This window comes from Streptomyces sp. NPDC031365 (assembly GCF_055569765.1).
Genome location: NZ_JBVIIM010000014.1, coordinates 1 through 110,655, shown reverse-complemented (window position 1 = coordinate 110,655; position 110,655 = coordinate 1). Strand labels below are relative to the sequence as shown.

Annotated in this window: 117 protein-coding genes, 3 pseudogenes and 1 riboswitch (1 of these 121 only partly in view); of the genes and pseudogenes, 40 read left to right on the top strand and 80 right to left on the bottom strand. The window is 70.6% G+C overall.

Annotation, left to right across the window (positions count from 1 at the left end; genetic code table 11):
* From ACZ5C2_RS21480 to ACZ5C2_RS21380, 21 genes and pseudogenes are all read right to left on the bottom strand, one after another.
* On the bottom strand, window positions 1-500 hold the 5' portion of the coding sequence (locus tag ACZ5C2_RS21480) for an SPDY domain-containing protein (RefSeq protein ID WP_189909678.1). The gene continues 322 nt to the left of window position 1, outside the view; the window shows 500 of its 822 coding nt (coding positions 1-500); the start codon lies at window positions 498-500; the stop codon falls past the left edge of the window.
* Window positions 491-847, bottom strand: coding sequence for a hypothetical protein (locus ACZ5C2_RS21475; RefSeq protein WP_189909677.1), 357 nt, complete (start codon window positions 845-847; stop codon window positions 491-493). Before ACZ5C2_RS21475 ends, ACZ5C2_RS21480 begins: the two co-directional genes overlap by 10 nt.
* A gap of 26 nt (window positions 848-873) precedes the next feature.
* The gene (locus ACZ5C2_RS21470) at window positions 874-1,677 is read right to left on the bottom strand and encodes an SPDY domain-containing protein (protein WP_468793224.1); all 804 of its coding nucleotides are present in this window, start codon (window positions 1,675-1,677) and stop codon (window positions 874-876) included.
* Window positions 1,674-2,057: a hypothetical protein gene (locus tag ACZ5C2_RS21465; RefSeq protein WP_189909675.1), complete on the bottom strand. Its 384-nt coding sequence runs from the start codon at window positions 2,055-2,057 to the stop codon at window positions 1,674-1,676. The genes ACZ5C2_RS21470 and ACZ5C2_RS21465 overlap by 4 nt, the downstream gene beginning before the upstream one ends.
* Window positions 2,058-2,333: 276 nt before the next feature.
* Entirely contained in the window at window positions 2,334-2,561 is a 228-nt protein-coding gene (locus ACZ5C2_RS21460) for a hypothetical protein (RefSeq protein WP_466408787.1), read from the bottom strand.
* Window positions 2,562-2,757: 196 nt separating this feature from the next.
* On the bottom strand, window positions 2,758-3,405 hold the full coding sequence (locus tag ACZ5C2_RS21455; protein WP_189909674.1) for a hypothetical protein: 648 nt from the start codon (window positions 3,403-3,405) through the stop codon (window positions 2,758-2,760).
* Complete coding sequence (locus tag ACZ5C2_RS21450; RefSeq protein WP_189909730.1) at window positions 3,402-4,160, bottom strand: hypothetical protein; 759 nt, start codon at window positions 4,158-4,160, stop codon at window positions 3,402-3,404. The genes ACZ5C2_RS21455 and ACZ5C2_RS21450 overlap by 4 nt, the downstream gene beginning before the upstream one ends.
* A 731-nt stretch (window positions 4,161-4,891) precedes the next feature.
* Entirely contained in the window at window positions 4,892-5,737 is an 846-nt protein-coding gene (locus tag ACZ5C2_RS21445) for a relaxase/mobilization nuclease (RefSeq protein ID WP_189909673.1), read from the bottom strand.
* Window positions 5,734-6,159 carry a hypothetical protein gene (locus ACZ5C2_RS21440; protein ID WP_189909672.1) on the bottom strand — a complete coding sequence of 142 codons (426 nt, stop codon included), beginning with the start codon at window positions 6,157-6,159 and terminating at the stop codon, window positions 5,734-5,736. Before ACZ5C2_RS21440 ends, ACZ5C2_RS21445 begins: the two co-directional genes overlap by 4 nt.
* A 105-nt stretch (window positions 6,160-6,264) precedes the next feature.
* The gene (locus ACZ5C2_RS21435; RefSeq protein ID WP_189909671.1) at window positions 6,265-6,762 is read right to left on the bottom strand and encodes a hypothetical protein; all 498 of its coding nucleotides are present in this window, start codon (window positions 6,760-6,762) and stop codon (window positions 6,265-6,267) included.
* Between the two features lie 48 nt (window positions 6,763-6,810).
* A complete protein-coding gene (locus tag ACZ5C2_RS21430) occupies window positions 6,811-8,079 on the bottom strand; it encodes an MFS transporter (protein ID WP_189909670.1) in 1,269 nt (422 codons plus the stop codon).
* An 18-nt stretch (window positions 8,080-8,097) separates the two neighbouring features.
* The gene (locus ACZ5C2_RS21425; protein WP_189909669.1) at window positions 8,098-9,288 is read right to left on the bottom strand and encodes a hypothetical protein; all 1,191 of its coding nucleotides are present in this window, start codon (window positions 9,286-9,288) and stop codon (window positions 8,098-8,100) included.
* Complete coding sequence (locus tag ACZ5C2_RS21420) at window positions 9,285-9,743, bottom strand: hypothetical protein (protein ID WP_189909668.1); 459 nt, start codon at window positions 9,741-9,743, stop codon at window positions 9,285-9,287. The genes ACZ5C2_RS21425 and ACZ5C2_RS21420 overlap by 4 nt, the downstream gene beginning before the upstream one ends.
* Before the next feature lie 38 nt (window positions 9,744-9,781).
* Window positions 9,782-10,867 carry a hypothetical protein gene (locus tag ACZ5C2_RS21415; protein WP_189909667.1) on the bottom strand — a complete coding sequence of 362 codons (1,086 nt, stop codon included), beginning with the start codon at window positions 10,865-10,867 and terminating at the stop codon, window positions 9,782-9,784.
* Window positions 10,860-11,603, bottom strand: coding sequence for a glycosyltransferase family 2 protein (locus ACZ5C2_RS21410; RefSeq protein ID WP_189909729.1), 744 nt, complete (start codon window positions 11,601-11,603; stop codon window positions 10,860-10,862). Before ACZ5C2_RS21410 ends, ACZ5C2_RS21415 begins: the two co-directional genes overlap by 8 nt.
* Before the next feature lie 50 nt (window positions 11,604-11,653).
* Window positions 11,654-12,226, bottom strand: coding sequence for a hypothetical protein (locus tag ACZ5C2_RS21405; protein WP_266404472.1), 573 nt, complete (start codon window positions 12,224-12,226; stop codon window positions 11,654-11,656).
* 98 nt (window positions 12,227-12,324) lie between these two features.
* A pseudogene (locus ACZ5C2_RS21400) lies at window positions 12,325-13,346 on the bottom strand (DUF8094 domain-containing protein).
* Between the two features lie 77 nt (window positions 13,347-13,423).
* Entirely contained in the window at window positions 13,424-13,933 is a 510-nt protein-coding gene (locus tag ACZ5C2_RS21395; protein ID WP_189909666.1) for a hypothetical protein, read from the bottom strand.
* Window positions 13,934-13,983: 50 nt separating this feature from the next.
* Window positions 13,984-14,277: a hypothetical protein gene (locus tag ACZ5C2_RS21390; RefSeq protein WP_189909665.1), complete on the bottom strand. Its 294-nt coding sequence runs from the start codon at window positions 14,275-14,277 to the stop codon at window positions 13,984-13,986.
* A 17-nt stretch (window positions 14,278-14,294) separates the two neighbouring features.
* On the bottom strand, window positions 14,295-14,777 hold the full coding sequence (locus tag ACZ5C2_RS21385) for a hypothetical protein (RefSeq protein WP_189909664.1): 483 nt from the start codon (window positions 14,775-14,777) through the stop codon (window positions 14,295-14,297).
* A gap of 17 nt (window positions 14,778-14,794) precedes the next feature.
* Complete coding sequence (locus ACZ5C2_RS21380; RefSeq protein WP_189909663.1) at window positions 14,795-15,769, bottom strand: hypothetical protein; 975 nt, start codon at window positions 15,767-15,769, stop codon at window positions 14,795-14,797.
* Window positions 15,770-15,884: 115 nt separating this feature from the next.
* Here ACZ5C2_RS21380 and ACZ5C2_RS21375 point away from each other — a divergent pair, with 115 nt between their 5' ends.
* Window positions 15,885-16,010, top strand: a complete 126-nt coding sequence (locus ACZ5C2_RS21375; protein ID WP_468793215.1) for a hypothetical protein — start codon at window positions 15,885-15,887, stop codon at window positions 16,008-16,010.
* 34 nt (window positions 16,011-16,044) lie between these two features.
* Here the strand turns inward: ACZ5C2_RS21375 and ACZ5C2_RS21370 are convergent, their stop codons facing one another.
* From ACZ5C2_RS21370 to ACZ5C2_RS21330, 9 genes are all read right to left on the bottom strand, one after another.
* A complete protein-coding gene (locus ACZ5C2_RS21370) occupies window positions 16,045-16,614 on the bottom strand; it encodes a hypothetical protein (protein ID WP_189909662.1) in 570 nt (189 codons plus the stop codon).
* A gap of 14 nt (window positions 16,615-16,628) precedes the next feature.
* Window positions 16,629-18,143 carry a VirB4 family type IV secretion system protein gene (locus ACZ5C2_RS21365; protein WP_468793212.1) on the bottom strand — a complete coding sequence of 505 codons (1,515 nt, stop codon included), beginning with the start codon at window positions 18,141-18,143 and terminating at the stop codon, window positions 16,629-16,631.
* Between the two features lie 28 nt (window positions 18,144-18,171).
* On the bottom strand, window positions 18,172-18,633 hold the full coding sequence (locus ACZ5C2_RS21360; RefSeq protein ID WP_189909660.1) for a DUF6238 family protein: 462 nt from the start codon (window positions 18,631-18,633) through the stop codon (window positions 18,172-18,174).
* A gap of 100 nt (window positions 18,634-18,733) precedes the next feature.
* Window positions 18,734-20,206, bottom strand: a complete 1,473-nt coding sequence (locus ACZ5C2_RS21355; RefSeq protein WP_189909659.1) for an SCO6880 family protein — start codon at window positions 20,204-20,206, stop codon at window positions 18,734-18,736.
* An 81-nt stretch (window positions 20,207-20,287) separates the two neighbouring features.
* Window positions 20,288-21,664: an SCO6881 family protein gene (locus ACZ5C2_RS21350; RefSeq protein WP_189909658.1), complete on the bottom strand. Its 1,377-nt coding sequence runs from the start codon at window positions 21,662-21,664 to the stop codon at window positions 20,288-20,290.
* A 36-nt stretch (window positions 21,665-21,700) separates the two neighbouring features.
* Window positions 21,701-22,393 (bottom strand): hypothetical protein, encoded by a 693-nt coding sequence (locus tag ACZ5C2_RS21345; protein ID WP_189909657.1) that lies wholly within the window; start codon window positions 22,391-22,393, stop codon window positions 21,701-21,703.
* Window positions 22,393-22,707: a DUF6112 family protein gene (locus tag ACZ5C2_RS21340; RefSeq protein ID WP_011031268.1), complete on the bottom strand. Its 315-nt coding sequence runs from the start codon at window positions 22,705-22,707 to the stop codon at window positions 22,393-22,395. Before ACZ5C2_RS21340 ends, ACZ5C2_RS21345 begins: the two co-directional genes overlap by 1 nt.
* 219 nt (window positions 22,708-22,926) lie before the next feature.
* The gene (locus tag ACZ5C2_RS21335) at window positions 22,927-23,292 is read right to left on the bottom strand and encodes an SH3 domain-containing protein (protein WP_189909656.1); all 366 of its coding nucleotides are present in this window, start codon (window positions 23,290-23,292) and stop codon (window positions 22,927-22,929) included.
* A 173-nt stretch (window positions 23,293-23,465) separates the two neighbouring features.
* Window positions 23,466-24,584, bottom strand: coding sequence for a C40 family peptidase (locus ACZ5C2_RS21330; RefSeq protein WP_189909655.1), 1,119 nt, complete (start codon window positions 24,582-24,584; stop codon window positions 23,466-23,468).
* A gap of 512 nt (window positions 24,585-25,096) precedes the next feature.
* Between ACZ5C2_RS21330 and ACZ5C2_RS21325 the strand changes: the two genes are divergently transcribed.
* From ACZ5C2_RS21325 to ACZ5C2_RS21230, 20 genes are all read left to right on the top strand, one after another.
* Entirely contained in the window at window positions 25,097-25,852 is a 756-nt protein-coding gene (locus ACZ5C2_RS21325) for a DNA-methyltransferase (protein ID WP_189909654.1), read from the top strand.
* Window positions 25,853-26,092: 240 nt separating this feature from the next.
* Window positions 26,093-26,638: a DUF4913 domain-containing protein gene (locus tag ACZ5C2_RS21320; protein ID WP_468793400.1), complete on the top strand. Its 546-nt coding sequence runs from the start codon at window positions 26,093-26,095 to the stop codon at window positions 26,636-26,638.
* The gene (locus ACZ5C2_RS21315; RefSeq protein WP_189909653.1) at window positions 26,635-27,117 is read left to right on the top strand and encodes a hypothetical protein; all 483 of its coding nucleotides are present in this window, start codon (window positions 26,635-26,637) and stop codon (window positions 27,115-27,117) included. The genes ACZ5C2_RS21320 and ACZ5C2_RS21315 overlap by 4 nt, the downstream gene beginning before the upstream one ends.
* An 18-nt stretch (window positions 27,118-27,135) precedes the next feature.
* Window positions 27,136-27,834, top strand: a complete 699-nt coding sequence (locus ACZ5C2_RS21310; RefSeq protein WP_189909652.1) for a helix-turn-helix domain-containing protein — start codon at window positions 27,136-27,138, stop codon at window positions 27,832-27,834.
* 17 nt (window positions 27,835-27,851) lie between these two features.
* The gene (locus ACZ5C2_RS21305) at window positions 27,852-28,601 is read left to right on the top strand and encodes a hypothetical protein (protein ID WP_266402912.1); all 750 of its coding nucleotides are present in this window, start codon (window positions 27,852-27,854) and stop codon (window positions 28,599-28,601) included.
* Between the two features lie 181 nt (window positions 28,602-28,782).
* Window positions 28,783-29,103 (top strand): SH3 domain-containing protein, encoded by a 321-nt coding sequence (locus ACZ5C2_RS21300; RefSeq protein WP_189909726.1) that lies wholly within the window; start codon window positions 28,783-28,785, stop codon window positions 29,101-29,103.
* 98 nt (window positions 29,104-29,201) lie between these two features.
* The gene (locus ACZ5C2_RS21295; protein WP_189909650.1) at window positions 29,202-29,684 is read left to right on the top strand and encodes a hypothetical protein; all 483 of its coding nucleotides are present in this window, start codon (window positions 29,202-29,204) and stop codon (window positions 29,682-29,684) included.
* On the top strand, window positions 29,681-30,124 hold the full coding sequence (locus ACZ5C2_RS21290) for a hypothetical protein (RefSeq protein ID WP_189909649.1): 444 nt from the start codon (window positions 29,681-29,683) through the stop codon (window positions 30,122-30,124). The genes ACZ5C2_RS21295 and ACZ5C2_RS21290 overlap by 4 nt, the downstream gene beginning before the upstream one ends.
* 10 nt (window positions 30,125-30,134) lie before the next feature.
* Window positions 30,135-30,548 carry a hypothetical protein gene (locus tag ACZ5C2_RS21285; RefSeq protein ID WP_189909648.1) on the top strand — a complete coding sequence of 138 codons (414 nt, stop codon included), beginning with the start codon at window positions 30,135-30,137 and terminating at the stop codon, window positions 30,546-30,548.
* Between the two features lie 41 nt (window positions 30,549-30,589).
* Window positions 30,590-31,432: a winged helix-turn-helix transcriptional regulator gene (locus ACZ5C2_RS21280; RefSeq protein ID WP_189909647.1), complete on the top strand. Its 843-nt coding sequence runs from the start codon at window positions 30,590-30,592 to the stop codon at window positions 31,430-31,432.
* Window positions 31,429-31,947, top strand: a complete 519-nt coding sequence (locus tag ACZ5C2_RS21275) for a regulator (protein ID WP_189909646.1) — start codon at window positions 31,429-31,431, stop codon at window positions 31,945-31,947. Before ACZ5C2_RS21280 ends, ACZ5C2_RS21275 begins: the two co-directional genes overlap by 4 nt.
* Window positions 31,944-33,179 carry an MFS transporter gene (locus ACZ5C2_RS21270; protein ID WP_189909645.1) on the top strand — a complete coding sequence of 412 codons (1,236 nt, stop codon included), beginning with the start codon at window positions 31,944-31,946 and terminating at the stop codon, window positions 33,177-33,179. The genes ACZ5C2_RS21275 and ACZ5C2_RS21270 overlap by 4 nt, the downstream gene beginning before the upstream one ends.
* Window positions 33,180-33,211: 32 nt before the next feature.
* On the top strand, window positions 33,212-33,514 hold the full coding sequence (locus tag ACZ5C2_RS21265) for a hypothetical protein (RefSeq protein WP_189909644.1): 303 nt from the start codon (window positions 33,212-33,214) through the stop codon (window positions 33,512-33,514).
* 55 nt (window positions 33,515-33,569) lie between these two features.
* Window positions 33,570-34,823, top strand: a complete 1,254-nt coding sequence (locus ACZ5C2_RS21260) for an ATP-grasp domain-containing protein (protein WP_189909643.1) — start codon at window positions 33,570-33,572, stop codon at window positions 34,821-34,823.
* Entirely contained in the window at window positions 34,820-35,983 is a 1,164-nt protein-coding gene (locus tag ACZ5C2_RS21255; protein ID WP_189909642.1) for an MFS transporter, read from the top strand. The genes ACZ5C2_RS21260 and ACZ5C2_RS21255 overlap by 4 nt, the downstream gene beginning before the upstream one ends.
* Window positions 35,980-36,633, top strand: a complete 654-nt coding sequence (locus ACZ5C2_RS21250) for an HAD family hydrolase (protein WP_189909641.1) — start codon at window positions 35,980-35,982, stop codon at window positions 36,631-36,633. The genes ACZ5C2_RS21255 and ACZ5C2_RS21250 overlap by 4 nt, the downstream gene beginning before the upstream one ends.
* Window positions 36,634-36,679: 46 nt before the next feature.
* Window positions 36,680-37,540 (top strand): SPDY domain-containing protein, encoded by an 861-nt coding sequence (locus ACZ5C2_RS21245; protein WP_189909640.1) that lies wholly within the window; start codon window positions 36,680-36,682, stop codon window positions 37,538-37,540.
* Between the two features lie 29 nt (window positions 37,541-37,569).
* Window positions 37,570-38,058, top strand: coding sequence for a hypothetical protein (locus tag ACZ5C2_RS21240; RefSeq protein WP_189909639.1), 489 nt, complete (start codon window positions 37,570-37,572; stop codon window positions 38,056-38,058).
* A 59-nt stretch (window positions 38,059-38,117) separates the two neighbouring features.
* The gene (locus ACZ5C2_RS21235; protein WP_246531984.1) at window positions 38,118-38,663 is read left to right on the top strand and encodes an SPDY domain-containing protein; all 546 of its coding nucleotides are present in this window, start codon (window positions 38,118-38,120) and stop codon (window positions 38,661-38,663) included.
* Window positions 38,664-38,940: 277 nt separating this feature from the next.
* The gene (locus tag ACZ5C2_RS21230; RefSeq protein ID WP_189909638.1) at window positions 38,941-39,942 is read left to right on the top strand and encodes a SpaA isopeptide-forming pilin-related protein; all 1,002 of its coding nucleotides are present in this window, start codon (window positions 38,941-38,943) and stop codon (window positions 39,940-39,942) included.
* Between the two features lie 111 nt (window positions 39,943-40,053).
* Here ACZ5C2_RS21230 and ACZ5C2_RS21225 read toward each other — a convergent pair whose 3' ends face one another.
* Both ACZ5C2_RS21225 and ACZ5C2_RS21220 read right to left on the bottom strand, forming a co-directional pair.
* Window positions 40,054-40,557, bottom strand: a complete 504-nt coding sequence (locus ACZ5C2_RS21225; protein ID WP_466408779.1) for a DUF6233 domain-containing protein — start codon at window positions 40,555-40,557, stop codon at window positions 40,054-40,056.
* Window positions 40,554-40,787 carry a hypothetical protein gene (locus ACZ5C2_RS21220; RefSeq protein WP_468793196.1) on the bottom strand — a complete coding sequence of 78 codons (234 nt, stop codon included), beginning with the start codon at window positions 40,785-40,787 and terminating at the stop codon, window positions 40,554-40,556. Before ACZ5C2_RS21220 ends, ACZ5C2_RS21225 begins: the two co-directional genes overlap by 4 nt.
* Window positions 40,788-41,236: 449 nt before the next feature.
* On the opposite strand from ACZ5C2_RS21220, the gene ACZ5C2_RS21215 reads away from it, so the two are divergent.
* The 3 genes from ACZ5C2_RS21215 to ACZ5C2_RS21205 all read left to right on the top strand — a co-directional run bounded on the left by ACZ5C2_RS21215 (window position 41,237) and on the right by ACZ5C2_RS21205 (window position 42,821).
* Window positions 41,237-41,611: an SPDY domain-containing protein gene (locus ACZ5C2_RS21215; protein ID WP_189909636.1), complete on the top strand. Its 375-nt coding sequence runs from the start codon at window positions 41,237-41,239 to the stop codon at window positions 41,609-41,611.
* An 85-nt stretch (window positions 41,612-41,696) separates the two neighbouring features.
* Entirely contained in the window at window positions 41,697-41,987 is a 291-nt protein-coding gene (locus ACZ5C2_RS21210) for a hypothetical protein (protein WP_189909635.1), read from the top strand.
* A gap of 15 nt (window positions 41,988-42,002) precedes the next feature.
* A complete protein-coding gene (locus ACZ5C2_RS21205; RefSeq protein WP_189909634.1) occupies window positions 42,003-42,821 on the top strand; it encodes an SPDY domain-containing protein in 819 nt (272 codons plus the stop codon).
* Between the two features lie 614 nt (window positions 42,822-43,435).
* Here the strand turns inward: ACZ5C2_RS21205 and ACZ5C2_RS21200 are convergent.
* The 10 genes from ACZ5C2_RS21200 to ACZ5C2_RS21155 all read right to left on the bottom strand — a co-directional run bounded on the left by ACZ5C2_RS21200 (window position 43,436) and on the right by ACZ5C2_RS21155 (window position 52,048).
* The gene (locus ACZ5C2_RS21200; protein WP_189909633.1) at window positions 43,436-44,134 is read right to left on the bottom strand and encodes a hypothetical protein; all 699 of its coding nucleotides are present in this window, start codon (window positions 44,132-44,134) and stop codon (window positions 43,436-43,438) included.
* 79 nt (window positions 44,135-44,213) lie between these two features.
* The gene (locus tag ACZ5C2_RS21195; RefSeq protein WP_189909632.1) at window positions 44,214-44,657 is read right to left on the bottom strand and encodes a hypothetical protein; all 444 of its coding nucleotides are present in this window, start codon (window positions 44,655-44,657) and stop codon (window positions 44,214-44,216) included.
* A gap of 428 nt (window positions 44,658-45,085) precedes the next feature.
* Window positions 45,086-46,828: a relaxase/mobilization nuclease domain-containing protein gene (locus ACZ5C2_RS21190; protein WP_189909631.1), complete on the bottom strand. Its 1,743-nt coding sequence runs from the start codon at window positions 46,826-46,828 to the stop codon at window positions 45,086-45,088.
* Window positions 46,825-47,442: a plasmid mobilization protein gene (locus tag ACZ5C2_RS21185; RefSeq protein WP_373312368.1), complete on the bottom strand. Its 618-nt coding sequence runs from the start codon at window positions 47,440-47,442 to the stop codon at window positions 46,825-46,827. Before ACZ5C2_RS21185 ends, ACZ5C2_RS21190 begins: the two co-directional genes overlap by 4 nt.
* A complete protein-coding gene (locus tag ACZ5C2_RS21180; RefSeq protein ID WP_189909630.1) occupies window positions 47,439-47,675 on the bottom strand; it encodes a hypothetical protein in 237 nt (78 codons plus the stop codon). Before ACZ5C2_RS21180 ends, ACZ5C2_RS21185 begins: the two co-directional genes overlap by 4 nt.
* 87 nt (window positions 47,676-47,762) lie before the next feature.
* Window positions 47,763-47,954, bottom strand: a complete 192-nt coding sequence (locus ACZ5C2_RS21175; RefSeq protein WP_189909629.1) for a hypothetical protein — start codon at window positions 47,952-47,954, stop codon at window positions 47,763-47,765.
* A complete protein-coding gene (locus ACZ5C2_RS21170) occupies window positions 47,951-49,642 on the bottom strand; it encodes a collagen-like domain-containing protein (protein ID WP_266402932.1) in 1,692 nt (563 codons plus the stop codon). Before ACZ5C2_RS21170 ends, ACZ5C2_RS21175 begins: the two co-directional genes overlap by 4 nt.
* The gene (locus ACZ5C2_RS21165; RefSeq protein ID WP_189909627.1) at window positions 49,639-50,280 is read right to left on the bottom strand and encodes a WhiB family transcriptional regulator; all 642 of its coding nucleotides are present in this window, start codon (window positions 50,278-50,280) and stop codon (window positions 49,639-49,641) included. Before ACZ5C2_RS21165 ends, ACZ5C2_RS21170 begins: the two co-directional genes overlap by 4 nt.
* Before the next feature lie 161 nt (window positions 50,281-50,441).
* Window positions 50,442-51,158, bottom strand: coding sequence for a zinc finger domain-containing protein (locus ACZ5C2_RS21160; RefSeq protein ID WP_189909626.1), 717 nt, complete (start codon window positions 51,156-51,158; stop codon window positions 50,442-50,444).
* A gap of 2 nt (window positions 51,159-51,160) precedes the next feature.
* Window positions 51,161-52,048: a helix-turn-helix domain-containing protein gene (locus tag ACZ5C2_RS21155; protein WP_189909625.1), complete on the bottom strand. Its 888-nt coding sequence runs from the start codon at window positions 52,046-52,048 to the stop codon at window positions 51,161-51,163.
* Window positions 52,049-52,901: 853 nt separating this feature from the next.
* Between ACZ5C2_RS21155 and ACZ5C2_RS21150 the strand changes: the two genes are divergently transcribed.
* Genes ACZ5C2_RS21150 through ACZ5C2_RS21135 form a run of 4 tightly spaced genes read left to right on the top strand, consistent with a single transcriptional unit; the run spans window position 52,902 to window position 56,550 of the window.
* On the top strand, window positions 52,902-53,372 hold the full coding sequence (locus tag ACZ5C2_RS21150) for an XRE family transcriptional regulator (protein ID WP_246531983.1): 471 nt from the start codon (window positions 52,902-52,904) through the stop codon (window positions 53,370-53,372).
* Between the two features lie 36 nt (window positions 53,373-53,408).
* Window positions 53,409-53,921, top strand: a complete 513-nt coding sequence (locus ACZ5C2_RS21145; protein WP_246531982.1) for a hypothetical protein — start codon at window positions 53,409-53,411, stop codon at window positions 53,919-53,921.
* Window positions 53,918-55,123, top strand: a complete 1,206-nt coding sequence (locus tag ACZ5C2_RS21140; protein WP_189909624.1) for an MAB_1171c family putative transporter — start codon at window positions 53,918-53,920, stop codon at window positions 55,121-55,123. The genes ACZ5C2_RS21145 and ACZ5C2_RS21140 overlap by 4 nt, the downstream gene beginning before the upstream one ends.
* Complete coding sequence (locus tag ACZ5C2_RS21135) at window positions 55,120-56,550, top strand: amidase family protein (RefSeq protein ID WP_189909623.1); 1,431 nt, start codon at window positions 55,120-55,122, stop codon at window positions 56,548-56,550. The genes ACZ5C2_RS21140 and ACZ5C2_RS21135 overlap by 4 nt, the downstream gene beginning before the upstream one ends.
* 278 nt (window positions 56,551-56,828) lie before the next feature.
* On the opposite strand, the gene ACZ5C2_RS21130 is transcribed toward ACZ5C2_RS21135, so the two are convergent.
* The 5 genes from ACZ5C2_RS21130 to ACZ5C2_RS21110 all read right to left on the bottom strand — a co-directional run bounded on the left by ACZ5C2_RS21130 (window position 56,829) and on the right by ACZ5C2_RS21110 (window position 60,920).
* Window positions 56,829-57,320 (bottom strand): P-loop NTPase family protein, encoded by a 492-nt coding sequence (locus tag ACZ5C2_RS21130; RefSeq protein ID WP_220451494.1) that lies wholly within the window; start codon window positions 57,318-57,320, stop codon window positions 56,829-56,831.
* 240 nt (window positions 57,321-57,560) lie between these two features.
* A complete protein-coding gene (locus tag ACZ5C2_RS21125; RefSeq protein WP_466408048.1) occupies window positions 57,561-58,154 on the bottom strand; it encodes a hypothetical protein in 594 nt (197 codons plus the stop codon).
* A 342-nt stretch (window positions 58,155-58,496) separates the two neighbouring features.
* Window positions 58,497-59,273, bottom strand: coding sequence for a methyltransferase domain-containing protein (locus ACZ5C2_RS21120; protein ID WP_189909622.1), 777 nt, complete (start codon window positions 59,271-59,273; stop codon window positions 58,497-58,499).
* A gap of 71 nt (window positions 59,274-59,344) precedes the next feature.
* Window positions 59,345-59,641, bottom strand: a complete 297-nt coding sequence (locus tag ACZ5C2_RS21115) for a hypothetical protein (protein WP_468793184.1) — start codon at window positions 59,639-59,641, stop codon at window positions 59,345-59,347.
* A gap of 43 nt (window positions 59,642-59,684) precedes the next feature.
* Complete coding sequence (locus tag ACZ5C2_RS21110) at window positions 59,685-60,920, bottom strand: L,D-transpeptidase (RefSeq protein WP_266402939.1); 1,236 nt, start codon at window positions 60,918-60,920, stop codon at window positions 59,685-59,687.
* A 432-nt stretch (window positions 60,921-61,352) separates the two neighbouring features.
* Between ACZ5C2_RS21110 and ACZ5C2_RS21105 the strand changes: the two genes are divergently transcribed.
* Window positions 61,353-61,643, top strand: a complete 291-nt coding sequence (locus tag ACZ5C2_RS21105; RefSeq protein ID WP_220451492.1) for a metal-sensitive transcriptional regulator — start codon at window positions 61,353-61,355, stop codon at window positions 61,641-61,643.
* A 293-nt stretch (window positions 61,644-61,936) separates the two neighbouring features.
* Here the strand turns inward: ACZ5C2_RS21105 and ACZ5C2_RS21100 are convergent, their stop codons facing one another.
* On the bottom strand, window positions 61,937-62,584 hold the full coding sequence (locus tag ACZ5C2_RS21100; RefSeq protein WP_189909620.1) for a TetR/AcrR family transcriptional regulator: 648 nt from the start codon (window positions 62,582-62,584) through the stop codon (window positions 61,937-61,939).
* A 137-nt stretch (window positions 62,585-62,721) separates the two neighbouring features.
* Between ACZ5C2_RS21100 and ACZ5C2_RS21095 the strand changes: the two genes are divergently transcribed.
* Both ACZ5C2_RS21095 and ACZ5C2_RS21090 read left to right on the top strand, forming a co-directional pair.
* Window positions 62,722-64,314 (top strand): DHA2 family efflux MFS transporter permease subunit, encoded by a 1,593-nt coding sequence (locus ACZ5C2_RS21095; protein ID WP_189909619.1) that lies wholly within the window; start codon window positions 62,722-62,724, stop codon window positions 64,312-64,314.
* Window positions 64,311-65,750, top strand: a complete 1,440-nt coding sequence (locus ACZ5C2_RS21090) for an MFS transporter (protein ID WP_189909618.1) — start codon at window positions 64,311-64,313, stop codon at window positions 65,748-65,750. The genes ACZ5C2_RS21095 and ACZ5C2_RS21090 overlap by 4 nt, the downstream gene beginning before the upstream one ends.
* Window positions 65,751-65,868: 118 nt before the next feature.
* Here the strand turns inward: ACZ5C2_RS21090 and ACZ5C2_RS21085 are convergent, their stop codons facing one another.
* From ACZ5C2_RS21085 to ACZ5C2_RS20990, 20 genes and pseudogenes are all read right to left on the bottom strand, one after another.
* The gene (locus ACZ5C2_RS21085; RefSeq protein WP_468793178.1) at window positions 65,869-67,284 is read right to left on the bottom strand and encodes an NADH-quinone oxidoreductase subunit N; all 1,416 of its coding nucleotides are present in this window, start codon (window positions 67,282-67,284) and stop codon (window positions 65,869-65,871) included.
* Window positions 67,281-68,786 (bottom strand): complex I subunit 4 family protein, encoded by a 1,506-nt coding sequence (locus tag ACZ5C2_RS21080; RefSeq protein WP_266402945.1) that lies wholly within the window; start codon window positions 68,784-68,786, stop codon window positions 67,281-67,283. The genes ACZ5C2_RS21085 and ACZ5C2_RS21080 overlap by 4 nt, the downstream gene beginning before the upstream one ends.
* A 4-nt stretch (window positions 68,787-68,790) precedes the next feature.
* Window positions 68,791-70,638, bottom strand: a complete 1,848-nt coding sequence (locus ACZ5C2_RS21075) for an NADH-quinone oxidoreductase subunit 5 family protein (RefSeq protein WP_189909615.1) — start codon at window positions 70,636-70,638, stop codon at window positions 68,791-68,793.
* On the bottom strand, window positions 70,635-70,940 hold the full coding sequence (gene nuoK / locus ACZ5C2_RS21070; protein WP_189909614.1) for an NADH-quinone oxidoreductase subunit NuoK: 306 nt from the start codon (window positions 70,938-70,940) through the stop codon (window positions 70,635-70,637). The genes ACZ5C2_RS21075 and nuoK overlap by 4 nt, the downstream gene beginning before the upstream one ends.
* Window positions 70,937-71,497, bottom strand: coding sequence for an NADH-quinone oxidoreductase subunit J (locus ACZ5C2_RS21065; RefSeq protein WP_189909613.1), 561 nt, complete (start codon window positions 71,495-71,497; stop codon window positions 70,937-70,939). Before ACZ5C2_RS21065 ends, nuoK begins: the two co-directional genes overlap by 4 nt.
* Before the next feature lie 32 nt (window positions 71,498-71,529).
* Complete coding sequence (locus ACZ5C2_RS21060) at window positions 71,530-72,474, bottom strand: NADH-quinone oxidoreductase subunit H (protein WP_189909612.1); 945 nt, start codon at window positions 72,472-72,474, stop codon at window positions 71,530-71,532.
* Entirely contained in the window at window positions 72,467-73,930 is a 1,464-nt protein-coding gene (locus ACZ5C2_RS21055) for an ICP22 family protein (protein ID WP_266402951.1), read from the bottom strand. The genes ACZ5C2_RS21060 and ACZ5C2_RS21055 overlap by 8 nt, the downstream gene beginning before the upstream one ends.
* Window positions 73,921-74,277, bottom strand: coding sequence for an NADH-quinone oxidoreductase subunit A (locus ACZ5C2_RS21050; RefSeq protein ID WP_246531980.1), 357 nt, complete (start codon window positions 74,275-74,277; stop codon window positions 73,921-73,923). The genes ACZ5C2_RS21055 and ACZ5C2_RS21050 overlap by 10 nt, the downstream gene beginning before the upstream one ends.
* Before the next feature lie 215 nt (window positions 74,278-74,492).
* Window positions 74,493-74,651 (bottom strand): annotated as a pseudogene (locus ACZ5C2_RS21045) (ArsR family transcriptional regulator); the annotation flags it as partial.
* A gap of 467 nt (window positions 74,652-75,118) precedes the next feature.
* Window positions 75,119-75,526, bottom strand: a complete 408-nt coding sequence (locus ACZ5C2_RS21040; protein WP_220451491.1) for a four-helix bundle copper-binding protein — start codon at window positions 75,524-75,526, stop codon at window positions 75,119-75,121.
* Between the two features lie 160 nt (window positions 75,527-75,686).
* Complete coding sequence (locus tag ACZ5C2_RS21035; protein WP_246531979.1) at window positions 75,687-76,223, bottom strand: DUF4396 domain-containing protein; 537 nt, start codon at window positions 76,221-76,223, stop codon at window positions 75,687-75,689.
* Window positions 76,224-76,590: 367 nt separating this feature from the next.
* The gene (locus tag ACZ5C2_RS21030) at window positions 76,591-77,229 is read right to left on the bottom strand and encodes a peptide chain release factor 3 (protein WP_246531978.1); all 639 of its coding nucleotides are present in this window, start codon (window positions 77,227-77,229) and stop codon (window positions 76,591-76,593) included.
* Between the two features lie 14 nt (window positions 77,230-77,243).
* Window positions 77,244-78,131 (bottom strand): annotated as a pseudogene (locus tag ACZ5C2_RS21025) (GTP-binding protein); the annotation flags it as partial.
* A 396-nt stretch (window positions 78,132-78,527) separates the two neighbouring features.
* A complete protein-coding gene (locus tag ACZ5C2_RS21020; RefSeq protein ID WP_189909608.1) occupies window positions 78,528-78,812 on the bottom strand; it encodes a hypothetical protein in 285 nt (94 codons plus the stop codon).
* Between the two features lie 77 nt (window positions 78,813-78,889).
* On the bottom strand, window positions 78,890-79,138 hold the full coding sequence (locus ACZ5C2_RS21015; RefSeq protein ID WP_189909607.1) for a hypothetical protein: 249 nt from the start codon (window positions 79,136-79,138) through the stop codon (window positions 78,890-78,892).
* Window positions 79,135-79,998: a prolipoprotein diacylglyceryl transferase gene (gene lgt, locus ACZ5C2_RS21010; protein ID WP_189909606.1), complete on the bottom strand. Its 864-nt coding sequence runs from the start codon at window positions 79,996-79,998 to the stop codon at window positions 79,135-79,137. Before lgt ends, ACZ5C2_RS21015 begins: the two co-directional genes overlap by 4 nt.
* 18 nt (window positions 79,999-80,016) lie before the next feature.
* Window positions 80,017-81,591: an apolipoprotein N-acyltransferase gene (gene lnt, locus ACZ5C2_RS21005; protein ID WP_189909605.1), complete on the bottom strand. Its 1,575-nt coding sequence runs from the start codon at window positions 81,589-81,591 to the stop codon at window positions 80,017-80,019.
* 17 nt (window positions 81,592-81,608) lie between these two features.
* Window positions 81,609-82,064, bottom strand: coding sequence for a hypothetical protein (locus ACZ5C2_RS21000; protein ID WP_189909604.1), 456 nt, complete (start codon window positions 82,062-82,064; stop codon window positions 81,609-81,611).
* A gap of 130 nt (window positions 82,065-82,194) precedes the next feature.
* Window positions 82,195-82,452, bottom strand: coding sequence for a hypothetical protein (locus ACZ5C2_RS20995; protein WP_466408040.1), 258 nt, complete (start codon window positions 82,450-82,452; stop codon window positions 82,195-82,197).
* 16 nt (window positions 82,453-82,468) lie between these two features.
* Window positions 82,469-82,675, bottom strand: a complete 207-nt coding sequence (locus tag ACZ5C2_RS20990) for a hypothetical protein (RefSeq protein WP_189909603.1) — start codon at window positions 82,673-82,675, stop codon at window positions 82,469-82,471.
* 483 nt (window positions 82,676-83,158) lie between these two features.
* Between ACZ5C2_RS20990 and ACZ5C2_RS20985 the strand changes: the two genes are divergently transcribed.
* Entirely contained in the window at window positions 83,159-84,358 is a 1,200-nt protein-coding gene (locus tag ACZ5C2_RS20985; protein ID WP_189909720.1) for a DegT/DnrJ/EryC1/StrS family aminotransferase, read from the top strand.
* Between the two features lie 219 nt (window positions 84,359-84,577).
* On the opposite strand, the gene ACZ5C2_RS20980 is transcribed toward ACZ5C2_RS20985, so the two are convergent.
* Together ACZ5C2_RS20980 and ACZ5C2_RS20975 are read right to left on the bottom strand one after the other, a co-directional pair.
* On the bottom strand, window positions 84,578-85,351 hold the full coding sequence (locus tag ACZ5C2_RS20980) for a cytochrome c biogenesis CcdA family protein (protein WP_189909602.1): 774 nt from the start codon (window positions 85,349-85,351) through the stop codon (window positions 84,578-84,580).
* On the bottom strand, window positions 85,348-85,941 hold the full coding sequence (locus ACZ5C2_RS20975) for a TlpA family protein disulfide reductase (protein ID WP_246531977.1): 594 nt from the start codon (window positions 85,939-85,941) through the stop codon (window positions 85,348-85,350). Before ACZ5C2_RS20975 ends, ACZ5C2_RS20980 begins: the two co-directional genes overlap by 4 nt.
* A gap of 546 nt (window positions 85,942-86,487) precedes the next feature.
* Between ACZ5C2_RS20975 and ACZ5C2_RS20970 the strand changes: the two genes are divergently transcribed.
* Entirely contained in the window at window positions 86,488-88,875 is a 2,388-nt protein-coding gene (locus tag ACZ5C2_RS20970) for a hypothetical protein (protein ID WP_189909600.1), read from the top strand.
* Window positions 88,876-89,329: 454 nt separating this feature from the next.
* Here the strand turns inward: ACZ5C2_RS20970 and ACZ5C2_RS20965 are convergent, their stop codons facing one another.
* Complete coding sequence (locus ACZ5C2_RS20965; protein WP_189909599.1) at window positions 89,330-91,189, bottom strand: PA domain-containing protein; 1,860 nt, start codon at window positions 91,187-91,189, stop codon at window positions 89,330-89,332.
* A 297-nt stretch (window positions 91,190-91,486) separates the two neighbouring features.
* Here ACZ5C2_RS20965 and ACZ5C2_RS20960 point away from each other — a divergent pair, with 297 nt between their 5' ends.
* Complete coding sequence (locus tag ACZ5C2_RS20960) at window positions 91,487-91,804, top strand: metal-sensitive transcriptional regulator (RefSeq protein WP_189909598.1); 318 nt, start codon at window positions 91,487-91,489, stop codon at window positions 91,802-91,804.
* Window positions 91,805-92,020: 216 nt separating this feature from the next.
* Here ACZ5C2_RS20960 and ACZ5C2_RS20955 read toward each other — a convergent pair whose 3' ends face one another.
* Window positions 92,021-94,303 carry a heavy metal translocating P-type ATPase gene (locus ACZ5C2_RS20955; RefSeq protein WP_189909597.1) on the bottom strand — a complete coding sequence of 761 codons (2,283 nt, stop codon included), beginning with the start codon at window positions 94,301-94,303 and terminating at the stop codon, window positions 92,021-92,023.
* Window positions 94,304-94,417: 114 nt separating this feature from the next.
* Window positions 94,418-94,705: a heavy-metal-associated domain-containing protein gene (locus tag ACZ5C2_RS20950; RefSeq protein ID WP_189909596.1), complete on the bottom strand. Its 288-nt coding sequence runs from the start codon at window positions 94,703-94,705 to the stop codon at window positions 94,418-94,420.
* Between the two features lie 148 nt (window positions 94,706-94,853).
* Window positions 94,854-95,008: riboswitch (cobalamin riboswitch) on the top strand.
* A gap of 31 nt (window positions 95,009-95,039) precedes the next feature.
* On the opposite strand from ACZ5C2_RS20950, the gene ACZ5C2_RS20945 reads away from it, so the two are divergent.
* Both ACZ5C2_RS20945 and ACZ5C2_RS20940 read left to right on the top strand, forming a co-directional pair.
* Complete coding sequence (locus ACZ5C2_RS20945; protein ID WP_189909595.1) at window positions 95,040-95,276, top strand: CbtB-domain containing protein; 237 nt, start codon at window positions 95,040-95,042, stop codon at window positions 95,274-95,276.
* 10 nt (window positions 95,277-95,286) lie between these two features.
* The gene (locus tag ACZ5C2_RS20940; RefSeq protein WP_189909594.1) at window positions 95,287-96,036 is read left to right on the top strand and encodes a CbtA family protein; all 750 of its coding nucleotides are present in this window, start codon (window positions 95,287-95,289) and stop codon (window positions 96,034-96,036) included.
* 66 nt (window positions 96,037-96,102) lie between these two features.
* Here ACZ5C2_RS20940 and ACZ5C2_RS20935 read toward each other — a convergent pair whose 3' ends face one another.
* From ACZ5C2_RS20935 to ACZ5C2_RS20920, 4 genes are all read right to left on the bottom strand, one after another.
* Window positions 96,103-96,426, bottom strand: a complete 324-nt coding sequence (locus ACZ5C2_RS20935; RefSeq protein WP_246531976.1) for a cupredoxin domain-containing protein — start codon at window positions 96,424-96,426, stop codon at window positions 96,103-96,105.
* Between the two features lie 333 nt (window positions 96,427-96,759).
* Window positions 96,760-97,632, bottom strand: a complete 873-nt coding sequence (locus tag ACZ5C2_RS20930) for a DUF5134 domain-containing protein (RefSeq protein ID WP_189909592.1) — start codon at window positions 97,630-97,632, stop codon at window positions 96,760-96,762.
* Window positions 97,633-97,843: 211 nt separating this feature from the next.
* Window positions 97,844-98,239 carry a hypothetical protein gene (locus ACZ5C2_RS20925; protein ID WP_468793160.1) on the bottom strand — a complete coding sequence of 132 codons (396 nt, stop codon included), beginning with the start codon at window positions 98,237-98,239 and terminating at the stop codon, window positions 97,844-97,846.
* A gap of 1,097 nt (window positions 98,240-99,336) precedes the next feature.
* Window positions 99,337-100,038 carry a M23 family metallopeptidase gene (locus ACZ5C2_RS20920; protein WP_246531975.1) on the bottom strand — a complete coding sequence of 234 codons (702 nt, stop codon included), beginning with the start codon at window positions 100,036-100,038 and terminating at the stop codon, window positions 99,337-99,339.
* A gap of 1,081 nt (window positions 100,039-101,119) precedes the next feature.
* On the opposite strand from ACZ5C2_RS20920, the gene ACZ5C2_RS20915 reads away from it, so the two are divergent.
* The gene (locus ACZ5C2_RS20915) at window positions 101,120-101,824 is read left to right on the top strand and encodes a SanA/YdcF family protein (RefSeq protein WP_189909590.1); all 705 of its coding nucleotides are present in this window, start codon (window positions 101,120-101,122) and stop codon (window positions 101,822-101,824) included.
* A 261-nt stretch (window positions 101,825-102,085) separates the two neighbouring features.
* Here ACZ5C2_RS20915 and ACZ5C2_RS20910 read toward each other — a convergent pair whose 3' ends face one another.
* The gene (locus tag ACZ5C2_RS20910) at window positions 102,086-103,510 is read right to left on the bottom strand and encodes a hypothetical protein (RefSeq protein WP_189909589.1); all 1,425 of its coding nucleotides are present in this window, start codon (window positions 103,508-103,510) and stop codon (window positions 102,086-102,088) included.
* 417 nt (window positions 103,511-103,927) lie between these two features.
* Here ACZ5C2_RS20910 and resB point away from each other — a divergent pair, with 417 nt between their 5' ends.
* Window positions 103,928-105,472 (top strand): cytochrome c biogenesis protein ResB, encoded by a 1,545-nt coding sequence (resB, locus tag ACZ5C2_RS20905; protein WP_189909588.1) that lies wholly within the window; start codon window positions 103,928-103,930, stop codon window positions 105,470-105,472.
* Window positions 105,469-106,575 (top strand): c-type cytochrome biogenesis protein CcsB, encoded by a 1,107-nt coding sequence (gene ccsB / locus ACZ5C2_RS20900; RefSeq protein ID WP_246531974.1) that lies wholly within the window; start codon window positions 105,469-105,471, stop codon window positions 106,573-106,575. The genes resB and ccsB overlap by 4 nt, the downstream gene beginning before the upstream one ends.
* A gap of 112 nt (window positions 106,576-106,687) precedes the next feature.
* Here ccsB and ACZ5C2_RS20895 read toward each other — a convergent pair whose 3' ends face one another.
* Complete coding sequence (locus ACZ5C2_RS20895; protein ID WP_189909587.1) at window positions 106,688-106,834, bottom strand: hypothetical protein; 147 nt, start codon at window positions 106,832-106,834, stop codon at window positions 106,688-106,690.
* Window positions 106,835-107,208: 374 nt separating this feature from the next.
* Here ACZ5C2_RS20895 and ACZ5C2_RS20890 point away from each other — a divergent pair, with 374 nt between their 5' ends.
* Window positions 107,209-108,840, top strand: a complete 1,632-nt coding sequence (locus ACZ5C2_RS20890) for a multicopper oxidase family protein (RefSeq protein WP_189909586.1) — start codon at window positions 107,209-107,211, stop codon at window positions 108,838-108,840.
* Between the two features lie 386 nt (window positions 108,841-109,226).
* Here the strand turns inward: ACZ5C2_RS20890 and ACZ5C2_RS20885 are convergent, their stop codons facing one another.
* Window positions 109,227-110,033, bottom strand: a complete 807-nt coding sequence (locus ACZ5C2_RS20885; protein WP_189909717.1) for a C40 family peptidase — start codon at window positions 110,031-110,033, stop codon at window positions 109,227-109,229.
* Window positions 110,034-110,655 lie beyond the last annotated feature (622 nt).

Sequence of the window (110,655 nt, the reverse complement as noted above, 5' to 3'; positions counted from 1 at the left end):
GTCTCGACGTGCCAGGACGGCCGGTCGCGGAATTCGCTCAACGGGCGCAGTTCGATGTGACACATGGAGTCTGGCGAGCGCGCTGTGCCGTCTGCGTCGCGGTGCCACCCCGTCGAGGTCACTGGTTGCCACGGGTCCGGCTGCTGTGGCGGCGGGACGATGAGGGCGTCGGTGAAGCCGGCGAGGACCTCGGCGGGCACGAGTTCGCCGAACTCGGCGTACCAGCCGGGCTCGGTGTCGGTGGGATCGGCCCGCAGCCGCCACCACGCGGAGGTGGTGGACTGCGGGTCGAACTGGAGGCGGTGGCGCAGGTCGGGGCTGCACAGGACGATCTCGGCACTCAGAGGGTCGGAGACGGCGCTCCATCCGGCGGTGGCCAGGCCGTGGGTGACGTGGCGGGCGTCTCCGGGACCGGCGAGGTGGCGGGGGCTGGTGTCGAACGGGATGCGCCCGGCGTGCTTGTCTGCGAAGGCGGCGAGCTGCCGTTCGCTCAGCGGCACCGGCAGTACCCCGGCTCGCTCGCGGCGGCACTGCCGTACAGGTCGCGGAGGTCGTCCAGGACGTAGTGGAGTGTGTGCTGGTCGGTCTGCTCCCACGCGGCCGTGCGCAACTCGGTGATCAGAAGGTCGACCTGCGCGGTGCGCGGGACGTCCGGGGCCTCCTGCAGGGCACGAGCGAGGGCGCGCAGGGTGTCGGCGAGCTGAACGGGCAGGCCCGTGTACTCATCGAGAAGGGGCTCGACGAGGGCGAGGGCCTCCACGGGGTCAGGGTTCTCGCGCAGGTAGTCGGTGAGGTCCGACAGGGTCTCGGTCGCGGTGCGGATGGTGTCCGGGGTGAGTGCGGGCATCGGGCTCCTTGGGACGGGGCGTCGGGTCAGCGGCGGGTCCGGGCGCCGCCGGCGTGGATATAGGGACGGGCGGTGGTGCGAGGCCGGGTGCTTCGGGCGCTGTTGCGGGCCCATGTGGCGGCGCGGGCGGCCGTGATCCGGGCCTGCTGCCATGCGCTGAGCTGGGAGGGCTTGACGGAGACCGACCAGGTACGGATCTGCGCGCTCAGCGGCACGCGTCCGCGAGGGCGCATCACGGGATCGGGGCCGCCGAGTTCGGTTGAGAAGGCTTGTACCAGGTGCATCGGCGTGTTCGGCGTGAAATTGGCCGTCCATCCGTTGCCCTTCTGGTCCTTCGCTCCGGTCCACCACATTGCCGAGCCGTCGGCGCCCTGGTGGTACTGCATCCACGCGGTGCCGTCGGGGCTGGTCGAGGTGTAGTGCTCGCCCTCGAAACGCGTGTGCCAGTTCTGCTCCTGCAGGGGTGCCCAGACGTTGGGGGCGTGGGCGGAGCGGGGTCGGGTGAGGGCGTCGGTCAGGCCGGCGACGATCTCCACTGGGGTCTGTCGGCCCAGGTGCGCCGTCCACTCGCCGTTGGGGCCGTCCGCTCTGCCGTGGATGGTCCACCCGCTGGGAAGGACATTGGGGTCGTAGGCGACACGGACGGTGCGGTCGGGGCTCTCCATGAGCAGAGGGCCGTTCGTCTTGGACTTGTCCCGCCATCCCGAGGCGCGCAGGAACTCCGAGACGTGTCGGATGTCGCCGCCGCCGGCGAGGGCACGGGGCTGGACGAGGTAGTGCTGCTCGGCCTGTTCGCCTGGCCCCCAGCCCTGCCATTGCTTCTTCTTCACCGGTGCCGCCGGACGACGAGCGGTGCGGGTGCCGGGGGCTTCGGCGCGGTGGTGGCGGGCTGGGTGCCGACGTGCCGGAGGGTGTCTTTGTGTTCGTCCAGGTCGAGGGTGATGTCGTGAAGTTCGTTCGAGGCGCGGCCCAGGGCGAGCCATACCTCTGCGGGGAGGGCGCCTCGTTCGGCCTGGTCCTTGGCGAACATGCTGCCGGTGGCGACGAGGTGGGTGATGCTGCCGAGGACTCCGGCGTCCGGGTCGAGGACGCGGGCGATGACCTGCGCGGCCTGGGGCGGGGGAAGTTGAGAGAGGTGGTCGGCGAGCTGGCCGAGTTGTCGGGTGATCTCGTCGGCCAGTTTCACCGGGTAGGGGGCGGGGTGGGTCATGCTCCTCCGGGTCGGTGGACGGTCAGTGGTGGTGGCGGTGGCCGACGCGCTGCGTCTCGGCGAGGACGGCCTCCGGGCGGGCGCTGGCGAGTGGGGAGGCGCGGTCGGGGCCGGTCGGGATGCAGGCGCGCAGGTAGCGGCGGAACAGCGCGGTCGCGAGTCGAGGTTTGAGCCGGTGGCTGATCGGTGGGGGTGTGCGGGCTGCTACAGGTTTCTCCGGGGATCGGGCGGTGCGGTGGTCGGCCCCGGCGTGGTGCCGGGCCCGCCCGGGTGGCCTTACGGGGTGCGGCGGGCTGGAGCGGGGCGCGAGGGGGAGCTGGCCGGTGCCGGCTGCTGCGCGGCAGGGCGGGCTCCACGGGTGCGGATGTCGTGCACGGCCTGCCGGTAGGTGGCTTCGTCGAAGACGTCGGGCGTGCAGTTGACCTCGTACCCGGCCAGGAGTAGGGCGGGGATGGCGCGGGTCGCCAGGCGCTTTTGCTCGTTGGCATCGAGGTGTTCGGGCACGGTGTGCCAGATGTACAGCGGCGCGCCCGTGGGGTATTCGTGGCGTTCGAGGCCGAGCTGTTCCAGATGGTCGTGGAGCTTGGCGGGGGCGCCGGTGGGGGTGTCGGCGTGGATCGTGGTCGTCAGCGCCTTGATTTAGATCTCGACGTCCGTGCCGTATTCGTCGGCCAGGTTGGCCATGTGTTTCTCCCCGGGGTCAACGGCGGCGGGAGGCCGAAGGCTGGGCGTTGCTCGGCGGCGGTGTGGGGGCCGCCGGTTGCGGAGCGCGGGCGGCGTGGTTGCGGGCGCGGAGGATCACGTGCGCGGCCTGGCTCAGGGAGCTGGCGGTGTCCCCGAGCCGTACGAGGGGTTCGGGTTCCTCGCCGGGTGCAGCCTGCTGGAGGTCACTGGCGGCGATCCAGCCCCGGACGACCACTTCCTTGGTGAGCGGCAGCAGCCCATTGACCGGGGCGGCGATCTCGGTCAGCACCTCGGCCACCGCACTGCTGGTCCTGGCGGCCGAGGCCCGCTCGGCGAGCTGGGCGAGGTAGCGCAGGGCCGCGTCATGTTCGCTGTCCGGCGTGGCCAGCGCGTTCAGAGCGGGGTCGAGGTGGACGCTGTGACCGGCGGCGAGCAGGGCGTGCGAGGCGGCGGTCGCCTTCAGCCGCTGCTGCTCGACGGGCAGGCCGTGCGGAAGCCGGTGGTAGTCCCCGCGAGGCCCAGCCGCGGAGAGGAAGCCGCCGGTTCGCTGGAGGATGTCCGCCGCCTTCTCGGTGCCGCCGATAGCGACGACCAGGTCGGTACGCGGGTCCTTGGTGATGGTGATGTACTCCAGCACCCAGAACTCGGGCTCCGTCTGCTTCATCGAGCCCTGGCGGTCGACGTACGGCTGCTTGCCGCGGAGGGTGGCATGGAGGCTGGGGCGGAGGTGGGCGCGGTCCGGCCTGCGGGATGCTGGAGGGCGGTGCCGATGCCGAGGGCGTCGAGCTGAGGGCCGATCTCGCGCAGGGCGCGTGCCTGCGCACTGGTGTCGCCGCCGCTGAGGCGGTAGGTGCCGCTCTGCGGGTCCTGGACAAAGCCGTTGGCGACGAGGATCGCGTCGGCACGGTCGTCGACGGGGGCGGTGGCGACGCTGCCGTCTGGCTGCCAGGTCAGGACGACCCGGTCCGGCTGGGAGGGCTGGATGCCGCCCAGGGCGTTGTGCCGGACCTGGGCGAGTGCGCTGTCGTAGCGGGCGAGCAGGTCGCCGGCGACGTGCTCGGCGCTCAGGAACGGGTCGTCCGCCAGGGCGATGCCGTTGGGCTCGGGGACGGCGCGGTACGCCTCGTCGGGCAGGGCGCGAGGGGCGACGGCGGCGATGAGGAATCCGTCGCGTTCGTCGTGCCGGTCCAGAAGGACGAGCTGGGCGCCGTCGGGGCGGCTCAGGACGGCTGCCTGCCGGAGCGGGTGCTCGGCGAGGGAGGCGGCGACCAGGTCCAGGTCCCAGATGCGGTCGGCCAGTTCGGTGAGGTCGTCCTTGGCCTCCGGCGGAAGGTGAGTGCTGGTCCAGGTGTCGGGGAGTTCGCCGGCGAGGACGTCGGCGTACGAGGCGAGGCGCTCGGAGGTGTCGTAGTCGTGCATGGTGTCCTTGGGCGAGGTGGGGGTCAGCGGCGCAGTCCGGCGGCCACCGGTGGCGGCGGGGCCGGGAGCGTGCGAGGCGGGGGCGGGCAGGCGCACACGGCGGAGCGTTCGCGTTCGGTGGCGGGGACCTCTTGGGTGCAGGCGCTGCGGCCGGGGTGCGGTGCGTGCCGGTCGGCGAGGGTGTTGCGGGTGTCGGCGAGGTCGGTGCGGATGATGTGGAGGTGCTCGTCGGAGAGGTAGCGCAGCCGCCGGGCGATGTAGGGGTCGGCCGCCTGGCCGAGCCCGTCGTGGAGTCGGCGGTGGCGGTGAGGACGCCGTCCAGCGCGGCGAGGATGCCGTCGTGGGCGGCGGTCAGCTCGGTCAGGGCGTCGGCCGCCTCTTCCGTGGTGGTGGCTTCGCGTATGCGCTCGGCGATGTGGGCTACGGAGGAGCCCAGCGGCAGGTAACTGGCCGGACGGGCATCGGTGTCGAAGTCCGGGGCGCAGTCGACGTGGTACCCGGCGGCCCGGAGGCGGGCGACGGCGTCGGTGGCGAGATCGGACTCGTCGTCCTCGGTGAGGCCGGTGGGTGCGCGGTGGTAGGTCTCGTGGACGCGGACAACGGCGATGAAACCCGCGCGCTGCAGGACGCTGTGCGCCTCGGAGTCACCGCCGCGGGCGAGGAGTTCGTCGGAATGCGGGTCACGGCGGATGTCCAGGAAGCGGTCGGCAAGGGGCAAAGAAACGTTTCTCCTACGGCGATCGGTGGGCGGTGCGCCGGGCGGCGGGCGGTACGGCGGCGACCCGCAGCTGGACCAGCTGCGCGGCGGTGCTGTCCAGGTCCTGCTGGATGGCATGGAGGCGGCGGGCGATCAGCTCCAGGCGGTGCGCCGTGTCGGTTCCGGCGGCGCCGGGCTGGCGGGCGATCCGGTGCGCGGTGTGCTCGACGAGTCCGCGGACCGTGGCCAGCGGACCGGCCTGCTCGTCGGCGAGCTGCGTGAGGACGCTCGCGAGCTGGGCCGATGCCGTGGGCGCCGGCCGGATGGAGAGCCCCGCCGTGGGGCCGGTGCGGACGGGGATCAGGTGGAGGTCCTGCTCGATGTGGCGCGCCTCGTCCGAGAGCCGCCGCAGGATGTCTGCGGGCGGGGCGTGCCACGCGCCGTCGAGGTGGATCAGGTTGGCGATCAAGTCGAGGCGTCCAGGCTGCGCCTGAACGGCAATCCACCGGCAGCCGTGCTCCTTGCCGGGAATCTCGATGCCGGCGGCCCGGGCGAGCCGGTGGGCTGTTTCGGCCCACTCTGGTCCGGTCAGCTCGCGGTCGTCCGGGTGAAGCCGGATGTCGAGGTGGAGGATCGCCCGCCGGTCGTCGTCCGGGCTGGCGGCGAACGGGTGCTCCAGGTACGGGTCTTCGAGGTGCTCGGCCCACTGGACGGCGGTCCAGGTCTTCTGCTCGTCGTCCAGGGTGAAGTAATCCAGGCCAGGCCAGTGGGCGACGACCGTGTACTCCGTCAGGCCCTCGTTCGGCGAGACCGGCCGCCCCAGCGCCTCGGCGAGCGGGTCGTGCGGCGTGTGGGTCCGCTCGTGCAGGCGGGGAATCATCGGCCGCCCCGGATGTCGGCGATGTGCACCAACTGGCTGAGGGCGGTGGTGGTGTACCAGCCGCAGTCGATCAGCTCGTTGCGGCCGGCGTACCGAGGAATGAGCGCGTCCTCCATGGCCCGCAGGTAGATCAGGCAGTCCGGGCAGCGGCGCGAGAGGTGCACGAGGTAGCGGGGGTGGCCGGTGACGTAGGACTGGGCTCCGCCGGTTGCATCACGCAGCCGCCATCCGTCCTCGTCGGTCGGGGTGTGCCAGGACGGGGCGACGACGCGCATCGCGTCTCCCCACAGTTCACCGCCGGCCACCCCCTTGAGGACGACGACGGTGTCGCCGGCCTGGAAGTGCTGGTGCGTGATGTCCCGGTCGGGGGTGAGCGGGTCCGGTGTCGGCGCGAAGGCCGAGGTGGGCGGGGGCTGGGACATGCGGTTCGGTTCCTTCCACGCAATCGGTGGCGGGGTGGGAGGAACAATGGTCCGGAGGAACGCCGGTTTGGCTAACCGGCGTTTCCCGGCTATGTTCCGCCGCGATCAGCGGAACGGGTTCTCCGTACCGCGGTCGTTCTCGCCTGCAGCGTCGAGGAGTTCGAGCACGTCGGTGCCTTCGGCGTCGCGCTGGTCGATCCACCATCCGGCGCGGGTGATGGCGCGGGCCTTCTCTTCCAGCTCCGCCCAGTCCGCCTCGTCCCAGGTCCCTTCCACGACCAGCGCGGTGTGCGCGGCCGTCATCAGTTGGTGGCGGGAGCGCTCGCCCCAGTCCAGGGCCTTGGCCGGGCCTTCCAACTGCGGCATGTCGAACTGCTTCGCCCACGCGACGGCAGCCTCCTGCTCAGCGGTGCGCTTGGCCGCGAGCCACTCCTCCTTGGACTTGGTGTCGGCGTCGCGCGCCGCCTTCCAGCAGTCAGAGCAGTCCTTGGCTGCGAGCCAGCGGGCGAACCCTGCCCGCTTGTCGGCAGGACGGCCGGACAGGTCATGAACCACCTGGTGGGAGCACGCGTGCTCCACTGTCCAATGCGTACGGACGGCCATAAATGGATCTCCTCAAAAGGGTTGGAAAGTGGGGGTGTTGCGCCCGGATCAGGGCGTCTTGTGCCGGCCTCGGAGCGGGCGGCGGTGCCGGCCGCACTGCATGTGTCCGGTGGGGCCGAGACGTCGGCGAGCGGCGAGAAGGACGGTGAGAGCGAAGGCCGCGCCGGCGGCGGGGAGCGCAGCGCTGGTGAGAGGCTGCTCGGCGAGGCGTCCGGCGAGGGCGGTGCCGGCGGACTGCCCGGCGCCGATCGCGAGGATCAGCCACGCGTACGCCTCGCTGGTGCGGCCTGCGGGGGTGAGCGCGTCGGTGGTGACGTAGGCGCAGGCGACCACGATGGTCAGGAACGCACCGGGCACGGTGACCGCGGCGGTGGCCGCATACGGGGCCGGAAGGGCAAGGAGCGGGAGCCACCCGGCCAGGAACGCGGCTGTGGCGATGATCAGTCGCCTGGTGGTGGTGCCGGTCCAGGTGCGGCTTCCGTAGATGAGGCCGCCGAGGAAGGCGCCGGTGGAGAACGTGGCGGGGATGATGCCGGAGAGCATGTCCTGGTGGTGGTGCTCGGCCATGGAGATGGACCACACGTTCATGGCTTCGATCGCGAACCCGATGCCGGTGAGGGAAACGAACAGCAGCAACGCGGCAGGGGTGGCCAACTGCCGAGCCGGGGCCGCGTCCTGCCCCACGAACGGTTCGGGTCGCCAGCGTCGCGACGGCGGAGCGAGGGCGACCGCGGCGGTGCCGGCCAGGCCGAGGGCTGCGGTGACGGCGAGCGCGACGGCGGGGTTGTACGCGGAGGCGAGCGCGGCCACGAGCAGGGGGCCGACGATGTACAGCAGGCCTCGCGTGCCGGTGTCGAGCGCGAGCGCGGCGTGCCGCAGCCGAGGGTGTGGCAGCACGCTCGGCCACAGCGCCCGGAGTCCGGCCTCCAGGGGAGGCGTGGTCAGGCCGCCGGCGACGACGATGGCCGTGGCGAGGCCCGGTCCGCCGTACGATCCGGCCAGGGGCAGAGCCACCAGGAGGGCCGAGTTGAGCAGGGCGGCCGGAAGGCGCACCGCGCTCTGGCCGTGGCGGTCCATGAGGCGTCCCTTGACCGGCTGGGCCAGCGCGGAGGACAGCCCGTACAGGGCGCTGAGCAGCCCGCCGAAGGCGATGCTGCTGCCGCTCGCGGTGGCCCACAGAAGGATGGCGACGGGCGCCATGCCGTTGGGAAGTCGGCCGGTGAGGGTGCCGCCGAGGAGGCGGGCGACGTACGGGCTGCCCAGCACCGCGCCGTAGGAGATGCGCGGGGCCGGGGCCGGGGATGCGGTCAGGGACAACGGGTGCTTTCTCGGTGCTTAGCGGTGGCGGGCGGTCGTGCTGGTGCGGGCCGGCGGCGTGGGTGGTGCGGTGTCCACGGCGGGGCGCGGGCGGACGCGCAGCACGGGGGTGCGGTGCGGCGGCAGGACGGCGACGGTCGCGCCGAGGTCCTCGGCCGCCTCCTCGACTTCGCGGGTGAGGAAGTCGATCTGCCGGCCCAGCGCCGAGAGACGGGCGGCGATCTGGCGGCCCTGAACGGTCTCCAGCGCGCTGGCGAACTGGCCGCTGGTCTCCAGGAGTTCCTGGAGACGGACCATCGGGCCCGCGTCGTAGCCGCGCTGGACGGCGCCGAGGAGAGCTTCGGAGGCGTCTCCTGCGGTCTGGCCTTCGACGACGTCGCGGATGAGTTCCTGCAGCGACACCTCCGGGACCGGCGCTGGGCGGTTGAACCAGGAGACGTCCGCGCGCAGCACGCCAGGCGGGACGGGGACGGGCAGTACCTTCCCTGCCTGGTATTCGTGGGCGTAGTGCCCGATCACCTGCCAGCCCGGTGCGTCAGGGTCGCCTCGCAGCGCGACCAGCGTCGAGTCGTCGTCTTCGATGAGGTGGGCGAGGGTGATCGGCTGCCCGTCGGCGGCGTACCACGACTCGGACAGCTCCAGCTCGCCTCGCCTCTGCGCGACCAGGGCCCTCTCGGTCCACATCTGCTGTTCCTCGTCGGTCAGCGGGGCCTTGTGATGGTGGTGCTTGTTCTGGTCGGCGAGGTCGCTGGCGATGAAACTGTGATCCGCCCAGGCGACGACGTGCGGCCACAGGGCCGAGTGCTGAGCGCGTTCGGCCGGGGAGCCGGGGGCGACCGGCCGGTCGAGGGCCCGGCGGATCTCGGCGGCGGAGGCGGCCAGGCCGTCCAGCACGGCCCGCCACCCGGCCAGGTGCCGGGCGGGTGGCAGCTCGTCGAGCGCACGGCGGGCGGCGTCGAGCAGAGTGTCGGCGTGCGGGGCGAGGTGTGTGGTGTACGCCTCCACCGCCGCCCTGTTGCGGTGGGCGCGAGCGGCTGCCGCGGCGTCTGAGTGGACGGTGCGGCCGTAGCGGTCGCATGTCAGGTCGAGCGCGACCTCGCTCTCGCGGTCGATGACCGCCATCCGCAGCCGGAAGTTGCGTGCACCGTCCGTGAGTTCCGGTGTCACCGGGACGGAGCCGTCCGGGGTCGGATTGCTCGCGGGCGTCATCGGGACCGTCCACTGCCCGAGGCCGTCAGGTGGACGGTCGGTGCGTAGCTGGGCTTCGGCGGGATCGGCCGGGCCGAGGGCGGGGAAGTGGTGGGCGGTGTGGCGCGCTGCGTCGTTCGGCCGGCGGCGGCTTGGGCGAGACGGCTGCGGCGCTCCTGGAGCCCGTTCGGCCGGACCGGGCGTGGTGGGCCGGCGGAGAGGGACGGGTCGAGGCGAATGTCGGCCTGCACGGTGTAGCCCTGGCGGCGCAGATCGTGGACGGCCTGGCGGGTGCGGCGGGGGCCGTCGCGCTCGGGCTCGCCGAGCCGGTACTGCCCGGGTTCTTCGGGAACGGGCTCGAACTGCTCGCGTTCCAGGTACCAGTGGGCGAGGTGCGCGGGCATGGAGGCGGAGAAGGAGGCGACGAAGCCGTGCGTGTCGTGGTCGCCGAAGACGAAGTGGGTGCCGGGTTGCAAGGGGGCGGGGTTCTCCTCACGTTGTGGGGGTGGAGCTCTCAGTGGCTGCGGTGCGCGGGGCGGGCCGCAGCGAGGGGGAGGGCCGGTCGGCGGTGGGGTGCGCTCACCCGGGCCTGGCGCAAGAAGATCTCGCCGTCGGTGAGCCAGGTCTCGATGGCTGGCCACGCGCGGGCACGGCGCTCCTGCGGGGCGAGGGGGCTGCCCTGGACGACGTCGTCCAACAGGGTCTCGGCATCAATCACGACGTCGGCCAGGCGGGACAGCGTCGCGGCGTCGTCGGGCCACGGGCTGCTGGCGGGACGGCACCGGTCGATCAGTGTCGGGGCGTGGTCGACGACGGTGAGGAAACGGCGCCAGGCGTGGTCGAGGAACTCCTCGGTCGCGGAGCCGAGGGCGGCGGCGCTCAGCGGGGTGGCGTCGCTGTAGCGGCCGGAGGCGACCATGGTCTGCCAGGTGTCGTGCTCGGAGCGAATGCCGCTGAGTACGGCGGCGATGGCTGCGGTCCGGCGGGCGTGGACGGCCTGCTCGTAGGAGGGCAGGTACCGGTCGGCGACGGCCTGGGCCGCCCGGCTGGCGAACGGGGGCACGACGACACTGCGCGGAGCGTGGGGATCGCCGTAGCCCTCTTCGAGCCCTTCCGGAGCGAAGGCGCCAACCAGATAGTCGAGTTGACGGCCGGGGCGCTCGACGAACAGCAGCATGGTGCCTTGCACCACGTCGGTGAGCTTGGCGGCGTAGGGAATCCGCTCGCTCTGGAGGGCACGGCCGAGTTCGCCGCTGTCCCAGATCCAGGGCACCAGGTCTTCCTGCCAGGCGGGATGCGAGTAGATCTCGACCGAGGCGTGCCACTGGCCGGGCAGGTGGCGCGCGAAGTCGCGGGCGGCATCGCCGATGAAGCGCCGGCTGCTCGTATGCACGCTGGTGCGGTGCCGTTTCGCGCACTTGACCAGGTCGACCACGGTGGTCCCGGTGCCGTCCGCAGGCAGGTGGTAGACGCCCTCGTCGTCCCGCCGGAATCCGCTCTCCGCGAGGGCGGTGTGCGCCCACGGGTACTGCTCGCCCGAGGCGATGGCGACGATCCCGGACTCCCGGCTGTGCGACAGGATGATCTGCGCCTCAGCCATGGACCAGGTCCTCACCGCGGCGCACGACGGAGCGCAGGCTGCGGCCGTAGGCCCAAGCGTGCTCCCGGGCCGCCGCCTCCAGCTGGTCGTATCCGGCCTGGGCCGTCATCTGCCCGTCCCATTTGCGATACCTGTACACGGGGACCGGTAGCAGGATTCCGGGCGCGAGGGCGGTCACGCCGAGGGCCGCGCAGTAGTCCTCGCCCTGGACGAGGCCGCCCATCGGAGCGGCGCGCACGAGGTCGGTGCGGGCGAGGATCGTGGTCGGCCCGATGGGGATGGTGTCCGCCGGCGACTTCCAGTACGCCCACACGTCGCCGGCCTCGTGGCGGCCGGGCGGTGTGGGACATCGCCACAGGGTGGTCGAGCCGTCGGAGTGCTGGTCCTCGCTCCAGCCCGCACACCAGCCGACCCCGGTGGACTCCAGGGCGTTCAGCCGCACGGACATGGCGTCGTCGGTGAACTCGTCATCGTCATCAGCCCAGTTGGTGTACGGGGTGCGGACGTGGGCGAGGGCCAGATTTCGGGCGCAGGCGGCGCCGACCGGACGGGGCAGCACCAGCGTGCGGACGCGGGAATCCTGCGCGAGCGGGGCCGGCAGGCGATCAGGTGAGGCCCCGTCGAGCGCGATCACGGCCTCCCACGGCACGGACTGCCGGGTAAGGCTGGCGTGCATGGTGGTCAGGTAGTCGAGCCGGTCTTCGCGCAGGCGGCTGGCGATGACGACGGTGATCAGGGGCATGGTGTGCGGGGGCAGGGAAGGCTCCGGTGAGACGAGAGGGGAAACTATCGGCGCGTGGCGGGGTGTGGGGTGCCGGCCTTCGCCGGGGCTGCGGCGGGTGTGCTCGGGGGCGGCGTGCTGCGCGATGCCCGGAGAGCCGGTGCCGGGTCGAGGGAGGACCAGGCCGCCGGGTGGTCGTTGAAGGCGGTGCGCGGGTCGGTGGCCCAGTCCACGACGGGGCCGATGTCCTCATGGAGGAGGCTGATCACCTCGATGCCCTGCTTGTGCAGGACGTAGCCCCACTGCATGTCCTGCTCGTCCGCGGTCTCGTCGGTGACCGACATGCGCACCGGCGGAGAGCCGTCCGGGGTGATCAGGTGGTCGAGGGTATGGCTGGGCCACTGCTCGCCGCCGGTCAGCGCGGCTACGAGCGCGGGCGGGGCACCGTCGAGGAGATCGGTGCCCAGCTCGTCCCAGCCGACGGCGACGTCGTCGATGAGGTGCTGGGACATGGCCTCCACGTCGCGTTCGAACTTGTACTGGTAGGCGGCCAGGAGCAGCGGGAGATGGTGACTGGGTACGCCGTCGAGCTGTACGTGGATGCCGCTGTACCCCGTTCCGACGGTGGGGCGGGCAATGAAGGAACGTGTGGACAGGGAGTTCTCCAGATTGAGCAAGGGAGAGGGGACGTTCGGCGGCCATCAAGGTGGCGTGCGGCGCCTGGGAGGGGACACGTCTACGCGCGGTCGGACCAGGAGGCGACCGGGGGGCCGGAGGCGTCGGTGCGGGCGCAGGTGTAGCCGATCAGGCGGGACGGCTCGGCCTTCCCGGGGACGGTGGCGGCGTCGTTGCATACGAACGTGTACGTGATGGAGTGCGGGGCACGTCGTGGAGCCAGGCCCGGTCGTCCTTGCCGGGGTTGATCTGCAGGCCGGAGTGCGCGACGGCGTCGGTCTGGGTGTGCGTGTGGGAGAAGAGGATCAACGCGCCGCCGTCGGTGGTTTTGAGGGCGTAGGCGTCCTTGTATCGGTTGGCGGCGCCGGCGAAGACGGTGGTGCCCTGGTTCCCGTAGCGGGTGCCGGTTTTGTCGTGGACCTCGATCTGCCGCTTGCTCGCCTTGGTCGGGGCGAAGACCTTCGTCCCGGTGTTCGCGCCTCCGGTGGTGAAGTTGTCGAGCACGCCGGTGCGTAGGAGGTTGGCACCGGCTGCCAGCTGCTTGTTGCCGTCGGCGGCGACGGCCGTCGCGAACCCATCCCGGTCGAGGGCGATGTCGGGCAGCTTCTGCCTGTCGAGGTCGACGACGGATACCAACTCCCAGCGCTTGTGCTGGGGTCGTTCGGCAAAGACCGTCAGACGCGAGGGGGCCTTGCCCTTCTGGTCCGAAAGCGCGGCGGCGAACCAGCGGTCCTGTCCGGCGGCCAGGCGCGGGATGTACAGCTTGGCGTTCGCGGAGTTGTAGGACCACGGCTTGTACGGCTTGCGGTCTGCCGCGGGAAGCCCCTCGGCCTCTATGTAGTCAGAGATGGACATCGCGTACAGCGGGCCGTCCTCGACCGTGTCGAGCAGGGCGCGGTTCCGGTCGGCGTTGGCCTGATTGTTGATCTTGGAATAGTGGGTGATCTGGGCGAGGGCCGCCTTCTTCGTCAGGGCCGGCTCGGAGGTCGGCGTGGGGGAAGCGGTGTGCGTGGCCCGGGCGGTGGCGGGGGCGTCGGCGCTGCCGGAAGAAGCGCAGGCGGTCGCGGTCAGTGTGACGGACACGGCGGCGGAGAGCAGCAGGGCGGTGTGGCGGGCGGAGGTGTGCAAGGGAATGAGGATGCTCCGGGGAAGGGGGTGGGTCAGCGGTTACGGGATGCGGCAGAGGAAGCGGCGGGCGGGCGCGGCGCGGTCACGGCGGGCGTCACCTGGGTGTCGGCGGCAGCACGCAGGTGCTTCGCGGCGCGGGCGAGGTGTGTACGGGCGTCACCGATGCGGTCCCCTAGCCCCTGGTGTGCGGTGGCGATCGACCGGTCGCGGGCGGGGGTGGGCGGCTCGTGGGTGAGGTGGGCCAGGAGGCCGAGGTGGTGGACGGCGGCGCCGAGGACGGCGAGCGCGGCACCGACTGGCTGGGCGGCGCTGGCCAGCGCGAGGGTGGTGCGGCGGTCGGTGGCCGTGGGCTGGTGGGGGTAGCGGATGGTGGCCCGGTGGCGGAAGGCGCTCTCGCCGACCAGGTAGCCCAGCAGGCGGGCGAGTTGCCGGACTTCGTCGTCCAGGATCTCGCTCAGCCCCGGGTCGGGGTGGATCTGGTTGGTGAGCGGGAGGTGGTCGGCCACGGTGTTGAGCCGGTCGGCTACGTCGTGCAGCAGCATCCGCTGGTCAAGATCGGACAGAAGCAGCTCCAGGATGCGGGGGCGGGGCTCTACCGTCGCGCGGCTGTTGGCGAGTTCGTGGGTGGCGGCTGCGCGCCGAGTGCTGCCGTGAGCGGGCGTCCCGGCCGGGCGGGGGCGGCGGTCGGGGCGGCGTGGCGGAAGTCGACGCCGATGCCCTGGGCGGTGAGATGCCGGACGGCGGTCTGGATGAGCAGGGCGCGGTCGGTGGTGCTGTAGAAGGCGGGCAGCACGAACGCTGACTCGTGCGGGCTGTACTGGAAGTAGCAGCCGTACAGCACGGTGCGCGCTTCGGCGGGCACGCTCGCGTACGGCGCCCCGACCACGCCGTCCGGGTACCAGATCAGTGTGAGGGTCTGGGCGACCTCCGGTGCGGCAGGACGGTGCGGCGGCTCGGGCTGGAGGCGGGCGTTGTGGTGGACCGCGTCCAGGGCCTCGTGGAAGCGGGGCAGCACGCGGCGCGTGACTGCGGCGGCGGCGCGGACAGGATCGTGGGGGACGGCGATGCCGTTCGGCTGTCCACGTAGCGGAAGTGGTGTGGCTTGAAGCCCTTGGGCTCCAGCGGGGCCACCAGGAACTGGTGCGGGTACAGGGGCCGGTCGGTGACGTAGAGCTGCTCGTTGCCGGGGCCGTGGAGGACGGCGTCGTGGCCGAGGACGTACTGGCTGACGATGTAGTCGACGTGGCCGCTGTCCCAGAGCCGTTCGATGGTGGGGAACTGGTCCTCGTGGGCAGCGTGGCGGTGATACTCGCTGGTCCATGTGTCAGGCAGGCGCTCGGCGAGGGCGGTGGCGAAGGCGGACAGGTCGGTGCGGGGCTGAGGCATGGGCTCCTGAGGTGTTGTCAGCGGGTACGGCCAGAGGACGGTGCGGATGACGGGGGCGTAGGTGCCGGGCGGCTGGGCGGGGTGTGGGCCGTGCCGTAGTTGATGGCCACGGCTTCCTGCCAGCTCCGGCGCGGCGGGGTGGCCAGAGCCCGCATGTGGTCGGCGGCAACGTGCAGGTCTTCACCGAGGGCGCGCATCGTGCCGGCGGCCCGCTGGAAGCGGTTGTAGAGGTCGAAGCCGTCGTGACGTTCGGATGCCTTGGCCGTCATAGCTGCCGCTTCGAAGAGTCCTTCGATCGATGCGAGGAGTCCCTCCGTCGGCTCCAGGACCTGGTCGAGGAGCTGGGCGGCTTCGTCGTACGAGCGGGCCGCGTTGAGCCGGTCGGTGAGAGCGAGGAGCGCGTCGCCGTAGGCGGAGGTGCGGTCCGCGTTGTCGGAGACGGCCGGGGTCTTGGGCGCGCGGAGCGCAGGCGTGGCTGCGGACATGAGCGCGCTTGCGGTGGACGAGGAGACAGCGGGCAGCAGCCCGAGTTGGATGAGCCGCTGGTCGATCGCCTCGATCAGGTGCGTGGCGTTGCCGCCGTGGCGGGTTTCGGGCCGCTCAGGGGCACCGGGCTCGGCGGAGGGAGCCGAGTCGTAGATCACTTCGAACAGCGCCTGCTCGTCGGGGTGCTGGCGGGTCACGATCCACCCCTGCGGGTCCCCTGGCGGACGGTCGCAGGAGGGCTCCTGCGGCGGGCCGATGATCAGGTAACTGTCGTCGGGGAGTGATACGCGCACGATGTACGCGCTGAGGCCGAACTCGATGTCGCACTCCAGCCCGCGCTGCCGCAGCGGCGTGGTGATGTGCGCGTGGCGGCGCCACAGCTCCTGCGACCAGGCGGTGTCCACGTTGCGGTGGTCGGGGAGCGGCGTGAACGCAGACGCGTCGACGGACGTGCGGCGGGCGTCGGCGTGGGAGGCGGTCGGGGTGTTCTTGTCCTCAGCGACCACGGCTTCTCCCGCGCGAGGGTGCGTGCAGCGGCGGGGTCCGGCGAGTGGGACTGGGCTGTGGCTCCGGAAGAGGGGTGAAGTCGAATTCGTACTCGTCGTAGGCGTTGATCAAGCCGTGTTCCAACTGGGCTTCGCGCTCGGCGACCTGCGCCATGAGGTCGTCGTGCTCGGCCTGGCACTGCTGGTACTCGGCCCAGTCGGCGTCGCTGAAATGGGCGGGGCGGTTCAGGGGACTCCTTGAGAGGGTGATGCCGACGTGGATGCTTCGGTGCGCGCTACCGGTGGCGTGCGCTCGGCCGGGGCGGCGGGGGCGCCGGGCTCTCCCGCCGGGAAGGCGTGGGGAAGAAGCGGTGGAAGTCGAGGTGGGCGTCGAGTTCCTTGACCGCGTCGCGGAGCGATTGGGACGTGCGCCGCAGATAGGCGCGCGCCGTGGCGTGGTCGATGACCATGCGGTTATCCCGGTGGTGCCGGTCGGTCGGGCTGGAGGACCGGGGCAGGGAAAGGGCCCTCTCCGCTGTCTCGGCGAAGTACGGGGCCGCGTGGCTCGACGTGGTGGCCGCCGCCGCGAGGTGGGCGAGTACGGCGCTGCAGGCGCGGTTCGTGCTGTGGGCCGTCCGGGCGAATTCGGCAGTCATGCGGACGACGTCGCGGGAGAGGGCCTGCGCGTCGGCGGCATGCTGGAGCAGATTGGCGTAGGACGGCGTGGCCGGCACATGACCGGTCTCGTCCAGCAGCTGCCACTGCTCGGCGGCGTCGAGGAGTTTGGCCTTCATGTCGTCGAGCGCGCCGATAAGGTGGAGGGTGGCGTCGCGAGGTATCAGTTCGCGCTGGGCATCGGAATTCATGAGCCTCTTGCGTTTCAGTGCATGCGAGCGTCGGTGTCGAAGAGCGCCAGCTCGTGCGCGTGCAGAAGGTGCTGCACGATGAAAGATCGTCCGGCGACTTTCCACAGGCCACGCCCTCGGTTGAGGTGGGCGATGGCGTCCATTTCGACGGACGTCAGGCCGAGCAGCGAGGCTGCGGCATGGAGTTGGTCGGTTTCCTGGCGGTAAATGATGCGGGTGGAGCAGTCCGCGAGGAGTCCTTCGGCCAGAGCCCGGCCCTGCGATCCGGCGTCGCCGGCGGTGAGCAAGTCGCTGAGCCGGTGGATCACCATGAGGTTCGCGATGCCGAGGCCGCGGCTCAGCTTCCACTGGGCCTGCATGCGCTGCAGCAGGCCGACGTGCCTCATCAATCGCCACGCCTCGTCGTACACGATCCAGCGCCGGCCACCGGACGGATCGGAGAGGGCGGACTCCATCCAGGCACTCGCGCAGGTCATCGCCAGAACGAGGGCGGTGTCGTCGCCGGAGCCGCCCAGCCGGGACAGGTCGATGGTGAGCATCGGCGCGTTCGGGTCGAAGGCGACGGTGGAGGGGGCGTCGAACATGCCGGCCAAGTCACCGTGGACGAGGCGGCGCATCGCGTGGGCCAGGTCGCGGGCGGCGTCGCCGAGTTGGCCCGACATCATCCCGGCGGCCTCGTTGAGCGCACTCGGATTGTTGAGGGTGGCGGCGACGTCGCCGAGGAGCGGGGTGCGGCCGGTGTCGACGGCGCGGGTGACGACGGCGTCCAGGGCGACGTCCAGGGCGGTGTGCTCCATGGGCATCAGGTCCCGGCCCAGGACGGTCCGGGCCAGGGAACCGAGCAGGAGCAGGCGTCGTTTGCGGATCTCGCCGACCCAGTCGGCCTCGGAGACGCTCTCAGGGCGCGGGGCCGCGTCCAGAGGGTTCAGCCGGCCGGGCAGTCCGGGGCCGAGAGCGACGGACCGGCCGCCGAGGGCCTCCGCCACCGGCGTCCACTCGCCCTTCGGGTCACACGGGACGTAGACGCGGTATCCGAAGGCCACCGAACGCAGCGCGAAGCTCTTGGCGAGCGCGCTCTTGCCCTGGCCGATCACCCCGGCGAGCAAGAGGTTCGGGTTGGTGAATCCCTCGACCTTGCCGTACAGCGCGAACGGATCGAAGACAAAGGACGCTTCCGCGTGGACGTCGCGCCCAATGTAGATGCCCCGGGCGCCGAGTCCGCCTTCGGCCAGGAAGGGGTATGCGCCGGCGGCCACGGCCGTCGTCATGCGGTGGGCGGGCAGCTTCAGCCGGTTATTACGCGCGGAGGCGGGTCCGGGACGTCCGCTCGGTGGGTAGAGCGCGGCGGGCATCTCGCGCTCGGCGGATGTGCTCTCGGTCTGGTGGGCGCTGGCTTCCGCGCGGGCCTTGGCGGTGGCCTCGGCGAGTTGGCGACGGGCGGCCTTGCGGCTGGCGCGGTCGGTGCCGTGGGGGGTGAAGAGCGGGCTGGCGGACGCGCGGCGTGCGCGACGGGCGGGCCGGTGGCTCATCGGTGGCCCTCGTTTCTGCGGGTGGTGCTCATCGCACGCAGGCCGTGGTGTGCGGGCGGAGGTCGGTGGGGGTGGTCTTGCGGCGGATGATGTGTCCGGCGGCGAGGTGGCGCTGGCAGATCGTGAGCACGGGCGGTCCCTCGGGCAGCCGCTCTGGATGGCATGCGCTCGACTCGGCTTCTGCTGCTGTGTTGTTGGGCAGCAGGTGGAAGGCGGAGTGGACCTCGCTGGTGGCCTGCCAGAGGCGGGCGTGCGCGGTGGCGAAGTGGCGGCCGGCGGCGGGGTGTGGCGGACGGGTGGTTTCGGCGAGGCGGTCCAGGAGTTGGTGCAGGGCGGTGAGGTGGGCGTGGAGCACGTCAAGGTGCAGGCGGTCCGCCGGCCGGGGCGGGGTCGCGTCCGACGAGGCAAGGGCCCGGGTGTGGTGGCGGACTCCGGCGCTCGCGGCGCGGAGGTAGGGGTGCGCGTCGTCCGGAGGTGTGCGAGAGGTCAAAGGTGGTGGTCCTTCCTGCCGGGAGGCAGGGGCGGCGACGGGTGATCCGCCGCGGGTGAGCGAAGAGCAGCGGGCCGGGGTGCTGGCCGGCGGGGCCGGCTCACGGGGCTGTCCGGGCGAGCGGGAGCGCGGTGAGGGTGAAGGCGTCCGGCTGCTGGTAGTTGAGCCTGCGGAGGTCGACGCCCGAGGTGACGGCGTGGGTCTCGATCTGCGCGCAGGCGGCGTCCAGGAGGGCGTCGGTCTCGGCGGTGACGGTGACAAGGCCGGTCAGGGCCACGTCCGCGTGCCCGGCGATGAGCTGGCGCTCACGCTGCTTGACGTCGGCATACTCGACGGAGTCTTCCTCGCTGTCGACCTGCCCCCGGCGGGCCCGTTCGTTGGCGTCGGCGATGATCGCCGCCTTCTTCCTCTGGACGTCCCGCAGTGCAGACTCGAGCCCCTGCGGCACGTATATAAGGGACAGGCTGCGCCGCACTCCGGCCGTGAACATGATCCCGTGCAGGAACCCGGCCCCCATCTCGGTTCGCGGCCAGTTCTCCACCCAGTACGTCGCGTGCCGTGCGCTGTCGGTGGCGAGCCGGTCGTACTCCTCGAACTGGACGACAGGCCCGGCGGCTGCGGGGTCGGCCTCGGCGCGGCCGGTCTCGGACCACTGCTGGAGGGCCGCGAGGGCCTTGGGATCGTAGGCGGTGCGGATGACGGCGGCGATCTCCCGCGAGGTCAGCCACCCGGTGACCTGGAGTCCGGCGTTGCGGGCGGCCTGGGCGATGGAGGCGGTGGTCTGCTCCATGACGGTGAACGCCCCGGGCAAGCCTCCGCCGGCCTGGCTGATCAGGCGCCGGGCGGCTTTGAGGTCGAGAGAGATGGCGAGGTAGGTCTCGTGCGGGGCTGCGGCGGGGCCGGCCGAGGAGACCAGTTCGGAGTAGATCTGTCCGGCGACGGGGGCCTGGGGCTGCCCGTTCTGGGTCCAGTGGCGGGTGAGGGTGTCGCCGCTGTCGGGGACGGTGCGCTCCAGCACCTGCACGGTGGCGATATGACCGGTGCGGGCGATGCCTGCGAGCGCGCGTCCCCAGCTGCTCACGTTGTGGTTCTGGGTGGCGGGGTCGAGGAGGGCGAAGGCGCGGCTGCTGACGCGGGCGATGGCGGTCAGGGTCTGCTGGTGCGGGTCGTGGACGGCCGCGGCGCCGTTGGCGGAGTCGCCGGGGGTGACCACCTTGAGGGAGGCGGTGGTGCCGGGCAGGTGGAGGACGCCGTCCTGCCGGGGCCGGGTGACGGGCCGGGCGAGCCAGAGGGTCTGGCCGGTCCGGCGGCGGTGTGCGTAGCGGGTGACGATCGGTGCCCAGTCGATGAGGGAGCGGCCGTGCCGGCGGATCGCGACGAGGGCACCGGAAGCTGCCCACAGCGGGGCCAGGGCGACGGCGCCGAGCAGTCCGGTGGAGACCACCGTCATCAGCAGCACCGCCAACGTGCAGGAAACGAGAATGAGTTGAGGCAGGGAGAGGCCGAGGAGGATGCCGCGGCGGGACCGGTGCGGGAACTTCACCGTGACCGGGGCGACGGAGAGATCAGTCAAGGGGCGGGTCCTGGAGGCGCGGGTGGAACCCGGGGGCGGGAGGTGCAGTGCACGTCCCGCCCCCGGAAGGCGGGCAGGGGATCAGAGGCCGGTCGGAGGCGGCGGCGGTGAGGCCGACCCGCTCGACGTGGCGTTCTGTGAGCCGGAGGACGGGGGTGCGCCCTGCGGCGGCGGAGTCGTGGTCGGCGGAGCGGACTGCCATCCGCCGCCCTGGCCGGACGCGGCATTCGCGCCAGATCCGCCCGGCCCCGGGCTGCCGCCCACCTGGCTGCTGGTGTCGTCGGACACGCTCGTCGGCGCGGGCTGGACGGCCTTCTCCAGACCGGACTTGACGGCATCGGCACCGGGCGAGACGCCCGTTCCGCCGCTTTGCGAACCTTCGTTGCCCTCTCCGCCTCCGCCGGTCGGGTTGGCGGCGACGTCGCCGGGGAAGCCGCCCCCGCCGGCGTCGGGGCCTTGCGGCGCGGCGCCTGCTCCGGCGGCAGCGCCACCGGTTCCGGCGGTAGCTGCAGCTGCGGCGGCCTTGCGGGCGGCCTTCTCGGCATGCGCCTTGGCCATCTGCGCTCCCGCGCCGCCGGCGCGGTGGATGGACTCGCCGTCGGTGCCGTCGGCTGCCCAGTGGACGAACTTGAAGACCGCGTACGGGCAGAGCAACACCAAGACCATGATCACGATGCCGGACATGACGTCGGCCAGAGCAGCGATGCCGTCCTTGGCCTCGGTTTTGCCCATGGCGGCGATCCCAAGCACGAAGATCACGGTCATCAGCAGCTTGGAGACCACGAGGGTGGCGGTGGCTTCGATCCAGCCCTTGCGCCAGCGCCGGGCGACCTCCCAGCCGCCGCCGGCGGAAGCGAAGACGGCCAGCGTGACCATGACGAGGATGCCGACCTTGCGGACCATCATCACGCACCAGTAGAGGAAGGCGCCGATGGCTGCGCCGAGGCCGGCGACGACTGGCACGAGCCAGCCCAGGCCGGACAGGCCGCCGATCTGGTTGACCTTCACGATGCGGCGCACGGCCGACTCGATGTTCAGGTGCGCGGTCTTGAACAGGCCGTCGCTGACGGCGTCGACCACTTCGACGGCGACTGTGGTGAAGGCGATGGCACAGAAGGCGAACAGGACGCCGCTCATGGTGCCGGTGAACGCCTGTGCCAGCGCTTGTCCGTCGCGCCGGATGGCTGCCCGGACCAACTGCGCGCAGAACGTCGCGACCAGCAGGACCAGGCCCAGTGGCAGCAACATCTCGTAGTTGTCGACGAACCATCCGGCGTTCAGGTCCACCTTCGTGGTGGTGTTGACGGCCTCGGCGGCCAAATCGGCTGCGGCGGCTGCCAGTTCACCGGCGGACTTCGCCATCCAGTCACCGATGGCCTTGCCGGGGTCCGAGGCGAAATCCACCGCGTCACCGACGGCGCACAGCTTGTCCGCCAAGGGAAAATCACAGAAACCCACGAGGAGTTACTCCTCCTTTCTTGTCTCAGGCGCGGGTCACTGCGTGACGCTCGGTGCGATCGCGGCCAGGGTGCAGTCGTGGTTCGGGCGGCACTGCACAGCGAGGGTCACTGCCCTCTCCTCGGCTCCGCCGCCGCCCTTCTTCCAGCTGAGCGTCTGCTTGCCGTTGACGGTGACGACGTAGATGTACGCCTCGGTGATCGCGGACGGGTCGTCGGCCAGGGCCGCCTTGAACGCGGAGGGGTAGTGGCCCTCGGTGACGCTGGCGGTGGCGTGCTGGTCCTGGTCGGCCATCCGTGACCACAGCACCGGATCGGGCACCTGGCCGGAGACCGAGGCCCAGTCGGCGTACTTGGGCTCCGCGGTCATCCAGGCGCGCATGCCGGCGAGCTGCTGGTCGCGGCTGGTGTCGCGGGTGTCGTAGGACCACAGCATCTGGGCAGCCGCCTTGGCGTAGGCGACCGGGTCGGCGATCTGCGGGGGCTTGGGCACTGACCCGGATCCGGAGGAAGGTTTGGGGGCGGCCTCGGAGGAGGACGGGCTGCCAGTCGGGGCGGGCGCGGCGCTGTCCGGGGCCTGGTGGCTGTTGCCGCCGCCGGTGAGCAGGGCGACGATCCCGGCGATGGCGAGCAGGACGGCGACGGCGGAGGCGACGATCGCGATGCGCCGATTGGCCGACCAGCCCGTTCCGTACGAGGACAGCGAGAAGGAAGGGAATCGGTTCCGCATCAGTGGACCTGAGACCCCAGGCCGGAGAAGAAGGCCACGATTCCGTTCGCGGCACCCAGACCGAGGGCGGCGCCGGCGGCTACGACCGCGCCCTTCTTTCCGTTGGCCTCGGCCTGGTGGCCACCGGTGTGGTGCCCCCAGGCCCATACGCCGAGCGAGACGGCGAGGGCGCCGACGACGGCGATGATCCCGAACATGTTGATGCTGTTGACGACGTTCTTCAGCACACTCAGGCCGGGCAACCCGCCGCCCTTGGGTGAGATTCCTGGGTCGTAGGCGAGCTGGATGACGCGGTCTGCGAGAGGGACGGACATAGGTGTGGCGGGGCTCCTTGCATACGCGGGCCAGGCGAGGGCCGACGGGGAGGGGAGGGAAAGCGGAGGGGGAGGTGCGCTCGGGGCGCGGAAGTGGCCGCGGCGGCGCCCCGCCCGGAGCGGCGTCGGGCGAAGGCGGGGGGAGGTCACTCCTCGGGCCGGGGCGCAGCTTCGAAGCCGCTGTTTCGGCTCGGGGCCAGGGAGGGCTGCCGGGGCGTTCTACTTCGGGATCGACGGCTTCGGCGCCGGGTTCGACTCGTACGGGTTGGCGCAGTCGTAGATCATGTATCCGCGGATCTTCTTGCCGTCGGACTTCCGGGTCACCGTGCCGCGGGTGTACCAGGTCTTCTCGGCGCGCTTGTACGCGAACTGGTCATAGGCGACCTTGTCGTGCCGGTAGGCGATGCCCACGACGGTGGACTTCTTCGAAGGATCCTTGCGGACCTTGACCGCCTTGCACGAGATCGTCGTGCGGCCGGTGTCGTACGCCTGGGCTGTGGAGGCGCTGGCGAGGCCGCCGGCCGCAACTGCGAGGCCGATCAAGCTGGCCGCGAGGGCGCGCCGGACGCGGGAGTGGATTGTCACGTGGATGCTCCGGGGTGTTGGGGGACAGGGAGTGGGCCGTCGGCTCGTCCTGCTGGGCGGCCGTCGGGCGAAGCGATTGAGGGAGATGGGGAGTTGGCCACAGAGCCCAGCTATCGGGCACCACCGGCGAGGTCCTGGTGACGGCGGCTCGCGGGCCTGCGGGCTGACCGGGGTCAGATGACGCGGCGAGCGGCGAGGATCGTCCAGTCCTTGATCGGGGTGATCCGGACCGGCCTGGTGGTGCGCGGCGCCTCGATCACGAGGCCCTCGCCCATGTACATGCCGACGTGCTCGGGCCGTGCGGCGGTGCCCCGGCTGAAAATCAGGTCACCGGGCTCAAGTTGGGAGGACGAGACCGCCTTGCCCTCGTTGACCTGCGTGTACGTGGTGCGGGTGAGCGTGACGCCGGCATGCGCGTACGCCTGCTGCATCAGGCTGGAGCAGTCGCAGCGGCCCATGGGGTCAGGACCATGCGAGTTCGTGCAGGAGCCGCCCCACTGGTAGAGCGTGCCGAGCTGGTGCATCGCCCACTCGATTGCCTTGCGCGCCTTCGGATCGGCGTCCTTGGGGATCGAGTAGCCCTTCGGCACGCTTCCCTCGGGGATGCGGCCGAAGCCGGAACCGTACTGGCCCGGAGTACAGCCGCTCCTGCCAGTCGACGGTTGCTTGCCCTGGTCCGCGTCCTTGCCGCCGCCCGGGAAGGTCTTGGCAATGGCCTCCTGCAGCGCGGTGGCCAGGTTCTCCCACTGCGCGTACGCGTCCGGCAGCCCGGACTTCTGCACGGCTTGGGCGGCCTGGGTGACGGTCATCTGCTGCCAGCCGCTCACCTTGAGCAAGTGCTTGTAGAACTGCTCGCTCGCGTAGACCGGGTCGCGGATCTGCTGGGCGCTGCCCCAGCCCTGGGAGGGACGCTGCTGGAACAGGCCGAGGGAGTCGCGGTCGCCGTAGTTGAGGTTGCGCAGCCGGCTTTCCTGCATCGCCGTGGCGAGCGCGACGATCTGTCCCTTCTTGGGGACTTCGAGCGAGAGGCCGGCGGCCACGATCGTCTGGGCGTTGGGGACCTGCTCGGCCGGCAGGTCCAAGCCCTCGATGTGGACGTTCTTGCCGGACGCGCCGTCGAGGATCTTGGTGACCTGCTCGGCGATCTTGTCGGTGTCGAGGTCGGTCAGGCAGCTGCTGAAGGAGCCGCTGCTCTGCACGGCGTCGGCGGAGGTGGCCAGCATCATGCCGGTGCCGGCGATCAGGATCGGGGAGAGGAAGACGACGCCGATGCCGGCGGCGAGCCACTTCAACCGGAGCGGACCGCTCGCGGGTCAGCGTTTTCGGGCATGGGTGGGTAGCGAGACGTCATGAGCGTGTCCTTCGGGGTGCGGTGTCCGGGCTGCCGCGTGCGCGAGGCGTGGTGGAAGGGCGCGGCGGCCGGGGTGGGCGATCGGGACGGGCCGGTGCGGGCGAGTTGCCGCTCGCTCCGCGTGGCCGGGCCGTGAGCTAGGTGTGCCGGGGCAGGGGGTACCTCCGTGAGGCGTGGCGGGAAGTAGCCAGCGGCGGTGTGCGCCGGGCGGTTCAAAAACAGTAGGCGCGGATCGGCGGTTGACCAAAAAGTTGGCGTGAGGTGCCGGAATCCGGCACCTCAGCAACGCACTTCTTGGTCGTCGGCGGATTCGCCTCTACAGTTTTTGGACTCCCCCTCGCTCTCCTCGGTCTGCGGCCCTGGGCTTCTGCATGCCCACTTCCGGCCCGCGAGGATTCCTGCGCGAGGCGGTTAGTTCCCTCCGCGATTCCGTACCCGAATAGGGGTTCCTCTTTGCCTTTTTCCCTGCACCAGGGCGACGCCCTCAGCGTTCTCGCCGGCCTTCCGGATGACTGCGTCGACTCCGTCATTACCGATCCGCCGTACAACTCGGGCGGTAGGACCGCGAAGGAGCGCACCACCCGCTCCGCGAAGCAGAAGTACACCTCCGCCGACGCCCAGCACACCCTGCCGGACTTCACCGGCGAGAACATGGACCAGCGCAGCTACGGGTTCTGGCTGACGCAGATCATGACCGAAGCCCACCGCCTCACCCGCACCGGCGGCACCGTGCTGCTGTTCACCGACTGGCGTCAGCTTCCCGTCACGACGGATGCGATCCAGGCGGCCGGGTGGCTGTGGCGTGGGGTGCTGGCCTGGCACAAGCCGCAGGCCAGGCCCCAGCGCGGGAGGTTCACGCAAAACTGCGAGTTCATCGTCTGGGCCAGCAAGGGGCCGATCGACGGCTCCCGGAACCCGGTCTATCTACCGGGCATGTACTCCGCGTCGCAGCCCTCGGGGGCGAAGCGCCAGCACATCACGCAGAAGCCCGTCGAGGTGATGCGCGAGCTGGTCAAGATCAGCCCCGAGGGCGGCACGGTGCTCGACTTCTGTGCCGGCTCCGGCTCCACGGGCGTCGCCGCCCTGATGGAAGGCCGGGACTTCATCGGCGTTGAGAAGACCGAGCACTACGCGTCGATCGCGGCCGACCGGCTCACCGAAACGATCCGCGAGACCCTCACACAAGACGACGTGATTCTCACCGTCTGAGCCGCGAGCGCGCTTCCCGTCAAGGCGACCGGCACCCAAGTCGGCAATCCGACGAAGCGGACTTCTAACTCGTCGGCCGGTCCGTGCGTCGCCGCTTCCGTCTTCCTCACATTCCGCGTCTCGTAGGAGGCCAACCTTTTCATGCCCGAATCCACAAAACCATCTGACGATGGGGGGTTGGAGCCGGTACGTATTCCCGATCCGCAGCTGGAGGGAATCGAGGCGAGCGTCCGACGGCTCATGGAGCAGTCGGCGCAACAGGCGCAGCAACTCGACCACCTCGCGTCCGCCCCGGAGCCGAGCGGATCGCCGTTCGCCGCGTTCGGCATGCCGGGGCTCGGCGGGCCGCCTGCCGCCGCTCCGCCGGAGCCCCGCCCGATCCTGGAACTCGACGGGGAGGAAAGGGAAGACGAACTCGACGCTTTGTCGGACCGGGTCGACGACTTCTTCCTCCCGGTCTACGGGTCGGAGGTCACCACCGCGGCGCCCTGGTGTCTGCAGTGGCAGGAGCACGACGATGTCGTGGCCTGGCTCCACGCCCTGTGGCTTGCGTACCAGCAGCACAAGGACCCCGAAGCCGGACTCTCCGGCCTGTTCGTGTGGCACCGGGACTTCCTCACCCACGCCATGGCGGCGATCCGCGCACCGGGCGGGCCGCTGTCGGCCTGCATGACCTCTCCCGACCGGCCCGCGCACCGTCTTCTGCCCGGCCCGCCGCCGTCCGTTCGTATGGAGACGGCGGCGGACCGGGCGGAAGCCGCCGGGCCCGCCGAGCCGACGTCATGACCGTGGGACAGGGACAGCCTGCCTTCGGACTGAGCTTCGACCCCCGCGCGCTGACCGATCTCCTCCAGGCCCCCAGCGATATCCGCGACCTCACCCTCGCCTACCTGCAGGAAGTCGTGAACGCGCAGCGCTTCGGGCTACGCCTCGACGGTGACCTGGAGGGTTATCGAAAGCTGTTTGTGGACTCGCGCAAGGACTGGCGCGTCGTCTACGGCGTCCGCCCGGCGCCCGCGGAGTCCGCGCACCCGAACGAGATCCACGTCGTCGCGGTCCGGCCGCGTGCGGGCAACGACGTCTACGACGAGGTCGGCCGCCGCCTGGGGATGACCCGCCGGCCGCTGAGCGCCCGCACCCACGCGGCCCGCTCCCGCTCCCCGCAGCTGACCACCCGCGGCCCCGCGCCCCAGCCCGGTCCGCCCACCGCACTGCCGGGCCTGCCCCGTCCCGCACACAACCCCGCGCACCATCACACCCGCTGAACGCACGGAGCCTCGCCTATGCCCCCTGAACCCGCGCCGACGCCAGCCCGGCGTGCGGTCTCCCCGCTCGACCATCGCATCGAAGCCGTCACCGGCCACGACATCGACACCCTGTGGGCCTACCGTGACCGCGGCGTCCTCGACGAGCCTCACGCCCACCTGGTCGACCGGCACCGGGAGTTGGCCAAGTCCCAGACCGGCGTCGCCTTCTACCTCCGCCTCCTCAACCGCCTGTCCAGCGGCGAGTTCGACGTCGATGACGCCTTGTTCACGCGCATCGACCGCACCGTGGACCAGCTGGAGGAGGCCACCGACGCGCGGGACGCCGCCGCCGGGAAGGTGCTCGCCGCCCTGGAGCCCATCGAGGCCGCCGCAGCGGCCTTGGCACCCGACGCGAAGCCGCTCTCGACGGACGACCAGGCGGCGCTGCTCGCCATCGCCGGCGGCGCCAAGCTCTACGAACACCTGCTGACCGGCCGGATGTCCGTCACAGCCGCCTCCGGCACCCGCATCCCTCACGCCAAGCTGCAGCGGCTGGAGGACGCTGGCCTGGTCGTCCGGGATACCGACCACCCCGTGCACGCCGGCCAGCCTGTCTCGCTCACCGACGCCGGACGCGCCGCGCTGTTCGCCGCCCGACGGAAGCCCACGACCCAGGCGCCGAAGGTCCCGGCTCGACCCGGCACGTCGCCGTCCACCCCGGCGCAGCGGCGCTGAACTCCATCGAAAGGTCCTTGTTGTCTCCCTCCGAACCGGCGCCGGCTCGGAAGTCCATCCCTCAAGTCGACTTCGCATTGGACGACTTCGATGCCGACGAGGAGATGTACCTCGACTTCTACCGCCAGGTCGCCGTCCGCGAGGACATGCTCGTCCCCCTCGCCGAACACCACACCCCCAACGGCGCGCACAGCTACTACGTCCTCTTCGACCGCACCGCCACCTACGGGCACCCAGGCATGCCGCAATACGTCGCCGTTCACCTGAAGCGGGACCGGGAGAAGGAGACGTTCGACTTCGAGCAGGCCCTGCTGCCGCTGCCCGCGATGGCGCAGTCCTGGCTCATCCACCGCGGCTGCCCGCACGACGCCATCGGCCTCAACGCCGAGCTGGGCCCACCGCCGGCGGACGAGGCGACTCGTGCGCTGGAGCGACGCCTCGCGGGCGACGGCGACCACTACGCCATGGGCTACTCCTACACCGCCGACGACCCGGACGACATGGTCACCGTCGTGGCCCTGCGCGCCCTGGACGAGCGAGCCCCCAGCCCGTTCCGCGTCGTAGTCGAAGAGGTCGACACCGACGCGTGGACGCACACCCTGCGCGAGGGCGGCTTCGACACGGTGGGCGAGGCCCTGCAGTGGTGCGACGACCGGCTTACCGGCGAGGCCGGTCCTCTCCCACCGGTCCGCCCGGCAACCGCAGCCAGCCGCCCGGCCGGTGTGGCAAAAGCCCCCGCTCCGCGCCCGCCCGGCCGCTCGCGCTGACCGTCAAAGCCGACGCGGGCGGCGAAACATAGCCGACGATCGCCGGTTAGCCAAACCGGCGATTCTCCGGACTCTTATACAGCCGCCGGGACAACTCCCGCGGCGCCATTCCACGCAATCCCTATGCCTTCACGGAGGTTTCTTCCGCATGCGCTCCACCCGAATTGCCATATCCGCGGCGATGCTCGGCGCACTCGCTCTGCCGATGCTGTCCACTACGCCCGCGAGTGCGGCCCCCGTCGCTGCTGCCTCGACGGCCACGAGCATTACGCCCTGCCCGGACCTCCCGCCGCTGCCGTACAAGGTCCACACCTCGGCAGTGACCATCCGGTCCAAGGCCACCACGAAGTCCACCGCGGTCGGAGTGCTCTACAAGAGCCACAAGTTCACCGTCCACAAGAAGAGCGGCAACTGGCTTTACATCACGGACAAGTCGACCGGCGTCAAGGGCTGGGTCTCCGGCACGTACGTCTACCGCGACACCCGTATGTGCCTGGACTGACAGGTATTCAGAAGGTGCCCGCAAGCGACTGAGCCGCCGGGTACGGACGCCCCTCACATTCCCCCAGGCATCGGCCTTTCCAGAACAGGAGTCTCCCTTTGTCCGACGGCATATCCGATGACGCTGAGGATGTCGTGGGCGTGCTCACCGATCGGATCGAAGCGCGCTTCGCCATGGACATGGACCAGTTGAAGGCCGCGGTCGCCGCCGCGCCGACCGCGAATCCTGACGCCACCGACGTCGTCAGGTGGCACGGCCTTCTCGTCAAGGCCCAGGCCGTGCTCGACCGCGCGGAGGACGACCTCCTCGCCGCGCTGGAAACCCAGCCCAGCGAGGTCGACGACCCGACGACGGGCCTCGCCCGACGCCTCAACGCGGCCGTCACCGCACGCGACGGCCGGGCCATGGTCGTGCGGTGGCTCCTCGACCCGGACGCTCCGGGCAAGAAGGACCTCGCCGCCGAACGGCTCGCCCGCCTGCGCCCCCGAACCGGGCCGGCGGTGCAGACCAGCGCTCCCCAACGACCCCCGGGAACACCTGCGCCGACGTCGGCATGGCGGGCGGGAAGGCCCGTCCGTTGACCCGGGTCAAGACCAGCACCATGGACGCCGACCTGGCGAAGGTCTTCGGGAACCCGGTCCCGGAGCTGTACGAGCCGGCCGTCGGCCACGATGGATCGCCTGCCCTCGCCCGTGCCCTGGAACTGCGCTCCTTCCTGGCTCTGACCGAGGAACAGGTCGCCCGCGTCCGCGACCGCGTGCACGCGGACATGGATCCGGACCGCGACATGGGCGAGCTGTCGGCGGACAAGCTCCGCTTCGACGCGCAGTGGCTGGAGGCGGCGTTGGACGCCCGCGACGGCTACCGCGCCGCGCTCGGCGAGCTGCTGCGCACCATGCCCCCGCCCGACCAGCGGGCCCGCCCCGTCCGCATGGCACAGCTCAGGGCCACCGCAACCCTGCCCCCGTCCGCCGCCCCGGCACCCCCGCGTGCCGGGGCGGCCCGGGCCCGCCGACCGTGAAAGCCCCCGCTTGCCCCACCTCACGTCCACCGAGATAGCCGGACGGATCGAGGACTTGTACGGCGCGCCGCTCGCCGACCTCGAAGCCCACGCCCAGGGCCAGCCGTCCGGCATGCTCTCCGCCCTGCTCGGCATGCACGACGACCTCGCCGTCGCCGAGCGCAGCATCGACTTCCACCGCGCCCACCTCGCCCGGCTTATTCACCCCGATCGGCAGATCGGCCGGCCCGAGGTCTCCCATCTCCTCGACGGCTCCCGCCGGCTCGCTGAGGCGGTCGCAGTCCGCGACGTCCAGGCCAAGTCGGTCGCCGCCGTTCTGCAGAGCCTGGCCCGCGTCCCGGCCCCAGCGCCGTCCCCGCCGGCACCCTCGCCGCCCGTTCCGGCTCTGCCCCTTCCGGCCCAGAGCACGGCACCCAGCCGCTGATCCGCAGGCGATTTCCCCTTACTCACCCAGGAGTTTCTCCCTTGGCCATCACCGCGCTGCCTCCCGACACCGACGCCGACATCGCCCGGGTCACCGAGGCCCTCGCCATGATCACCCCGCGCTGGAACGTCCGGATCCTGCTGGCACTCTCCGGCCCGCCGCTGCGTTACAGCGAGCTGGCGGCCAAGGTGTCCTGGCTGCAGAACGGCCAGCTCCACCCCAAGCTCAAGTCGCTGTGCGACGCCGGTCTTGTCGAGCGCACCGAGCACACCGCACGGCATGTGAGCTACGGCCACACCGAGCGTGGTGTCGCCCTGTTGCCGGTCCTGCCGATGATCGTCACCTGGGCCGAGGAGCATCTGGAGAAGGCGGACCGCCCGCTGCCCGCGATCGAGCAGATCGAGGACAGCCTCACCCTGCTCACCCGGCGGCACGCCGCCGCCATCCTGTGGGTGCTGAAGTCCCGCGAGGAGGTCAGCGGGCGGGCCTTGGCCCGGATCGTGATGCCCAGCAGCGACTGGACCAACGTGTACCCGCCGCTGCGGCAGCTCGTCTCCGACGGCCTGGTCGACACCGAGGGCATCGGCCGGCCCTACCGGCTGTCCGCAGCGGGCGACGGCCTGGGCCCCGTTCTCGGCGCCCTGTCCGCGTGGTCCGCCGGACAGCCCCTCAACCAGGCGGCCCACCACCCGGTCTGGGGGCACCCGCAGGCGAAGCCGACGCCGCGGCCGTGGATAAGCAGCCAGTCCCGGCTGGCCCCCGCAACCCTCCCGCAGACCCGGACGGGTGAGTCCTCTCCGGCATGGCACAACCGCGATCTCTTCTCGCACGCCAGGACCGCCCGCCCGAAGGCGGCCATCCCGGCGGGAGGCCCGCGCCGATGACTACCCCCTTCACCCCTGCCGAAGTACGCAACGCTGTCGAGCTGCTGGCTTCGCGCTCCTTGATCCGACTGGTCACCGAGATCGACGACAACGGGGCAATACCGCCACGCCGACTGGCCGCCACCCTCCCCGACCTCTCCTCGCGCCAACTGCGCCGCGCTGTTGAAGCGGCCCGCGCCCACGGTCTCGTCCGGACCGCACCCGGCGCCGGACTGGAACTCACCGCCTGCGGAGGGGAGTTGGCCGACCTGTACGACGCGGCTGCGCGCTGGGCCCGACGCCACGCCTACCCGGCCACGGTCTGCGAGTTCAGCAGTCGTATCCGCCACGTCCTCGACCTCCTGGCGCCCTCGCTCGCGACCGAGCGCGCCGACGGCCTCCCGCGGCCATCCGCCGCGCGACCGCCCAGCGACGAGGCCGAGGCGGACCTTGCCCGTCCTCGCGCTCTCCTGATCCAGTGGCTGGTCGACAACCCGCAGGTCACCCGGATGTCCGAGCCCGAGCCGGTCGCGTGAGCGCTGCTGTCATGCCCCGGCATGCACGCCACACCGCCGGGCTCATGCGCAGCATCTACCTGCCGCGCACGGCGGACGCTCTCGCGTTCGCGATGTCCACCTACGGCATCCCACTGCTGGTCCTGGCCACCACGCGCTCCGCCGCGCTGACGGGCGCCGCGTTCGCCCTGGAGTGGCTCCCGCGACTGGCGGCGTTCGGGTGGGCGGGATCGATCGTCGACCGGCGCGGGGCGGCCGTCGTCTTCCACCTCGCCTCCCTGGGACGCGCGCTGGCCCTCGCCGCCGGCGCGGTCCTGCTCCACCTCCACCCGTCCGGCACCCTGGCGAGCGCGACCGTGATGGTGCTTGCGGCGACCACCGGCGTGCTCACCGAGTTCAGTTACATCGCGGCCGAGACGGCGGGCGCTGCCGCCGGCCGCCGAGCGGGAAGGCGGGCCCACCGCGTCCAGGCCGTCCTGCTCGGCATCGACCAGACCGCGACCCTGGCCGGCCCGGCGCTCGCAGGGGTACTCCTGCTCGCCGGTCCGCCGCCGATGCTCGCGGTGATCACCGTGCTCTCGCTTCTCGCCGCGCTGCTCGCCCTGCGTACACCCCCCTCGCCCGTCGCCCCGGCCCGCGCGCCGAAGGGGCAATCCGGCGCCGGACTCCTCACCGGGTGGCGCACCATCCGCTCGCTTCCCGCACTCGGCTGGCTCGTGACCGGGCTGACCCTGTCCAACCTGGCCACCGGGCTCCTTCAAGCGGCTGGTCCGGTGATCGTTGTTAAGCACTTCGGGCAGTCCACCACTGCCGTCGGCCTGGTCTGGTCCGCCGCCGCGGCGGCCACCCTCTTGGCCGTCACCATCTGCCGGTTCGCGCTCGACCGCCTGGGCCTGTGGCCGGTCGGCGCAGCCTGCGCCGCCCTCGCCTCGCTCGCCTGTCTCGCCGCCGCCCAGGCCCCCGACTACCTGTCCTACCTGGTCCTAGTCGCCATCCTCATGGCGGCCGAAGGCGGCATGACGGTCGTCCTGCGCACCCTGCGCTCCCGCCTGATCCCTCCGGAGAAGTTCGGCAGCACCCTGTCGGCGACCATCCTCATCCTCCTACTGCCCTTCCCCGTCGCCGGCGTGCTCACCGCGCTCACTCCGCCCGACGCACTAGGCCACGTCATCACCGCGTGCGCCGCCCTGCAGGCCCTCGGCCTGTTCTGCGCCTTCGCCCGCCTGCGCACCGATCCCGCCCTGCGCACCTGACCCTGCTGCGTCCGCAGCTTGTGGAGAACCTCATGCCCACCGCCATCCTCGGGACGAACCGCGCGAGCGGTCGCACCATCACCGAGCAGTTCCACGCCTTCGACGCACACAACCCGCACGTCTACCGCGCTCTGGAACGCATGGCCGCCCGCCGCCTGGCCGCCGGCGCCACACGGGTCAGCTTGAAGGACCTCTTCGAAGACCTGTGCCGCCAACTCCCGTACGGCGTCGCCGGGCTGAACAACAACTTCCCCACCCTCTACGCCCGCCGCCTGATCGACGACCACCCCCACTGGGCTGGCGTGTTCGAGCTGCGCCGCCGCCGCGCCGCCTGAGACACCCCCTTTCTCTTCCCTCGTCCTGCCGCCTACCGACTCGGAGAACCCCTTCTTGTCCGCTCGCCCCCTCGTACTCGTCGTCTCTCCGGGCGATGAGGCGGACCGCGGCTACTGCCTTGAGCAGGTCGCCGCCGCATACGACATCGTCCTGCTGACCGGCGCCGAGCCATCGTGGGAGAAGCCGCACATCGTCGACCACGCCGTAGCTGATCTGAACGACACCACTGCACTCCTCTCCGCCGGCCGGGCTCTGGCGGAACGACACGACCTCGCCGGCGTCGTCACCTGGGACGAATGGAACCTCATCCCCACGGCCCGCCTCGCCCGCGCGCTCGGTCTGGCCGCGAACTCCGTCGAGGTGATGCGGGCCTGCCGCAACAAGGCCACCGCCCGCACGCTGTTCGCCCGCCACGGAGTGCCGTCAGCCGCGTCGATGAAGACCCGGACCCTGCGGGAGGCCGAACTGGCGACGAGGACCCTCGGCTTCCCCGCCGTCATCAAGCCCGCCGCAGCGGCCGGCAGCATCGGCGTGATCCGCATCGACCGGCCCGAAGAGCTGCCCGCAGCCTTCAAGTTCGCCTCTGTCGGCGCAAGCCGGAGCCGCGAGGACAGCGGCGTCCTGGTCGAGGAGTACCTCGACGGCCCCGAAGTCTCCGTCGAATGCGTCACCCACCGCGGCACCACCACCGCCGTCGCCGTGACCCGCAAGAACCTGGGCCCCGCACCCTACTTCGACGAGACCGGGCACACCGTCGACGCCGCCGATCCGCTCCTCGTAGAGGTGGCACCGACCGCCGCTGCTGCCATCAAGGCCCTGGGAATCACCGACGGCGTGCAGCACGTCGAGATACGCCTGGTCGGCAGTCGGCCCCGGCTGATCGAGGTCAACGCACGCCTGGGCGGCGACCTGATCGGCCACCTCGTCCACCTGGCCACCGGCGTCGACCTCGCCCGTGCTGCCGCCGACATCGCCTGCGGACGTACCCCCGACCTGACGCCCACCCGCCACCAGGCCGCGGCGATCCGCTTCATCTACCCCGCCTACTCCGGCACCCTCACCGCCCGCCGTGTTACGAAGCCCACCGGGGGAGTGGAGCGCGTGCGCTTCCAGCGACAGACCGGCGACCAGCTCGTACTGCCACAGGACGGCGGCGATCTGTACACCGCCCGTATCGGCTTCCTGATCACCACCGGGCTGACCGCCGCCGGCGCCAAAGCTCGCGCCCAGGAGGTGTACCGCAACCTCGACGTCCAGGTTGCCCCGGTCCCGCCGGCGGCCCTGACTACCGGGGAGCACGCCGCGTGAGGCAGACCGCAGCGCCCGAGCTGGTGCGCAGCCGTCGCCTGCTGATCGGGTACTTCGCCGGCCTGGGTGTGGTGATGGCCGTCTGGGGCGCGCGCATGCCCGCAGTTCAGAACGCCGCCGAGGTGAGTACCGCTGGGCTTGCCCTGGTCTTGCTGGCCGCCGCCTTCGGCATGGTCGGCGGACTCCAGGCGGGCGGACGCCTCGCCCGGCCGGCCCGTCTGCCCGTGCTGCTGACCGGCGGTGCCGTTGCCCTCGCCGCCTGTCTTGCCGTCCTCGGGTTCTGCCGCAGTCTGGAGAGCCTCCTGGCGGCGGCGTTCGTCTTCGGCGTCGCGCACGGCGTCCTTGACGTCGCGGCCAATTCCGCGGCGGTCCGCTGCCAGGACGCCCACGGCCACCCCATCATGAACCGGCTGCACGCGAGTTACAGCCTCGGCGCCCTCCTCGGTGCCGCGGTGGCCGCGGCCACCGCTCACACCTCACACGCCGTTCTGTTTGCCGCGGTGGCAGTTTGCGCCGCTGCGGCGGCAGGCGCGACCACGCGGCTCACCCGCACCGTCGCCAGCCCTGCACTCGAGCCCGTCCACCACGGTGCTGCACTGGGCTCGGACGGGCAGAGGGGGTTGTCCCGGCGCCGATTGTGGCTGCTGGGGGCGCTTGCTGCTGCCACGCTGCTGGGTGAAGGAGCTGCTGCCGACTGGGCGTCTGTCCACCTGCATGATCTCGGCGCGACGGCCGCGACCAGTGCTGCGGCGTACGGCTTCTACAGCGCCGCCATGGCCGCAGGCCGTCTCGTCGGAGACCGGCTCAGCGCCCGCTTCGGCGCTCTCGCCGTCGTCCGTACTGGTGCCGCGCTGGCCGCGCTCGGCTTCGCCACCGGACTGGTCGGCTCCACCATCGCCTCCGCCCTGCTCGGCTGGACGGCCTTCGGCCTAGGGCTGTCCGTCACGATCCCCAGCCTGATCACCGCCGCCGGTCATGGCGGTCCCCGCGCGGTCGCCACCGTCGCGGTCACCGGCTACGTCGGCCTGCTCGCGGGCCCCGCCCTGATCGGTGCCCTCGCCACCGTCACTGCTCTGCCGATTGCACTGCTGCTGCCCGCCCTCCTCGCTGGCGCAGTCGCCGCCCTCGCCCCCAAAGCCCTGGAGAAACTCGCCCCTTGACCCGCACATCTGTCTCCCCGACCGGCGTGGACGCCCTCATCCTCGACTACAACGGGGTTCCGGGCCTGCAACCCAGCACCGCCATGTGGACCCGTCTCGCCGACCTCGCCGAGTGGCCCGACCGGCATCTCCCCTCTTTCCAGGACGCCTTCTGGGCTCCCCGCAACGCGTACGACGCAGGGGAACTGAGCGATCTGGCCTACTGGGCCAAGGTGCTCGGACACCACCCCGGCCCGCGGTGGCTGCGCACCCTGCGCGATGCCGACACCGCCATGTGGACCCGCACCGACCCGCGCGTCCTCGACATCCTGTACCGCGCCCGGGCCGCGGGGCTGACGATGGTGCTGCTCTCCAACGCCCCGGCCCACCTCAGCAACGTCCTGGACGCCACCGACTGGCGGCGCGAGCTGATGGACGACGCCCTGTACTCCGCCCGCATGGGCCGGTGCAAGCCCGACCCGGCCGCGTACGAACATGCCGTGGCCGCCACCGGCATCGCCGACCCAGCACGTGTGCTGTTCGTCGACGACTGCGGAGACAACTGCCGGGCTGCCGCCGAACTGGGCCTGCGCACCCTGCACTACACCGGCCAACCCACAGATCTGGAAGAGCAGTTGCTGCCCGCCCCGGTCAACAACCTCTGTGCCTGACACTCATGCCGCGCCACCCACCACCGCCCCGACCCCCTGGACTTTCGTGCCCGACACCAAAGAGATCGACGGCGACGTCTACATCTCCCCGCGCCATCTCGCCTCCACCACCGGGACCGGCGACCCCGCCCTCGTCCCGCTGCTCGACCTCGGCTGGGACCTCCGGTACGACGAGGACTCCAACGTGTACCTGAGCGCTCCCGACCGGCGCGTCCGCCTGGGCTACCTGCCCGAGGGTGAGGACGACGGGCTGTGGCGTATAAGCGCCTACAAGGATTCGTTCGGCCCGCCGGCGTGGGGCGTCTGTTTCAACGACCGCGTCCCCACCGAGTTCGTCACCGCCTTCACCACCGCACTCGCCGAGGCGTACGAGCGTGGCCCGGACGCCTACCTCGCCAGGCCGGTCGCCGGGGTCGACGAGCACGATCCCTTTCTGGCTGTCGTGCCCCTGCTGAAACAGGGCTGGGAGATCGACCGCCCGCGCTGGGGCGTCTTCGCGGTCCAGTCCCCGGACGGGCTCGCAGGCCTGGAGTTCACCACCGGCGACCTCGATCCGGAAGCCGAGCTGACCACACGCGACGCCCGGTGGCAGTTGTGGGCCGGGAACTCCATCGACCGGCCTGTCTGGTACGCCACAGCCAGCACCGACACTCCCGTCGCTCTGCTCACCGCGGTCACCCGGGGCGTTGCCGATCCGGCTCCACTGCCCCGGTGGCGCGAGGAGACCTTCAGCTACATCAAGGGCATGGCCCAGCTCACCCCGATCCTTCCGCCCGAACCGCCGGCCCCCACCCCGCTCGACGTGCAGCGGGCCGTCGCGTCCCGCCGCCCGGCCGCGCACCCCGCGGCCAGCCTCCCGCGCTGGAGCACCACCAGCCGACCGGCCCTGCCCGGTCCACGCCGGTAGGACCAGCCCGATCCCTACCGGAGCCCCTCTTGTCCCTGCAGGCACCCGAGTTCTTCGCAGAGCTGTGCCTCCCCTTCCACGACAGCACCGTCGTGGGCAACACCTACTTCGCCGCCCCCGCCCCCGGCGCACCGCTGCGGCTGCGTATCGATTTCACCCGCACCATCCACGCGGACACCTACGGCGGGTTGCGTGCGGCGATTGTCCACCCGGAACGCGGCGAGATCGACGCGGTGGCGCTCAGCTTCGTGGATCACGGAACCTTCCACCGCCGCGACGAAGCCACCAACACCCGGCCGAACAGCAAGCAGTACGGCACCTTCGACAGGTACCACCGCCCTGGTCGGCCCCCGTGGGACGGGGCCGTCACCACCGGGCTGCGCGACGCCATCGAGCAGTACACCGCCGTCTGGTTCCCCGGCGCCTGGACCGCATCCATGCCGAGCCGCGCCGCAGGCCGGACCGCGCACACGTCTCCCGCCATGCCGGTCACCCGCAGCGGCACCCGTGCCCGATGAGCCGCGCCCACACCGCCAGCCCTGGCGTCCCGCACTCTCCAGCAGGAGCCCTGCCCGTGATGACCCACCCCTTTGAAAACCTCGACCCCGCCCAGACAGTGCAGGTCCTTCCCCGCCACCTTGCCGGGCCCGGCGCCGTTGACCCCCGCACCGCTTGGGCCTTCCCCTTCGACGAGGGCTGGCCGTTCGCCCAGACCGACGACGGCACGGCCGCCGCCTTCAGCCCGTGCCTGCGCCTGCAGACGACCTACGACCCTCAACCCGACAAGCCCGGCAAGGGCACGTGGACCATCAGCGCGCACCGGGCCCCGTTCACCCCGCCGGCCTGGCGGATCACCTTCGACGCCACCACCCCCGTCGAGCTGCTCCACGACGTCCACACCGCACTGCTCGACCTCTACCTCGAAGACCGGCACAGCGACCAGGACCGGCTGTTCCAGGACGAGACGGCGCCGCACGAGGCGTACGTACCGCTGCTCACCCGCGACTGGAGCCACGACGTCAAGACCGACGGCACACAGACCTTCCTCACCCCGGAAGGACTCGGCGGTATACGCCACCGATACGCCATCAGCGGCTCCAGCGGGCCGGCCTGGCGATCCTAGGGCGGATACCCCAGCGAGCCGCACTGGACGGCACGCTTCTCGTTCGGCACGCCCACCACGCTCGTCGCGGCCTTCACCGCCTCGCTCATCTCCACCGAGCCACTGCACCGCACCGTGCAAGAGGTCCCCGTCCACACCCGCCGCGCCCTCTACATCGCCACGACTACACCCATGCAGCCTCACGGCAACACACCTGTCGCCCCGCCGGCTCCCGCCCCGGTCGCTGGCCGAACCCGATGGCCTTCCCCACCCTCTGATCCAAGGAGTCCTCCTCCTCGTGCACGCACATTTCGTCCGATCCGCCGCCGTCGCCGTCGCGGTGACCGGCACCCTCACCTGGGCGCCGGCCGCGAGCGCCCAGTCCTCCGAGCCGACCCCCTCGGCCGCCGCCACCGCCGAGACGCCGACTCTGGACGCGGGCAGCGTCGAGATCACCACCAAGGACACGGCTGGCGAGGCGCTCCCCGGCGCCGCGTTCCTGCTGCTCGACTCTGTCGGCGAAGAAGCCGGACGCGGGAAGACCGATGCACAGGGGAAGCTGACCTTCCTCGACCTCGCGCCGGGCGTCTACCGGCTCAAGGAGACGGCGTCCGGCAGTCCGCTCCACGAGGTCGTCGCCGACCAGGACGTCATCGTCACCCCGGGCGCGACCACACGGCTGACGGTCACCGACCCGTTCAAGGCAGCCAAGGTTCTCCTGCAGGCCAAGGACGACAAGACCGGCAAGCACCTGCCCGGGGCGACGGTGAACATCGGCACCGGCACCTCGACGCTGCTCACCCTGACCACCGGAGCCAAGGGCACGGCTTCCGGAGAGCTACCGGTGACGAGCCGGAAGACGCAGTTCTGGGTCAAGGAGATCAAGGCCCCAGCCGGGTACGACCTCTACAAGCCGTCCAAGACGTTCACCGCGGGCCCCGCCGCCCCAGTGACAGTGACCGTCACCAACGCGAAGACCGCGACCGACCCGTCGGACAAGACGACGCACAAGCCCACCAACTCCCCGTCCGCCCCGTCAGACAAGCCGAGCAGCGGGACCGGTGGGGCCAAGCCGTCCGCGCCGGGCACCAGCACACCGGATGCCGACTCCTCGTCCACCCCGGCCGGCGACTCCACGCCGAAGACGTCGGCGGGTTCCCTCGCCCACACCGGTGCCGACGCCACACCGTGGATCGCCGCAGGCGCTGGCCTCCTCGTCGCCGGCGGCGTCACCCTGGTCGTCGCCCGCCGTCGTACAGCGGACGGGTCCGAGCCCGACGACAGCGGCACGGCCAGCTAACCGAAGAGCAACCACCGCCATCAGGCCCCCGAGACGCACTCCCGGGGGCCTGTTCGCGTCTCTCTACGCCGATCCGCTGGTCATGCTTCGGCGTCAGCGGCAGGCCCGCTACTATCCGTGCCCCTGGCCGAGTTCGAGCGCCGGGACGAGCACAGCCGCCGCGTCGCAGTCGGTGCAGGTACGCGCCCCGTCTCGCATCAGCGCGTCCACGGCCTCCAGCGTGCCCAGTTCCGTCCCGCCGCCCGCAGCGTGACGGCACGTGGCGTCGTGCACAACGGTCCGGCCCCGGCGCTCAGGCGCGGGACGGACCACCCAACCGGGGGCAGCCCGTGGCAGAGGGCCGGGCAGACGGTGGGTCGGCACGCCGGAGAGATCCACCCCCTCGATGGGCGTCAGCTGCCGATCGGTCACCCAGACCGTGTACTCGGCCGCCTCGACCCCGTCCGGGCGCGCGACCCAGGACGGGACGCCCACGAGGTAACGCCACGGGTGCGGACCGGGTACCTCCCGCCGCTCGTGGAGCCGGACCTGCACGGTCTGCCCGTCAGGAAGCGTCAGCGCTATCTCGGCCGGAAAGGATCTGGCCGTCCGGCGGCCACCGTGCGGGCTGGTCACCTACCCGGTCCGGGTCCCAGCTCCCGCGCCGAGGAGCGCAGCGCTGCCCGCTGCCCGGTCCCGGCCTGCCGCCAGTAGGGGTGCCACCACACCTGAACCGACAGCTCCAGCAGACGCCGCCGCAGGACTGTCGTCCGCTGCCGGTTGGCCGGATCAGCAAGGCTCCGGTACGTCCGCTCCCAGGCGCACTGCGCGGCAACCAGATCCTCGGGAAAAGCAGAGCAACGCATACCAACTATTGCATCATGTGTTCGATTTATAGCGCATCCCTGCAGCTAGAGGGCGACTGCAGGAGCGGCGGGCTCCCGTCTGGCTTCGCCCTCGGCGCGGACCGGTGGCTCCGGGCAGGGCGACTAGGGGCGCGCTGGGGGCAGGTCGTAGCGGCTGACAGCCAGGTACGTCTCCGGCGTGGCCGCTTCGAGAAGCCCCTCGTCGCCCTCCAGGTCGAGTTCCGGCTCCTGGGGACGGCGCAGCAGGTCACTCCAGTCGCTCGTCGCCCCCCCCGTTCGTAGGCGTCGCGGAGCAGGGGGGCGAAGCCGTGGATGGCTGGATTCGTTGTCCAAGGACAAGTTCGCCGGGGGCAGACAGGAAAGATCGCGGAAAGACTGGCCAACGCGGGCGGAGGCATGTCAACGTAGACGACCTTGCAAGAAACGCCAGGTCAGAGAGGTGATTGCCCGTGACCGTAGCGCCCGTAGGCACCGGTTTCTCTACCACCGTCGAAGCCCTGCGGCTGCGCGAGTGGCAACTCGGCCCCGGCCAGCCCACGCTCGTCATGGACCAGTTCTCCGCAGAGGACTTCCACTTGATTGTGGACGACCGCGCGGACGTGCACGTCAGCTCGAAGGACGGTCGCTTCTACCTCGGCTGGTTCCCGCTCGGCCGCCCCGGTACAGACTGCGAGGGATGGAAGATCGCCGTCACTGGCACGGCCAAGGTGTGTGGCTACCACCTGTCGTTCGACACCGAGACGCCGGCCGACATCGTCGCCGCCGCCGTGGCGCACGTGCTGGAGTCCTCACGTCGCGTACGACAGCCAGGCGCCCACGAGTAGCCCTCGCTCTGGCGGGCGGCCGGCCGGCTGTCGGGCTTCCGCCCCTTCATCGCTCACCGTTTCCCCTCACCCCAGGAGGCTGTTCGTGACGTCCTCGGAGATGACCGTCGGTGATCTCATCGACCTGCTGTCCGCCTGCGACCGGGATGCTCCGGTCCGCCAGGCCATGAACCCCTTCTTTCCGATGGCGCATCGCCTGGCGCAGGTCGTGCAGTCCGTGGACGAGACCGGCCGGACCGTCGTCTACCTTGCCGAGGGGCGGGGCGAGGACGCACAGCTCGGCCATTTGCCGCCCGAGGTCGCCGTCGCCCTGACGTGGCACGGCCCCGTCCAGCCGCCCCCGCGCCGCCCCCGCCGCAGTGCCGGCGGCAACTAGACCCGCACCGAGCCCTTGGAGGCGCCCCTGTACCCCGACTTCCCGCTCGCCCCGTCCACTCCGCCCGGAGGCCAGCCCGCGTTCTGGGTCGGTCCCCGGCATCTGGCCGGTGACGATGGGCGCCTCTACGACACCGCCGCCGACACGCTCGGTGGCCTGGGCTGGACGAGCCTGACGATCGTCCGCGGACGGCACGAGCCCGACGAGGCGCCGGAGGACCGCCAGGTCCTGCGCAGTACCGTCCTGCACATCAGCCCCGACACCCTCCGATGGGCCCAGTGGAGCCTGGCGGACGAGCCGTTCCACCTGGGAGATTTGCCGATCGCCTGGCAGATCTCTGCCCGCGCCGAGACCAGCACCCCGCTCGCTCAATGGTCGGCCTACTTCACCCCCGATGTCCCCGGCGAGGCCGTGGCCGACTTCCTCGTTGCGCTCGACGCCCGAGACCAGCCCGCCGTGCCGCTCGCTGGCCCCGAACTGGTCCTCGACGCCGTCGCCGCACACGGCTGGCTCCGCGACATCGACCAGCCCCACGTGGCAGCGACGGACCCGACGTTCACCTCGCACATCAGCCTCGGCGAGGTACCGCCGCTCATCCAGGACGTCGACCCGCGCGCCCTGACGACCGAGGCCGACGAGGCGGGACCGGTCGGATGGCAGGCATGGGCCGAGCCTGCGCTCGGCGCACCCTGCCTATGGGCGGCCTCCTTCGGTTCCAGCGTCCCGCATGACCTCGTGGCAGCATTCGCCGCCTCCCTCAGCTCGACCGCGCCGGTCCTGCGCCGGGTGCTGCCCGAGGCCACCCGGGAGCGACTGCTGCGGGCGCCGGCCTAGCGACGGCGCCCCTCAGCCAGACGGAAGAAGCCCGGTCCTCCCGAATGAGGGCCGGGCTTCTGGTATTTCCCTCCGGCGCTCGGGCGAGCCATCGAGTCGGAGGAGGGCGATGGTGTCGGGCCTGCCCGGCATCGGTGATCGCCTCCGACTCCAAGACGGGGAAGTGGGGTGAAGTGAGGTCTGCTCGGTGTACCGGTGGGGATTTCTCACGTGGTAGCGCCAGCGTCTCGAGCGGGGCAAAGCGGCGACGCTTTGGCGTAGCGGTGCCGCTCAACATGTGGTAAACGGTGGCCAGTTGAAGTGGGGCAAGGTGGCCACGTCTTGGCGTAGTGGTGCCGCATTCCTGTGCGGCTGAATAGTCGTATGCCTCGAACCGAAGAGAAGCAGCAGCCAGCCCTTGAACTCCGTTGCGGTGGAGTGCACGTCATCGTTCAACGCATCTCGCCCTGGCTGGTGGCGGCTGTCGTCATGGCCTCCGTCACGACGCTGGGGAGTGGACTCGCAGCATGGTTCACATCCCGTTAAGAACCTCCTGGACCGTGCAGCGTGGCGAGCTGCACAGCACTGCTGCCCCCGACCATCTTGGTCGGGGGCAGCAGTGCGTCGGGGGCCGGTCAGCCGGCTGCCGTGGCCTTGGCGAGGGCCTTGCCGAGGTGGCGGTCGACGAGGGCCGGGGAGCCGGAGATCACCAGCAGCAGGCTGCCGTCGCGGATCGCGGTCTGCTTGACCACGGTGCTCCGTCCTCCGGTGGAGAACGTCAGGAGCTGGCTCCACCGCTCGTCCCCGAGGCCGTGAGGTGCGGGCAGCTTCTGCGAGGCCATGTCGATCGGGGTGCCGCCCGCGACGACCTGATAGGTCGGGCATCCGGTCATGGCGTCGAAGATCCGTCCGATGCCATCGGACAGCTTGTTCGCGCTGTCGCTGTAGAGCTCCTCGGCGACCTCGGAGCTACTGCCGCCGTAGGCGAAGGCCGTCTTTGCCTTGCGCGGGAAGGTGAGCGTGCCGCCGCCGGTTGCCGCGTCGCCGCCCAGCTCGCTCAGGGCCGGGCAGCCGAAGACGGTGACGTCGTCGTGCTGGGTGGGGCGCTCCGGCTTGCGCAGGTAGCCGCTGCCGAGGTCGCTCTGGTCGAGCAGGCGCGTCTCCAGCGCGGCCGAGGTGAGCGGGGCAGTTTGCTGGGCTGCGTCGGCGGGCTTCCCGGCACGGGCGGAGGCGGCGGTGCCGGGCTTGGTGCCGGTGGTGTCGGTGGAGCAGGCGGGCACGGCGAGGAGGACGGCGGTGATGCCGAGGGCGGTGGTGGCGACGCGAACGCGCATGACGGAACTGACCCCTTGGTGCTAGGCGACGGGTGGTCAGTGCGGGCCCGCGGGCCCGGTGGGGTCGTAGGAGTGGTGGTCAGTGCCCGAGGTGGCGCAGGCAGTCCTCGAACGTGGCGTGCGTCGCGTCCGCCGGCCCGGAGTTCCGGTTGTACCAGGCGGTGTCGAGGCGGGTCTCCTGCTGCTGGTGTCCGGCCCGGCAGCGCAGCCAGATCTGGTCGCGGGTGGAGAGGATGAGCCAGTCCCGGTACGCGCCGCACGCGGCACAGGCGACCATCTCACCGTCGAGGACGAGTGGCTGCTTCCACGGCATCATCTTGCCGTCGAGCTGGTCGTGGCTGGGCACCCGCAGCTCCGGCGGAAGGAAGTCGTTCACCACGGTGGTCGGCTCGGTGTGCTCCGCCTCGGCTGGCGGCACCCCGAACCCGGGCGGGACCTGGTTCTGCAGCCGCGCATGCAGCTCGGCGAACTGGCGTTGTGCCTCGCTGGGCTGCTTGGTCCGGCGGCGTATTCGGTGAAACACCCTGGCGGCCTCCTTTGCCTCGTCCTGCTCGCTTCATGATCGTGCTCTACGCCCCCGGCGGTTTCAATTCACAAAGTCCACAGTCGCCTTCGCGCAGGTCACAAGGCATCTCCTGGCTCGGGGCAGAGGGTAACGAGTTGGCCACGGAGCGTGTCTCCGAACGGCGGGGTGACGTTCCCAGGGTGTGCCCGAACGCACCTCGTGCTCTCCCGCCGTCCACCTTCGCGGCGCCGGCTGGCTCGACTCGGGGCACCTGCGCCACTCCCTTCCCTCCTGTGTGCGTACCCGTGCTCGCGCTCCGCAGCGTGGGCCCGCACGCCGCCGGGGGCCGTCGTGGCGTACGGCCATGCCGTGGGCCGCGAGCGCGGCGGTGGCGGTCTCCTTGCTCTCGGTGGTGCGCTGAGACTGCACTCAGGCACTCGGCATGCTCACCGGGTCTTGCCCGATGTCTCCTCCCCGCTGCGGCGCCTGCCGGGCGAGTTGGGGCGGGTCGCCGTTCTGGGCGTCGAGGACCCGCGGCGCCCTGTGGTGCCGTTCTCGGACCGGATCGAGGAGTCGGCGGGCAGATCGGCCGTCCGCCGCAGCCGCCATACCAGCACGTCGCTCACCGAGTCCGCGGTGCCGAGTTCGCGGCGCCCTGCGGCGTCGGACAGGATGGCGGCCGGGTCGTGGCCGGCGGCTTCGGCGTCCGCGATGGTCGCGGCCAGGGCGTACCAGCCGGGCTCGGCGAGGATCTGCTCGGCGAGTTGGGGCAGCGTTTCGCGCAGCAGCACGGTCTGCCGCTGGAGCACCGGCCGGCTCAGACGTCGGCCTCGCTGGTAGAGCACGCCGAGCGGCTGGGCGGCGGTGGCCTGGTAGGCGGTGCGCAGGTGCTCGGCGGCCTGGGCGGCGGCTTCCGCCTGCTGGGCGTGGCCCTTTCTCGCGTGCCAGTGGGCGGCGGCGGTGATGAGGAAGAACAGCATGTCGATCACCATCGCGGTGGTGGCACCGTCCTCACCGCGGCCGAGGGCGGGCCCTCCGTGGACGAGGTCGCGGGCGGCCTGCCGCAGCGCGCGATCGTGCCCGCGTACGGCGCGTACGTGGGAGCGTGAGGCCCGCTCGAACGCTGCTGCGGCGTCTCGCAGTTCGCGGCGAGTGTGTGCGGCGGAGGTCTTCGCGAGCGCGTCCAGGACCTCGCCGGCGGCGGCGATGTGGGCGGCGGCGACCGCGTCGTCGCCGTACTCGACGATGAGCACGGCCTGCCACGCGGCCGATGCCGTCCTGCGGCGGGCGGAGGCCGGGGTGCCGGGCGCCGTACGGACCGTGTCCTCCTGCCGTGGAGTCGGATCGGTCCCGGTGTCGCCGGACCAGCGCTCCCGGATGCGGGGCAGCGACAGGTCGGGGGCCAGGCGTGCGCCGGGGTAGAACACCGGCTCGCCGTCCTTGTTCAGGTCGTCGGGCAGAGCGACCTTGTATCCGAGGAGGTCTCCGGAGGGTGCGGCGCGTTTACGGATCAGGAGGCCGGCGGCGGCGAGCCGGTCGAAGAACTCCTCGTCACTCCTCGCACCGGACACCGCGCGCCGTACCGTCTCGCGCAGCTCCTCGCGGGCGGTGCGCTCGCGACCCTGGCGTTCGGCCTTGTGCCGTTCGGCACTGGTGGGCCGCTGTGCGGCGGTGCCGTCGCCGGGGGCGACCTGCCGGAGCCCGAGTTCCTTCTCGATGAGACGGGCTTCGGCCTGCGCCCGTTTACCGGATCGGTGGTGGTCGGGGCGGCGGCCGTCTTCGCGCACGAGGGTGGCAACGATGTGGATGTGGTCGTCAGCGTGCCGCACGGCGGCCCAGCGGCAGCCTGCGCCGTCGCGCGGGTCGATCCCTGTGGCGGCGACGATGCGACGCGCGATGTCCGCCCACTGGTCGTCGGTCAGGATCGGGTCGTCGGGCGCAGCACGCACCGAGCAGTGCCACACGTGCTTGTCGGGGCGTTGATCCGCGGCAAGGAGATGGAGGGGCTGGTCGAGCAGCTGTCCGAGATCCTTCTTGGTAGCTGTCGCATCGCGTCCGGGGTCAGGCGACATGCCGTCGAAGGAGGCGACGAGATGTGGATCGACGTGTTCCTCGTGGGTTCCCTTGCCGTAGAGGTAGTACAGCAGGCCCAGGGTGTGGCTGCCCTGCTTGTGGATCTGTGGAATCAAGGAGCCTCGTCTGCCTGCCGGTTGGCTACCTTGTCGGCAGCCATCCTCACCGCGTCGGCCGCTCGGTGGACGTCGGCCATCACCTGGGTCAGCTGGGGAACGTCACCGCCGGAGTTGAGGATCTTGGCGGCTTGATTGAGGTTGCTGCCGGCCCAGCCGAGCTGCCGCCTCATCGCGAACAGTTCGGTGAGCACGTCGCGTTCGGTGGCGATGGCGACGGCGGTACGGGACTGGTCGCGGGCCATGGCTAGCCCGGCGTAGGCGAGGAACCCTGCCACGCTCATACCGGCGGCGTCTGCTCCGGCCTGGATGAGAGCGAGTTCGGACGGGTTGAGGCGGACGCTGTGCGCGCGACGCTGCTTCTTGTCGCGCGGACGCGCTCGCCTCTTCGGCCGCCCCTTGTGGGCGGCTTTTGGCTGCGATCCGCCCTCGGTCGCAGCCTTCCCGACTGGCGCCCCCTGGTGCCAGTCGGGCCCCGTCACCCCAGGGGCGGGGACGGGTTCGGACACTGCCCCCTCGGGGGAGTGTCCGAACCTCCATCTTGCTCGCCCCGAGACCGAGTTGGAGTCGCGAGCAGGTTCCGGGGTGGTGCCGTTCCGGGTGGGGTTCGTCATCGGATTTCGGGCCTCATGGTTCGGGTGTGGTGCTGGATGGTCGCGGCCAGCGCGAGGATGTCGGCTGGTCCCAGGAGGACGCGGACGGGTCCGTCGGGCCGGTTCTGGACGAGCCACTGGCCGGTCGGCGCGAGGACGGCGGCGTGCAGGAACTGTCGGCGGACCAGGACGTCCGCCCAGGCGCTGGCCTCGGCGGCCGTGGGCTCGGAAGAGCGAGGGGGAGGCGAAATCACTACGTGTCTCCTGGAGCGGGGCGGTGGCCCGGCATGGAGCCGGGCCACCCTTTGCGGATAGGGGCGTTGAGCTGGGGCTTTGCCGGGTCAGCCGCACTCGGGGCAGCGCCCGACGTGGGTGTTGAGCGCCCGGGCCATCCGCTGCTTCGTCGAGGCAGCGTGCTTTGCGCTGGACTTCGCCGCCGGCCTGCCCTCGTGCCGCTTGGAGTGGGCGAGCATGAAGCCGATCTCCCGCTCGTACTCCGCACGGACGGTGTCGAACTGGTGGCAGGTCTTCATCGGGCGGTGCTCCTTGTCTTCGTGGTGTCGTCGCTCCGCAGTTCCTGGAGGACGAGGCTCAGCCGGTCGTTCCGGCCGCCCTTGAGGCCCTCGCGGCGGAGGATCTCCCGCAGCTGGACCCGGGTGACGGACTCGTTGCCGTCCCGTTCGAGCAGGGCGGGGACGTGGGGGCGGACCTGCTGGACGAGCTGGTCCACCGACTGCTCCAGCTCGCGTGGCGGGCGCGGTGTCTGCGGGGTGCGGGACCGGCCGCGCTTCCCCTTGTTCTTCGTCCTGGTCTTCGTGGTCGTCTTCCGCCGGAGGGGGACCTTGTGTCCCCGGTCCCCGGTGGGTTCGGTCCCCGTGTCGGTGTCGGTCGGTCCCCGGTCCCCGGTGGGTTCGGTCCCCGTGTCGGTGTTGGTCGGTCCCCGGTCCCCGGTGGGTTCGGTCCCCGTGTCGGTGTTGGTCGGTCCCCGGTCCCCGGTGGGTTCGGTCCCCGACTCGGCGGCGTTCGGTCCCCGACGCGACTCAGGGCCCCGAGCAGGAACTTCTCGCGTCAGGCGCTCGGTCCTCACGCCTCGGGCGTCTCCCTCCGAGGCTTCAGGATTGGCGGGACCGGTCCCCGGGACCGCGCCTGCTTCTGGCGCCTCGGTCCCCACCCCGGTCCCCGCGTTCTCGCCCTCGGTCCCCGCGCCTGCTGCCGTCGCCTTGGAGTCCGCAATCTCGGGGACCGGTCCCCTCGGGGTGCTCGGTCCCCGGTCCCCGTCCGACTCGTCGGGACCGGCTACGGGGACCGGCGCCTTCGAGGCCGACTGCGAGGGGACCGTGGCTGCCGTTGCGGTGCTCTGCACCGGGGACCAGGGCGAGGGCAGCGGGACCGTAGCGAGCGCGAGTGCGTGCCGGCGGGCGGCGAGCTGGTCGAGCAGCTGCGCGCGCTGGAGGGGGTCGGTGCCGACCGAGGCCCTGCCGACAGCCTTCGACAGGCGCCGAGTGAGCCGCCGGCCGCGCCAGCTCCGCTGCTGCTCGGGCGTGCGCTCGGCGAGGCGGGCGGCGAGGGCGACCGCGCGGGCGGTGGCCCGGTCCCGGGTGATCTGCGCGGCGTCGCGGTCTCGCGCGGCGATGCCGAGTCGGGACAGGAGACGCTCGCGTGCCTCCCGGCCCAGGACGGCGATCAGTCCGTGGGAGGCGGCACCCGGGGTGCGAAGGCGCAGCTCGATCCCCATCGCGAGGTGCCACAGCATCGCCGCCATGACCGGCCCGACGAAGGCCCTAACTGTGCCGCCGATAGGCCCGCTCTCGGCGTAGGCGGGGATCACCTGCACTCCGGTGATCACCCAGACCAGCGTGCCCGGCAGACCAGGAGCACCCTGAGTGGCCAGGTTCTGGCGCGCCATCAGCGCGGTCGCGAAGAGCGCCAGCTCGGCCGCGGCGAACATGCCGGCCCGCTCGGCGGTGCCAGCCATGTCGAGGAAGTCGGCTGCGAAGCGCCACGAGGTGTCGGCGCTGTAGGCGGTGCAGCCGAGGGCAGCAAAGGCAGCGACCTTGACCGCCGGACCGCCGAGACGTTTCTGCGGGCGCGTAACCCGGCGCCGGATCGTCCAAGCGACCAGCACCAGCACCAGCACCAGCACGAGGGCGGCGGCCACGCCGGCGGCGAGGAGGAGAGGGAGGTCCGGAGCGGCACTGAGGGCCAGGACGGGGTGGGTCATGCGGCCTTTCCGAGAGAGGCGTGCGCCGGAGTCGACGCTGCCGGGCGGGCTACCGGCTGCTGTATGCCGGGTGCAGTGGGCGCGGGGCTGCCTGCTGCCGCGGTGGTCTTCTTCCGCTTCTTCTTGGGCCGCGGCACGCCGTAGGTGCGGTCGCGGTCGAAGACCTTGTTGGCGGCCTGCCGGAGCAGGTCTCGGGCGTGCTTGTGGCTGATCTGCAGGGCGGCGGCGAGCCGGTCGGGCCGCCAGCCGCGCACGTAGGCGTGGTCGATGACGACCTGCCGCTCGGCCTCGGTCAGATGCACGTCGCGTCCCTGGAAGAAGGCCGTTACGCGCCGGTAGTCGAGGCGCTGGGGCAGTCCGTCGTGCAGGGGGCGCCGCTCGGCTTCGGTGAGGCCGCCCCAGACGCCCTCCTTGAGCACGTTCTCCAGGGCGAAGTCGAGGCAGTCGCGGCGTACCGGGCACCAGCCGCACAGCTCCTTCGCTTCGGCGATGTCCTCGTGGTCCCGGGGCCCGGGGAAGAAGACGGCGTCGGCGTCCTCGACGTCCATGCCGTGGCACGCTCCGCGGGTGTGCCAGCTTGTGTCTCCAATGCCGCGCAGGCCGGTGGCCGGCGCGTCGTGGGTGGTGATGTGGCGCAAGGCGATCTCCGATGTGCTGCCGCGTCGGCCGGCCGGGGCGGTGCTCGGCGGGCGCGGCGTCGGGTGCCGGCTGAGGCGCGCGGGCGTGCGCCGCAGCCGGGGCGGGACGGTGATGTTGGGAGGCGGTGCATCGGACGGGATGCACGCCCCGGATGCGCCGGTCAGGCCATGGCGGGCTGTTGAGCCTGCTGGGTCTGCTGGGTCTGCTGGGCGGCGGCGAGGTCGAGGCGGCCGGGGTGTGGGGTGGCGCGCGGGGCAGTTCCGCGTACCCCGTCGTCGGGGCCGATCCGGCGGCGGCGACACGGCTCGCCGGGCTGGGCCAGGCACCACTCGCAGCGAACGCTCAGGGCGTCGGGCAGCCCCTGCGCGACGGCGGCCTCGCGGGCTGCTCGGGCGGGCCGGTAGGGCGCGAGGGCTGCACGGGCTGCGGGCGGTATGCAGGAGCCGATCTCCCGCAGCCGCGCCTCCAGCCTCGGGTCGATCCCGTCGCGACCGCTGGTTATCGCCCGGGCCTGCGCGGGCTGCGCGGTGCCGGCGGCGACGGCACGGCGGGTGAGGACCAGCTCGGCGGTCCAGGCGGCCTGGTCGTCCGGGTCGACGGACGGCGTGGGATCGGTGTGCCGGGCCAGGCGGTCGCGCCGGTAGCTCCCCCAGGGACGGGCGACGTCGGCGGGAAGGATCTGGTATGGCGAGGTGCGGATGTGCTGGCGGGCGGCGACGCGGGCGTCCCAGCCGTGCGGGGTGGCCATCGGTACGTCGCCGAGCAGTTCGTGCCACTGGGCGAGCTGGTCGCGGGCCTCGCCCTGGTCGGTGCGGATGGTGCGGGGGTCGAGTCGGCCGATGTAGGCCAGCAGGGCGGCGGTTTCGCGGCGGTCCACGGTCAGCCCTCCGTTCCGGTCGGCTCGTCGAGGGCGGCGAGGAGGGCGGCGGTGTGGGCCTCGGCCCGCGTCATGCCGCCCGGCGCGGCGGTGGCCTTGCGGGGCACGGCGTAGAGGTTCGGGCGGCTGGGGGCGTGCTCTCGGGCGATCCAGGAGCGCCAGTCGGCAGCCCAGGCGTCCGCCGGCCGCGGCTTGAAGTCGGCCCGGTGGGCACGCCACTTCGCGTCGGCTGCCTGCAGGCCCTGCTCGCCGAGGCGGTCGAGGTGTCCCTGCTGGCGGGTCCAGGCGTGGGTGGCTGGGTCGACCTGCCACTCGGCAGCCGAGAGGACGGCAGCACCACCACTGCTGTACCTACGGTTCAAATCCGGTTCACTACGGTTCTGTGTGCCGGTTTCCGGTACATGGCTGTGCCGGTTTCCGGTACGTCGGGGTGCCGGTTTCCGTCGGGACCTGCCGGATTCCGGTACTGCCGGTTTCCGGACCCTCGCGGGGGATTCCGGCACCTCGCGGGGGCGGATTCCGTACCGCCGCAGGGCCGAGATCCGGAGCGCTGGGGTGGCCTCGGGCCCCTCCGGCGGCGCCTGGCCGGCTTCCTCGTCCTCCGCGGTCTCTGCCACGACCTTGGCGGCGAGGGGGAGGCGATAGACGGTGCTGCGCTGCGGGCCGGTGAGGTCGTCGAGTTGCTCCAGCTCACCGGCGTGGACCAGGCGGTCGATGGCCTCGCGCACCGTGGAGACGGAAGCGCGCGTGCGCTTGGCCAGGCTCGACAGCGAGGCCCAGGAGACGCACTGCTCGTCGGCCACCCGGTCGGCGATCGACAGCAGGACCAGACGCGCGGTCCCCCGGCTGGAGCTGTGCTCCCACACCCACTCGCGGGCTTCGCTGCTCATCGGCCGCTCCCGATGAGCAGGCGGGGCCGGCGGCCCGCCGGGGCCGGGATGGTGTGTTCCGGCTCGGAGTGCTGAGGCGCCGAGGCGGAGGTGGCTGCCGCGCAGGCCAGGCGGAAGGGCCTTTTGCGCAGGGCAGGAGGCATGCAAGAATCCCCTTTGCAGTGTTGCCACGCTGACGCGCCCCTTGGAAGGACTCAGCGTGGTGATGGTGGGCAACCTCCGCCCTTGCCGGGGCGGGTATGCCGCTTAGCGTTCGGCGTCCGTGAGTTACCGCTCTCGGGCGCCGTCGCTGTATTACGGGACCTTCTCGGTCCGGTGCGTGCTTGCTGGCTCCTCACGTCCGTCATCGCGGGCGGGCTGCCCGGGGACGACGAACATACGCACGGGCCCGTGTCAAGATCCAGACTTGGTTCTTAAACTCTGTACTGGTTGCAGAGAGTCACCGCACGGTCTGCCGATGGAGTCATCTGCGGGACTCGACGTGGGCCACCCTCGGGCGTCGAGGAGCACCGTTGCCGCGGTTGCCCCGAACGCCGAGAGCGTGCCATTGTGTCCGAATTGGGGCGGGTGTCTGGGATTTCCGGCAGCGGAAAAGCGATGTGAATGAGGTGCTTCCACTGTCGCCTCCGCGCTTTCCGGTCGAAGATTAAAGCCTTGTGCGCCAGACGTGATGTATGTCGCTGGGTGAATGTGGCTCGCGCCACGTCGCCCGGCGCACTCCTGCCGGTAGAAACGGACAGGCTGACCTGAAACAGGCGGTGCGCGCCACACGGAAACGTGCTGGTGAGGGAGAACTTTTCATACGCGGGATCGGCTCGTCAACTGGTGTTTATGGCGAGGTAGGGTGGTTAAAGTGGCGACGAAGTCCACCCAGGAAAGGATCATGAAAGATTCCGCCGAAGGTCAGGTGAACCCCAAGGGGCTCATGGACCGCCTAAACCGCTTGTTCGACACGGTGCACCCGCCCGATCGGGGCCCCTTCAGTAACGCTGAAGTGGCCGAACTGATGGAGAAGCGGGGGCTGGGCAAGCTGTCGGCCCAGTACCTGTGGCTCCTGCGGACGGGGCAGCGCGATAACCCGACGAAGCGTCATCTTGAAGCGCTCGCAGGGTTTTTCGGTGTGGATCCCGCCTATTGGTTCGATGATGCTGTCGCCGAAAAGACCGTGCAGGAGCTTGAGTTGCTCGCGCTGCTTCGTGACGCGAAGATCAAGAACGTTCTTCTTCGTCTGTCCGACGTGTCCGCAGACGGAAAGGATGCCGTCCTGGGGATCGTCGAGAGTGTACGAAAATCCGAGGGGCTGCCGCCCTCAACTGGCGTGTAACACGGCCCTAGTTCAGTAAGTGATCAAGGAAAATTAATGTGGTCTGCACGTAGGCTCCGCCGGCCTGACCTCCTGGCCGAGCTGAAGCTCCCGCACGTCACCAATATCCGCGATCTCAGCGACGAGATCTCTCGCCGTACGGGACGGACGGTGGTCCTAGAGCCCCGGGAGCAGGCGCCCTCGGTGTGCGGGGCCTGCGCCGTCACGGAGAGTGCCGTCCACGTGTTCTACGACCCATGGACCAGCTCCCTGCACCAAGACCACATCATCGCCCACGAGTTCAGTCACCTTCTGCTCGGCCACCACGAGAACCGACCGGTGTCCGCGCTGGCCCCGGCCTTCATCACCAGCGTGAACCCGGCCACCGTGCAGATGATGCTGGGGCGCACCAAGTACGACGAGGACGAGGAGCGGGACACCGAACTCCTCGCTTCGCTGCTCCAGCGCCGGATCATCGACCGGTGGCTGCGCAGCGACGAGCCCTCCGGAGATGAAGTGCAGGACCGGGTCACACACACGCTCCTGCGCCGGCGGGAGGCCCGGTCGTGAAGGACCTGCTCCATCCGATCAGCCTCGTCGTCGCCACGCTCGGCTTCCTCTGCCTCCTGCGGGACGTGCCGACCCGCCGCCGAGACCCCGCCTCCACCGCGCTGGCCGCCGTCTTCCTGCTGTCGGGACTGTCGTTCCTGTTCTCCATCACGCCGATGTGGAGCTACCTCGACCGCGTCCTCGGCACCGTCAACCTCTCCGTGCCCCTCGCGCAAGGCTGCGTGGTCGCCCTCCTGGCCTGCCAGCAGGTGGTCCTCACCTACTGGGGCTCCCCGCCCGAGACCGCCCGCCGACGCAGTCGCCAGTGGCTCGGGGCCGGCTTCGCGGTGATCGCCGGGCTGCTGGTGCTGTTCGCCCTGCTGACGCCCAGCGCTCCTCATCCGATCGACTTCACGCTGTACTACGCGCACGACGACTGGTACGCCGCATACCTCACCATGTACGTCACGGCCTACACCATCGGGGAGTTGTTCCTCGCCCGCGCCTGCTGGCGCCTGGCCCGCCGCAGCACCCGCGGGTCTGTCCGCTACGGCCTGCGCATCGTCGCCCTCGGCGCCACCGTCACACTCGGATACAGCGCGGTCCGCATCGGCAACGTCATCGCCGGCGCCTTCGACACCTCCCTCGCTGGCTGGGAGGGCTTCGCCTGGACCTGCGGCGATGTCGGCGCCATGCTCACGCTCATCGGCTGGCTCGTACCCACCATCAGCGACCAGGCCCAGAGCGTCCAGTACCGGATCAAGCAGTACCGCAGCTACTACGGCCTGCGCCCCCTGTGGCTGGCGTTCTACAGCGAAGCGCCCGAGATCGAGCTTCCGATCGACCGAGTCGACCCGGCCCAGAGGCGCCGCTTCCGCCGAATCTCGATCCGGCTCTACCGCCGAGCAGTCGAAATCCGGGACGGCCGGTTCGTGATCCGCCAGTACCTCGATGCCGCAGTACGCGAGGCCAGCGAAGCCCACCACCGGGCCCGAGGGCTTCACGGCCAGGAGCTGTCGGCCGCCGTCACGGCCGACCAGATCCTCGCCGGAATCGCCGCCAGGGCCGAAGGCGCCCGCCCTGCCCCCGACCAGCTCGCCGAATTCGCCGACTCCGAACGCCAGACCAGCCGGCCCATGGACGACATCGACGCTCTCCTCGATGTCGCTCGCCACCTTCGCCAGCCCGCACGAGCCCCCCACCTTGAGCGAGTCTCCGCATGACGACCGATCTCACCCACCAACCGGCTCACGTCCAGCTCCAGGCCCTGGACCGTCGCGAGATCTCCAGCCGCGAGCTGCTCGACCTCCACCTCGACCGGATCGACGCCAGCCACGTCAACGCCGTTATCACCCGCGACGACGAGGCGGCCCAGGCCGCCGCACAAGCGGCAGACGAACGCCGCGCTCGCAACGAGAGCAGGGGGGCCCTCGACGGCCTTCCCCTCACGATCAAGGACAGCTTCGAGACGGCCGGCCTGCGCACTACCAGCGGCGCCGAGGACATGGCGGATCACGTACCAGCACGTGACGCCGACGCGGTCGCTCGGCTTCGCTACCAAGGCGCCGTGATCATGGGCAAGACCAACACCCCGGCGTACTGCCAGGACCTGCACACGGACAACAGCCTGTTCGGCCCCACGCTCAACCCGCACGACCCCAAGCGCACCGCCGGCGGTTCCTCCGGCGGCCCCGCCGCCGCAGTCGCCGCCCATCTGACCCCCGCCGACCTCGGCAGCGACCTCGCCGGCTCACTTCGTCTTCCGGCTCACTACTGCGGCGTCTACGGCCTGCGCCCCACGCACGGACTCATCCCGGCCCGCGGCCACATCCCCCGCCCGCCAGGATGGATCACCAGCAGTGACATGGTCACCCCCGGCCCCCTGGCACGCCACCCCCGCGACCTCGACCTACTCCTCGACGCGCTGACAACGCCGTCACCCGCAGAGAACAGCCCCTGGAGCGTCAATCTGCCCACGACGCGGCGCACAGTCGGCCAGCTCCGCGTGGCGCTGTGGGCCGAGGATGCACGCTGCCCCGTCGACCGCGAAACGGCCGAGGCTCTCGCCACCGTCGAGCAGGTACTGGCCTCCGCCGGAACGGCCGTTCGCCGCACCGTGGGGCCGGTCGGCTTCGCCGACTCTCTCCGCCTCTTCGAGCAGCTCCTCCACGCGACTACGACGGCCGCCACTGACGACGAAGCGGGCGCGGCCGAACTCGCAGCAGCGCGTGACCTGCACGATGATGACGCGAGCCCACGGGCCACCTTCCTGCGCCACCGAACGCAAACACATCGCGCCTGGCTCCGCGCCGACGAGGAGCGCCTCCAGCTTCGAGAGGCGTGGCACCGGTTCTTCGCCGACGCAGAGCACGATGTCCTCATCACCCCCGCCGCTCCCACCGCGGCGATCCCGGCCGGCACCCGCTCTCTCATGGTCGACAGCGTCGAGCGGAGCTTCTTCGACCAGACCGGCTGGGCCAACCTCACCAGCCACGTCGGTTTGCCCAGCCTGGTCATGCCTGTTGCGCGAAACGCGGACGGCCTCCCGATCGGCGTGCAGCTCGTGGGGCCGACTTACTCGGACCGGATCTTGCTCGCACTGGCTGAAGATCTGGCGTCGCTTCTTGGAGGGACGGCCGGGGGAATCTGATGTCTGCTGGCTTCGCGAATGGTTTCGTCCACGCGTCGCGGTCGGAGCGGAGCCACAGGCGGTGGTCGAGGACGACTGATCGGCCTGCTTGGAGGTGCTGGACGAGTTGCGCGGGCACAGCTGCGACGACGGGCGCTTCTGGCCAGACCGACCGGGCCACGCACCGGGCGGGCGGCCGGCTGGTCGGTGCCGCTTGCCATGGCGCCCCGGCAGTCGGCGGACTGGGCGCGCTGCCAGGATCAGCATCAGCAGGTTGACCCGGTGGCGGGCGTAGTCGGTCAGGAAGCGGCACACCAGCAGCGGACCGGTTCCTCGTACGGCGGCGGTCTTCGGGGTTGTTTCGGTACCGTCCTGCTGTCGCGTAGGTGCAGGATGCGGTCGAAGCGCCGCTCGTCGGTGACGAAGTGACTGATGATCAGCACTGAGCGGCCCGACTGGCGGCGCTGGGCGACCAGGTCCCAGAAGCGCAGATAGGTGTCGAAGTCGAAGCCGACGTACGGCTCGTCGAGCAGCACCTCCGGGTCCGCCAACAGCGCCAGGGCGAGGTTCAGCTTGGACAGGGTGTCGCCGGACATCTGGTCGGCGCGGGTGGTGGCGTAGCCCTCGAAGCCGAGCTCCGTGTCGAGCGCGCTGCGGGAGCGCCGGGAGGCCTCGTCGCCTTCCCCCGGCGGGTCCCATGTGTCGCGGTCGGCCGCATCCCTCGCGGCAGGGCTTCGCGAGTGCGGCTGGCACGAGACCTGTACCACCGGAGCCGGGCAGTCTTCGAACATCGCGTCGCCTCCCGCGATTCCGGAAGACCTCCACGAATAGGTACTAGCCGACGGCCCGGGCGCTGACATGCGGGTACTCCTAGCCCGGTCCGACAGCCGGGTTGCCGTTCTCGCGGCCTCCATCACAGCCGCGTTCGACCAGCGCATCCGGACAGCCGTACCGATCAGTGTCTGGACCACGCGCTGCTCGGCGACGGTGCCACGGCCCGGCCGACGGATCCGGCGCGGCACTGCTGAGCATCAGGACATGCCTGGCATGCCCTCCATGTCCTCGGACGAACCGGAGCCGTCCGAGGACATCGCGGCCTTCTCACCGGCGGGCGTGACCGCGTACCATTTGCTGTCCTTGGCCTGGCCCTTCATCTCACCGGCCTTGGCATCGCCCATGTAGCGGTACAGCGGCCGACCGGCGAGGGTGAGTTGCTTCATTCCGTCCGACCGGTCCACCGAGCCGACGAGGCTCTGCTCCACGCCCATCGCCTTGACGGAGTCCTGCGCCATGACCGGCATCCAGGTCTTCGCACAGTCACCGGTACACATTGACTTGGACGGGGACGCCTGGTCCATCTCGTAGCGATAGAGGGTCATCCCCTTGTCGTCGGTGACGAAGGTGCCCATGCCCTCCATCTCCTCGGTCATCAGCATGGAGGTGGTGGCCATGCCCATGCCGTCCGCATCATCGTTGTCGGCTGGGGCGGAGGACGCGGGGACCGAGGAGGCCGCGGCGGCGGAGTCCGTACTGGAAGAACTGTCCCCGGAGCTGCCGCACGCGGTCAGGAGGAGTGCGGAGGTGACGCCTGCGGCTGCGGCCAGGACAACACGTTGCCGGATCACGGAGGTTCCCTTCACTGAGCCGTGTTTCTACTTACTCACTTAGTACGTCGGATCTCAGTGGACCGTTCAGTCACGGACGCCTCACATCACAAAGCCTTGCCCGCCGGCACACGGTCGTCGGGCAAGGCTCTCGTCGGGTGCGTGGTGGTCAGAAGGCATCCGCTTCCCGTACTTGATCGATTGATTGTGGCCGGTCCGGCATGAACTCCGTTCGTCGGCGGGAGAGTTCGGGAGTTTCGTCTTGGGCCCCTCCTTCATGCACCGACACCGCCGCGATCACCCGATCAAGAACGCTGTTGGATCACACCGGCCCGTGCTCGGAAAGCGGATGCCTTCTGAGGATCAAGCGCCCTTCCCGAAGACAAGCACCTCAGTGGAGGCGACGCCCATGGGGGCCAGGAAGCTGGCCTCCAGGCTGCAGCCGAGGGTTGCGAAGAGGTCCACGCATGTCTGGCGAGGCATGGCGGCTGGGTAGGAGTCGTGCCCCGCGCCGCCCTGAGTCGCCCAGACGCGCATCGTGGCCGGGTCCAGGCAGGTCTCTGTCATTACGTCGAAGACGATCCGACCACCGGGTCGCGTGACCCGCGCCATCTCGAAGAAGTAGCGGGCGGCGCCGAGGAAGGTCAGGGTGTTGAAGACCTTATGGGCCTGAACGAGGTCGATGCTGCCGTCGGGTGTCGGGGCGAGACTGCATCCTGCGCTCGGTCGGGCGACCACGCTGAACGCGTCCACTAGGTAGTCGGCCCAGGGCGCTGCCGTCTCGTAGATCTCGTAGCGGTCTGGTGAACACTCCTTCAGCGTCTTCTCCAGGTACCGTCCGGAGCCGGGGCCGATCTCCAACACCGTGTTCGGTTCGGCGGCGAAGACGCCGAGAGCGCGTAGTTCGTCGATGGTGGACTGGGTGGCGCCAGGCGTCCCGTTCATGACCTCGTCGATGTAGTCACCGACCGACAGACCGGCTGCCCGCGCAGCCCTCATCGTCGCCTCGAACGGGATGAAATCGTCCACTCCACCCCGGTTGTTGGTGCTGCGCACGATGTCGAATCCAGCACGCCCCAAGAGCCGCTTGACCCCCGACTTCAACACTGACGTCCCCCTCCTGGTGTCCTCATCAGGCATGCCCCCCAGTCCTCTCCACTCTCGGTGCCCGAAACGCTTAGAACCGCCGACGCAGTGGGACGGCAAATTCGCTACGCGGCTGTCGAGGGCCGGTCCACGCGCCGGGGCCATACGCCCGATATGCGCCTTCCCGGCAAGGCTGCTTGTCGATCCTCGGCGGCCGGCGCGGGAGTCTCGGCCAGCACCTCGGCCAACCGCGCCGACGCGCGCTCCGCTGCGGCCGGCGCCGCCCGCGCCCGCTCGGCCTCCTCGCGGACCTTCTTCTCCCGCGCCTCCAGCCCGGGCACCGGCGGCGCCAGCCACCACCAGCAGGTACGAGCCGACGAGGAACCCGACCCCTCCCGCAGCCAGCGGCAGTTCCTGCCCACCCGGAGCCAATCAAACGATCACGCTCGGACAGCGGAAGCCTTCTCAGGCCAGCGCGCTGCCCTTCTTCCAGGACTCCCAGTCGACGTTCCAGGCGCCGTAGCCGTTGTTCACGTCTACTGTGTCCGTGGACTTGATGACGGTCACGGGGTCGCCGTAGTTCACCCGGTCGTAGAACCACTTGGCGTTGGCGGTGCTCAGGCCGATGCAGCCGTGGCTGGCGTTGACCTTGCCGAACTTGCCCTCGTTCCACGGGGCGGCGTGGGCGTAGGTGCCCGAGGGGGTGAGCTGGACGTCCCACTTGACGGCGCCCAGGTCGTACGCCTCGGGGCCGAAGATGCCGACCGAGGCGGAGTTCATCCGGATCGTCGGGACCTTGCTCAGCACCACCATGGTGCCGTTCCAGGTCTCGAAGGTCTTCTTGCCCGTGGAGACCGGAAGAGTTTTGACGACCTTGCCGTTCTCGGCCACGGTCATCGTCTTCTTGACCACGTCCACCGTGCTGACGACCGACTTGCCGACGGTGAAGTCGATCTCGCGCTTCTGCGTGCCGACCAGGTCGCCGTTCTTCACTCCGGCCAGGTCTATCCGCAGCTTCACCTTCGTGCCGGGCTTCCAGTACTCCTTGGGCCGGTAGTCGACGCGGTCTTTGCCGTCCCGGTCCTTCATCCAGCTCCATGCGCCCTCGACGGCTGGGGAAGAGGTGACACTGAGCTTGCGCTCCACTGCCGCCTTGTCGTGGATCGCCTTGTTGAAGACGATCGACACCGGAAGGGCGACGCCGACGGTGGAGCCCTTGTTGACGTTGTAGGTGCCGACGAAGATCTCGTCCTTGCTGAGCGTCGTGAAGCTGCTGGTGCGGGTCGTCTTCTTGCCATCAGACGCGGCGAGTTGGGCCTTGAGCGTGTAGGTGGTGCCGTATCCGGTGGCATGGGACGAAGTCCAGGAGGTGCCGTCGGAGGACAGCGAGCCATCGAGTGCCGTGCCGTCGCCGGCGGTGACCGTGACCGACGCCAGCTTTCCGTCGCTCGGCTTCACCGTGAGCGGCTCACCGGGTATCACGTCCTTGCCGTCGGTGGCAGGAGAGACCGTGACGGCGGCCGCCCCGTTCTTGCCGGAACCCGCGTCCGCCTCTGACCCGGGCTTCGAATCCGAGGCCGGAGATTCCTTCGAGGCGCCATTGGCGGCCTGACTGCAGGCGGCCAGAGTTACGACCCCGGCCAGGGCGAGCGCCGCGAATCCCAGCCGCCTGCGCCGAGGCCGTCGCTCTGCGGGCTCCATGTGCCCCCGTCGGCTGTCTTGCACAGTCATCCTCCATCCAAGATGTAGCTAAGTGGTTTAGTAGACGAGTGCCGGCGGTGCTCGGTTCCCGCAGTCGGGGCTCGCGATTCAGGTGGCATCGCCGTGGGGCCCGGCTCGACCGAATGGTTGCGACCGTCGAGATCAAGAAGTTGGCGCACTACTACGAAGTATATTCGTAGCCTAAGGTTGTGTTTCATCGTCGGCCGGACGGGCGGCCATCCCCCGTGCCGCTCGTCCGGCCGACGGTCTTCGTGCTCGAAGTTCGTCCGCGTGGGCCGGGGTGCGTACCCCCGGGCCCACGCTCTCGCTCCATACCTCCTTCCCTCCTCGTCGACCACAGCCGCTTCATACGGTCGGGGGGTATATTCGGAGTGTGGTGGAGGTGCTTCCGCCATCACCAGAGGCGAGGGGATGAGACGCATGGCCGATCACAAGAAGCACAAGGACGACGTGCTCGTGCGGCTGCGCCGCATCGAGGGCCAGGTGCGTGGTCTTCAGCGTCTCGTCGAGCAGGACACCTACTGCATCGACATCCTTACCCAGGTCTCGGCCACCACCCGCGCCCTGCAGTCCTTCGCTCTTCAGATGCTCGACGAGCACATGGCGACGTGCGTGAGTGACGCTGTGGAAAAGGGCGGCGAGGACAAGGCTCTGAAGCTCAAGGAGGCGTCCGATGCCATTGCCCGGCTGGTTCGTTCCTGACGGGCGGTTGGCTCGCGGGTAGCGCTGCCATTGGCCAGCCCGTACGCGGACTCGTGGCGCGGCGGACGGTACGGCGGCGAGGTGGCGGGTCATTCATGACGGCGGGTGGATTCCTGGTGCCCGATGCGTAGCGGGCCATGCGGAGGGCGACGGTCTTTGCGGCCATCGCGACTGCGCGGTGCCCGTCTGCCGCCAGTCGGCACGCCGGCCTTGGGGTGGCGTGCCTGTGGCCTGCTGGGGATCACCCAAGCTCTCGCACTCTGCCGGAGCGGAGTGCGGGCCCGTGGTCCTGGTTATGTCTGATTCGGGCCGTAGTGGTCCAGGAACATGTCGACGCCACCGATGATGAGGCGGTTGGTGAGGTCGTCGTCGATCTGCGTGCCGTAGGAGCCGACAACCATGTGGGGGAAGACCAGCAGTGCGTAGAGCTGGATGATCGCGGTCTCCAGGTCGGGGATGACCAGCCGTCCTTGGTCGGCCAGGGTGCGCAGCGCACCCGCTACGGCGGGGTGGTGACTTGCCGGACCGTGGCTCTTCCAGGCGCGGCCGAGCTCGGGGAAGCGGTGGACTTCGGCGGCGACGAGGTTGCGCAGGGCGGCGACTTCGCGGTTGGTCCGGACGGCGTGGACCCAGGCGCGGGCGGCGTCGATGAATGCGGCGCGGAGGTCCTCGGCTTCGGTCAGACCCTCGAGTGCGGCCGGTGAGGCTCCGGCGAGGGGTTCGTCGAGCGCGCTGGTGATGACCGCGGTGAACAGTGCTTCCTTGCTGCCGAAGTGGTTGTAGACGGTCACCTTGGATACGCCCGCCTCGGCAGCAATGGTGTCCATGCCGACGCCGAATCCCTCGCGCAGGAACAGTTCACGGGCGGCCCGGACGATGGCCTGCCGCTTGGCTTCGGCGCGGGGCCCGCTCGGGGGCTGCTTGACCGTCTCGCTGCTCATGACCGAATCCTAGCAACCAACTGAACTGAACCGTTGAGTTCATATGAACTGAGCCGTACAGTTCAGTTCAAGGGGTTCGTGCGGACAAGGCCGTGCGGAGCAGCAGCCCCGGCGTGTCCTGTACGGGGAGGAATCTCGTGTCTTCGACCACCCGCCCGGTGCCCGCACTACCGCGGTCCGGCGCCGCCGCGCCCGGCGGCAGGCGATGGCTGACCCTCGCCGTGCTTGGTGTGAGCCTGTTGGTGGTCGGCCTCGACACCACCGTGCTGAACGTCGCCCTGCCCACGCTGGTGAGTGAACTGGGCGCCTCCACGAGCCAGTTGCAGTGGATTGTCGACAGCTATCTGCTGATGGCCGGCAGCCTCGTGCTGTTCTGCGGCAGCCTCGCGGACCGGCTGGGCCGCAAGTGGGTCTTCATGACCGGCCTGGCGCTGTTCACCGCGGCGTCCGTGGTCGCCGCGTACGCCGGGTCGGTGACGACGCTCGTCGTGGCGCGCGGTGTGATGGGCGTCGGCGAGGCCCTGATCATGCCCGCCACGCTCGCGATCATCGGGAACGTCTTCCCGCGCGGTGCTGAGCGGACCAAGGCGATAGGCGTCTGGTCGGCGGCGGTCGGCGTCGGCACGGTGATCGGGCCGATGGTCGGCGGCTGGCTGCTGGGCAGCTTCTGGTGGGGCTCGGTGTTCCTGATCAACCTGCCCATCGGGATCGCCGGTCTGCTCGCCGCCGCGTTCCTGGTGCCGAACTCGAAGGCGGCGGACGCCCGGAGGCTGGATCCGGCCGGTGCCCTGTTGTCGGTGGCGGCCGTCGCCGCTGTGCTGTGGGCGGTGATCGAGGGCCCGGACCGGGGCTGGACCAGTTCCGCCGTGTTGACCGCCTTCACGGCGGGAGCGGTGCTGGCCGGCGCGTTCATCGTCTGGCAGCGGCGCGGTGCGTCGCCGATGTTGCCGTTGCGGATCTTCCGGCACCGGGCCCTCGCGGTCGGCGATGTACTCATCCTGCTGGGGGCGTTCGCCCTCATCGGCACGCTGTTCGTGGTCGTGCAGTACTTCCAGTTCGTCCTGGGCTACAGCGCCGCGCAGACGGGTCTGCGGCTCGGTCCTGCGGCACTGGCGCTGCTGATCGCGGGGCCGCTGGCCGGCGTGCTGGCGCCGCGGATCGGCATGCGGGCGGTGTCGGCGGCCGGGCTCGCGCTGCTGCTCGGCTCATCTGCCGTGCTCGCCACCACCGGCACCGGGGACGGCTACGGGCGGGCACTGGTGGCGATGCTGCTCCTGGGCGCGGGCGCCGGTTTCGTCATCACCTCCACCAGCGACGCCATCGTCGGATCGCTGCCGGAGGCGGATCTCGGCGTCGGTTCGGCCACCAACAGCGCGTCCATCCAACTCGGCGCGGCGGCGGGCTTGGCGGTCGCGGGCAGCCTGCTGTCGGACCGCTACCGCTCCGGCCTCGCCGAGGCCCCGCACAGTGCGGCTCTGCCGCCCGAACTCCTGGCCTCCGCACGGGAATCGGTCGGGACCGCGCTCGCGGTCGTCGAGAAGTTGCCCGGTGAGACCGGGGCCGCCTTCGCGGACGCGGCACGCCGGGCGTTCACCGACGGCATGGGCCCGGCGATGGCTGCGGCGGTCGGCGTCACCGCGGTGGGCATCGCCGTCGCGCTCGCCTTCACTCCCTCCCGCCCTACGGACTCTGCCACCGATCGCCGTACGAACTCCGAGGAGTCGTCATGACCCACCCCGCTCCCGGCGCCCCGCACGCGCCGGAAGACCAGCACGACCATCCACCCGCCGATCCGCGCCGCTGGATCGCCCTGGCGCTGATCTGCCTGGCCCAGTTCATGCTGATCCTCGACGTCACCGTGGTGAACGTCGCGCTGCCCGACATGGCCGCCGATCTCGACCTCGGCCGGGAGACCCTGACCTGGGTGGTCACCGCGTACACGCTGTGCTTCGGCGGGCTCATGCTGCTCGGCGGACGGCTCGCCGACGCTCTCGGCGCCCGCCGCACCCTGCTCGCCGGGCTCGCCGTCTTCACCGCCGCCTCACTGGTCACCGGACTGGCCGAGAACGCCGAGACCCTGCTCGGCGGCCGGATCGCCCAGGGCATCGGCGCCGCGCTGCTCTCCCCTTCGGCGCTGTCCATCGTCACCACCACCTTCCACGGCGCCGAGCGCAACAAGGCCCTCGGCGTGTGGGCGGCCATCGGCGGCACCGGCGCGGCGGCCGGCGTACTGCTCGGCGGGGCGCTGACGGACGGGCCCGGATGGGAATGGGTCTTCTACGTCAACGTGCCGGTCGGTCTCCTCCTACTTGCCACCGTTCCCGCCTTCGTAGCGGCCCGGCCTCTGCAGCCCGCCCGGCTCGACCTCCCTGGCGCGCTGCTGGTCACGGTGGGCACCGGTGCCCTGATCTACGGGCTCGTCGAGGCGGGGGACTCGGGCTGGACGGACCCCGCCACGCTGCTGCCGCTGGCCGGTGCGGTGGTGGTGTACGCCGCCTTCGCGGTGGTCGAACGGGCAAGCCGGGCCCCGCTGATGGACCTGCGGATGTTCACTCGGCGGCCGGTGCTCGCGGGCGCCTTCTTGATGCTGATCGCCACCGCGCTGCTGATCGCCTTCTTCTTCCTCGGATCGGTCTACCTCCAGCACGTGCGCGGCTTCAGTCCGCTCAGGACCGGACTGGTCTTCCTCCCGGTCGCCGTCGCCACCGGAGTTGGCGCCCACCTCGGTTCCCGGCTCGTCGGCAGGATCGGCAGCCGCACGACAGCCGTCGGGGGCATGGTGATCGCGGCCGCCGGAACCATTCAGCTGACGCAGCTGTCGGACACCGGCAGCGTGTACGCGACTCTGCTGCCGGGCTTGGTAGTCGCGTCCGTCGGCATCGGCGCGGTCTTCGTCACCGCCACCACCACCGCGCTCGCCATGGTCGAGCACCGGGAGGCGGGACTCGCCTCCGGCGTCGTCAACACCTTCCACGAGGTGGGCGGCTCCATAGGCGTCGCCGTCGTGTCCACCGTCGCTGCGGCAGGCTTCGAGCGCGGCACGGTCGCCGGCTTCGCGGACGCGTTCACTGTATGCGCGGTGGCGGCCGCCGTGAGCGCGGCCGTGTCCCTGGGGCTCGTACCGCGCGGCAAGCCGCAGCTGACCGGCGGCCCTCACGTGCACTGACGACGACGGGACCCGTCACGGCCACAATCACCATCAAGAGGTGCCGCGTCCGGTCTCTGGTGTACGGGCGTGGCAGGACGGAGGGGAGGGCGCTGCTCCGTGGCACCCCCCGCGCCCCTCAGTTGAGAGCGCCGGTCAGCACTGCCAGTACCGGTCCACCCGCCAGGCCGAGCCCAAGCGAGGCGGCGGTGGCCGTGTACGCGACGGTGCGTGCGGTGCGGTCGCCGTGGTGGAGTGCTGCTCCCTCGCCCCGGGAGAGGGCCGGGACGATCCAGCGCAGGTAGTAGAAGAGTGAGGCGACCGTGTTGACCGCGGCCAGGACGGCGAGCCAGGCGTAGCCTCCGTCGATGGCGGCGGTGAACACCTCCAGCTTGCCGAGGAAGACTGCGGTGGGCGGGGTGCCGACGAGGCCCAGCAGGCAGACGACGAGACTCAGGGCCAGCAGGGGCCGTTGGCGGGCCAGCCCGCGGTAATCGTCCAGATTCATAGCCCGGGGGAGGGCGCAGACCACGGCGAAGGCGCCGAGGTTGGTGACGGCGTATGCGGCCAGGTAGTACAGCAGAGCCTGCTGGGCCTCGTCCGAGCGGCCGGCGACCGCCACGGGCATCAGCAGGTAGCCGACCTGACTGATGGTGGAGTACGCGAGCAATCGTTTGACGTCACTCTGGAAGAAGGCGGCGAGATTGCCGAGGGTCATGGAGGCCGCGGCGAGTACGGCGATCAGGGCGGCCCAGGGGAGTGGGCTGTCGGCCAGGGGCACCGCTCCAAGGCGGAAGAGCGCGGCGAGTGCGCCGATCTTCGGGATGGTGGTGAGGAGCGCCGCCACCGGGGGGCTGCTGCCCTGCACGGCGTCGGGGACCCAGAAGTGTGCGGGTACACCTCCGGCCTTGAACAGCATGCCTGCCAGAAGCCCTATCGTGCCGGTGGCGATCAGTGCCTCGGGCGCGTCGCGGAACGCCTCGGCGAGCATCGGGTACCCGGTGCCGCGTCCCGTCGCGTACAGAACCGTGATGCCGGTGAGCATCAGTACGCCCAACAGAGCGCCGATCACATAGAACTTCAGGGCTGCCGCGGTGCCCGGGCCGTCCTTGCGGAACCCGGCGAGGGTGTAGGCGGGGATGCTCGCCAGCAGGTACGCGGCGGCGAGCAGGAGCAGGTCCTGGGTGCCGGCCATCATCAGCGCGCCGAGGGCGGCCAGTTGCACCAGGACGTAGAACTCGGTCTCACGTGAATCTCGTTGGAGTGGACTGAAGGAGACGCCGAGGACGAGGAGCGTGCCGGAGAGGACCACGATCCGGGACGTGCTCGTCACCGGGTCGACGGCGAAGGCGTCGCCGAAGGCGGTCATGGCGGGCTCTGCGGCAGCCACCGCCGCGGCGACGATCCCGCCCACGCACGCGAGGGCGGCCAACAGCCCCACGATCCACTGCCGGGCACGGGGCAGCCAGGAGCCGAGCAGCAGCCCGAATACGACCGAGGCGGCGAGCAGTACCTCGGGGAGGAGGTCGAGTGGGTTCTCGTTCATCTCGGTCATCGGGCGAGGAGCTCCAGGACGGACCGGGAGGCCGGTTCGATGACGTCGAGCAGGAAGCGCGGGGCCACACCGAGGACGACGGCCAAGGCGAGGAGCGGTACGACGGCGAGGCTCTCGTGCACGCGGATGTCGGGGAACGCACGGGGCGTGCCCGGGGCGTCGGGCAGGCGCAATGGCCCCGTGAACACCTGGCGCAGCGCACGCAGGAACAGCCCGGCGGTGAGGAGGATGCCGAGCACCGACAGAGCTGTAGCCACGGGCCGTGGTCCAAGGCTTCCAGTGAAGATCTGGAACTCGGCGATGAAGCCGGAGAACCCCGGGAGCCCGAGTGAGGCGAAGGCCGCGATGCCGGTCATGGCCGCGAACGCGGGCGCCATGGCGGCGACACCGGAGTAGGAGCCCATGTCGTACGTCCGCCCGCGCTCGTACAGCACGCCGGCGAGGAGGAACAGGGCTCCCGTGAGCAGCCCGTGGCTGACCATCTGCATCACCGCCCCGGTGACGGCAAGGGAGCGGGCCTGCTCGGAGGTATCCGCAGTCGCTGCGGCGGCGCCGACGGCGAGCACGATGTAGCCCATGTGGTTCACGGAGGTGTAGGCGACCATCCGCTTGAAGTCGGTCTGGGCGAGGGCGACCAGGGCGCCGTGGAGGACCGAGAGGACGCCGACGACGACCAGGACGAGGGCGTAGCGGCGCCAGGCTTCGGGGAGCATGGGCATGGCGATGCGGACGAAACCGTACGTGCCCATCTTCAGCAGCACGCCGGCGAGGATGGCCGAACCGGCGGCGGGTGCCTCGACGTGGGCCGGCGGTAGCCACGTGTGGAACGGGACCGTCGGGGTCTTCACTGCCAGGCCGACGACCACGGCCAGCAGTACCAGGGCGCCGTAGACGGAGCGCCCGGCGAGCGGGTTCTGTTCGGTCAGTTCGACCATGTCGAAGGTGTGCGGCGACGCGGCGAGGTAGAGGCCGATGAAGCCGAGCAGCAGGGCGAGCGAGCCGATGAAGGTGTAGAGGAAGAACTTCAGCGCGGCCCGGGCGGCCTGCCTGTGGCCCCAGCCGGCGATGACGAAGTACATCGCCACGATGGACAGGTCGAAGAAGACGAAGAACAGGATCAGGTCGAGGGCCGCGAAGAGGCCCAGGCAGGTGGTCTGCAGGAAGAGGAACAGCGCGGCGAACTCGCGGATACGGCGGTTCTCGCGCAGTGAGTACAGCGCGCAGGCCAGGAATAGCAGGCAGGTGAGAGCGAGCAGCGGCAGCGACAGCCCGTCGACGCCGACGTGGTAGCCGACGCCCGCGCTGGGGATCCAGCGGGCGCGCTGCTCGTACTGCATGCCGCCGTCGGCCTCGTACCCGGCCCACATGGCGATGACCAGGGCCAGTTCGAGCGCGGACATGAGAACCCACACGGTGCGGAAGACCTGCGGTGCCGTACGGCGGGGGAGTGCGAACAGCAGCAGGGAGACAGCCGTGGGCGCGAAGACGAGGGCGGTCAGCAAGGGGTCACCTCACGAGGACGAGCACGACGGCGAGGACGGTGAAGGCGGCGACGGCCTGGGCGAGGTACTGGTGCAGCTGGCCGGTCTGCGGGCGGCGGGCCCAGCGGCCGAGGGCGCGGGTCCCGGCGGTCACCGCGGTGACCGTCCCGTCGAGGGCACGCTCCACGACGCCGTCCGTCCAGCGGGCGAACCGCACGGCAACCGCGGCCGAACCGTCGACGGTCCGGTCCAGGACCCGGTCGTCGAACGTTGCGGCGGCGTGCGCAAGCCGCACCACGGGAGCTACCAGCAGGACATGAGCGGCACGCTCGAAGAGCAGCCAGTCTGCGAAGCCCGCCTTCGCCCGCCCGGGCAGGGGCAGCGGGCGTGTGCCCCAGGCCCAGGTGACCGCGGCGGCCAGCAGAGCGAGCACCCCGGAGAGCACGAACTCCGAGGCATGAGGCTCAGGTTGGCCTGCGTGTGCCAGGACGCGCCCAACGCTGTCACGCAGTGGAGGGAAGGCCACCGGCGTCAGCGCGAGGCACGCCAGGGCCAGCAGGGCCAGGGACCACACGGCGCCGCCCGGGATACGGCGGCCCTCGGGTCGCGGGACCGAGGGCCGCCACACGAACCACAGGGCCTTGGCGCTGTAGACCGCCGACAGCAGGGCAGCCGCCAGCGCGACACCGTACAACCAGGGGCTGGTCTCCAGGGCTCCCGCGAGCAGGACGTCCTTGGCGGCCCACAGCGACAGCGGCGGAATCCCGGCCAAGGAGAGCGCGCCGACGGTGAAGGCCACACCGACTGCCCAGTTGTGGCGCGCGGCGCCGAGCAGCTCCGGGAGTCGCTGGGTGCCCAGCGCGGTCAGCCAGGCCCCGGCGGCAAGGAAGAGCAGGCTCTTCGCCGCCGCGTGAGCGATGAGTTGCAGCGTGCCACCCGATGACGCGCCGGTTCCGGCGGCGAGCACCATGAAGCCGATCTGGGCACAGGTCGATGCGGCGAGCAGTTGCTTGAGGTCGGTTTGCGCTACCGCGACGAGCCCGAGGAAGAGCGCGGTGGCGGCGCCTGTCCACGCGACCACGTCGTCGCCCCAGCCGGAGGCGTCCAGCAGCGGTCCGGTCCGCAGCAGCAGGTACGCCCCGGCGACGACCATGGTGGCCGAGTGCAGCAGCGCGGAGACGGGGCTTGGGCCCTGCATGGCCTTCGACAGCCAGAAGCTGAAGGGCAGCTGGGCGGACTTGCCCAAGGCGGAAACGATGAGGCCCGCGGTGATGAAGGACAGCCACGGGTCGTCGGCGCGCGCCAGACCTTCCAGCGAGAGCGTCGTGTCCCGGCCGCTCGCGAGCGCGGCCCCCGCCGCCAGATAGAGACCCAGGTCGGCGGTGCGCGTGGTGAGGAACGCGGTATCGGCCGCGCTCGTACGCTCCGGGTCCCGCCACCAGTAACCGATCAGCGCCCACGAGGTGGCGCCCATGACTTCCCAGCCCATGAGCAGGACCGGGAGGGTCGCGGCGGTGACGGTGGCGAGCATGCTCCCGGCGAACAGCAGCATCAGCCCGAAGAAGCGCGCCCGGGCCTCGTCGGCGCCGAACTCCGCCGCGCTGAAGAGGAGTACGGCCAGGGTAACGGCGGTGACCGTAATCACCAGTACCCCCGACAGGCCGTCCACCGCGAACCGCATCGGCAGTCCGTCGAGGAACGGTGCCCGCACGGCCGGATGCCGGAAGGCCGCGGCGATCGCGAGACCCAGGGCGGCGGCCGTCACAGTGAGAGCCACGGCCGGCGCGGCGCGATCGGCCCGGCGCCCCGCCACGAGCAGCAGCGCACCGGTGCCGAGCGGCAGGGCGACCAGCGCCCACAGCAGGGCGCTCACTCCTTCAACTCCGCCGCCATGTCGGTCATGTCGATCTCCCGGGACCGGAACAGGGCGGTGACCACGGCGAACCCGATCGCCATCTCCAGGGCCATCGCCGTGACCGCGACGACGACCAGTACCTGTCCGTCGGCGGTGGCCGGGGCGATGTAGTGCCAGGCGGTCGCGGCGGCCAGGATCACCCCGCCCAGCATCAGTTCCAGGCCCATCATCAGCATCACGATCGACTGCTGGGTGAGCGCACCGAACAGCCCGATGCAGAACAGCGCGGCGGCCAGCAGCAGGAACAGTTCCAGCGTCATCGGCCGACACCGCCTCGTACGGGATCGTCCGCGCGATGTGCCCGCAGATCGTCGCCGAGCCGGTCGTACCGTCCCCGCCGGGTGGCCAGCACCACCGTCGCGACGATCGTCGCGAACAACGCCATACCCAGCGTCATCATGGTCAGCATCTGCGGGCCCATGAGTGACATACCGAGTTCCATGGTGGGATCGGCGGGCGTCTTCCCCTGTCGGGCGGGCCAGGGCGCGAACAGGATCCCGGCGGCCAGGAGCAGGAAAACAAGACCGCAGACGACGGCCGCACCCCGCTTGTTGTGCATCATCGTCATCGGCATGAGCCCGGCCGGGTTCATCATGTACATCACCATGAAGACCGCCATGATGGCCATCTCGATGGTCATCATCAGCACGGTGACGATGCCCAGGTAGTCGAGCCCCAGCAGCACGACGAGCCCGCCGACGCACAGCAGCGAGGTCAGCAGGGAGAACGTAGCCCGGGCCATGGAGTCGAAGCGGAACACCATCGCGCCGCTGACGACCGCGAGGATGGCCAGGACCCAGAAGACCGCGACATCCATTGACGTACGTCACCTCATTCCCGTCACGGAGTTCACCGGTTCAGCACCACCACGGCCACCACCAGCGCCTGCACGATGGCCAGCGGAGTCAGCACGACCCAGGCCAGCTCCAGATAGCGGTCCATGCGCAGGGTCGGCACCCGGCGCCGGGCCCAGACCAGGAAAGCCAGCACGGCTGCCGTCTTGAGTACGGTCCATGCCCAGCCGGGCAGCAACGGCCCGTGTCCGCCGCCCAGGAAGAGCGGCACGCTGAAAGAGGCGGCCACGACCAGCAGCAGCCACCGGCCGCCGAGGAAGAGCACCCGGTCCGCGCCGGACAGCTCGGAGGCCGCGCCACCGGCGACATCGTGTCCGGCGGGCTGGTCGAACGGCCCCCAGAACGCCATCGCCATCGCACTCAGCAGATAGATCCCGAAGGCCGCCGGCATCCACACCGCGAACCACAACCCGGCCTGGGCGTCGACGACTTCGCCCACCCGCAGCGACTCCGCCCCAAGTGCGGCCGTGGTGATCGCGAGCATGTGCGGCAGCTCGTACGCCAGCCCCTGCGCGAGGAAGCGATAGCCGCCGATGAGAGAGAGCGTCGAGTTCGGCCCCCAGCCGGCCAGCCACACCGCCGCCCAGGCCAGCGCCTCCATCGCGTTGAACCAGACGATGCCATCCGGCAGATCGGACACCGACCGGAAGCCGAGCGGCAGGACGACGGCGGCCAGCACGGCGGCGACGGGAAGGAGAGCCGCACCGATCCGGGCCAGCGGCACGTCGGACGCCCGCGTACGGCGGGGCTGCTGCACGAGGTGTCGCAGCACCTCAAGGCCGGGGCCGGTCGCGTGGACGACCGCCTCATGCAGGGATCTCGGGCGCCCATTTCGCGCGCTCGCGGCGAGCACGGCGTCGAGACCGGCCGTCGCCAAGGCCGCTGCCACCAGGAGAGTCGGCAGGACGAAGACGGCCCACAGCGGGGTGCTGTCAACCATGGGCCGCTCCCGCCACCGGAACGTACGCGAGTTCGTCGAGATCCGGGTCGAGGCTGGCGAGGATGATCCGCGCGCAGGCGAACTCGGCACCCTCCAGCAGAGCGGGCAAGCTGTTCAGCAGTGCCCGCGACGGTGGCACCGACCCGTCGAGCCGTCCGCGAGGTCCGACGGCTTCGGCCGCGTCCAGAACGTCGCCGTCCTCGCAGGCCGCCGCACTCCGCCCGACCGCGTCCAGCCACACGAGCATCCGACTGTGGGCGTCACCGTCAGCGAGAAGCGCCGGGCCGGTGACTCCGAGGTGATGTGCGTGCTCAGCAACCAGCGGCCCCAGCCCGGCGGTCAGCCACCGCAAGGTGCGGGACCGCTCGGCCCGGCGGATCAAGGGATGTACGAGAGCGGAGAGTTCAGCAGCACCGGCCCCGGCCAGAGCGCGATCCCGTACGTGCCGGGCACGGGCCGCCATGTCGGCCCACCCCGTCACGGCGAAGAACCTGCCCAAGCTGTCCAGATGCGCTGCGCACAACCTTCGGGCAGCGTCACCCTGGGAAACCCGCTCACCCATGCGTTCCCGCAGCCACGGCTCATTCCAGAAGGGCGGACGCGAGGATGCGGGGAACGCCGACTCAACGGCGACCTCCTGAACGACGTCGCCCTGCAGGGTCAGGCGCAGGACCAGCCCGGCGGGCCAGTCGGCAAGGGCCGGGCCCAGCGGCACGTGCAGCCGGTCGAGCCTCAGCCCGTCCCGGTCATCGGCCCGATCGGCCATGGGCAATCCGTCCACGACGCCGCCCATGTCGTGCCCGGCGTGACCGTGATGGCCGCCGCCCATGTCGTGCCCGCCGCGCGCCTCATGTCCACCGTGACCGTCGTGCGCCTCGTGTCCGCCACGCTCATCGTGAGGATCTTCGTGCCCGGCGCGGCCTTCGGGCGCCCCCGAGTGCCCGTGCGCGTCGTGCGGGTGGGGCTCGATCTCGTCGTGCGTGGCGGGTTCGACATGTTGAGCGTCTCCAGCGTGCTTGTGGTGACCTTCCTGCTCCTCATTCGATCCCTGCGCCTCGTGCCCACCACCGTGGTCTTCGTGTCCGGCCGAGTCCTCGTGGCCGCCATGGTCGGCGTGGCGAGAATGCCCGGGAGGACGCACAGGGTCCCCGCGCCGGAGTTCAGTGAGTCCGTGATCGAAGGTCTCGGAGATCTGCTCGATGTCGGTGAGCCGTACCCAGGCCTTGGGGGATGGGACGGCCCGCCACAGATTTGCGACCCAGTCACTCTCCTCGGCCTCGCGATCGCCCACGATCACCAGCAGATCGGCTTCCGCGGGAACGGCCACGCAACGCCACCCGCGCCGCGCCAACTCGGCCTCGATGGCGAGCCGTTCCCGCGTGGCACCGGGAGACACCGCCAGCAGAACCCCCGGCCGGGCCATGGCCCCTCGCGTGAGCTTGCGCGTCAGCTCCACCTGAAGGCCCCCTCCCGCCAGGCGTACCCGACGCCCGCCAGCAGGATGCCGAGGAAGAGGAACATCTCGACGACCGCGGTCGTGCCGACGGCAGAGACGACTTTCGTCCACGGGTACATGAACAGCATCTCCATGTCGAAGGCGAGGAAGACCATCGTGACGGGGTACCAGCGGACGTGGAACCGGGAGAGGGCATGCTCCTGCGGTTCGAGCCCTCCACTGAACGGTCCGGTGCGCAGCGGCTCGCGGACCGCCCTTACCGCGATGGCCAGGGCATGCAGCAGGACGACGGCCGCGACGACCAGCACGAGCAGGGCCAGCACCGGTTGCCAGTCTGATGTCCGCACGGGGCCCCTTCCCTACGCTTGCCGTCACACGGTTACCACGCCAGGCAGCATGTCAGTCCACCGTGCAGCCGGGTACTTACGACACTGGGATCGCCATGCCAGGATGCGGCCGCCCATGTGGAGGATCGCTGCTGCCGCAGAGGTGCCGATAGCTACGCTCCGAGGAATCGCCTGGCTCGCATCGCTGTGGCGGGCCCCTCCTCGCCGCGACTGGGTCAGTTTGGATCGCGCAGGCCAAGGCGGAAGTGTTCGATGTGGTGGACGGCTTGGTCGAGGAGTTGGGCGACGTGGTCGTCGTAGAGGCGGTAGACGATGCGGCGCCCGTCGCGCTGTCCCGTAACGGGACCCAGGGCGCGCAGCAGCCGGAGTTGGTGTCCTGGCCCACCTCGAAGACCTGCCGGACGTCCCGTCCTCGACACGTTGGGGCGACCCCGCACACGTGCGTGCCTGGTTCGAGCCGCTCCCGGTGGCCCTACGGCGCAGGAACGGCACGTCCAGGTCACGTACCCCTCGGTGGAGTATGCGGTCCGCGTCTTCCAGGACAAGCCCGGGCCGCTGCGCGGACACCGGGCGGCTCTCCGGGGCGTCCGTCGCTGGGAACCTGGCCCGAGCCGACCTGGCCGCGCTGTTCCACGCCCACAACCAGGCCGACGACGGCAGCCTCCGTTGAACGCTCCCTACCCGCTGGTCCTCGGGCAGGTCGTCAGTGAACATGGCGCCGGCTGAGGGAGCGGGGCGGAGTTGTCGCCGGGTTGGGGTTCTGGTTGTTGTGACGGCCATCTTCTTCCCTGCGGCCGAGGGCTGTCGGCCCGCCGGTAAGCCGGTCTCGGCGTGGTGCAGGTCAGCCGAGGGTCTGGATGAGTTGGTTGCACGCCTGTTCGCAGGATCGGCACGCTTCGGCGCAGACACGGCAGTGCTCCATGTCGGCGTGAGAGGAGCATTCGTCGCCGCAGGCTTTGCAGGCGGTCGCGCACGCCTGGAGGATGGCGCGGGTGATGTTGGCGTCGTATCCGGTGTGGCGGGACAGGACGGATGCCGTGGCGTTGCAGATGTCGGCGCAGTCCATGTCGGTGCGGATGCACTTGGTGAGTTCGCCGACCATGCCTTCCGACAGGCAGGCGTCCGCACAGGCGGTACATGCCTGCGCGCAGGCGATGCATTCCTCGATGCACTTGGTGAGCTTCTCGCGGTCGATCTCGCCGAGGTCGGCCGGGTAGGTGGCGAGCATGTCCTTGACTGTGGTCGTCACGGGGTGTCTCCTCTCGCTTCACTGCCGGAGGTCGGCGGGGCCGGGCGGCCGCTTGCCGTCCACCCCCGGCTTCTGACGGGTTGACCATGGCGGGGGACTCAAACGCGCCCGGGCACCCCTTGCTCTCAGGGGTGCCCGGGCGCGCTGGTCGGGTCGCTGGTCAGTGGTAGGCGTGGACGACGGCGTGGCCCTTGCCGCGGCCGATCATCCACTTGTTGACGGGCGTGGTGATCAGGAAAGCGACCGCGAATCCCCCCAGGAGGGCGGACCAGAACAGCCCGTCGGAGAGGTGGGCGTCCATCGCGCCCGGGGTGAGGGCGATGATGCCGTTGTCGACCAGCTCCATCACGGCGATCGAGACGGTGTCGGCGGCGAGTGCCACCTTGATCGCGGTCTTGAGGTCCAGGCCGGCCCGGCGCACGGCGAACAGCGTGAACGAGTAGCCGAACACGAACGCGAGCGTGATCGCGAGGACCATGGTCGGCACGTTGCCCCACATCAGGGCGGTGCCGATGACCATGCCGAGGATTTCGCCGATGGCACACCCCGTGAGGCAGTGCAGCGTCGCCTTCGCCGCCATGGCCCAGGACGCTCCGCCGTGTCCCCCATCGGGTACCGCATGGTCGGAGTGGCCATGGTGGCCCTCGTGAGTGGCGTGGTCGTGCGTGGGGCTGGTGTGGTGCGCGCTGTGGTCCATGGCCTGCATCCCATTCCCGTCCATAGGGGCCCGTCTTCGAGCCGCGGCCAGGAGCATATACCCCCTAGGGGTATGCGCCAAGGGGGGATCGCCTGGGGTCGTTCCGTCTCAGGGGTGGCCGGTGGATTCGGAGATGCTCGAGCACCGCGGTGCTGCGCTCCTTGCGGAGTGACGGCCAGTCGATCGAGGACTGGGCAAGAGGGCGGGGCGGAGAGTGGCAGAGGCACGCCGCAGACTCCCGTCAAGAGCCCGAGTCCCTCCGCTGCTCATGTGGATGCGAAGGCTCCGGAACGCCCCGCCCACGGTCGTCCGACCAGCGCCCGGGGGCGAATTCGCCCGCAGGGCCGGTCTCGATGTCGCTGGACAGTCAGTCGTGAGCGGCGATGAGGTGGTCCAGGCGGACGCCCGGGAATTCGCGCTGGAGAAGGTCGGCCTGCCAGCGGTTGCGGAAGAGGGCGAGCCGGGCGTTGTCGCGGACGCGGGTGAGCGCCTCGCCCCTGATCAGGGAGCGGCCCAGCGCCTCGGCGCCGACCGCGTCGGTGGCCAGCGCGAGGCGGTACGGCAGCGGCTCCAGCCTGATGGGGGCGGAGAACTCGCCCGCCATCCTGGCGGTGACGACCTCGAACTGCAGCGGGCCGACCGCGGCCAGGACCGGGGCTTGGCCGCCGCGCAGATCGGAGACGAGTACCTGCACCACACCCTCCTCGTCCATCTGGGCGATGCTCCGCCGGAACTGCTTGGAGCGGCTGACGTCGACGGGCCGGGCGACGGCGAAGTGCTCGGGCGCGAAGGCGGGCATCGGCGGGAAGACGGCGGCCTGGTCCGCGTAGAGGGTGTCGCCCACCCGAAGGGTGTGGGCATTGACCAGGCCGACCACGTCGCCGGGGTAGGCGACGTCGACGGTGGAGCGGTCCTGGCCGAATAAGCTGTGCGCGTACTTGGTGGCGAACGGTCTTCCGGTGGCGGCGCGCGTGAGGTCATGCCGCGTTCGAAGACGCCGGAACACACCCGTATGAAGGCGATCCGGTCACGGTGGGCGCGGTCCATGTTCGCCTGCACCTTGAACACCAGGCCGGCGAACGGCGCCTCGACGGGGCGGGTGCCGCCTCCCGCCAGCTCCCGCGGCCCCGGGGGCGGGGCGAGGTCGACGACGGCGTCCAGCAGCAGCCGTACACCGATGTTGGAAATGGCCGCGCCGAAGAACACGGGCGTGGTCCGGCCCGCCAGGAACGCCTCCTGGTCGTGCGTGGCGCCGGCGACCCGCAGCAGCTCCAGCTCCTCCACCGCCTGGTACCAGTCCGTGCCGTCCTCGGCCGCCGCCCGCTCGGCCGTGATCGCCTCCTCGACGGCCTCCTGGGCGCCGCCCAGGGCGCGGGTGTAGCGCAGCATCCGCCCGGGCGTTCGTACGTCGATCAGGCCGCGCAGATTCCCGGCGTCGCCGACCGGCCAGGTGACGGGGGTGGGCCTGAGGCGGAACTCTCGCTCGATCTCGTCCAGCAGCTCCAGGGCCTCACGGCCGGGCCGGTCCCATTTGTTGACGAATGTGATCACGGGGATGCGGCGGTGGCGGCAGACGTCGAACAGCTTGCGGGTCTGCTCCTCCAGGCCCTTGGCCGCGTCGATGAGCATCACCGCGCAGTCCACCGCGGCCAGGACGCGGTAGGTGTCCTCGGAGAAGTCCGCGTGGCCGGGAGTGTCCAGCAGGTTGAGCACGCACCCGCGGTGGGCGAACTGCAGCACGGCGGCGGTGACCGAGATGCCGCGGGCCTTCTCCATCTCCATCCAGTCCGAGGCCACCCGACGCCGCCCGGCCTTGCCGTGCACCGCGCCCGCCCTGGTGATGGCGTGGGCGTGCAGTGCGAGGGCCTCGGTGATCGTGGACTTGCCCGCGTCGGGATGGCTGATCACCGCGAAGGTACGCCGCCGCGCCGCCTCATGGGCCGCCGCCCCTCTGCCGTCCGGGATCACCGCGCCGCCTCCGCGCCTGCACGGGCAGTCGCGACGGCGTCATGAGCCGGGCGATGCGGCCGTACGGAGAGTGGCCGTCGCGGTCCGTCGGCGTCGGCTCCCGGCGCGGGTCTTCGCGCCATGCAGCGGCTGCCTCGACCGGATATGTGCCCCATGCAATCAGTTCCTCGTGCCTGCTCGCCAGTCTCCGGATCGGGGGTGTGCCCTGCTCGTACGGAGTTGAGAGCTTGGGGCAGATGTTTCCTCGCCGGGTGTTTGCTCCATGTTCCATGGTGCCCAGCCTGCTGGTCCACGGCCTGACCACATCTGATCCCCGGATCGGTGCGGTGTCGATAGTCATGCCTTCTCGGCGGGGATGTCCTTGATGGTGGGGTGGAAGTAGGTGACGGAGTCGATGGACAGGGTGGCCGCGCGGCCGTGCTCGTCCCGGACGTACTTGGTGGGCACGGTGCGTGCGACCAGGCTCTCGAAGGCGAGCAGGATGCGGCTGGCGGGGTTGTAGATGCTGGGGTAGGTGGCGCCGAGGCCTGCCAGGCCGTAATCGACCGCTCCCTCAGCCGTGATGGCCCGGACCGTCCGCGCCGGACGGCCCGCATCTCGGCGGCGCGCCGACCGGTCCATGTGGTCGGCTGTGTGCTCGGGTGGCGGCGCGCCGACGCGCGGGGACGGCCACGAGCAGGCTCGGCGGCGAGGAGCGCCTACGATTTGGCGTCCATGACGCCGGCCCGCCACAGGCCGATGACGGCCGCTACGAGGCCGCCCGCCAGGTAGAACACCGAGTGACCTCCGGGGAGGACTTCCAGCTCGCTGAACTCCTCGATCCAGTTCACCGCGACGACCGCCAGGCCGAGCCAGAACAGGGACCATCCGAAGATCCTGTTCGGCACGGACCGGGTGTGCAGCTTCCCGACCTTGAGCTTGTTGTGCTTGATGCTGTTGCCGGTCATGCGCTCGCCTTCTCCGCTTCGGGGGCGTCCGCCCCGCCGTCGCTCGCCGCGATGTCCTCCACGCCCGGGCGACGCCGGGCCGAGATCACCAGGTAGGTGACGGCGCCGGCGAACACCACGATCGAGGTCCAGTTGTTCAGCCGGAGCCCCAGGAACTGCTGTGCCTCGTCGATCCGCAGGTACTCGATCCAGAACCGGCCGACGGTGTACGCGGCCACATAGAGCGCGAAGGTCCGCCCGTGCCCGAGTGCGAAGCGCGCGCCGGCCCAGATGACCAGCACCGCGACGCCGACGTCCCACAGGGACTCGTAGAGGAAGGTGGGATGGAACGTCGCCACGTTCTCGTAGCCCTCGGGCCGCTTGTCCGGAGAGATTTCCAGACCCCAGGGCAGGGAGGTCGGGCGTCCGAAGAGCTCCTGGTTGAACCAGTTGCCCCACCGTCCGATGGCCTGCGCGAGTGCGATGCCGGGCGCGACCGCGTCCGCGTACGCGGGGAACGGGACCCCGTGGCGGCGGCACCCGATCCAGGCGCCGACGCCGCCCAGGGCGATGGCGCCCCAGATGCCGAGGCCGCCCTCCCAGATGTACAGGGCCTTGATGGGCTCGCCGCCCGCACCGAAGTACGCGTCCGGGCTGGTGATCACGTGGTACAGGCGGCCGCCGACGAGCCCGAAGGGCACCGCCCAGATGGCGATGTCGGTGATCGTCTCCTTCTTGCCCCCGCGCGCCGCCCAGCGGCGCGCGCCGAGCCATACGGCGACGAAGACGCCCAGGATGATGCAGAAGGCGTACGCCCTCAGCGGGACCGGGCCCAGGTACAGGACTCCGGTCGAGGGGCTGGGCAGTGCGGCGAGTTCCATACCCGCACTATAAGAGATTCAGCTAAGTAGCTTAGTAAATGGTTGGTCATGCTCGGGCACGGAAACAGGCGCCTGAGCTGCGGCTGCGGTGCGCCGCGAGCGACGCAGCGAGAGCGCCAGACCGACGAGAACGGGCGTCCCCAGAACCACCTCCGGCCACACACCGAGCCACTCGGAGAGGGTGAGCCCCGAAGAGAGCGGCACCTGTTCCACCAGATGACCGCCGCGCCAGGTGCCCATCCGGTCCATGACCTGTCCGTCCGGCCCGACGATGGCGCTGACCCCGCTCGTCGAGGCGAGGGCGACCGCACGTCCGTACTCGATCGCGCGGATGCGGGCCATCGCCAGCTGCTGCTCGGACTGCCCGGCCTGGATACCGCGCTCGTACGTCGCGTTGTTCGTCTGGACGACGAGGAGGTTGGCGCCCGCCCGTACGGTGTCGCGGACCCGGTCGTCGTACGCGATCTCGTAGCAGATCACGTCACCGAGCCGCACCCGCCCCGCCTCCAGTGGGGCCGTGGAGGTACCGGGCAGGAGGTCGCGGGGGATGAGCTGCAGCGCGCCGAGGCCGCCGAGGAGCGAACGCGCCGGGATGTACTCGCCGAAGGGGACGAGCTGGCGCTTGGCGTACCAGGAGACCGGGCCCCGGCCGGGCAGCCACAGTTGACCGGCGTTGTAGGCCCGGTCGTCGGGGGCTTCCAGCATGGCGCCGATCAGGAGGGGGCTGTCCAGTTCCCGGACTGAGTCGACGACGAGGGAGCCGAGCTCCGGATTGCGTGCCGGATCGCCGTCGAGGGAGTTCTCCGGCCACAGGACCACGTCCGGCCGCGGAACCTCGCCTCGGCGTACGGCGTCGGCCAGGGCCTTGGTCTCGCGGGCGTGGTTCTGCGCGACGTTGCGCACCCGGGCCTGCTCCTCCAGCGTGCGCTCGCGTTCGACGTTGCCCTGGACGACGGCGACCACGGCGCTCGGTCCGGATGTCCCCGGGGCGGGGAGGGCGAGCGGTGTCGTGATCAGGACGGCCACGCCGAGGCATACGGCCGCGCTGACCTCCCGACGCCCGCTGCGCCACGCCGTCAGGCCGTACAACAGCAGCGATCCGAGGAGTGCAACGGCGAAGGAGAGGGCTGGGCCGCCGCCGACAGCGGCCCAGCCGGCATAGGGAGCGTCCGCCTGCCCGAAGGCCAGCCGTCCCCAGGGGAAGCCGCCGAGCGGAGTCCGGCCGCGTACCGCCTCCAGGGCCACCCACCAGGCGGCGGCGTACAGCGGCCAGCCGGGTAGGGCGATCAAGCGGGGCAGCGGCATCGCGGCGAGTGCGAAGACCAGGGCCTGGATCGCCGTGAGGGTGAGCCACGGGACCAGACCGAGGTTCGCCAGCCAGACGATCAGCGGGGCGAGGAAGGCGATGCCGAAGATCCCGCCCGCGGCGAAGGCGGACCGGGCGCGCCGTCCGCGCACCGCCAGGATCAGCAGGGCCGGGCCGAGCGGGGCCAGGAACCACCATCCGACCGGCGGGAACGAGGCGTAGAGAAGCAGTCCACCGGCGGTGGCCGCTGCCCAGGACCGGAGCGTGGCCGCACGGGGGCGGGCCACGCGCGGTGGACCGGCCCTCACGAAGCCACTGCGCGGACGTTCGCGGTGCGCAGTCGTCGTACGAGCACGTGGACCAGCAGCGCCACCGATGCGGCGGCGAGTACCGGTTGCAGCGGAGCGAAGTACGACAGGGCGCCGCTGACGCCGATGGCCAGCACCACGAGCTTGTTGCAGATCGGACAGCCGACCGCGAAGGCGGACAGCAGTCCCGCGCCGAGGGCGCGAGCGGTCCGGGGGCGCTCGGGTGGCCCGGCCGCGGGGACGTCGGCCGGGCCGATGCGGACGTACGTGGCCACCAGGAGCCCCTCCAGCACGGAGCTCACCAGCCACACCGGGTAGTTCCACCACAGCACCGGGGTCATCCGCGTGTAGAACGGGGTCGGTACGATGCCCGTCGGGACGCCGATGACGAGTGCGGCGATCACTGTCACCGCCGCTGCCACGACCCATCTGCGGGCGGGCCAGGTGCGCATGGGGCTGCTCCTCGGGATCGGGCCGCCGACCGGACGGCACGGCAAACCGGGGAGCCTGACAGCGGCCTCCGGTCGGCGGCTGGCAGTCATGCTAAGTCACTAATCGGATTAGTAGCAATGAGGGGTTGGATCAGTGGCGTGGCCGAGGTTCTACGACGCGGTGGCCGTGGGCGAGGCCTGCCATGCGTCGCTGGTAGGAGCGTGTGTCGATCCGTCCGTGCAGCAGCAGGCCGGCGCACCACCGCTCCTCATCCTCGAGCGCGGCGCGCCTGCCCCTGAAGCGGGCCAGCGGAGGACACCGGCTCTGGTGTGTGCTGACCAGCCGGGCTATGTCGTAGTAGCTCGCGGCGAGAAGCAGGACGCCGATCAATATCGCTGTCGCGGTCATGGGGACAAGGCCCAGTTCACAAGGTTTCGCGTGTGTCCTTCTGTGTGGCGCGCAGCTTGGCGACTTCCTTGCGCAGCTCGTCCAGCTCGAAGTGCGCCACGGGTGAGCCGACGGAGCCGCTTCGCCGTGATGCGTGCAGCCCTCCGCGCGTCATGAACCACATCATCAGGCCCATGCCGATCGGGCAGGCCAGGAGGAGCAGTGGATACAGATACTGAGGCATGAGGGCCTCCCGGTGGGCTGCGGGGCGCTCATCGAACCCGCTCTGTCTACTAAGTAGTTTAGATAAATGGGAACGTCGGCGCCAGTCCCGGCATATCTGATCGCGCGGTGTGATGGATCCGTTGCTGGGAGTGTCTCGGGATGTGAGTGAGCCTGATTGGCTGCGGCGAGGCTGGCGACGTCGATGGTCGGGTGTTCGCGTGCAGGCCGGGGGCGATAGCCGCACCCTTGTCTTTATCTACTAAGATGCTTAGTGTCTAGTTCGGTAGCCGACACTCGATCTCCAGCGGCCGCCTTCTTTCCGTCCGCTGTGATCCCGCCCTCAAAGGACGCCACCGGTCACCGGTTGGGAGCCGGTCATCCCGCATGACGCTCCTTGCGTCCGGAAGTCTCGGGTGACCGCATCGAATGGAAAAGGGGAGCCGTGCTGTCAGGAGAGTCTCCACGTCTATCGCGGTCGGCCGGCGGTGCCCTCGAAGATCTGATACGTGAGCGGCTCGGCCGTGAGTGCGTGTATGTCCCGTCGTGCAGACTGGCCGTGTATCTGGCACTACGCCGCTGGTGCGCTCCTGGCGGAAGCGTGCTGATGTCGCCGGTCAACGACGACGTGATGGTGTTCGTCGTGCTGGCAGCTGGGCTGCGTCCCGTCATGGCGCCGGTGTCCCCCCGGGACGGGAACATCGACATCCGCGCGGTGCCGGAATCGACCTGGCGCAGCGTGGGCGCGGTGCTGACGACCAACGTCTACGGCATGCCGGACGACGCGGACGAACTGCGCACTCGGTGCGACCGCATGGGCATCCCCCTCCTTGAGGACGCGGCACACGCGATCGGTACGACGGTGGGCGGCCGCCCGATCGGCACCTTCGGAAAAGCTGCGGCTTTCAGCCTGGGCAAGCACGTGGGGGCGACCGGTGGCGGATTTCTGGCGCTGGAGGATCCAGCGGACCGCAAGGCGCTGGAGCACCTGCGTGATGAGCTGTTGGCGCCGCGGCAGCTGCATCGGGACCTGGCGTACACGCTGCGCCCTGTCGCGCGCGCTGCGGTACAGCGGCTCCATCTGGTCCGGCCTGTATGGAGGGTTATGCGGACCCTGGGGCTGTTGGAGCGCGAACGCTTTCGTATGGAGCTCCAAGAACGGCACTTGCGGGAGGCGGCGGGTCGCAGTCCGGACCTGGGAGCCTTCGACCGCTGGGTGCGAGTCGATCTGCACGGATACCGCAGGGAACACGGACGCGTTCTGCAGCGCACGCTGAGGCGGCGGATGAGTGGCCTGGGCGCGGACCTGTCTCGGCGGCGTGAGGGGACGAGGCTGCTGGGCGGCACCCTCTGGGCTGCCGCGGGTGTGCGGGACGCGGTCGCGGAGGGAGTGCCGGATCGCCACGTACCGCCGCTGTTTCGCGTGCCTCTGATGGTGCGCGACCGGGACAAGCTGGTGGCACGTCTGGAGCGGTCCGGTGTCGTGATCGGGTACCTGTACGACCCGCCTTTGGACGACTTCGCCGGACCCGAGTTCGTGGAGCCGTCCCCGGCGCCGGAAGCGGCCCGCTGGTTCGCGGCGCACGCGCTGCCGGTGGACCCTCTCCTGGCGCGGAGGATGATGCGGCTGCTGCAACGGGAGGCTCCGCAGCCGGCGGATCCGTTTCCGGGCCCGGCCCTCCGCGACCGGGCGCCGCGAGTGTGACTCCCGGCCTCGGCCTCCTCCCGGCCTTGGTCGGCCCGGTGTATCGCATCCGCCGCTTACGGGACACGCCGCTTGTGCCGCGGCTGTGCGGGCGAGAGGTACGTCGCCTCGGCGAGGTCGCTTCCAGCGCTGCCCGTACAGGCTGAGAAGGGACAGTTCGCCCGCGCGGGCTCGTATCCGGAACGGAGAACCTGATCGCTCCCAGTGCCACGGGCGGACTCACAGTGGGAGTTGGAAACCTGTGATCAGTGTCTGAAGCTGAGCGATCAGCTGCCCCCACCAGCCGGTCACCTGCATGACCCCCACGGCCACCAGTAGCACTCCGCCGAAGCGCATCACCGCCCGCGCGTGCCGCCGTGCCCAGGTGAAGCGTCGCATCACGCCGTCGAACGACGCGGCCGCGAGCAGGAAGGGAAGCCCGAGGCCCAGGCTGTAGGTGAACGAGAGGACTGCCCCGCGCCCGGCGCTCGCACTGTCCGCCGCCAGGGAAAGGACGGCCGCGAGGGTGGGGCCGATGCACGGCGTCCAGCCGATCGCGAAGAGGGCGCCGAGCAGCGGCGCGCCCGCGAGGCCCGCACCGGGCCGGACCGAGGGCCGCCAGCTGAAACCGGCCAGCGGCAGCTTGTCGAGCAGCCCGGCGAAGACGAGGCCCAGCACGATGGTGAGCGAGCCCAGCACGATGCCGAGCGTGCGCTGGTGCGCCACCAGCACGGCGCCCGCACCACCGAACAGCGCCCCGTAGCTGGTGAAGACCGCGGCGAAACCGCCCACGAACAGCAGGCAGCCGACCAGAACCCGCCATCTCGTACCGCGCCGCCCCGTATCGGCCGCGCCCGCGCCGGACATCCCGGCGACGTACGACAGGTACCCCGGGACCAGGGGGAGGCAGCAGGGCGAGAAGAACGAGAGTGCTCCAGCGGCAAGTGCCAGGAGGAGGGCGAGGGAGAGCGGGCCGGCCAGGACCGTTTCGCCGACAGCGGCGGCCACCGTCACTTGTCGGCACCTCCGCCGGTCTTCTCCGCAGCGAGATCCTTCACCAGTTCGCTCAGGGTCGTGTACGTGGTCCGGCCGATGATGCGGGCGGCGATTCGTCCGTCACGGTCGATGATCACGGAGCTGGGAACGGCGGACAGCGGGATGCGTCCGTCGAAGCCCAGGAGGAGCTTGCCGTCGGGGTCGCGGAAGCTGGGGTACGTGATGCCGTAGTTCCGCTCGAAGGCCTTCGCCGCCGCGTCGTTGTCCCGTGTGTTGATGCCGACGAACCGTACGCCGAGGTCACGGAACTCCTCGGACACCTTCTTCAGGTCGGGTGCCTCGGCCCGGCACGGCGCGCACCAAGATCCCCACACGTTGAGCACGATCACGTTGCCGCGCAGGTCGGCCAGGTCCAACTGGTCGCCAGTGATCGTCTTGCCGCTGAGCATGGGAGCCATGGGCCGATTGCCCGTCGGGTACTCGGTGAGTCCGTCCTGGGTGCTGGAGGCGGCCGCCTTCTCGGTGTCCGACGAGCCGGAAGTCGTAGTCGTCCCGCACGCGGCGAGCAGCAGAGCGGCCGCGACCACGCCCGCAGCCTGCCGCCGCATGCGAGAACTTGCCCCTGCCCGGCTGGTGCCTCGGTCCACCGGTGACGTCGCGGGAGCGGACTGTGTGTGGGGTGCCGTTGAGGCCACGGCTGTCTCTCCTTCACCGGGATATGGCAGAAGCTGCTAAGTAGCTTAGGTGCATCCTCAGGGGTGATTCAGCCGGGGCCCCAGGTGCGGGCGAGGCTGTTCGTGCGTCGCGTATCCGCCTCTGGTGACAGGCATTGGCGACCTGTGTCGACGCCGTCGCCATGTGGAAGCTGCGCAATCAGGACGAGCGGTATCCCGCACGCGGGTGTGTTGCCGGTCGACGCGTGCCCGGAGAGCGGTTGGCTGCTGCGCGGCGGAGGGGACCGGGGCCACCGCCACCGCCGAAGTGCGGTGCGCAGAGGGCCGGCTCATGGGACTGGTTCGCACCGTGGAAGCAACTCGGCCGGGGTCTCCGCCACACCCGGGGCCCTGCCACACCCGGTACTGCCACTCGTATATTCGGCCACAGTGGATCGCCGACTGGCTTGATCCTGTCGGTGGAGCGAGGGGCAGGTCGCGGTGGTCGGCTATCTGGTGTTCATGGTCTGCTCTGGCCTGGTCGTCGTGCTGGCGAACGCCTTGGCGGACTGGCGGGACCAGCCGCTGTGGCGTGGCCCGGACCGCGCGGGAGCGCTGGGGATACGGGCCAGGCTGGCGGGCGACGGGGAGTCCTGGCCGGCTCGGCCGGTCAAGGGTGACCTGTGGGTGCCGGACGGGGACGTTCCGCTGTACTTCGTCGACGGGGTGCGAGGTCCGCTCCCGGTGGCCCGTGGCGGTCGGGTGCTGGGCACGGTCCCCCTGCGGGGTTTCCCTCACGAAGGGCCACTCGTCGTGCGGCAGGTGACCATGGTCTACGAGCCGTCGGAGGGGGCCGGCGTACTGCGCCTGCGCGTTCCGGAATCGGCTGTACCGTTCCTGGCGGGCGCGCTCACCGGGCCGGCGGGTCCGGCCGCAGGATCGGCGACCAGCCCGCCGCACGAGGTGTTCCGGCTCTCCGCGCGGCGGGCGCTGCGAGTGCCCCGTCCGGCCGCGCTGGCGCTGATGGGGGTGCTGCTGCTCGGACTCTTTGGCCTGCACACCTTCGTCCTCGGCAAGCCCGTCACCGCGGAGGTCACCGCCAAGCGCGACGGCGTCTGCTCGGTGCGCTGGCAGGACCCCTGGAGCGGCGGCACGCGCACGGCGGGCGTCGACTGCTACGGCGATGAACGGGCCGGTGATCCGTTGCGGATATCCGCCCGGCCGTGGCCCGTGCGCGGCGAGGCCGCCGACCTCGAAGACTCGCCGTTCATGCTGATGCTCGGCCTGGTGGTGACCGGCACAGGCGGAGTTGTCGGCGCCACGGCCGCCTCGCTCGGTGACGTCGTCCGGCTGCGGGCGCTGCGTCGGTATCTGCGCGACGGCCCGGCGGGCCGGCAGCCGTCCGCCCTTCTGAGGGCCGCCGCCATGGTCCCGTGGTGGAGCGCCGCGGCCGGGGCGCTCGCGCTGGCCGGCGCGGGTGTGCTGCTCTCCGCGTACGGCCTCGGCACGACCGTACGGGCCACGGTCACCGGTACCGAGGTGTACGTCTGCAAGGTCCGCTGGCAGGATCCCTGGGACGGGACCCGGCAGAACGCCGAGGTCGACTGCGACGACCGTGCGGTCGAGGCCGGCCAGTCCCTGGAGGTCACCGCACCCGCCGGGCCGCTGCGCGGCGAAGCCTTCGACCGTGGGATCACTCCGTGGGTGCTCGGCGGCGGCACGGCGGTCTTCCTGGGCCTCGCGGCGGCGGGCATCGTGTTCCGGGCCCGCGCGGCGGGCGGGCACTCTGGTGTCCCGGCCATATCGGAGCCGAGGACGACTTGGGACGCCGACCGGGACGCGCCGGTGTCCCTGGGTTGGCCAGTCCCTGTGCCCGCTGGTGCCGACGCCCGCCCGGCGGACGTATTGGACCGTGCCCATCTCGCCGCCGTCTCCCGCCTGCTCGCCTCACGCCTGAGCGGGTCGGCGACCACCCGCCCGGGACGGCGCGAGCCCGACATTCGTACCACGGGGTGGTGGCGCTCGCCGCGGCTGCGGCGGCTGGTGCTGGCGCCCTGGGTCTCCTGGGGCGGTCTGCTCGTCCTCGCGGTCACGGCGGGGCTCTCGGGCTGGTGGTGGGTGACGGCGCTACGGCTGTGGGGTTCCGAGACGGCGACCGCGCGGGCCACTGTCGCCCTCCGCTACGACGACGTCCCGCTCACCCCGTGGCTGGTGCCCGGTGACACCGAGATCACCTTCCGTACGGCGGACGGCCGCAAGGTCACCACGGACATCGCCCACGGGGACGAACCCGCCCCGAACGAAGGCGATCGGCTCACCGTCGAGTACGCCGTGGAGTCCCCGTCCGCCGTCCGCCTCCCTGGCGATCCGGGCCTCGACCGCGGGCTGTGGATCAGTGGTGGGGTCGCGGCGGCCGCGCTGATCCGCGTGACGTGGGGCGGGGTGTCCGGCTCGCGGGTCATGCGCCGTGTGCTGGCGGCCGCCCGCGGCGCCGAGACCAGGACGGCCGACTATGTGCTGCTGCCCGATCCCGAGGACCCTGCTGCGGCGCCGCCGCAGTTGGTGTTCTTCACGAACGGCGAGAATCGCCCTTTCGCCCTGCTGGAAGCCGTACCGGGCACGGCCCGCTCACGCCTGGTCGACTGGCTGCCCCGGGAGGGCACAGCCGAACTGCGCTCCGTGCCAGGGGAGTCCGAGACGGTCGTGCCGTGGGTCGACGGGCACCCGGTCTGGCCGCTCAGCCCGCTCTTCGATCTTTCGGATCCGGAGGAGGAGCGGGACTTCCGGGAGTACGTGGAGGAGTTGACGCCGCCGTGGATTGCGCTGCCGGGGTGGCAGGGGTTCCGTGACGATGAGGAAGACCCCATGAGGGGCGAGGTTGCCCGGTGACGGTGAGGGCCCTGTAAAGGGGGGAGGGACCCTGCGCCGCTCGACCAGGAAGCCCGAAGGCTACCGCGGGTGAAACGTCCACAAGGCGTAGAGCGACCGCGAGGACGGACGGGAACTCTGGGTCGCATACCGCCTCGCGTGCATCGGGAGGACGCCATGACCTGGAAGATCGACCGCGCTCCATGGCACCCCGTGCACCGCACCGACGATGACCACGGGGCCGTTCCTGTGCGCCTGTCCCGGAACGGGGAGCACGCGACGGACACAACTCCGCTGAGGCGTCGCCGACCGAGACGCCCATCGTGAGCCGACGCAGCTGGACGGGTAGCGCCCCCAACAGGCGCCATACAGCCCTGTTGGGGGCGCTTCACAGCGTCTGGGTGAGTGCCTCACGGAAACGGCCGGAACCCCGGCCGTGGCGCTGATGCCGTGTGGGACCCGCGTTCAGATCAGCTCAGTGACCGGTGTACTCGAAAATGTAGAGCCCGAAGTCCCGGTCGGACGCCGCCACGAACTCCTTCCCGAAGGAGTTGAAGGTCTGGACGCCCCAGAAATTGTTGCCGCCCTCGTCGATGAAGCGGCCGACCTCCACCAGCTTGTCGGTTTTGATCTTCGTGACCCGGAACCCGCCCGCGTAGTAGGCGAAGTACGCCAGGTCGGGCCGGACGCCGGAGGTCGCCACCTCGTGGATCGACAGGTCACCGAAGCCGGACGCGTACGCGGGGTCCTGGCTCTCCGGAATGGCGTACGTGTCCAACTCCGTCATCTTGCCGCCCTTGTTGCGGTAGAGGTGCGCGTAGCCCCAGCCGTCGAAGTACGACGAGAAGGTGAGCCGGTCGCCCTTGGTACCGATGTCCACCGGCAGGGTGGCGGGACCGGTGCCGGCGAGGCAGTCCTCGTTGCTGTAGGGCTGGTCGAAGGCGGCGAAGCCCTGGCCGCGCGGTGCGACGCCGAAGGTCGGCAGGGTGCCCTCGACCGTCATGCCGCTCTGTGCGTCGCAGGCGTCCGAGCCGGCGCGGTTGAAGACGAGCACGGCGTCATAGCCGCCCGCCGCCTCGACGTTGGCGGCCTTCTCGGAGAACGTGCAGACGCCGCGCTCCACGACGGCGATGTCCACGGCGGCCGGGTCGCCCGCGGGGACGGCGGGACTGTCGCTACAGCCCAGGCCGACGTACACCGTGTCGCCGGTGATGGCCTTGCCAGCTTCCAGCGGGATGCCCTGGCCGGCGGTGACGGCGGTATCGTCGTCCAGGTTGCGGGCCGAGAGCGCGTACGGGCCGAAGTCCTCGTCGGCTCCGATCACATACCGGTTGCCGAGGGTGAACTCGGCCTGGTGGCCGTTGCCTTCCGGTGCCACGTCGCGCCCGCTCCCGGTGCCTTCGGGGTCCGGGTTGGTGAAGTCCGTGTCGCCGATGTACTTCAGGTTCTTCGGGTCGGTCGCGTCGAGCGCGACGTAGCCCGCGTCCCAGTAGGAAGCGAGTAGGACCTGGCGGCCGCGGATGTTCTTGACGACCATGTCGTGCAGGAACATCTCGGTGAGGTTGTCCGGAGCCGCCTGGACGATCTGCGGGAACGCCTCGTCGAGGTCGTACTCGGCGATGAGCTGCGGCTTCGTCGGATCCGTGAGGTCCATGATGTCGACGTCCGTGCCCTCTTCGTTGTCGACGATCGCTGCGTACGCTTTCCGGCCCGCGTCCCACGCGAACACGCTGTGGATCTGGCGGGCGGTCTCCGTCGTCTCGCCGTCCAGCGTGAAGTCGCCGACGCCCTCAGCGAGTGCCTTCGGCTTGGTGGGGTCGGTGACGTCGTAGATGTTCATGCCGCCGACGCCGGTCTCGCCACAGATCTCGTTGTTGCTGACGAGCACGTCACCGTTGAAGGACGGCGTGGAGAGGTGCACCGTCTGGATGCCCTCGCCGGGGGCGCTGCCCGCCGGGGCCGGGATGAAGCCGACTTCCTTGGGCTTGCTGGGCTTTCGGATGTCGACGACGTACACGCCGGTGTTGTCGCAGCCGACGCCGCCCCAGGAGGCGAGGTAGGCGTAGCCCTTGTAGACGCCGACGTCGGCGATCTTGCCTTCGACGACATTGCTCAGCTTGAGCTTGCTGACCAACCGGACGTTCTTCTCAGCGGCCGGCAGATGTCCGTCGCTCCCGCCATGCTGGTCGTGGCCGTGGGTGGCCGCCGCGTTGTCGATAGCCCCGTCGGATGCCGAGACGCCGTCGTGTGCCTGTGCGGAACCGGCGAGAGCGGTCGTGGCGAAGAGCATCGCCGCGAGCGCGCCCACGCCGGTATGTCTGTGGGCCTTGCGCATGCTGGACCTCCACTCGTGCGGCCGGGGTGACCGGCCCGAAACGAGGTGATGCCGGTCACCAGCTGACCGGCATCGCGAAGGTACTTAGTACGGTGATCAACCGTAAAGGCCTTTAACGTGATCGTGTTTTGCGGGACTTGGGCCTGAGCGTGGTACGCGTGGGAGTCGTCGAGCGGGTGATGGGTGGCAGGTCTCCTGCGGGCCGGCAATGTCTCCTGCGGGTCGGCGCGACGAACACCGAGACACAGTTCACGTTCGCTCCCTGCCCGAAGCCGCCGGGGAATACTGTTGGGGCGTATGGACCAGCAGGAACAGGCCGAGGCCGAGCAGGCATCGCCGGGCTATCACGAGGGCAAGGACGCCGTCCTCAAGCGGCTCCGCCGCATCGAGGGCCAGGTCCGTGGCCTGCAGCGCCTGGTTGAGGAGGACCAGTACTGCATCGACGTCCTCACTCAGGTCGCGGCGACCACCAAGGCGCTCCAGGCGGTGGCGATGCAACTGCTGGAAGATCACCTCGGGCACTGCGTCCAGGACGCCATTACCGCCGGGGGAGACGAGGCACAAGACAAGGTGGCGGAGGCTGCGCGGGCCGTCGCCCGGCTGCTGCGTACCTGATCCCGGCCCAGTTGCTCGACCCCCAAGGTGCACCCGTTGACATCTGCGCGATGTTGCCGATGGGCAGGGGGAGCGCGCTGGAAGTGCGTGGGGCGGCACGAAGGGGGCTTCCGGCACGCTCGGGGCTGAGCCGTCGAGCCCGAGCGACGGGCTCTACATCGAGGCGCCCGGCCTCATCGGACCGGGCGCCTCAGCCGAAGGGGCAATGCCTCGTGGCTATTTGAAGGACCGCAGCCGCAGGCTGTTGGTCACCACGAACACCGACGAGAAGGCCATTGCGGCTCCCGCGATCATCGGGTTGAGCATGCCGGCGGCGGCGAGCGGCAGCGCGGCGACGTTGTAGCCGAAGGCCCAGAAGAGATTGCCCTTGATGGTGGCGAGGGTCCGGCGGGACAGGCGGATCGCGTCCGCGGCCACCCGGAGGTCGCCGCGTACGAGGGTCAGGTCGCCTGCCTCGATCGCCGCGTCCGTGCCGGTGCCCATGGCCAGGCCCAGGTCGGCGGTGGCGAGGGCGGCCGCGTCGTTGACGCCGTCGCCGACCATCGCGACCGAACGGCCCTCGCCCTGCAGTTGCTTGACCACTTCCACCTTGTCCTCGGGCAGGACCTCGGCGATCACCTCGTCGATGCCCACGGAACGGGCGACCGACTCGGCGACGAGTTGGTTGTCACCGGTCAGCAGGACGGGCTTCAGGCCGAGCGCGCGCAGTTCGGCCACGGCTGCGGCGCTGGTCTCCTTGACAGCGTCGGCGACGGTGAGGACACCGCGCGCCTCGCCGTCCCACGCGACGGCGACCGCCGTACGCCCCTCGGCCTCCGCCGCGGCCTTTGCCTCGGCCAGCTCCCTGGGCAGCTCGATGACCCACTCCTTGAGGAGCTTCTCGCGGCCGACGAGCACCGCGTGACCGTCGACCACGCCCTGGACGCCGAGGCCGGCGACGTTCTCGAAGTTCTCCGGCACCGGCAGGCTTCCGACTCGCTCAGCGGCCCCGGCGGCGATGGCCTGGGCGATCGGGTGCTCGGAGGCGTGTTCCAAGGCGCCGGCCAGCCGCAGCAGTTCGTCCTTGTCCGTACCCGGTGCGGGGAGCACGTCCTGGAGCTGCATCCGGCCGGTGGTGACGGTGCCGGTCTTGTCCAGGACGACGGTGTCGACGCGGCGGGTTGACTCGAGGACTTCGGGGCCCTTGATGAGGATGCCGAGCTGGGCGCCGCGGCCGGTGCCGACCATCAGCGCGGTCGGGGTGGCCAGGCCCAGCGCGCACGGGCAGGCGATGATCAGGACCGCGACGGCGGCGGTGAAGGCGGCGGTGGCGTCACCGGTGACGAACAGCCAGGTCAGCAGAGTGCCGAGGGCAAGGAGGATGACCACGGGGACGAAGACAGAAGAGATCCGGTCGGCGAGGCGCTGCACCTCGGCCTTGCCGTTCTGGGCGTCCTCGACGAGCTTCGCCATCCGGGCGAGTTGTGTGTCGGTGCCGACCCGGGTCGCCTCGACGACCAGGCGGCCGCCCGCGTTCACGGTCGCTCCGGTGACGGAATCGCCCACAGTCACGTCCACCGGGACGGACTCGCCGGTCAGCATAGAGGCGTCCACCGCCGAGGAGCCCTCGACGACGGTCCCGTCGGTGGCGACCTTCTCTCCGGGTCGTACGACGAAGCGGTCACCGACGGCCAACTGCGCGACAGGGATGCGTACTTCCTTGCCGCCCCGCAGCACCGCGACGTCCTTCGCGCCCAGCTCCAGCAGCGCCCGCAGCGCCGCGCCCGCCTTGCGCTTGGACTTCGCCTCCAGATAGCGCCCGGCGAGGATGAACGTGGTCACCCCGGCCGCGGCCTCCAGGTAGATGGAGGAGGAGCCGTCCCCACGGGAGATGGTGAACTCGAAGCCGTGCCGCATACCCGGCATCCCGGCGTGACCCCAGAACAGCGCCCACACCGACCAGCCGAGCGCGGCGAGCGTACCGATGGACACCAGGGTGTCCATGGTCGCGGCGCCATGCCGGGCGTTGGTCCAGGCGGCCTTGTGGAAGGGGAACGCGCCCCACACGACGACCGGCGCGGCCAGCGTCAGCGAGAGCCACTGCCAGTTGTCGAACTGCAGGGCCGGGACCATCGCCATCAGGACCACGGGCACGGTGAGCACCAGCGACACGTACAGCCGCTGCCGCAGTGACAGGAGCTCGCCGTCCGCCGCCGGAGCGGCCTCACCATCGCCCCCGTCGGCGGTGGCGGACGCGGGCGGAGGCGGCTCCTCGGCGGTGTAGCCGGTCTTCTCGACGGTTGCGATGAGGTCGGCGACCTCGATGCCGTCCGTGTAGGAGACCCTTGCCTTCTCGGTGGCGTAGTTGACGGTCGCTGTGACGCCGTCCATGCGGTTGAGCTTCTTCTCGATACGGGCCGCGCACGACGCGCACGTCATGCCGCCGATCGAGAGCTCGACCGCGGAGGGGGGCGTGGGTGCCGTGTCGGGGACTGCCTTCTCGGGAGCCGTGCTGGTCATGTGCGTATCTCCAGGGGGAGGCCGGGACGTACAGCGTCCGTATCAGCGGAGCGATACGTCCCGGCGCGGGGAGGAATTCGCGTGTCCGAGGCCCGTGGGCCCCCGACTGAGCTGTCAGGCGCGGCCGACGAGCTCGTAGCCCGCCTCGTCGACGGCGGCGCGGATGGCCGCCTCGTCGAGCGGGGCGGCGGAGGTGACGGTGACCTCGCCGGTCTTGGCGACGGCCTGGACCGCGGTGACGCCGTCCAGCGCGGAGATCTCCTTCGAGATCGCGCCTTCGCAGTGGCCGCAGGTCATGCCGGACACCTTGTAGACGGCGGTGACGCCGACGCCCTGGACGTCGACCGTGGTGCCGGAGCCGCAGGAGCCACAGCAGGAGCTGGTGTTCGTCTCGGTGGTCATGGCTTCTTCCTCGGGTCTGGATGCGTGGGTCATTTCCGGGAGGGACGCCGCTTCCCTGACCCTCCCGGCCGATAACAACACTATACCCCCTAGGGGTATTCCGGTACCTGTGATGCCGCTCACGCGATCTGTTTGAAACGGGCCCGAATAGCTAATTTACTTAGTAGGCGCGTCGCGACCTGCGACGACAACTTCACATCGAGGCGACGGTGAGCAGGAACCCGGTGAGAGTCCGGGACGGTCCCGCCACTGTGACCGGGGCTGCCCCGGGAGTCAGACACTGACCCGTCGTCCTCCTGAACGGCGGGGCGTGTGCACCCCGCGAGGAGGTTCCATGAGTGCTTCGGCGGCTCCACAGGTACGACCGGCCGCTGGCCTGGTCGTCCATCCGCTGCGAGACGGGCTGATCGCTGCCGCGGCAGTGATCGTCGCCCTGGTCGCGCTGGACGCGGTCTTCCTCGACCAGGGCGCGCTGCTGTCGCCGGTGCTGGGCAAGGTCGCGACATCCGCCAACTACGTCCACGAGTTCGCCCACGACGGTCGGCACCTCCTCGCCGGCCCTTGCCACTGAGGGAGCGTTCGTGACGTCACTTCTGTCCCTGCTCGGGCGCGGTGCCCTCGCAGGCGGAGCCGCCGGCGTGGTCAGCGGAGGATTCTCGTGGCTGCTGGCCGAGCCGCTGTTGGACAAGGCGGTACGGCTGGAGGCGGCCCGCGAGGAGGCGAGCGGCGGTTCGGCCGCGGCGGAGGTCTTCTCCCGTTCCACTCAGCACGCGGGTCTGCTGGTGGCCGCCGTCCTCACCGGAGCGGCGATTGGGACCCTCTTCGCCGTCGTGTACGCGATCCTGCACCGCCGGGATCCGGACGCTGAGCCCTGGCGGCGGTCGTTGATGCTGGCGGGCGCCGGCTTCACTGGGGTCTGGCTGCTGCCCTTCCTCCGCTATCCCGCCAACCCGCCAGGCGTGGGCGATCCGGGAACGATCGACACCCGCGTCAACGCATGGCTCGCGGCCATAGGGATCGGCGTGATCGCCGTCGCCCTGGCCTGGCGTCTCCAGGGGTGGCTGGCGGAGCGCGGCCGTTCCGCACCGCAGCGTCAGCTGGCCGTGACGGCCATCATGCTGGCCGCGCTGGCGTCGCTGTTCGCGCTGCCGGACAACCCTGACGCGGTGACCGCCCCCGCCACGCTGGTGTGGGACTTCCGGGTGCTCTCGGCCGCGTCCATGGGTCTGCTCTGGGGTGGGCTGGCCGTGGGCTTCGGGCTTCTCGGGGTGCGGGCCTCCCGCCCTTGGGCGGCGGGCATGACCGGCGCGCCGGCCGCGCCTGCCTCTTGACACCGCGACTGTGACCTCGGTCGGCGTCCGTGCGGGGCACGGGCGCCGGTCGAGGTTCTGGACGGCTCAGCGGACGACCAGAGTGCCTGTCATGTTCGGGTGGAGGGTACAGACGAAGCCGTAGCGACCGGCCTGGGAGGGAGCGGTGAACGTCCCGGAATCTCCGCCGGAGATGTTCCCGGTGTCGAAGGCGTCGCCTTCCGTGGCTGTGACGGTGTGGGCGGCGGAGTCCTTGTTGGCCACGGTGATCTTCTCGCCGGGCCGTACTTCCGGATTCGCCGGGCTGAACGCGAAGTTCTCCATCGTGATGCTGGATGAGGTCGTGGCGGGTTCGTCGTCCCCGTCGGCACAGGCGGTCGCGAGCAGCAGGGCGGCTGTTGCTCCGAGCATCAACGGGACGGTACGCCCGCGAAGGCGTGAAGGCGACATCGGACCGGCCCCTTCGGACGGGCGCCCGCAAGCGGTCTGCGCTGGGGAACACGGAGTCCGAGACCGCCTGGGCGCGTGGATCGCGTGAGTCCATTGTCTCCGGCCCGGGTACTGAAGACGAAACGGCTTCGCATGCTGCGGGCCTGTGCTCGCTGAGCGCTACGGGTCTCTGCTGAGCGATACGAGTCCGTGCCGAGCCCACTCCGCGCGACCTGATGCCGAGGCCACCACGGCGCACGCGCGTGGCCCCTGGCGCGGCGTCTTCCTACCGGTCAGGGACGACTCGACCGGCCTTCACGCGGCCATCATCAGCAGCATCGCGGACATGGTTCCACCCATGCCGATATGGGCTGCCAGCGCCGCGTCCGGCGCGGCCCCGAGCTTGCGGCGCCGTCCATGGCCCGACCGCTGGCCCATCCTGGTCCTGTCCCACACCGAGAGCGTCAGCGACGCCAGGTAGACGAGCACTGTGTCCGGCATGGCGAGCAGCCAGCGGCTCCAGCCGGAGAGGGAGCCGGCACCCCGGCCGCTCCGCCTGGTGCCCCGGACCCTCGCCCACACGGATGCGCCGATCGACAGCAGGAAGTAGACGGCGAGGGCCGCGATCACGAACCGCCATACAGAACCGGACCCGGCGGAGGACCCGGCGTCAGCAGCGGCATTCGTCATGCCCGGCATGTCCATCCCATGCATGGATCCCGCCCCGTGCATGCCCTCCATGCCCTCCATCTCATGCGTGCCCGTCGCGCTCGCTGTGTTCTCCATGCCCGGCATGTGCGCCATGGAGTGCCCGCTGCCCAGCGCGAGCACCGGACCGGACGACGTGCTCGTCATGGCCAACGTCATGATCACCATGCCGAAGCTGCCGACGATGAGGTGCACCCAGTGACGGCCGTGCTTCCACCCGACCGCGCGCGTGTGTTTGACCGCCATCGCCACACCCCCGAGCCCGAGGACACCGAAGACCACGGCCCACCACATGCCGTAGCCCGCGTACCAGCCGACCGTCGCCGGCAGGGCCATGGCCGCCATACACAGCCCCATCAGCAGGTCGCCGCCCGCCGCGAACCGGATCTCACCGCTGGTGGTCACCACCCGGACCGCACTGACCGCGGCCACCAGGGCCGAGACCAACGCGATGACCCAACTGAGCGCAAGAATTCCCATTTCACCTTCCCGTTCGTCCGAGCTGGCGGGCCTGCGCTGCCGACGCCGCCTCGTCGTACGGAGCACCGCGAGGGGCGCTACCTGGGCATTAACTGCTAGTGCCCTTAGTACGTTTTGGAGCCGGAGGGTGTTCAGGTGGCCGGTGGGATTGCGTATCGCGGTCTGGTCGACGGCTTACAGGGGTGCCGAAACCGCCTGCGGTCGGACGGCCTCAACCAAAGTCGTTGACCTGGTCGACTGTCGAAGGACCAGTGGCCTGCCACTCCTGCGCACTCAGCAGGTGGGTTCGCTCGGCGAGCCGGTGCAGGGCAGCGATGGCGCCTCGGTCGAGGGGTGCGCCGCTGTAGCCGACGTAGGCGATCACGCCGGGCGTTGGCTCCCAGGCCAGTACACCGTTGCCGCCAAGCTCGGACGTGATGATCGCGGGCTTGCCCCGCACGGCGCCGGAGGCCTGGGCGTCTGAGGCGTACACCAGGTCCTCGAAGCCGCCGCAGCGGGCCACGCCGGTGAAGGTCAGGCCGCGGGACAGCTCGCCGGCCTCACCGACGTCGCCCGATCCGTAACGGGCCTCGCGCAGGTAGTGCGGGCGTGCTGCGCCCGTGGACACCACCGAGAGTCCGGAAGGCGGCCTGACCTGGGGACGCCCGGATGCAACCGTGGTCGCGGTGGCGATCGCCACGAGTTGCGACTGCGGCAGGTCACCGCGGACCCGTGCGTACGAATCCGCGACGGGCCAGACGATCTCACCGTTCCGGGCCCAACCCTCTGCCCTACCGATCCGGATCGGGCGGCCGGCCTGAGGCTTCGGCACAGGGAACGTCACCACCGCACCATTGAGGCCCAGCGAGCCGTCCGGACGCCGCACCGTCACCGTCCACGGACCGGCATTGGCCGTCCGGTCGTGTCGGTTCAGTGAACCCTCGCCCAAGGCGACTCCCGTGATCACCAGGCCGGGTGTCTCGTCCCGCGGGCCGGCAGCGTCCGGACCGTCCGGGAAGGGGCTGCCGGTCGACGATGGTGGCGACGGTGACCTCTGAGGTGCTGCCGACGGCGAGGTGTCTTCCCCAGCCACGAGGATGAGGCTCACCACAAGCGCCGCGATCGTCACGACGGCCACCGCCGCCACGATCAACCAACGCGGCGGTCTCCACGGTGGCCGCTCCGGGCCGCCGCTGAGAATCTCGCTCATGCGCCGCAGCCTCCTCCCTGGATGGACAGACGTACAGCACGGGACGGCACCAGCGTCCTGAGCCCGTCATGGGCGGACCGGCAAGCCCTGCCCGTGGTCTCACGCCGTGTCGCGCAGCCAACGCGCCCGCACGAGAGGTCTGTTGGGCGCGCTTCACGAAGCGCCTTCATGTCTTGTGTACACCGCCCGCTGCTCATCGGTTCCAGCCTGGACGGAGGCGCGTGGTCACTCGGAGTGGGGGAGAGGGTGTCTTCGTCGGAGCACTGTCCAGCCGCACGGCCGACGCCGACCTCCGCAAACACGACCGGCTGGGGCTCAGCCGAAAGTGGGAGTCGACCGACGCGCGGAGACGACCGGGGCGTCGCGCACGGACTGCTGCCCGGACAGCAATGGCTCGCCTCTCCCCGTGGTGCTCGGCTCCCTGGGCGGGATTCCGTGGCTCAGGCTCCCGGCTGCGCACTTCCGGGCGGGCACCTGCCGCCGGTCGGCGCTTCCCTCGGCCGTCGAGGGCGGTGCTACGTCGGGTCGAGGCCGTGGCTGCGCAGCCACGCCAGCGGATCGATCGCATCGCCGCCGCCGGGGTGTACTTCCAGGTGGAGATGAGGCCCCGACGAGTTGCCGGTGCTGCCCGCATAGCCGATGACGGTCCCCGCCTGGACGAAGCCGGACCGGATCCTGGCACTGGCGAGGTGGGCGTACCAGGTCTGGGTGCCGTCGGGGGCGGTCACCTTGACGAGGTTCCCGTAGTACGGATGCCACTCGGCGACGACCGTGCCGTCGGTCACCGCCTTCACCGGCGTGTTCATGGGCACAGGGAAGTCGAGGCCGGTGTGCCGACTCGACCACATGGCCCCGGCCGCCCCGAACAGCTCGCCGACTCCCTTCTGCGCGACGGGAAGTACGAACTTGGGGCGCAGCGCCTCCCTGCGCGCGGCCTCCGCCTTCTTGCGTTCCGCCTCTTCCCTCCTGCGTTCTTGTTCCTCACGCCGCTGTTGGTCGAGGTCGATGCGTTCCTGCGTACGGCTCGCGCGCTCGGCGAAGTCGTCGGCTTCTCGGCTGAGCGTGCGGAGCTTGGTGTCGAACTCGTCGTTGGCGGTGGAGGGTTCGACGGCAGGGTCCGGGGCGGCCTGAGCGGCCTTGCCGCTGCTGCCGCCGAGGCCGATGGAGGCGGCAGCGATCCCGGCCATGCCCACGAACGCGACCGAGGGAGCGATCACTGTCAGGAACGCGGATCCTCGGCGCGGGGCCCGGCGACGGCGGCTGCCTGCGCGGCGCGTCGCCGTCCGGCCCGGGGAAGCGGTGGGGGACGGGGCTTCGGGCGCGGTATGGCGTACGGGGGTCTCACCGTGTGGCGGCGCTTGGTCTGGCGGTTCCTCGCCGGGAGAGCCGTGGAGATCGATGAGCTCGGCAGTGCCGTACGGACCGAGGGCGTCAAAGCTGTCCGAGGCCGGGGGAAGGTCCTGCGGGGGAACGGCTGGACCAGTGGTCTCCACCCACTGGGCTCCGTACCACTGGCCGCTCGGGTCCGTTCGGTATCCGGGGGCCTCCCACGTCAGAGCCGTGCCGTGACCGCCGCTCTCGTAGTGGTGCCACGTCTGGTGGGTGAAGGCTTCGCCACCAGGTGCGCTGATGCCGTACATGCCCGGTATCGCACCGAACAGCGGGTCGGGATCGTCATGTCCGGTGTGGGGCTGACCAAGGCTGTGGACAGGATGGCCGTAGGGCTCGTACCGGGCTTCCCACCAGGGGCTCTCCGGCCATGACTCGTACAGGGAGGCGGCAACGGGGACTGCCGAGGTCGGGATCCCCGACGCATGACGGTCGTCCACCAGCACCTTCTCTTTCACCTGGACAGCCGAGGGAGATCGGCGACTGCACCGGGGGGAGTCCGTACGAACACCAGAACGCCCTTAGATCCCGAGCGGATACTAAACCACTACGTAGCGTCTTAGGCGACCCGAGCGTGTGACGGCCGTGACGATCCTCGCCGACAGCCCGCACTGTGCGACCGTGGGGCCGCCCCGACCCGCGCTGTCTTTCCGCAGGGCAGGCGGCACGTGGAGAGACCGAGCTTCCTGCGGGACCTCGAGAACCAGCCCCGCCCGAGATCCACGACGCCTTCGTCGAAGCCCGGTGCCACTGAGTGAAGTTGGTCACGCCGCGAGGGTGAGTGGGGACCATGTGCCGCGTCCTTCGTTTGTCAGAGAGCTGGTTGCTGTCCGGGACGACAGAAGCAGCCGAGCCATACAAGCCGCCACCGCTGAACACGGTGGGCCACGCATTGGGGGAATCACTGTCATGCGCCTGCCGCGCCCGCACCTGAGCGCCATCCTCAAGCTGTGTCTGCCGCGCACCCGCGCAGGGCAGCGGCGGGCCGTGCAGGCGGTGATGCTCCTGTGCGTGCTGGCGCTGCTTCCCGCGACGTGGGTGTTCACGGCGGCGGACGGCCGGCTGCGGACGACAGCCGACGCCCCGCGCACCGGGGTGGCCGTGGTCTTCGGCGCGGGCCTGTTCGGGAACGGTGAGCCGTCGATTTTCCTCGCCAACCGCCTCGACGCGGCTGCGGAGTTGTACCGTGAGGGTCGTGTCGAGGTGGTTCTGGTCACGGGCGACAACAGCACCGTGCACTATGACGAGCCGCACGCCATGCGCCACTACCTCACCCATCGTGGTGTGCCCGACGCCAGCATCGTCAGCGACTACGCCGGCTTCGACACCTGGGACTCCTGCGTGCGGGTCAAGAAGATCTTCGGCGTCGACCGCGCGATCCTCGTCAGCCAGGGCTTCCACATCCGTCGGGCGGTCGCACTGTGCCAGGAGGCGGGCGTTGACTCGTACGGCGTCAGTGCGGCCGACCACCAAGACGCGGTCTGGTACTACAGCGCCACCCGCGAAGTGTTCGCCGCGAACAAGGCCGCCCTGGACGCGGCGTTCGAGCCGGACCCCCAGTTCCTCGGGCCGAAGGAACCAGGGGTGGCGCGGGCGCTGGCCGGCGCCCGGTGATCAGACGTTGGCTGACGACCCGCTGAATCGCGGCGAGCGCTTCTCCACGAAGCCATGTTGGTCGGTCCGTTCGATCCTCGGGCGCCGCGAACAGGGCGTGGAACACGCGCCATTCGAAGAACGTGCCGTCGCCGAGGCCCGTCTCCGCAGGCGCGGTCGACGCGCTCCCGGGCCGCCCGCACCGCCGCCGTGCTTGGAGCGTCACCCAGCAGTCCGGGTTCCGGGCCATGGCAGTCCCGTCGTCGGGACACGGTGGCACGCTCACCCCTGCGGCAGCGGGGTACAGCGGCCAGAGCGGGCGACGGCGACCAGGATCACCCCCGACAGCCCGTACAGCGCGACGGTGGCAGCCGCCCGGCCCGCACCCTCCTTCTGCGGGGCGGGAGGCACGTAGAGCGGCCGGTTCTCGTGCAGGAGCTGCGAGGAGCCGGCCTCGACCGGGATCCAGGTCTCCGTCGTCGAGGCCCCGGCGTCGCGGAAGGCGGCGTAGACGAACCAGCGGCCGGACTCCGGCACAGTGACGTACCCGCGGTACACGCCGTCGCCGGACGAGGTGAGGGGGGCGGACAGCTCCTGCCCGGCGCGACGTGCGACAAGGACGGCGCGGCCGGATGCGCTCGGCTCGGGAGCCACGGTGACGTCGATCCGGGAGCCCCGAGCGGTCGTCCGCCAGTAGGCCTCGCCCGTCTCGGTCCCCTGACCGGGGTCGTGGGCGACCGCGCGCCCGGCGGACAGCAGGGGCAGTGCCAGGGTCAGCGCGGCGACCGTGAGCCCGGCTGTCCGAATCACAGTCAGCCGGTTGCGTGGCAGCCCCTCCGCGACGAGCACGACCAGTACCGAGCCGCCCAGCGAGAGGAGCAGGGACGGGACGATCTGGTCGGCCGCGACGGTCGAGCCGTGCGGTAGGAGGGGGAGCAGCGGCACGTACGCCGCGTGTACGGCGAGGGGAACGACGGGCGCGAGCCACCACAGGGACGTCCGCCACCTGCGGAACACGTCGGCCGCGAGGGCGACGACGAGCACGGGCGGCACGATCGGCGTGGAGTGCTCGAGACCGGCGAGTACCGGAATCACGGCCATCCGCACGGCGGTGGCGACCAGGGTCGCGCGCGTGACGGCCCACGGATGCGAGTCGAACCGCCGGATCAGCACGACCGCCAGGGTGAGCCCGGTGGTGGCGGCCGGCAGGAACCAGACGGCCGAGTACTGCGGCACGTCGGACTCGTACTCCATGACCGGCGCCAGCGAGGCCGCCAGGACCAGTCCGCCGCCGAGCACCAGGGGCCGGCCGCCGCCCTCGGCGGCGATCGCCCGGAGCAGGGTGACGGCCAGGGCGAACGTGGCGATGATGGCCAGCAGGTGGGGCGGACTCCACAGCACCGCGTCCCGGCCGAACGCCGTGTGCCAGGCCTCGTCCGCCGGAGCCGAGATCCCAATCGCTCCGGCGGACACGACCGCCCACCGCAGGAGCGGATCAGCCATGGCAGTACGAAGGTCCCGGCCGCGGACCCTCCCGACCCCCCACCACGCGGTGGCGGCGAGCGTCACCATGAGGGAGCCATAGAGCAGTACGTGCGGTGCGCTCCAGAAGGTGTCCCGGCCCACGTCGGTGTGCAGGGAATCGTCCCAGTACATGCTGAACAGCGCCAGCAGCCCGCCCGCTGCCGCTGCGATGAGCCGGTTCATGTTCCCCGCCCGCCTCCGTGGTTGACGACGCTCGATACAGCGAGGATATACCCCCCAGGGGTATGGTGGAAGCTGCTGTGGAAGGGTCGCATTGGCGGCTTCCGGGGTCGCTCTCCGGGGGTGCTGCCCGCTGTGCCGCCAGGCGACGCCGCGCGAGGCCCCCTCTTCCCTCTGGTGGTCTAAGGGCTTTCGTAGGTGATCGGCGGAACGTTCTGTTCCCTCGACTCTCGGGGTGCCTCCCATACCGAATATGGCATGTGCCAGACTCGGCCCGTGGCTACTAATAATTTTCGTAGTCTCGCCGATCCTCCTCCGCAAGGCGATGCCCCTACGAGTGAATCCGCGCCGCGGGCTGGCGACCCCAAGGGGCTCGGGCCGGCCGGCTGGCTGCGCTGGGGCTGGCGTTCGCTGACCACGATGCGTACTGCCCTCGTCCTGCTGCTCCTGCTCGCGCTCGCCGCCGTGCCCGGTTCCCTCGTACCCCAGGAAGGGCGGCAGCCGGCACAGGCCGCGGACTTCCGCAAGCGCTACCCGGATCTCGCCCTGCTCCTCGACAGGCTCGGTTTTTTCGACGTCTATGCGTCGCCCTGGTTCGCCGCCGTCTACCTGCTGCTCTTCATCTCGCTGGCCGGCTGCATCGTGCCGAGGACTTCGCAGTACATACGAACCCTGCGGTCCCGTCCGCCGACGGCCCCCAGCCGCCTGGACCGCCTGCCGCAGCACGCCGTCTGGACGGCGTCCGCCGACCGGGGCGAGGCGCTACTCACCGCAGGGACCCTGCTGCGACGTCGACGTTTTCGGGTCGCCGTCGACTTTGAAGGGAACGGATCGGTCGCGGGGGAGAAGGGGTACCTGCGCGAGGCCGGAAACCTGGTGTTCCACACGGCGCTGTTCGGACTCCTCATCGCGCTCGCCGTCGGCAGCCTCTTCGGTACGACCGGCCAGAAGCTCGTCCTCGAAGGGGAGAGCTTCACCAACACCCTGACGCAGTACGCCGACTTCACCCCCGGCACGTTGGCCTCAGCCGACAGCCTCCAGCCGTTCGGCTTCCGCCTCAAGGGGTTCTCGGCCAGGTATCAACGCAGCGGTCCGCAGCGCGGCACCGCCAGCTCCTTCGTCGCGAAGCTCAGCTACACCGAGGGTGACGACGGGCAGGAGCGCGCCGCCCGCGTGGAGGTCAACAAGCCGCTGGAGGTGGGTGGTTCGAAGGTGTTCCTGGTCGGCCACGGTTACGCCCCCGTGGTAACCGTTCGTGACGGCAAGGGTCAGGTCGCGTGGCAGGGGCCCGCAGCGTTCCTGCCGCAGGACGGCAACCTGCGCTCGGTGGGTGTGGTCAAGGCGCCGGACGCCCGTGACCGCAACGGCCAGCGGGACGGCCTGGGCTTCTCCGGCTTTTTCCTGCCCACAGTCCAGTTGACCAGGAACGGCTGGTATTCCTCCTTCCCCGCCCCCGACGACCCGGTCATGGTCCTGACCGCGTACCACGGCGACCTCGGCATGGACAGCGGGCAGCCGCAGAACGTCTACCAACTTGACTCCAGCCGTATGACGCAGTTCCGGGACGCCGACGGATCGCCGTTCGCGAAGGCGCTGCGCCCCGGGGACCGGATGAAACTCCCCGGCGGAGCTGGCTCGCTCACCTTCGACGGCATCAAGCAGTGGGCGAGCTTCCAGATCGCCCGCAACCCCAGCAACAGCACGGCCCTGTGGAGCTCTGTGGCCATGGGCCTCGGCCTGTGCGCGTCACTCTTCGTCCGCCGCCGACGGGTGTGGGTGCGCGTCGAGCCCATGCTGGGCGGCCGCGTACGGATCGTGGTCGCCGGACTGGACCCCGGCGGTACCGAGCGGACGGCCGAGGAAGTGACCGAACTCGCCGACGAGTTGCGTGAGCGGTTTCCCGCCCTGCACAACGCCACGCCGGACGTGAACACCCCAGAACCCGTGCACCAGGAGCAGAAGTGAGCGGTACCTCTCTCGCGGACCAGAACCTGGCCCAGCTCGCCAACTGGCTGATGTATTCGGCCATCGCCGTCTATCTGCTCGCCTTCGTCGCCGCCTGCGCCGAGTGGGCGTTCGGTGGCAGCACCAAAGTCGTTCGCGTATCCGCTGCCGCCTCGTCGGCACAACAGACTCCGGTCACGCCCTCACGCGGCCGGACGAGGAGCGTGGCCGTGGACGGTGCAACAGGAAGCAGCACGCAAGTGCTGGCATCGCCCGCGGCCACGTCTCCGGAAGAACACCGAACCCCGGCGGGCGACGGCCCCGGCGCGGCCGGTGACAGCCCCAGGGCCGACATGGTCGGACGGATCGCCGTCTCGCTGACCGTGCTGGCGCTCCTGCTCCACCTCGGCTCGGTCCTCGCCCGCGGTCTCGCGGTGAGCCGCCCGCCGTGGGGCAACATGTACGAGTTCTCCACCGCCTTCGCCCTGATGGCGTCGGTCGCGTACGTCGGTCTGCTCGCGGCCCGCAAGCCCGTGCGCTGGCTGGGAGTCCCGGTCCTCTTCTCGGTCCTGCTGACCCTCGGCCTCGCGGTATCGGTGCTGTACGTCGATTCCGCGCAGCTCGTGCCGGCTCTGCACTCGTACTGGCTGTGGATCCACGTCTCCGCCGCGATCATCTCCGGCGGCGTGTTCCATACGGCGGCCGTGGTCAGCGTCCTGTACCTGTTCCGCGACCGATGGGAGCGCGAGGTCGCGGCAGGCCGGGGCGACGGGCGAACGGCGGAGCTCTGGCGACGGCTGCCGTCCGCGCGGACGCTGGACAAGCTGGCGTACCGGCTGACGGGCCTGGTGTTCCCGCTGTGGACCTTCGCGGTCATCGCGGGCGCGGTGTGGGCGGAGGCCGCGTGGGGGCGCTACTGGGGCTGGGACCCCAAGGAGACCTGGGCCTTCATCACCTGGGTCGCGTACGCCGCCTACCTGCACGCCCGTGCCACTGCCGGGTGGAAGGGGCGGCGCGCGGCCGTGCTCGGGCTCGTGGCGTTTGCCACTTTCGTCTTCAACTACTACGGCGTCAACATCCTCATCACCGGTCTGCACTCGTATGGAGGGCTGCCGACCGGATAAGGATCTCATCGGGTGGTGAGACCGTAAGGTGTTCAGTACCCCCTGGGGGTAGGATGCGACTCCGGCGATCAGTCAGCACGGCACAGGTGGAACTCATGGCGATACGGACAGCTCACAGCGGCGGCATTGCCGTCCGCTGGGCGTACGGGGTGTTCCTCACCCTGTGTGTCGCGCTGGCCGTGCTCGTCCACCACGAGACGTCCATGACATCCGTGATGTCCATGACGACCGCGTCGCCCACCTCGGTCTCTGCTCGCATGCCGGCTCCCGCCCACGCCGCTCATGCCGTGGCGGACGCGGCCCATGCGATGGCGGGCGAGGCGGCACCCTCCGCCTCGGAATCGTCCGTGCACGGTGTTGATTCCGGTGCGTGTGCCATGCCTGGCATGCAGCACTGCACCACTGCGAGCGTCGGTTCCGTACAACTGGCCGCGCCGGGCCAGAGCACGTTCGACCCGCCCGCGGATCTGGAGCGTGCCGCGGAAGGTCGTGTCCCCGCCAGTGCGGTCGGCCGTGCCCCGCCTGATCTGTCTGTCCTCTCGCAACTGCGCATATAGGCCGCGCCCGGACGGCGCGCGATGTGCCGTCCCTTCGCGACCACATCGGCAGTTTCGAAACAGAGGACATAACACAATGAACAGCATCAACCGCCGCTCCGTCCTGCTCGCCGGACTGGGAGCAGCCGGCGCCGGGGCGCTCGCCGCCTGCACCAGTGGGAGCGGCTCCGGTAGCGGCAACGTCCTGATCAACCCCTCCGGCTCGGCGGTCGCCGCCGCCGAGAAGAAGCGCAAGACCACCGGACGGCAGCAGAAGGTCACCCTGACGGCCGCGCCGGCCATGATCGACCTGGGCGGCGGCGTCATGCCCAAGACGTGGGCCTTCGACGGCCGTACCCCCGGCAAGGAGGTCCGGCTCTCGGTCGGCGACACCCTGGTCGCCGAGCTGTCGAACCAGCTCCCGAACAGGACCACCACGTCGATCCACTGGCACGGCATCGCGCTGCGCAACGACATGGACGGCGTGCCCCCGGCCACCCAGACCGCCGTCCGGGCCGGCTCCACCTTCACCTACAACTTCATCGCCGACGCCCCCGGCACCTACTTCTTCCACCCGCACGTCGGCGTCCAGCTCGACCGCGGCCTGTACGCCCCACTGATCGTCGAGGACCCCAAGGAGACCCTCGACTACGACGACGAGTGGGTCGTCCTCCTCGACGACTGGGTCGACGGCGTCACCGGCACCCCGGACGAGGTCTTCGCCGAACTCAAGCAGGGCATGGGCGGCATGGACATGGGGGAGAGCGTCAGCCCCAGCTCCAGCTCCAGCGGCATGGAGGGCCACGACATGGGGGACATGGGCGGAATGGACATGGGTGACTCCGCGTCCCCCTCGGCCTCCGCCTCCTCGTCCGGCGGCATGTCGATGGGCAAGTTCATGCTCATGGGCGCCGAGAGTGACCTGCTCGGCGGCGACGCCGGCGACGTGAAGTACCCGCACCACCTCGTCAACGGCCGGGTGGCGACCGACCCGGACGTCTACACCGGCAAGCCCGGCAAGAAGGTACGGCTGCGGATCATCAACGCGGGCGGGGACACCGCCTACCGGGTCGCGCTCGGCGGCCACAAGCTGACCATCACCCACACCGACGGCTTCCCGGTCCAGCACCAGGAGGTGGACGCCCTGCTGGTCGGCATGGGCGAGCGCTACGACGTCCTCGTCACCCTCGGCGACGGCGTCTTCCCGCTCGTCGCTGTGGCCGAGGGCAAGAACGCGAACGGCTTCGCCCTGGTGCGCACGGGATCGGGGAGCGCCCCGAAGCCGACCGTCCGCCCGAAGGAACTCGACGGCATGATCATGACGGCGTCGCAGCTGCGCGCCGCAGACGACGTACGGTTCGAGACCGCCAAGACCGACGTGACGCACCAGCTCAAGCTGACCGGCGGCATGGACAAGTACAACTGGGCCATCAACGGCAAGCCCTTCGACATGGCTAACCCCGACGCGAACCCCATCATGATCGAGGAGGGCCAGCGCGTACGGCTCGACTTCGTCAACGACACCGACATGTGGCACCCGATGCACCTGCACGGCCACACGTACCAGATCGACACGTCCGGCCCCCGCAAGGACACCGCGATCGTGCTGCCCAAGAAGAAGTTGTCGGTCTTCTTCGACGCCGACAACCCGGGCCAGTGGATGCTGCACTGCCACAACGCCTACCACGGTGAGGCCGGGATGATGGCGAACGTGGCTTACAAGGCCTGACATTCTCCACACGCCTCACGGACGGGCCCGCCGGATTTCGATGGGTCCGTCCGGACCGGCGCACATATAGGCCCAGGATCTCCCTTGCCGCTCGGGCTGAGCGAGCCATCCGCAGGGTGCCTCAGGGGGGAGATCGTCGCCGAAGGCTGGGTACCGGACGAAGGGGTGCGAATACCCTGGGGGAAACGAATTCATTGCGGTTGCCGCAATGGCTGGTTCACGGGCTGGCCCGGCAGTGACGGGGCTCAGCGGTCCGCACCGCAGCGGGGTGTCGCCAACGATCCGCGTGCCGAGCTGGTCAATGACTTGCCTGCCGGAGGGCCGCTTTCCCCGTCCAGAGGACTGTCCGAGCGAAGTGGCGCTTCTGCGACCAGCGCGGTCGCGGGTCAGAGTACGCGCACGGCCCCGGTCGGCGGGTCCCAGGAGAGGGACTTCTCGGCGATACCTGTGGACGGGTTCTGAGCTCCTACGAACTTGCCGTCGCCGACGTAGAGCGCCGTGTGGTAGGCGCTGCCGGCGGAGCCCCAGTAGAGGATGTCGCCGGGCTGGATGTTGCTCAGTGAGACCGGGGTGCCCGTGGTCGACTGGTCCTGCGCCACCCTTGGGAGGCTGACGCCTGCCTGCTTGAACGCGGCTTGGAGCAGGCTGGAGCAGTCCCAGGAGTTGGGGCCGGTGGCCCCCAGTATGTAGGCGTCGCCGATCTGCGCCCTGGCGAAGGCGATGACCGCCGCTGCCGAACCGCTGGCCGTGGACGAGGAGGTGCTCGGGGCGGTGGTGGTGCCGGCGGACGAAGTCAGGGTGGTCCGCTCGGAGGAGCGCGCGGCGGCGGCCTTCTTGCGCTCGGCTTCGGCCTTCCGGGCGGCTTCGGCCTTCTTCTTGGCCTGGGCGAGGTCCGCCTTGGCCTGCTTGGCGGCCTTGGTGGCGGCTGCGTCACGCTCGGCCTGCAGTGCGTAGTTGGCCGCGGCCTGCTGGGTCGCGTCCGCGGACTGCGCGACCTGCGCGGCCAGGTCGGCCGTGAGGGTGGGCAGTTCGAGCGTCTGGGGCGCCGGCTCAGCGGCGTTCGCCGAGGCAGCCGACGCACCAGCCACCGCCAGCGTGCTGAGTACGCCACCAGCAACCCTGGCCCGCACCGCCATGTGCGACGTGTTGCGGCGGGGTTTCCGGTGGCTTGGTATGTGAGCGGTGTGGGACATAAGGACAACCGGTATCAGGGCCTCCTCCATATCTTCAAGGAGTGTGTGGTGGGCCACACTTGCTCAACCGGGCCCCAGAATCTCCTGTGGACCGCTCCTTGTTGACGCCATAACGGTGCATTGTGGACTCCGGCTGCAAGTCCACTACCAAGGGGCTTCGTAGGTACGCCCGAATTGCCCCTCGAACTACCACCGACCGGAGTTGGTGGCCAAGCCCCGCTTCTGGGGAGGTTGGCGGGCGTGATGCAAGTCACGGAACGGTCTTCGCTGTCGTCGCGTCTTGCGGAGACCGCTGCCGGAGGTCGCACCGAGCCCCCCGGCCGCTTTCGGTCCCTGGCCCGCTGGTCCTGGGCGCTCTTCCGCGATATGCCTCTGGCGCCGATTGCCCTCTTCGAATCGGGCCTTCTCCAGGAGTGCCGCGGAAACCACGCAGACGCGCAAGCCCGCTTTGACGTGGCCACCCGCTTCGGTGACCCAAGGATGCGGGCCCGGCTGACTGAGGTGCGGTGGGCTCTCCCCCCCACTGGGGGGTGCCTCTATGTCTTTCGTCAAGGCGCCCAGGTTTGGTTTGGGGTGGTTTGACTGGCTGGGTCATGCGGCGAGTTCGACGTCCTTGGGGACG

Excerpts from the sequence above, each read along its gene's own strand:
- ACZ5C2_RS21275 (WP_189909646.1), top strand. The coding sequence starts at position 31,429 with ATGACTACCCCCTTCACCCCTGCCGAAGTACGCAACGCTGTCGAGCTG.
- ACZ5C2_RS21100 (WP_189909620.1), bottom strand. The coding sequence starts at position 62,584 with ATGAGCAGCGAGACGGTCAAGCAGCCCCCGAGCGGGCCCCGCGCCGAA.
- lgt (WP_189909606.1), bottom strand. The coding sequence starts at position 79,998 with ATGGAACTCGCCGCACTGCCCAGCCCCTCGACCGGAGTCCTGTACCTG.
- ACZ5C2_RS21345 (WP_189909657.1), bottom strand. The coding sequence starts at position 22,393 with ATGCGGAACCGATTCCCTTCCTTCTCGCTGTCCTCGTACGGAACGGGC.
- ACZ5C2_RS21090 (WP_189909618.1), top strand. The coding sequence starts at position 64,311 with ATGACCCACCCCGCTCCCGGCGCCCCGCACGCGCCGGAAGACCAGCAC.
- ACZ5C2_RS21135 (WP_189909623.1), top strand. The coding sequence starts at position 55,120 with ATGACGACCGATCTCACCCACCAACCGGCTCACGTCCAGCTCCAGGCC.
- ACZ5C2_RS21365 (WP_468793212.1), bottom strand. The coding sequence starts at position 18,143 with ATGAGCCACCGGCCCGCCCGTCGCGCACGCCGCGCGTCCGCCAGCCCG.
- ACZ5C2_RS20930 (WP_189909592.1), bottom strand. The coding sequence starts at position 97,632 with ATGGGAATTCTTGCGCTCAGTTGGGTCATCGCGTTGGTCTCGGCCCTG.
- ACZ5C2_RS21155 (WP_189909625.1), bottom strand. The coding sequence starts at position 52,048 with ATGAGCAGCGAAGCCCGCGAGTGGGTGTGGGAGCACAGCTCCAGCCGG.
- ACZ5C2_RS20895 (WP_189909587.1), bottom strand. The coding sequence starts at position 106,834 with ATGCGAGCAGAGACCGAGGTGGGCGACGCGGTCGTCATGGACATCACG.
- ACZ5C2_RS21200 (WP_189909633.1), bottom strand. The coding sequence starts at position 44,134 with ATGCGCGTTCGCGTCGCCACCACCGCCCTCGGCATCACCGCCGTCCTC.
- ACZ5C2_RS21370 (WP_189909662.1), bottom strand. The coding sequence starts at position 16,614 with ATGAATTCCGATGCCCAGCGCGAACTGATACCTCGCGACGCCACCCTC.
- ACZ5C2_RS21065 (WP_189909613.1), bottom strand. The coding sequence starts at position 71,497 with ATGGATGTCGCGGTCTTCTGGGTCCTGGCCATCCTCGCGGTCGTCAGC.
- ACZ5C2_RS21235 (WP_246531984.1), top strand. The coding sequence starts at position 38,118 with ATGACCCACCCCTTTGAAAACCTCGACCCCGCCCAGACAGTGCAGGTC.
- ACZ5C2_RS21015 (WP_189909607.1), bottom strand. The coding sequence starts at position 79,138 with ATGACCGGCAACAGCATCAAGCACAACAAGCTCAAGGTCGGGAAGCTG.
- ACZ5C2_RS21415 (WP_189909667.1), bottom strand. The coding sequence starts at position 10,867 with ATGGCTGAGGCGCAGATCATCCTGTCGCACAGCCGGGAGTCCGGGATC.
- nuoK (WP_189909614.1), bottom strand. The coding sequence starts at position 70,940 with ATGACGCTGGAACTGTTCCTGCTGCTGGCCGCCGCGCTGTTCTGCATC.
- ACZ5C2_RS21445 (WP_189909673.1), bottom strand. The coding sequence starts at position 5,737 with ATGATTCCCCGCCTGCACGAGCGGACCCACACGCCGCACGACCCGCTC.
- ACZ5C2_RS21395 (WP_189909666.1), bottom strand. The coding sequence starts at position 13,933 with ATGCTGCTGCACGACGTAGCCGACCGGCTCAACACCGTGGCCGACCAC.
- ACZ5C2_RS21455 (WP_189909674.1), bottom strand. The coding sequence starts at position 3,405 with ATGAAGCAGACGGAGCCCGAGTTCTGGGTGCTGGAGTACATCACCATC.
- ACZ5C2_RS21000 (WP_189909604.1), bottom strand. The coding sequence starts at position 82,064 with ATGCGCACCTGGCCCGCCCGCAGATGGGTCGTGGCAGCGGCGGTGACA.
- ACZ5C2_RS21130 (WP_220451494.1), bottom strand. The coding sequence starts at position 57,320 with ATGTTCGAAGACTGCCCGGCTCCGGTGGTACAGGTCTCGTGCCAGCCG.
- ACZ5C2_RS21185 (WP_373312368.1), bottom strand. The coding sequence starts at position 47,442 with ATGACGAACCCCACCCGGAACGGCACCACCCCGGAACCTGCTCGCGAC.
- ACZ5C2_RS20965 (WP_189909599.1), bottom strand. The coding sequence starts at position 91,189 with ATGCGCAAGGCCCACAGACATACCGGCGTGGGCGCGCTCGCGGCGATG.
- ACZ5C2_RS21145 (WP_246531982.1), top strand. The coding sequence starts at position 53,409 with ATGTGGTCTGCACGTAGGCTCCGCCGGCCTGACCTCCTGGCCGAGCTG.
- ACZ5C2_RS20960 (WP_189909598.1), top strand. The coding sequence starts at position 91,487 with ATGGACCAGCAGGAACAGGCCGAGGCCGAGCAGGCATCGCCGGGCTAT.
- ACZ5C2_RS21340 (WP_011031268.1), bottom strand. The coding sequence starts at position 22,707 with ATGTCCGTCCCTCTCGCAGACCGCGTCATCCAGCTCGCCTACGACCCA.
- ACZ5C2_RS21300 (WP_189909726.1), top strand. The coding sequence starts at position 28,783 with ATGCTCGGCGCACTCGCTCTGCCGATGCTGTCCACTACGCCCGCGAGT.
- ACZ5C2_RS21105 (WP_220451492.1), top strand. The coding sequence starts at position 61,353 with ATGAGACGCATGGCCGATCACAAGAAGCACAAGGACGACGTGCTCGTG.
- ACZ5C2_RS21320 (WP_468793400.1), top strand. The coding sequence starts at position 26,093 with ATGGAGCAGTCGGCGCAACAGGCGCAGCAACTCGACCACCTCGCGTCC.
- ACZ5C2_RS21120 (WP_189909622.1), bottom strand. The coding sequence starts at position 59,273 with ATGCCTGATGAGGACACCAGGAGGGGGACGTCAGTGTTGAAGTCGGGG.
- ACZ5C2_RS20950 (WP_189909596.1), bottom strand. The coding sequence starts at position 94,705 with ATGACCACCGAGACGAACACCAGCTCCTGCTGTGGCTCCTGCGGCTCC.
- resB (WP_189909588.1), top strand. The coding sequence starts at position 103,928 with ATGCGTACTGCCCTCGTCCTGCTGCTCCTGCTCGCGCTCGCCGCCGTG.
- ACZ5C2_RS20945 (WP_189909595.1), top strand. The coding sequence starts at position 95,040 with ATGAGTGCTTCGGCGGCTCCACAGGTACGACCGGCCGCTGGCCTGGTC.
- ACZ5C2_RS20890 (WP_189909586.1), top strand. The coding sequence starts at position 107,209 with ATGAACAGCATCAACCGCCGCTCCGTCCTGCTCGCCGGACTGGGAGCA.
- ACZ5C2_RS20995 (WP_466408040.1), bottom strand. The coding sequence starts at position 82,452 with ATGACCGCGACAGCGATATTGATCGGCGTCCTGCTTCTCGCCGCGAGC.
- ACZ5C2_RS21425 (WP_189909669.1), bottom strand. The coding sequence starts at position 9,288 with ATGACGCCCGCGAGCAATCCGACCCCGGACGGCTCCGTCCCGGTGACA.
- ACZ5C2_RS21085 (WP_468793178.1), bottom strand. The coding sequence starts at position 67,284 with ATGACCGAGATGAACGAGAACCCACTCGACCTCCTCCCCGAGGTACTG.
- ACZ5C2_RS20975 (WP_246531977.1), bottom strand. The coding sequence starts at position 85,941 with ATGCGGCGGCAGGCTGCGGGCGTGGTCGCGGCCGCTCTGCTGCTCGCC.
- ACZ5C2_RS21440 (WP_189909672.1), bottom strand. The coding sequence starts at position 6,159 with ATGTCCCAGCCCCCGCCCACCTCGGCCTTCGCGCCGACACCGGACCCG.
- ACZ5C2_RS20910 (WP_189909589.1), bottom strand. The coding sequence starts at position 103,510 with ATGAACCGGCTCATCGCAGCGGCAGCGGGCGGGCTGCTGGCGCTGTTC.
- ACZ5C2_RS21475 (WP_189909677.1), bottom strand. The coding sequence starts at position 847 with ATGCCCGCACTCACCCCGGACACCATCCGCACCGCGACCGAGACCCTG.
- ACZ5C2_RS20955 (WP_189909597.1), bottom strand. The coding sequence starts at position 94,303 with ATGACCAGCACGGCTCCCGAGAAGGCAGTCCCCGACACGGCACCCACG.
- ACZ5C2_RS21170 (WP_266402932.1), bottom strand. The coding sequence starts at position 49,642 with ATGACCCACCCCGTCCTGGCCCTCAGTGCCGCTCCGGACCTCCCTCTC.
- ACZ5C2_RS20935 (WP_246531976.1), bottom strand. The coding sequence starts at position 96,426 with ATGCTCGGAGCAACAGCCGCCCTGCTGCTCGCGACCGCCTGTGCCGAC.
- ACZ5C2_RS21450 (WP_189909730.1), bottom strand. The coding sequence starts at position 4,160 with ATGCACGACTACGACACCTCCGAGCGCCTCGCCTCGTACGCCGACGTC.
- ACZ5C2_RS21265 (WP_189909644.1), top strand. The coding sequence starts at position 33,212 with ATGCCCACCGCCATCCTCGGGACGAACCGCGCGAGCGGTCGCACCATC.
- ACZ5C2_RS20915 (WP_189909590.1), top strand. The coding sequence starts at position 101,120 with ATGCGCCTGCCGCGCCCGCACCTGAGCGCCATCCTCAAGCTGTGTCTG.
- ACZ5C2_RS21110 (WP_266402939.1), bottom strand. The coding sequence starts at position 60,920 with ATGGAGCCCGCAGAGCGACGGCCTCGGCGCAGGCGGCTGGGATTCGCG.
- ACZ5C2_RS21385 (WP_189909664.1), bottom strand. The coding sequence starts at position 14,777 with ATGCCTCAGCCCCGCACCGACCTGTCCGCCTTCGCCACCGCCCTCGCC.
- ACZ5C2_RS21315 (WP_189909653.1), top strand. The coding sequence starts at position 26,635 with ATGACCGTGGGACAGGGACAGCCTGCCTTCGGACTGAGCTTCGACCCC.
- ACZ5C2_RS21465 (WP_189909675.1), bottom strand. The coding sequence starts at position 2,057 with ATGACCCACCCCGCCCCCTACCCGGTGAAACTGGCCGACGAGATCACC.
- ACZ5C2_RS21175 (WP_189909629.1), bottom strand. The coding sequence starts at position 47,954 with ATGAAGACCTGCCACCAGTTCGACACCGTCCGTGCGGAGTACGAGCGG.
- ACZ5C2_RS21020 (WP_189909608.1), bottom strand. The coding sequence starts at position 78,812 with ATGGACCGGTCGGCGCGCCGCCGAGATGCGGGCCGTCCGGCGCGGACG.
- ACZ5C2_RS20990 (WP_189909603.1), bottom strand. The coding sequence starts at position 82,675 with ATGCCTCAGTATCTGTATCCACTGCTCCTCCTGGCCTGCCCGATCGGC.
- ACZ5C2_RS21435 (WP_189909671.1), bottom strand. The coding sequence starts at position 6,762 with ATGGCCGTCCGTACGCATTGGACAGTGGAGCACGCGTGCTCCCACCAG.
- ACZ5C2_RS21060 (WP_189909612.1), bottom strand. The coding sequence starts at position 72,474 with ATGGTTGACAGCACCCCGCTGTGGGCCGTCTTCGTCCTGCCGACTCTC.
- ACZ5C2_RS21035 (WP_246531979.1), bottom strand. The coding sequence starts at position 76,223 with ATGGACCACAGCGCGCACCACACCAGCCCCACGCACGACCACGCCACT.
- ACZ5C2_RS21220 (WP_468793196.1), bottom strand. The coding sequence starts at position 40,787 with ATGCGTTGCTCTGCTTTTCCCGAGGATCTGGTTGCCGCGCAGTGCGCC.
- ACZ5C2_RS20885 (WP_189909717.1), bottom strand. The coding sequence starts at position 110,033 with ATGTCCCACACCGCTCACATACCAAGCCACCGGAAACCCCGCCGCAAC.
- ACZ5C2_RS21310 (WP_189909652.1), top strand. The coding sequence starts at position 27,136 with ATGCCCCCTGAACCCGCGCCGACGCCAGCCCGGCGTGCGGTCTCCCCG.